This window comes from Photobacterium obscurum (assembly GCF_026191635.1).
GTDB lineage: Bacteria > Pseudomonadota > Gammaproteobacteria > Enterobacterales > Vibrionaceae > Photobacterium > Photobacterium obscurum.
Map to the genome: position 1 here is coordinate 1 of NZ_JAKRRW010000018.1, position 115,343 is coordinate 115,343.

Annotated in this window: 108 protein-coding genes and 2 pseudogenes; 29 read left to right on the forward strand and 81 right to left on the reverse strand. The window is 44.1% G+C overall.

The window, feature by feature from the left end; all coding sequences use genetic code 11:
- The 5 genes and pseudogenes from MD588_RS18845 to MD588_RS18865 all read right to left on the reverse strand — a co-directional run.
- Positions 1 to 376, reverse strand: a pseudogene (locus MD588_RS18845) (hypothetical protein); the annotation flags it as partial.
- A gap of 134 nt (positions 377 to 510) precedes the next feature.
- A complete protein-coding gene (locus tag MD588_RS18850; RefSeq protein WP_265699179.1) occupies positions 511 to 831 on the reverse strand; it encodes a DMT family transporter in 321 nt (106 codons plus the stop codon).
- Positions 832 to 1,326: 495 nt separating this feature from the next.
- Positions 1,327 to 1,770 (reverse strand): hypothetical protein, encoded by a 444-nt coding sequence (locus MD588_RS18855; RefSeq protein WP_265699180.1) that lies wholly within the window; start codon positions 1,768 to 1,770, stop codon positions 1,327 to 1,329.
- A gap of 49 nt (positions 1,771 to 1,819) precedes the next feature.
- Complete coding sequence (locus tag MD588_RS18860; protein WP_265699181.1) at positions 1,820 to 2,653, reverse strand: hypothetical protein; 834 nt, start codon at positions 2,651 to 2,653, stop codon at positions 1,820 to 1,822.
- A 293-nt stretch (positions 2,654 to 2,946) separates the two neighbouring features.
- Positions 2,947 to 4,428, reverse strand: a complete 1,482-nt coding sequence (locus MD588_RS18865; RefSeq protein WP_265699182.1) for a carboxypeptidase M32 — start codon at positions 4,426 to 4,428, stop codon at positions 2,947 to 2,949.
- Positions 4,429 to 4,868: 440 nt separating this feature from the next.
- On the opposite strand from MD588_RS18865, the gene MD588_RS18870 reads away from it, so the two are divergent.
- Positions 4,869 to 6,038, forward strand: a complete 1,170-nt coding sequence (locus MD588_RS18870; protein ID WP_265699184.1) for a D-alanyl-D-alanine carboxypeptidase family protein — start codon at positions 4,869 to 4,871, stop codon at positions 6,036 to 6,038.
- Positions 6,039 to 6,126: 88 nt separating this feature from the next.
- Here the strand turns inward: MD588_RS18870 and MD588_RS18875 are convergent, their stop codons facing one another.
- Positions 6,127 to 6,375 (reverse strand): hypothetical protein, encoded by a 249-nt coding sequence (locus MD588_RS18875; RefSeq protein ID WP_265699185.1) that lies wholly within the window; start codon positions 6,373 to 6,375, stop codon positions 6,127 to 6,129.
- 415 nt (positions 6,376 to 6,790) lie between these two features.
- Here MD588_RS18875 and ttcA point away from each other — a divergent pair, with 415 nt between their 5' ends.
- The 3 genes from ttcA to MD588_RS18890 all read left to right on the forward strand — a co-directional run bounded on the left by ttcA (position 6,791) and on the right by MD588_RS18890 (position 9,665).
- Positions 6,791 to 7,684 carry a tRNA 2-thiocytidine(32) synthetase TtcA gene (ttcA, locus tag MD588_RS18880; RefSeq protein ID WP_265699187.1) on the forward strand — a complete coding sequence of 298 codons (894 nt, stop codon included), beginning with the start codon at positions 6,791 to 6,793 and terminating at the stop codon, positions 7,682 to 7,684.
- Positions 7,685 to 7,967: 283 nt separating this feature from the next.
- On the forward strand, positions 7,968 to 9,143 hold the full coding sequence (locus tag MD588_RS18885; protein ID WP_265699189.1) for a MerR family transcriptional regulator: 1,176 nt from the start codon (positions 7,968 to 7,970) through the stop codon (positions 9,141 to 9,143).
- 174 nt (positions 9,144 to 9,317) lie between these two features.
- Positions 9,318 to 9,665, forward strand: a complete 348-nt coding sequence (locus MD588_RS18890; protein ID WP_265699190.1) for a hypothetical protein — start codon at positions 9,318 to 9,320, stop codon at positions 9,663 to 9,665.
- Between the two features lie 105 nt (positions 9,666 to 9,770).
- On the opposite strand, the gene uspE is transcribed toward MD588_RS18890, so the two are convergent.
- From uspE to ccoN, 10 genes are all read right to left on the reverse strand, one after another.
- Positions 9,771 to 10,712: a universal stress protein UspE gene (gene uspE, locus MD588_RS18895; RefSeq protein ID WP_265699192.1), complete on the reverse strand. Its 942-nt coding sequence runs from the start codon at positions 10,710 to 10,712 to the stop codon at positions 9,771 to 9,773.
- A gap of 323 nt (positions 10,713 to 11,035) precedes the next feature.
- Entirely contained in the window at positions 11,036 to 11,791 is a 756-nt protein-coding gene (locus MD588_RS18900; protein WP_265699193.1) for an FNR family transcription factor, read from the reverse strand.
- Between the two features lie 74 nt (positions 11,792 to 11,865).
- On the reverse strand, positions 11,866 to 12,543 hold the full coding sequence (locus MD588_RS18905) for a sulfite exporter TauE/SafE family protein (protein ID WP_265699194.1): 678 nt from the start codon (positions 12,541 to 12,543) through the stop codon (positions 11,866 to 11,868).
- The gene (gene ccoS / locus MD588_RS18910) at positions 12,540 to 12,737 is read right to left on the reverse strand and encodes a cbb3-type cytochrome oxidase assembly protein CcoS (RefSeq protein ID WP_265699195.1); all 198 of its coding nucleotides are present in this window, start codon (positions 12,735 to 12,737) and stop codon (positions 12,540 to 12,542) included. Before ccoS ends, MD588_RS18905 begins: the two co-directional genes overlap by 4 nt.
- Complete coding sequence (locus tag MD588_RS18915; RefSeq protein WP_265699196.1) at positions 12,730 to 15,123, reverse strand: heavy metal translocating P-type ATPase; 2,394 nt, start codon at positions 15,121 to 15,123, stop codon at positions 12,730 to 12,732. The genes ccoS and MD588_RS18915 overlap by 8 nt, the downstream gene beginning before the upstream one ends.
- Positions 15,120 to 15,611 (reverse strand): FixH family protein, encoded by a 492-nt coding sequence (locus tag MD588_RS18920; protein WP_265699198.1) that lies wholly within the window; start codon positions 15,609 to 15,611, stop codon positions 15,120 to 15,122. The genes MD588_RS18915 and MD588_RS18920 overlap by 4 nt, the downstream gene beginning before the upstream one ends.
- 120 nt (positions 15,612 to 15,731) lie before the next feature.
- Entirely contained in the window at positions 15,732 to 16,712 is a 981-nt protein-coding gene (gene ccoP / locus MD588_RS18925; protein ID WP_265699199.1) for a cytochrome-c oxidase, cbb3-type subunit III, read from the reverse strand.
- A gap of 5 nt (positions 16,713 to 16,717) precedes the next feature.
- Positions 16,718 to 16,891 carry a cbb3-type cytochrome oxidase subunit 3 gene (locus tag MD588_RS18930; protein WP_255390458.1) on the reverse strand — a complete coding sequence of 58 codons (174 nt, stop codon included), beginning with the start codon at positions 16,889 to 16,891 and terminating at the stop codon, positions 16,718 to 16,720.
- Between the two features lie 9 nt (positions 16,892 to 16,900).
- Complete coding sequence (gene ccoO / locus MD588_RS18935) at positions 16,901 to 17,512, reverse strand: cytochrome-c oxidase, cbb3-type subunit II (protein ID WP_265699201.1); 612 nt, start codon at positions 17,510 to 17,512, stop codon at positions 16,901 to 16,903.
- 12 nt (positions 17,513 to 17,524) lie between these two features.
- Positions 17,525 to 18,952 (reverse strand): cytochrome-c oxidase, cbb3-type subunit I, encoded by a 1,428-nt coding sequence (gene ccoN / locus MD588_RS18940; protein ID WP_265699202.1) that lies wholly within the window; start codon positions 18,950 to 18,952, stop codon positions 17,525 to 17,527.
- A 277-nt stretch (positions 18,953 to 19,229) separates the two neighbouring features.
- On the opposite strand from ccoN, the gene MD588_RS18945 reads away from it, so the two are divergent.
- The gene (locus MD588_RS18945; protein WP_265699203.1) at positions 19,230 to 19,673 is read left to right on the forward strand and encodes a hypothetical protein; all 444 of its coding nucleotides are present in this window, start codon (positions 19,230 to 19,232) and stop codon (positions 19,671 to 19,673) included.
- Positions 19,674 to 19,746: 73 nt separating this feature from the next.
- Here the strand turns inward: MD588_RS18945 and MD588_RS18950 are convergent, their stop codons facing one another.
- Positions 19,747 to 20,472, reverse strand: a complete 726-nt coding sequence (locus MD588_RS18950) for an SDR family oxidoreductase (RefSeq protein ID WP_265699204.1) — start codon at positions 20,470 to 20,472, stop codon at positions 19,747 to 19,749.
- 157 nt (positions 20,473 to 20,629) lie between these two features.
- Between MD588_RS18950 and MD588_RS18955 the strand changes: the two genes are divergently transcribed.
- From MD588_RS18955 to MD588_RS18965, 3 genes are all read left to right on the forward strand, one after another.
- Positions 20,630 to 21,808 carry an FIST signal transduction protein gene (locus tag MD588_RS18955; protein ID WP_265699205.1) on the forward strand — a complete coding sequence of 393 codons (1,179 nt, stop codon included), beginning with the start codon at positions 20,630 to 20,632 and terminating at the stop codon, positions 21,806 to 21,808.
- Between the two features lie 3 nt (positions 21,809 to 21,811).
- A complete protein-coding gene (locus tag MD588_RS18960; RefSeq protein WP_265699207.1) occupies positions 21,812 to 23,896 on the forward strand; it encodes an ATP-binding protein in 2,085 nt (694 codons plus the stop codon).
- 559 nt (positions 23,897 to 24,455) lie between these two features.
- On the forward strand, positions 24,456 to 24,938 hold the full coding sequence (locus MD588_RS18965; RefSeq protein ID WP_265699208.1) for a phage protein: 483 nt from the start codon (positions 24,456 to 24,458) through the stop codon (positions 24,936 to 24,938).
- Between the two features lie 58 nt (positions 24,939 to 24,996).
- Here the strand turns inward: MD588_RS18965 and MD588_RS18970 are convergent, their stop codons facing one another.
- The 13 genes from MD588_RS18970 to MD588_RS19030 form a co-directional block, all read right to left on the reverse strand.
- Positions 24,997 to 25,206 (reverse strand): hypothetical protein, encoded by a 210-nt coding sequence (locus tag MD588_RS18970; protein WP_265699210.1) that lies wholly within the window; start codon positions 25,204 to 25,206, stop codon positions 24,997 to 24,999.
- Positions 25,207 to 25,296: 90 nt separating this feature from the next.
- Positions 25,297 to 25,494 carry a hypothetical protein gene (locus tag MD588_RS18975; RefSeq protein ID WP_265699211.1) on the reverse strand — a complete coding sequence of 66 codons (198 nt, stop codon included), beginning with the start codon at positions 25,492 to 25,494 and terminating at the stop codon, positions 25,297 to 25,299.
- Between the two features lie 9 nt (positions 25,495 to 25,503).
- On the reverse strand, positions 25,504 to 25,701 hold the full coding sequence (locus MD588_RS18980; RefSeq protein ID WP_265699212.1) for a hypothetical protein: 198 nt from the start codon (positions 25,699 to 25,701) through the stop codon (positions 25,504 to 25,506).
- A gap of 94 nt (positions 25,702 to 25,795) precedes the next feature.
- Positions 25,796 to 26,308: a virion protein gene (locus tag MD588_RS18985; RefSeq protein ID WP_265699213.1), complete on the reverse strand. Its 513-nt coding sequence runs from the start codon at positions 26,306 to 26,308 to the stop codon at positions 25,796 to 25,798.
- A complete protein-coding gene (locus tag MD588_RS18990) occupies positions 26,309 to 27,406 on the reverse strand; it encodes a hypothetical protein (protein WP_265699214.1) in 1,098 nt (365 codons plus the stop codon).
- Positions 27,403 to 28,179 (reverse strand): hypothetical protein, encoded by a 777-nt coding sequence (locus MD588_RS18995; protein ID WP_265699215.1) that lies wholly within the window; start codon positions 28,177 to 28,179, stop codon positions 27,403 to 27,405. Before MD588_RS18995 ends, MD588_RS18990 begins: the two co-directional genes overlap by 4 nt.
- The gene (locus tag MD588_RS19000; protein ID WP_265699217.1) at positions 28,176 to 28,817 is read right to left on the reverse strand and encodes a chemotaxis protein; all 642 of its coding nucleotides are present in this window, start codon (positions 28,815 to 28,817) and stop codon (positions 28,176 to 28,178) included. The genes MD588_RS18995 and MD588_RS19000 overlap by 4 nt, the downstream gene beginning before the upstream one ends.
- 8 nt (positions 28,818 to 28,825) lie before the next feature.
- The gene (locus tag MD588_RS19005; RefSeq protein ID WP_265699218.1) at positions 28,826 to 29,113 is read right to left on the reverse strand and encodes a hypothetical protein; all 288 of its coding nucleotides are present in this window, start codon (positions 29,111 to 29,113) and stop codon (positions 28,826 to 28,828) included.
- A complete protein-coding gene (locus MD588_RS19010) occupies positions 29,106 to 29,537 on the reverse strand; it encodes a hypothetical protein (RefSeq protein ID WP_265699219.1) in 432 nt (143 codons plus the stop codon). The genes MD588_RS19005 and MD588_RS19010 overlap by 8 nt, the downstream gene beginning before the upstream one ends.
- Positions 29,537 to 29,770, reverse strand: a complete 234-nt coding sequence (locus MD588_RS19015) for a hypothetical protein (protein ID WP_407676595.1) — start codon at positions 29,768 to 29,770, stop codon at positions 29,537 to 29,539. Before MD588_RS19015 ends, MD588_RS19010 begins: the two co-directional genes overlap by 1 nt.
- The gene (locus MD588_RS19020; protein WP_265699220.1) at positions 29,755 to 29,904 is read right to left on the reverse strand and encodes a hypothetical protein; all 150 of its coding nucleotides are present in this window, start codon (positions 29,902 to 29,904) and stop codon (positions 29,755 to 29,757) included. The genes MD588_RS19015 and MD588_RS19020 overlap by 16 nt, the downstream gene beginning before the upstream one ends.
- A complete protein-coding gene (locus MD588_RS19025; protein WP_265699221.1) occupies positions 29,904 to 30,185 on the reverse strand; it encodes a hypothetical protein in 282 nt (93 codons plus the stop codon). The genes MD588_RS19020 and MD588_RS19025 overlap by 1 nt, the downstream gene beginning before the upstream one ends.
- A 9-nt stretch (positions 30,186 to 30,194) precedes the next feature.
- A complete protein-coding gene (locus MD588_RS19030; RefSeq protein ID WP_265699222.1) occupies positions 30,195 to 31,022 on the reverse strand; it encodes a major capsid protein P2 in 828 nt (275 codons plus the stop codon).
- A 419-nt stretch (positions 31,023 to 31,441) separates the two neighbouring features.
- Between MD588_RS19030 and MD588_RS19035 the strand changes: the two genes are divergently transcribed.
- Complete coding sequence (locus MD588_RS19035; protein ID WP_265699223.1) at positions 31,442 to 32,479, forward strand: hypothetical protein; 1,038 nt, start codon at positions 31,442 to 31,444, stop codon at positions 32,477 to 32,479.
- Entirely contained in the window at positions 32,469 to 34,070 is a 1,602-nt protein-coding gene (locus MD588_RS19040; protein ID WP_265699224.1) for a hypothetical protein, read from the forward strand. Before MD588_RS19035 ends, MD588_RS19040 begins: the two co-directional genes overlap by 11 nt.
- A gap of 46 nt (positions 34,071 to 34,116) precedes the next feature.
- Here the strand turns inward: MD588_RS19040 and MD588_RS19045 are convergent, their stop codons facing one another.
- From MD588_RS19045 to MD588_RS19085, 9 genes are read right to left on the reverse strand one after another with little or no spacing between them, the layout of a single operon-like run.
- Positions 34,117 to 34,719 carry an ATP-binding protein gene (locus tag MD588_RS19045; protein WP_265699306.1) on the reverse strand — a complete coding sequence of 201 codons (603 nt, stop codon included), beginning with the start codon at positions 34,717 to 34,719 and terminating at the stop codon, positions 34,117 to 34,119.
- A 59-nt stretch (positions 34,720 to 34,778) separates the two neighbouring features.
- Entirely contained in the window at positions 34,779 to 35,273 is a 495-nt protein-coding gene (locus MD588_RS19050) for a hypothetical protein (RefSeq protein WP_265699225.1), read from the reverse strand.
- Between the two features lie 19 nt (positions 35,274 to 35,292).
- Entirely contained in the window at positions 35,293 to 35,706 is a 414-nt protein-coding gene (locus MD588_RS19055; RefSeq protein WP_265699226.1) for a hypothetical protein, read from the reverse strand.
- Positions 35,699 to 35,863, reverse strand: coding sequence for a hypothetical protein (locus tag MD588_RS19060; RefSeq protein ID WP_265699227.1), 165 nt, complete (start codon positions 35,861 to 35,863; stop codon positions 35,699 to 35,701). Before MD588_RS19060 ends, MD588_RS19055 begins: the two co-directional genes overlap by 8 nt.
- A gap of 18 nt (positions 35,864 to 35,881) precedes the next feature.
- Entirely contained in the window at positions 35,882 to 38,062 is a 2,181-nt protein-coding gene (locus MD588_RS19065) for a hypothetical protein (protein ID WP_265699228.1), read from the reverse strand.
- Positions 38,049 to 38,213: a hypothetical protein gene (locus MD588_RS19070; RefSeq protein WP_265699229.1), complete on the reverse strand. Its 165-nt coding sequence runs from the start codon at positions 38,211 to 38,213 to the stop codon at positions 38,049 to 38,051. The genes MD588_RS19065 and MD588_RS19070 overlap by 14 nt, the downstream gene beginning before the upstream one ends.
- Positions 38,213 to 38,503 carry a hypothetical protein gene (locus MD588_RS19075; protein WP_265699230.1) on the reverse strand — a complete coding sequence of 97 codons (291 nt, stop codon included), beginning with the start codon at positions 38,501 to 38,503 and terminating at the stop codon, positions 38,213 to 38,215. Before MD588_RS19075 ends, MD588_RS19070 begins: the two co-directional genes overlap by 1 nt.
- Positions 38,500 to 38,754, reverse strand: a complete 255-nt coding sequence (locus tag MD588_RS19080) for a hypothetical protein (protein WP_265699232.1) — start codon at positions 38,752 to 38,754, stop codon at positions 38,500 to 38,502. Before MD588_RS19080 ends, MD588_RS19075 begins: the two co-directional genes overlap by 4 nt.
- Positions 38,751 to 38,969, reverse strand: coding sequence for a hypothetical protein (locus tag MD588_RS19085; RefSeq protein WP_265699233.1), 219 nt, complete (start codon positions 38,967 to 38,969; stop codon positions 38,751 to 38,753). The genes MD588_RS19080 and MD588_RS19085 overlap by 4 nt, the downstream gene beginning before the upstream one ends.
- Positions 38,970 to 39,114: 145 nt before the next feature.
- On the opposite strand from MD588_RS19085, the gene MD588_RS19090 reads away from it, so the two are divergent.
- The 3 genes and pseudogenes from MD588_RS19090 (at position 39,115) to MD588_RS19100 (ending at position 40,978) form a co-directional block, all read left to right on the forward strand.
- On the forward strand, positions 39,115 to 39,378 hold the full coding sequence (locus tag MD588_RS19090) for a transcriptional regulator (RefSeq protein ID WP_265699234.1): 264 nt from the start codon (positions 39,115 to 39,117) through the stop codon (positions 39,376 to 39,378).
- Positions 39,379 to 39,540: 162 nt separating this feature from the next.
- Positions 39,541 to 40,400 (forward strand): annotated as a pseudogene (locus MD588_RS19095) (ISNCY family transposase); the annotation flags it as partial.
- Positions 40,401 to 40,672: 272 nt separating this feature from the next.
- Complete coding sequence (locus tag MD588_RS19100; protein WP_265699235.1) at positions 40,673 to 40,978, forward strand: hypothetical protein; 306 nt, start codon at positions 40,673 to 40,675, stop codon at positions 40,976 to 40,978.
- A gap of 200 nt (positions 40,979 to 41,178) precedes the next feature.
- On the opposite strand, the gene MD588_RS19105 is transcribed toward MD588_RS19100, so the two are convergent.
- A complete protein-coding gene (locus MD588_RS19105) occupies positions 41,179 to 42,081 on the reverse strand; it encodes a Flp family type IVb pilin (RefSeq protein ID WP_265699236.1) in 903 nt (300 codons plus the stop codon).
- 962 nt (positions 42,082 to 43,043) lie between these two features.
- On the opposite strand from MD588_RS19105, the gene MD588_RS19110 reads away from it, so the two are divergent.
- Entirely contained in the window at positions 43,044 to 43,736 is a 693-nt protein-coding gene (locus MD588_RS19110; RefSeq protein ID WP_265699237.1) for a peptidoglycan DD-metalloendopeptidase family protein, read from the forward strand.
- Positions 43,737 to 43,763: 27 nt separating this feature from the next.
- Here the strand turns inward: MD588_RS19110 and MD588_RS19115 are convergent, their stop codons facing one another.
- Positions 43,764 to 44,489, reverse strand: a complete 726-nt coding sequence (locus MD588_RS19115; RefSeq protein WP_265699238.1) for a flagellar brake protein — start codon at positions 44,487 to 44,489, stop codon at positions 43,764 to 43,766.
- Positions 44,490 to 44,851: 362 nt separating this feature from the next.
- Here MD588_RS19115 and MD588_RS19120 point away from each other — a divergent pair, with 362 nt between their 5' ends.
- Positions 44,852 to 45,061, forward strand: coding sequence for a hypothetical protein (locus tag MD588_RS19120; protein ID WP_265699239.1), 210 nt, complete (start codon positions 44,852 to 44,854; stop codon positions 45,059 to 45,061).
- Positions 45,062 to 45,138: 77 nt separating this feature from the next.
- Here the strand turns inward: MD588_RS19120 and MD588_RS19125 are convergent, their stop codons facing one another.
- The 4 genes from MD588_RS19125 to matP all read right to left on the reverse strand — a co-directional run bounded on the left by MD588_RS19125 (position 45,139) and on the right by matP (position 47,067).
- Positions 45,139 to 45,621 (reverse strand): PaaI family thioesterase, encoded by a 483-nt coding sequence (locus MD588_RS19125; protein ID WP_265699240.1) that lies wholly within the window; start codon positions 45,619 to 45,621, stop codon positions 45,139 to 45,141.
- A gap of 64 nt (positions 45,622 to 45,685) precedes the next feature.
- Positions 45,686 to 46,096 (reverse strand): PPC domain-containing DNA-binding protein, encoded by a 411-nt coding sequence (locus tag MD588_RS19130; protein ID WP_265699241.1) that lies wholly within the window; start codon positions 46,094 to 46,096, stop codon positions 45,686 to 45,688.
- Between the two features lie 114 nt (positions 46,097 to 46,210).
- Positions 46,211 to 46,516 (reverse strand): DUF3634 family protein, encoded by a 306-nt coding sequence (locus tag MD588_RS19135; RefSeq protein WP_265699242.1) that lies wholly within the window; start codon positions 46,514 to 46,516, stop codon positions 46,211 to 46,213.
- A 98-nt stretch (positions 46,517 to 46,614) separates the two neighbouring features.
- Positions 46,615 to 47,067, reverse strand: coding sequence for a macrodomain Ter protein MatP (matP, locus tag MD588_RS19140; RefSeq protein WP_265699244.1), 453 nt, complete (start codon positions 47,065 to 47,067; stop codon positions 46,615 to 46,617).
- A gap of 317 nt (positions 47,068 to 47,384) precedes the next feature.
- On the opposite strand from matP, the gene MD588_RS19145 reads away from it, so the two are divergent.
- Together MD588_RS19145 and fabA are read left to right on the forward strand one after the other, a co-directional pair.
- A complete protein-coding gene (locus tag MD588_RS19145) occupies positions 47,385 to 49,133 on the forward strand; it encodes a Lon protease family protein (RefSeq protein WP_265699245.1) in 1,749 nt (582 codons plus the stop codon).
- Between the two features lie 69 nt (positions 49,134 to 49,202).
- On the forward strand, positions 49,203 to 49,718 hold the full coding sequence (gene fabA, locus MD588_RS19150; RefSeq protein ID WP_265699246.1) for a bifunctional 3-hydroxydecanoyl-ACP dehydratase/trans-2-decenoyl-ACP isomerase: 516 nt from the start codon (positions 49,203 to 49,205) through the stop codon (positions 49,716 to 49,718).
- 194 nt (positions 49,719 to 49,912) lie between these two features.
- Here fabA and rmf read toward each other — a convergent pair whose 3' ends face one another.
- The 10 genes from rmf to pepN all read right to left on the reverse strand — a co-directional run bounded on the left by rmf (position 49,913) and on the right by pepN (position 68,189).
- Positions 49,913 to 50,086 (reverse strand): ribosome modulation factor, encoded by a 174-nt coding sequence (gene rmf / locus MD588_RS19155; protein ID WP_075767993.1) that lies wholly within the window; start codon positions 50,084 to 50,086, stop codon positions 49,913 to 49,915.
- Between the two features lie 172 nt (positions 50,087 to 50,258).
- Positions 50,259 to 52,340 carry a DUF3466 family protein gene (locus MD588_RS19160; RefSeq protein WP_265699247.1) on the reverse strand — a complete coding sequence of 694 codons (2,082 nt, stop codon included), beginning with the start codon at positions 52,338 to 52,340 and terminating at the stop codon, positions 50,259 to 50,261.
- The gene (gene uup / locus MD588_RS19165) at positions 52,340 to 54,265 is read right to left on the reverse strand and encodes an ATP-binding cassette ATPase Uup (protein ID WP_265699248.1); all 1,926 of its coding nucleotides are present in this window, start codon (positions 54,263 to 54,265) and stop codon (positions 52,340 to 52,342) included. The genes MD588_RS19160 and uup overlap by 1 nt, the downstream gene beginning before the upstream one ends.
- Positions 54,252 to 54,500, reverse strand: coding sequence for a glutaredoxin family protein (locus MD588_RS19170; protein ID WP_265699249.1), 249 nt, complete (start codon positions 54,498 to 54,500; stop codon positions 54,252 to 54,254). Before MD588_RS19170 ends, uup begins: the two co-directional genes overlap by 14 nt.
- Positions 54,501 to 56,639 (reverse strand): bifunctional 23S rRNA (guanine(2069)-N(7))-methyltransferase RlmK/23S rRNA (guanine(2445)-N(2))-methyltransferase RlmL, encoded by a 2,139-nt coding sequence (gene rlmKL, locus MD588_RS19175; protein WP_265699250.1) that lies wholly within the window; start codon positions 56,637 to 56,639, stop codon positions 54,501 to 54,503.
- Positions 56,640 to 57,822: 1,183 nt separating this feature from the next.
- Positions 57,823 to 58,365: a cell division protein ZapC gene (locus MD588_RS19180; RefSeq protein WP_265699252.1), complete on the reverse strand. Its 543-nt coding sequence runs from the start codon at positions 58,363 to 58,365 to the stop codon at positions 57,823 to 57,825.
- Between the two features lie 247 nt (positions 58,366 to 58,612).
- A complete protein-coding gene (pyrD, locus tag MD588_RS19185; protein ID WP_265699254.1) occupies positions 58,613 to 59,623 on the reverse strand; it encodes a quinone-dependent dihydroorotate dehydrogenase in 1,011 nt (336 codons plus the stop codon).
- A gap of 350 nt (positions 59,624 to 59,973) precedes the next feature.
- Positions 59,974 to 64,803 carry an NAD-glutamate dehydrogenase gene (locus tag MD588_RS19190; protein WP_265699255.1) on the reverse strand — a complete coding sequence of 1,610 codons (4,830 nt, stop codon included), beginning with the start codon at positions 64,801 to 64,803 and terminating at the stop codon, positions 59,974 to 59,976.
- Between the two features lie 420 nt (positions 64,804 to 65,223).
- Positions 65,224 to 65,445 carry a DUF2835 domain-containing protein gene (locus MD588_RS19195; protein ID WP_265699257.1) on the reverse strand — a complete coding sequence of 74 codons (222 nt, stop codon included), beginning with the start codon at positions 65,443 to 65,445 and terminating at the stop codon, positions 65,224 to 65,226.
- Between the two features lie 119 nt (positions 65,446 to 65,564).
- Complete coding sequence (pepN, locus tag MD588_RS19200) at positions 65,565 to 68,189, reverse strand: aminopeptidase N (protein ID WP_265699259.1); 2,625 nt, start codon at positions 68,187 to 68,189, stop codon at positions 65,565 to 65,567.
- A gap of 457 nt (positions 68,190 to 68,646) precedes the next feature.
- On the opposite strand from pepN, the gene pncB reads away from it, so the two are divergent.
- The gene (gene pncB / locus MD588_RS19205; RefSeq protein ID WP_265699260.1) at positions 68,647 to 69,849 is read left to right on the forward strand and encodes a nicotinate phosphoribosyltransferase; all 1,203 of its coding nucleotides are present in this window, start codon (positions 68,647 to 68,649) and stop codon (positions 69,847 to 69,849) included.
- 79 nt (positions 69,850 to 69,928) lie between these two features.
- On the opposite strand, the gene MD588_RS19210 is transcribed toward pncB, so the two are convergent.
- From MD588_RS19210 to MD588_RS19225, 4 genes are all read right to left on the reverse strand, one after another.
- Complete coding sequence (locus MD588_RS19210) at positions 69,929 to 70,591, reverse strand: lipocalin family protein (RefSeq protein WP_265699261.1); 663 nt, start codon at positions 70,589 to 70,591, stop codon at positions 69,929 to 69,931.
- A gap of 377 nt (positions 70,592 to 70,968) precedes the next feature.
- The gene (prc, locus tag MD588_RS19215) at positions 70,969 to 72,969 is read right to left on the reverse strand and encodes a carboxy terminal-processing peptidase (protein WP_265699262.1); all 2,001 of its coding nucleotides are present in this window, start codon (positions 72,967 to 72,969) and stop codon (positions 70,969 to 70,971) included.
- Between the two features lie 17 nt (positions 72,970 to 72,986).
- On the reverse strand, positions 72,987 to 73,631 hold the full coding sequence (proQ, locus tag MD588_RS19220) for an RNA chaperone ProQ (protein WP_265699263.1): 645 nt from the start codon (positions 73,629 to 73,631) through the stop codon (positions 72,987 to 72,989).
- 109 nt (positions 73,632 to 73,740) lie between these two features.
- Positions 73,741 to 74,193, reverse strand: coding sequence for a GAF domain-containing protein (locus MD588_RS19225; RefSeq protein WP_407676596.1), 453 nt, complete (start codon positions 74,191 to 74,193; stop codon positions 73,741 to 73,743).
- Positions 74,194 to 74,283: 90 nt separating this feature from the next.
- On the opposite strand from MD588_RS19225, the gene MD588_RS19230 reads away from it, so the two are divergent.
- The 5 genes from MD588_RS19230 to MD588_RS19250 all read left to right on the forward strand — a co-directional run bounded on the left by MD588_RS19230 (position 74,284) and on the right by MD588_RS19250 (position 82,838).
- A complete protein-coding gene (locus MD588_RS19230; RefSeq protein WP_265699265.1) occupies positions 74,284 to 76,116 on the forward strand; it encodes an ABC transporter ATP-binding protein in 1,833 nt (610 codons plus the stop codon).
- A 69-nt stretch (positions 76,117 to 76,185) separates the two neighbouring features.
- Positions 76,186 to 77,379 carry a paraquat-inducible protein A gene (locus MD588_RS19235; protein ID WP_265699266.1) on the forward strand — a complete coding sequence of 398 codons (1,194 nt, stop codon included), beginning with the start codon at positions 76,186 to 76,188 and terminating at the stop codon, positions 77,377 to 77,379.
- Positions 77,363 to 79,990, forward strand: coding sequence for a PqiB family protein (locus MD588_RS19240; protein ID WP_265699268.1), 2,628 nt, complete (start codon positions 77,363 to 77,365; stop codon positions 79,988 to 79,990). Before MD588_RS19235 ends, MD588_RS19240 begins: the two co-directional genes overlap by 17 nt.
- Positions 79,991 to 80,220: 230 nt before the next feature.
- Positions 80,221 to 81,651 carry a 16S rRNA (cytosine(1407)-C(5))-methyltransferase RsmF gene (gene rsmF / locus MD588_RS19245; RefSeq protein WP_265699270.1) on the forward strand — a complete coding sequence of 477 codons (1,431 nt, stop codon included), beginning with the start codon at positions 80,221 to 80,223 and terminating at the stop codon, positions 81,649 to 81,651.
- A 593-nt stretch (positions 81,652 to 82,244) separates the two neighbouring features.
- Positions 82,245 to 82,838, forward strand: coding sequence for an FMN-dependent NADH-azoreductase (locus tag MD588_RS19250; RefSeq protein ID WP_265699272.1), 594 nt, complete (start codon positions 82,245 to 82,247; stop codon positions 82,836 to 82,838).
- Between the two features lie 105 nt (positions 82,839 to 82,943).
- On the opposite strand, the gene MD588_RS19255 is transcribed toward MD588_RS19250, so the two are convergent.
- The 5 genes from MD588_RS19255 to MD588_RS19275 form a co-directional block, all read right to left on the reverse strand.
- On the reverse strand, positions 82,944 to 84,203 hold the full coding sequence (locus MD588_RS19255) for a MipA/OmpV family protein (protein ID WP_265699307.1): 1,260 nt from the start codon (positions 84,201 to 84,203) through the stop codon (positions 82,944 to 82,946).
- Positions 84,204 to 84,556: 353 nt separating this feature from the next.
- Positions 84,557 to 85,168, reverse strand: a complete 612-nt coding sequence (locus MD588_RS19260) for a lytic transglycosylase domain-containing protein (RefSeq protein ID WP_265699273.1) — start codon at positions 85,166 to 85,168, stop codon at positions 84,557 to 84,559.
- 293 nt (positions 85,169 to 85,461) lie between these two features.
- Positions 85,462 to 86,118 carry a hypothetical protein gene (locus tag MD588_RS19265; RefSeq protein ID WP_265699274.1) on the reverse strand — a complete coding sequence of 219 codons (657 nt, stop codon included), beginning with the start codon at positions 86,116 to 86,118 and terminating at the stop codon, positions 85,462 to 85,464.
- 214 nt (positions 86,119 to 86,332) lie between these two features.
- The gene (locus MD588_RS19270; RefSeq protein ID WP_265699275.1) at positions 86,333 to 86,956 is read right to left on the reverse strand and encodes a CHRD domain-containing protein; all 624 of its coding nucleotides are present in this window, start codon (positions 86,954 to 86,956) and stop codon (positions 86,333 to 86,335) included.
- Positions 86,957 to 87,272: 316 nt separating this feature from the next.
- Positions 87,273 to 87,578 (reverse strand): DUF496 family protein, encoded by a 306-nt coding sequence (locus MD588_RS19275; protein WP_128782529.1) that lies wholly within the window; start codon positions 87,576 to 87,578, stop codon positions 87,273 to 87,275.
- Between the two features lie 482 nt (positions 87,579 to 88,060).
- Here MD588_RS19275 and cspE (MD588_RS19280) point away from each other — a divergent pair, with 482 nt between their 5' ends.
- Complete coding sequence (gene cspE / locus MD588_RS19280; protein WP_036824165.1) at positions 88,061 to 88,270, forward strand: transcription antiterminator/RNA stability regulator CspE; 210 nt, start codon at positions 88,061 to 88,063, stop codon at positions 88,268 to 88,270.
- Positions 88,271 to 88,683: 413 nt separating this feature from the next.
- A complete protein-coding gene (cspE, locus tag MD588_RS19285) occupies positions 88,684 to 88,893 on the forward strand; it encodes a transcription antiterminator/RNA stability regulator CspE (protein ID WP_036830632.1) in 210 nt (69 codons plus the stop codon).
- Positions 88,894 to 89,061: 168 nt separating this feature from the next.
- On the opposite strand, the gene MD588_RS19290 is transcribed toward cspE (MD588_RS19285), so the two are convergent.
- From MD588_RS19290 to MD588_RS19305, 4 genes are all read right to left on the reverse strand, one after another.
- The gene (locus MD588_RS19290) at positions 89,062 to 89,571 is read right to left on the reverse strand and encodes a CPBP family intramembrane glutamic endopeptidase (RefSeq protein WP_265699279.1); all 510 of its coding nucleotides are present in this window, start codon (positions 89,569 to 89,571) and stop codon (positions 89,062 to 89,064) included.
- A 318-nt stretch (positions 89,572 to 89,889) separates the two neighbouring features.
- Positions 89,890 to 91,803: a methyl-accepting chemotaxis protein gene (locus MD588_RS19295; protein WP_265699280.1), complete on the reverse strand. Its 1,914-nt coding sequence runs from the start codon at positions 91,801 to 91,803 to the stop codon at positions 89,890 to 89,892.
- Between the two features lie 396 nt (positions 91,804 to 92,199).
- Positions 92,200 to 93,216: an arginine N-succinyltransferase gene (gene astA / locus MD588_RS19300; RefSeq protein ID WP_265699281.1), complete on the reverse strand. Its 1,017-nt coding sequence runs from the start codon at positions 93,214 to 93,216 to the stop codon at positions 92,200 to 92,202.
- A 191-nt stretch (positions 93,217 to 93,407) separates the two neighbouring features.
- Positions 93,408 to 94,595: an alkaline phosphatase gene (locus tag MD588_RS19305; RefSeq protein ID WP_265699282.1), complete on the reverse strand. Its 1,188-nt coding sequence runs from the start codon at positions 94,593 to 94,595 to the stop codon at positions 93,408 to 93,410.
- A 138-nt stretch (positions 94,596 to 94,733) separates the two neighbouring features.
- Here MD588_RS19305 and MD588_RS19310 point away from each other — a divergent pair, with 138 nt between their 5' ends.
- Both MD588_RS19310 and MD588_RS19315 read left to right on the forward strand, forming a co-directional pair.
- The gene (locus MD588_RS19310; protein WP_265699283.1) at positions 94,734 to 95,468 is read left to right on the forward strand and encodes a CheR family methyltransferase; all 735 of its coding nucleotides are present in this window, start codon (positions 94,734 to 94,736) and stop codon (positions 95,466 to 95,468) included.
- A gap of 63 nt (positions 95,469 to 95,531) precedes the next feature.
- Positions 95,532 to 96,035: an asparaginase domain-containing protein gene (locus tag MD588_RS19315; RefSeq protein ID WP_265699284.1), complete on the forward strand. Its 504-nt coding sequence runs from the start codon at positions 95,532 to 95,534 to the stop codon at positions 96,033 to 96,035.
- A 103-nt stretch (positions 96,036 to 96,138) separates the two neighbouring features.
- On the opposite strand, the gene MD588_RS19320 is transcribed toward MD588_RS19315, so the two are convergent.
- From MD588_RS19320 to MD588_RS19335, 4 genes are all read right to left on the reverse strand, one after another.
- Positions 96,139 to 96,894: a TIGR02117 family protein gene (locus MD588_RS19320; RefSeq protein WP_265699285.1), complete on the reverse strand. Its 756-nt coding sequence runs from the start codon at positions 96,892 to 96,894 to the stop codon at positions 96,139 to 96,141.
- 86 nt (positions 96,895 to 96,980) lie between these two features.
- Complete coding sequence (locus tag MD588_RS19325; protein WP_265699286.1) at positions 96,981 to 99,881, reverse strand: ligand-binding sensor domain-containing diguanylate cyclase; 2,901 nt, start codon at positions 99,879 to 99,881, stop codon at positions 96,981 to 96,983.
- A 349-nt stretch (positions 99,882 to 100,230) separates the two neighbouring features.
- Positions 100,231 to 101,799: a pyridoxal-dependent decarboxylase gene (locus MD588_RS19330; protein WP_265699287.1), complete on the reverse strand. Its 1,569-nt coding sequence runs from the start codon at positions 101,797 to 101,799 to the stop codon at positions 100,231 to 100,233.
- A 265-nt stretch (positions 101,800 to 102,064) separates the two neighbouring features.
- Positions 102,065 to 106,111 (reverse strand): hypothetical protein, encoded by a 4,047-nt coding sequence (locus MD588_RS19335; RefSeq protein WP_265699288.1) that lies wholly within the window; start codon positions 106,109 to 106,111, stop codon positions 102,065 to 102,067.
- 328 nt (positions 106,112 to 106,439) lie between these two features.
- On the opposite strand from MD588_RS19335, the gene MD588_RS19340 reads away from it, so the two are divergent.
- A complete protein-coding gene (locus MD588_RS19340) occupies positions 106,440 to 106,997 on the forward strand; it encodes an NnrU family protein (RefSeq protein ID WP_265699289.1) in 558 nt (185 codons plus the stop codon).
- A 298-nt stretch (positions 106,998 to 107,295) separates the two neighbouring features.
- On the opposite strand, the gene MD588_RS19345 is transcribed toward MD588_RS19340, so the two are convergent.
- The 9 genes from MD588_RS19345 to MD588_RS19385 form a co-directional block, all read right to left on the reverse strand.
- Positions 107,296 to 108,096 carry a metallophosphoesterase family protein gene (locus MD588_RS19345; RefSeq protein ID WP_265699290.1) on the reverse strand — a complete coding sequence of 267 codons (801 nt, stop codon included), beginning with the start codon at positions 108,094 to 108,096 and terminating at the stop codon, positions 107,296 to 107,298.
- A 481-nt stretch (positions 108,097 to 108,577) separates the two neighbouring features.
- Positions 108,578 to 109,099 (reverse strand): DUF4823 domain-containing protein, encoded by a 522-nt coding sequence (locus tag MD588_RS19350; RefSeq protein WP_265699291.1) that lies wholly within the window; start codon positions 109,097 to 109,099, stop codon positions 108,578 to 108,580.
- 46 nt (positions 109,100 to 109,145) lie between these two features.
- Entirely contained in the window at positions 109,146 to 109,478 is a 333-nt protein-coding gene (locus MD588_RS19355; protein WP_265699293.1) for a hypothetical protein, read from the reverse strand.
- A gap of 42 nt (positions 109,479 to 109,520) precedes the next feature.
- Positions 109,521 to 109,763, reverse strand: a complete 243-nt coding sequence (locus MD588_RS19360; protein ID WP_265699295.1) for a hypothetical protein — start codon at positions 109,761 to 109,763, stop codon at positions 109,521 to 109,523.
- A 198-nt stretch (positions 109,764 to 109,961) separates the two neighbouring features.
- Positions 109,962 to 110,453: an RDD family protein gene (locus MD588_RS19365; RefSeq protein WP_265699296.1), complete on the reverse strand. Its 492-nt coding sequence runs from the start codon at positions 110,451 to 110,453 to the stop codon at positions 109,962 to 109,964.
- A 421-nt stretch (positions 110,454 to 110,874) separates the two neighbouring features.
- On the reverse strand, positions 110,875 to 111,636 hold the full coding sequence (locus tag MD588_RS19370) for a hypothetical protein (protein WP_265699297.1): 762 nt from the start codon (positions 111,634 to 111,636) through the stop codon (positions 110,875 to 110,877).
- A 36-nt stretch (positions 111,637 to 111,672) separates the two neighbouring features.
- Entirely contained in the window at positions 111,673 to 112,215 is a 543-nt protein-coding gene (locus tag MD588_RS19375) for a M15 family metallopeptidase (RefSeq protein ID WP_265699298.1), read from the reverse strand.
- A gap of 70 nt (positions 112,216 to 112,285) precedes the next feature.
- Positions 112,286 to 112,684 carry a hypothetical protein gene (locus tag MD588_RS19380; protein WP_265699299.1) on the reverse strand — a complete coding sequence of 133 codons (399 nt, stop codon included), beginning with the start codon at positions 112,682 to 112,684 and terminating at the stop codon, positions 112,286 to 112,288.
- A gap of 587 nt (positions 112,685 to 113,271) precedes the next feature.
- Entirely contained in the window at positions 113,272 to 113,895 is a 624-nt protein-coding gene (locus MD588_RS19385) for a hypothetical protein (RefSeq protein WP_265699300.1), read from the reverse strand.
- A gap of 718 nt (positions 113,896 to 114,613) precedes the next feature.
- Between MD588_RS19385 and MD588_RS19390 the strand changes: the two genes are divergently transcribed.
- Positions 114,614 to 115,054, forward strand: coding sequence for a TM2 domain-containing protein (locus MD588_RS19390; protein ID WP_265699301.1), 441 nt, complete (start codon positions 114,614 to 114,616; stop codon positions 115,052 to 115,054).
- The last annotated feature ends 289 nt before the right edge of the window (positions 115,055 to 115,343 follow it).

Consider the following 115,343-nt stretch of genomic DNA (forward strand, 5'->3'; position numbering starts at 1 on the left):
CATTCCCCATAAGGTGTAATAGCTTAGATAAGTTATCAGTTCCAAAATCTTTGATCCCGAGAGATTTGATTGCTTCGATATCTGAACCAACTTGCGAAGCTACTTTGTTTACCAAGAAATCAAGATTCAATGTCATACATAATTCAAATCCTATCCAGTCTATACGTTCTAGAATAGCTTCAATGTACTCATCTTTTGTGATTTCTTTGTTTCTTATAGCTCGTCGATATTCAACTGATTTTTTATTCTTCTCTAAGAGGTGAATTTGAAGTTCAGGATAGTCTTCTAGAGCTGACGGATTTTGAGCCAGTATATCTAGAAGCTTTTCTTGGTCTGTTAGTAACAGTCCAAGCTGGCAACGTGATTTTTCATCCATAATTGTGCTCATTTGAGAATATCTTTAGTCTTACCCGATATGGAATTGAACTTTGAACTGTAGCATAATTTTGATATCAACACTTATGTAATATCAATGAGTTATAGAAAACTAGATTTTATGTTATTGCATAATTAATGCGATACATTACCACCTAAGTTAATGAGAACAACACCACTAACAATCATAATCATGCCTAGTACTGTATTCATGTTTGGTATATTTCCCATCAAGGCTTGAACAAATGCCACCAAAATGATGCCAGCTCCACACCAAATAGCATAAGCCGTTGCACTAGACATACCGGCAGCAGTTGCAAGAGATAAGAAATAGAAAGCACATACATAACCAATAGCGCAGCCTATGGACGGCAGGATTTTTGAAAACCCCAATGTCATTGGGAGCAAAGTTGTCGCTGCCACTTCAGAAACTATTGCAAGTGCTAAGTTAAACATGATGTTACCCTCTTGTTATTGAATAGAGAGATAAGGCTCTCTATTATATGCTGATTTATTTCAACTTCCGCTTGTTCAGAACCAAGTTTGATTGTGTGAGATTTTTAACATTTTATCCTCTGTATCAGAGGTGTCATAACGTGTTCTCAATCGATGGGTAAATTGTATCCCAACAGTTTTTTCAAGTAATTTAGAGTGTTATTAGATGTAATTAGAAATGCCATATCGGCGTAAAGGGTGGGCATCCTTGCCCAGAAGGATTACTTTTATTTAGAAGTAATAAGAGACACCCAGGGTGAATTATTCGTACAATTATCACTGTGATATGAACGTATCTCCATGACTCCACAGTATGCATTGAATGAATTTAATAAAAAGGCAGTTAAGATAATGGAAAATACTTTTTAACGACATAAGTTTCATATGGTGACGAGTAGTTAACTACAAGTAGATGAACATATTAATTCAGGTGTTTATTATCTGGATAAGCGCCAATTAGATTTTATTTTCTTGGCTTGAATTATTGTCTTGTACATGAGCATCAGAGGCTGGACTAATTTGCGTCAAAAGCGCCTTATTTTCATAATGAAACTCATAACAAGTTCGAGATTCCCAGACACCTGAACGGTTTTTCCCTGCCGTTGCGACCATGCCTTCTTTATTTTGTGCCAGCCATTCGTTTGCCGCATCACGGAGAGGTTGCTCATTCGTGTCACCGAAAAGACCACCATTGGTGTAACAGACAAGCATTCGGTCTTTGTTGCTATCATGTGCCGGTGGGATAAGGTATTGACTGCCATCTTGTGAATTGAAGATAGAAGCCCCGCCAGCAAGAAGGTTATAGTCCAACATCAGACCAGCGGCACGCGTCATATTGATAGCTTCACAGCCAGACATCGCGAAAGTAGCAAGTAGAACCAGAGCAATAGTTTTTTTCATATAATCACCAATAAGAGGCAGCCTAAGACTGCCTCTTGAACCTATTTAGTTAGAAGCTAAATTGTGCGCCAACTTTCCAAACGTTATCGTTCTTCAGCTTCAAGCCGTCAAGGCTGCCGTCAAAGTCAGTATCGCCCTTGATGGTATATTGGAAGTAAGGTTTGAAGTTATCAAAGCCGGTATATTGCGCTTTTAGCTCAAGTTCTGCTTGGCTATAGTCAGTATCGAGTGACTTTTTAAGTTTGTATTCTGACACTTTGTTATCGATATCGAGCTTACCCATTTTGATAATGTAATTGGCAGATAAATCCACCATATCGCTAACAACATAACCAGCAGTAAGATCAAAACGATGTAGTTTTTCTTTCTCTTTAGAAGAAAGTGTGGCGTCAATGCCTTCCTTCACTGATAAGAACTTCGCTTTTAATTTGCCGTCACGAACTTCATAACGGTAACGAGCACTTGTATAAAAGCCGTTATCGAAGCTGTAGCCAGTCTCGATACCCAATTTAGCTGTATTGCTAGATTTATAGTTCGCATCTACTTCATCACCACCCGGCATCATTGCACTACCGTTAATATTGCCATAGTAAGAAGCACGACCTGCATGGTGAGATGGAATTGTTAAATCGAACTGAGGCTCAATGTACCAAGCATCAGTTATGTCAAAATTGTAAGCAAGCGAGAAAGTAGTTTCTTTGTGGTATTTAAGGTTATCCATGGCAACAAGCTCAATGCCACCATGTAAGCCACCGATCAATTCCGAATCAAATTTTGCAGTGGTTTCTTTGTCACCATCATGTGATAGTTCATAAGTTGTATTAGCTAGCGCCGCACCAGAAAATAGTGAAATTAGAGTTGCTGCTAAAATAGTCTTTTTCATTTTTAAACCTTATTTGCTTTGTCTATTAAGCAATCCATCGCAAGGTTTTGTATTCCGTTGATTGTGTTGATGGTTAAAATCGACGCGCCAAAATGCAGGACAAATGCTGAAGTGAAATCGTTTATTTCCCCTTTTGATTCAGCATATTAAATGATTTTGTATAGCGATTTATTCAACGGGGTGTATAGTATGTTTGATGGGATTTTGAGTAAAAACAAACGTTATTAGAAATCGTTAGAAATGGTGAGATGAAGGAGAAAAAGGCTGAAACTTGTCAGCCTTTTATTAGGTGTTTATTTCAGATAACGAACGATAAGATGGTTCTTGAAGTACTCTGCATTAAGGCGCTCACCGGTTGCATCGATCAGCAATTGGTCGGTCGATACCGTTGATGCCTTCTTCCATACATGGCGATCAAGCCAATTGAAGATCGGCTGCAGGTTACGCTCGCGGATCAGGTTTTCCACATTCATTTCTTTGCGCATGGCTGCCATAAACTGGGCGGCATACATGGCTCCTAGAGTATAGGACGGGAAGTAGCCAAAACTGCCATCGGTCCAGTGAATATCTTGCATACAGCCATCGGTATAATTTCCTTTGGTCGACAGGCCTAAATATTCGGTCATTTTCTTATCCCAAAGCTGTGGGATATCAGCGACTTCAATGTTGCCTTCAATCAAGTCACGTTCTATCTCGTAACGTAAAATAACATGGGCAGGGTAGGTCACTTCATCGGCATCAACGCGGATAAATCCAGGATTAACCCGGGTGTTGAATAAGGTCAGGTTTTCTGTTGATAGGGTTTTGTCCTGACGGGAAAATGCCTCGCAGGCTAGCGGCGCGAGGATTCCTATGAAAGGCTCACTGCGTGAAAGCTGCATTTCAAAAAACAGACTTTGCGACTCATGGATACCCATAGAGCGGGCTTCACCAACAGGCAGGCCGTGCCATTGTTCGGGTAGGCCCTGCTCATAGCGGGCGTGGCCGGTTTCATGAATAACCCCCATCAGCGCTGATGTGAAATCATCTTCATCATAGCGAGTGGTAATACGTACATCTGTCGGCACGCCGCCGCAGAAGGGGTGGACACTGACATCTAGCCGGCCATGATTAAAGTCGAAGCCAAGTTTATTCATTATCTCGAGGCTAAGATTCTGCTGCTGGTCAACAGGAAATGGTCCAACGGGTTTTACTACACTTTCTGTCGCCTGTTTCTCTCGGATTTGAGCGATTAATCCCGGCAACCAGCCTTTCACTTCACTGAACAACTGATCCAGTTCGTGGGTAGTCATACCCGGCTCGTAGAGATCTAGCAACGCATCATACCGACTCAAGCCTGTCGCTTCGGCGCGTATTTGCGCTTCTTTGCGAGATAACTCAACGACTTTCTCTAAGTTTTTGCTGAACTCATACCAATTATTTTCAGTACGTTGTGTACGCCAGGCATGCTCGCACTTTGAACCGACAAGAGATTGCTCTTCAACCAAATCGGCAGGCAGTAGGTTGTTCGCCTGCCAGGAGCGCTTCATTTCTTTCAGGCTGGCAATTTGGCCGGCATCAAGTGATTCGGTCTCAGCCTGTTCAAACCAATCGGCAAGGTGTGGGGCTGTTGCCAGTTCATGCTGGATTACTGCAAGTTCCGCCATGGCTTCAGAGCGGGCTTCATTGCCTCCCTCTGGCATTTTCGCAGCTTGATCCCAGCCACAGATCGCATCTAGGTGGGCTAATTTTGAAAGCTTCTTATGATGTTGTTCTAGTTTCTTATAGAAAGTCATTACCAATCCTTATGCTGACCACTAGCTGGCAGATAAAACCCTAGCCAGACACTAGCTCTTAGCATAAAAGTATTTGATGAAATAAAAAATGGCAGAATGCGAAAAAATGCTTTTCCACTACAAAGTGGTAGTCACTACTTGGTTTCTAGTGTGATTAGGGATTAAATATCAGGTTTTCAGTGAATTATCGCCACAATGGAATTGCTCTAGCATTAGTTGCAGTAACTAAGTACTCGGCAGAACTTGATATCATTCTAACTAATGCGGTGAAATGATGTACATGTTGTACAAAATCGAGCTATCGTAGGTTGCAGGTAGCGAGTGACGCGCGATATGTGTAACCAATTTTACAATATCGTAAGACTTCGTAAAGGTCGCAAGCATTGGTATCTCTGTTAGTTATACTGCTTGCATCATCATTGAGGGCTAGTTACATCATCATGCAAAAGAATTCTAAATTTTATGCTTTACTTGTTGGCACAGCTTTGTTTTCGTCCGCGACCTTCGCCGCTCCAACAGTAATACCTGATGCACCATCGTTAGGTGCAAAAGGTTATGTACTTATGGATTATCATACCGGACAAGTACTTGTAGAGCAGAATGCACATGAGCAACTAAACCCGGCAAGCTTGACTAAGTTGATGACAAGTTATGTTGCCGGACAAGAGATGAAAAGTGGCAATATCAGTAAAGATGATCTTGTTGTGATCAGTCGTAATGCCTGGGCTAAAAACTTTCCTGACTCTTCAAAAATGTTCATTGAGGTTAACACTGAAGTGAACATGATGGACCTTTACCGAGGTCTGATTGTCCAGTCTGGCAATGATGCCAGTGTTGCTATTGCCGAGCACGTTGCAGGTTCAGAAGGGGCATTCGTTAGCCTGATGAACTCTTGGGCGAAAAAGTTAAATATGAACAATAGTTCGTTTTCAAACCCCCATGGTTTAGATAGTAATGAACTGTATTCAACACCTTATGATATTGCTCTTTTAGGAAAGGCGTTGATCAGTGATCTTCCTGATATCTATTCACTATATAGCGAGCGCTCTTTTACCTATAACAGGATCACTCAAAGAAATCGAAATGGCCTGCTAGCCGACAAAAGTATCAACGTCGATGGAATGAAAACGGGCTATACCAGTGGTGCCGGTTACAGTTTGGCTAGTTCTGCAACACAAGGCGATATGCGTTTAATCTCTGTGGTTATGGGGTCGAAGAGCGCTAAAAGCCGAGAGGCTGAAAGCAAACAGCTGCTGAATTATGGTTTCCGCTTTTTTGAAACGGTGTCACCACATAAGCAAGGTGATGAAGTATTGAATGAGCAAGTGTGGATGGGCACTACTGGTACGATTTCTCTTGGAACCATGGAAAACTCTTATGTGACATTGTCACGTAATGATGTAAAAAAACTGTCTGCCAGTATTGAGTTAAGTGATGACTTAGTTGCGCCGATCAGCAAAGGGGATATTGTCGGTAAAATCTTCTACCAGGTTGATGGGGAGGATATTACGTCGGTACCTTTAGTCGCGCTTGAGTCCATTGAGGAAGGCGGGTTCTTTAGTCGACTAGTTGATTACATCAAGTTGTTCTTTATGGGCCTGTTTAAGTGATAACTTCAATTGGGTGTCATGATCAAAAAAGAGCCGCGAAATGCGGCTCTTTCAAATCAGTACTCTTGGTGGTTAGACAATAAAAGTCTTAGTGTGTACGTCTCGGGCCATTACGGACAAGATCTTTACCTTTTTCGTAAACGTCTTTAGTTACCCAGCGCGCCAGAATAAGTTTCTGGCTATTATCGAATACTGCTACGAAAGGGCGGCCATCAGAATTATTGGTTGCCATGCCGACACCTGCAACACCTTCTAAACCCAGGCCACCATTTTCAATAGATAGTAGAAAGCGCTCTAGTTCTTCCAGGCTATCAATCACATCAAGTTCATTATTCATCTGTTACACACTCTTTCTTACTTAGCAAATCTAGCTGCTTTTACAACGCTGACGCTGTTGCCTCATCTAATGATAGGCAAAAAGCCAATATCTTATTTGTTTGATTCATTAACCTTTCTTTAGGGATGTTAGAGCCCTAAGAGGGAATGTTTTTGCGTACTTTACAGGTGATAAGGAGGGATTGGAACCGTATTGATGACAACCGCTGTAAAACATATCAGTGCATCTAATTGCTCTCCTGTTGCACGAAGTAAAAGAGAACCTGATGAATAATTTGAAAATTGATGGATATGCTTAGTAGTCTTAAGTACACAGAGTGTTCCAACCTAATACAAAAATCCGTATAATCCTCGCCCTACAAAGAATCCATCTAGGAAATCTACAGTCGATGTAGTCGACAGTGTGAGAAGTCGCAATGAATCAGAATGATATTAGAAAAGAGACACTTGAATTCAACAAACTCCAAAAGCGCCTTAGGAGAAATGTTGGAAATGCAATTATCGATTACAACATGATTGAAGAAAATGATGTTGTGATGGCATGCATCAGTGGCGGTAAAGATTCATTTGCGATGCTAGATATCCTTTTGAATCTTCAAAAGGCCGCACCAATCAAGTTTGATGTCGTTGCTGTTAACCTGGATCAGAAGCAACCAGGTTTCCCAGAGCACATTCTGCCGGATTATTTTGAAAGCTTGAATATTCCTTACTACATCGTAGACAAGGATACATATTCAGTTGTTAAAGAAAAAATCCCTGAAGGCAAGACAACATGTGGCCTTTGCTCAAGACTGCGTCGTGGTACGCTTTACTCGTTTGCAGAAAAAATTGGCGCGACGAAGATTGCCCTTGGCCACCACTTGGACGATATCGTTGAAACCATGTTCTTGAACATGTTCCACGGTTCGCGCTTGAAGGCAATGCCACCAAAATTGCGCTCTGATGATGGTCGCAATGTGGTAATTAGACCACTAACATATTGCCGAGAAAAAGATCTTATCAAGTATGCGGAACACAAAGAGTTCCCAATCATTCCTTGTAACCTATGCGGCTCTCAAGAAAACCTTCAGCGTCAGAGTATAAAAGCAATGCTGATTGATTGGGATAAGAAAACACCTGGTCGAGTTGAGAGCATTTTTAAGTCGATTCAAAATGTAAGTCCAAGCCAACTAGCGGATAAAGAGCTTTTCGACTTTGTTAACCTGCCGTTAGATCGTGAGGGTGAAAGGGCTGAGTACGCATTCAGCGAGGCAATGGTATCCTCAACTAACATCGATGAGTCAATGTTTATTGATGTAACCAACGTTTAATAACGCTGGCTGAGTAGGGCGGCAATTTGCCGCCCTTCTACATTTTTTAGTTTTCCCCAATATAACTCTTTTCCCTTTCATTGCTCTTTTTGATTTACTTCCCACTCAAATTCCCCAAGCCAAACCTATAACGTTTTTAGTCACTCTGTCTCACCCGTGCCTTCAGTTGCTGAGATTGATGTTGCATGACAAAATTAGTTATTTTGTATTGACCTGTCTATAACTTCATAGTTTAAAGTCTGCTTACTATGATCGAGTTAGCACCCATATAGAGGAATAGGTGATGTATCGAATATCAGAACTCGCTGAACAAGTCGGGCTATCACGTACCACGTTACTCTATTACGAAAAGTTAGGACTGATCGAAGGGCAACGTCTTGATAACGGCTATCGTATCTATAGTGATAGGGATGAGCAGCGTGTTCGGCTAATACAACAGCTTCAGGCTGGCGGGTTAACACTTAAGGAATGTAAGGCTTGCTTGAATGCCAAGGTCGAACGCCAAATTCTGCTCAATCGCCTGCAACAGCTTGATGAGGAGATTGCCAAAAAACAACAATCTCGACAGCTACTTGCAGCTTTGTTGGGCGAAAGTGGACTCAAGGAGTGGCATGAGTCGATAGACAAGATAGCCCCCAATGCACACTTAGACTGGTTAATTAAACAGGGCTTTAATGAAAAGGAGGCCCTAAGATTGAAATGGCTATCAAAAGACATGAATGAGCACGAGCAATATATGACTGATTTCAATCATATTTTTGATGGACTAGATAGATTGGGGCCTGGTACTGAAGCGGAAACACTGAAGGCGCTGAGGAAAGTACCATTTTCTCCGCAGACGCTCATGGAAGTGGGCTGTGGCAAAGGCATTGCCACAACGGTCTTGGCCAAGAACTCCTTTGCGATGATCACTGCTGTCGATAATGATGAACCAGCACTTGAGCGCTTAACTGAGCGGTTAGCAGATGCTGGCTTGGCCGACCGGGTGACGACTCAGTGCGCAAGTATGACCGATTTACCCTTTGAGGCCGCAAGCTTTGATGTTATCTGGGCAGAAGGGAGTGCTTATATCATGGGGGTCACCAATGCAATGGAACAATGGCGCAGTTTGCTTACAGACGGCGGGGTGTTGGTGATTAGCGATTTAGTTTGGCAAACCAAAAATCCAAGTGCTGATGTGCAGGCGTTCTGGCAAAAAGAATACCCAGACATGACCACCACTGCGAAGAGGATTGAACAGGCGCAAGCAGCTGGTTATCAAGTACTTGATACTTTTACATTAAGTGAAGCTGCGTGGAAAGCCTACTTCATGCCGCTTCAAACACGTGTTGATGCCTTAAAATCTGAGATGCAGGATTCGACAGCACTGCGCGATATTGAAGTAGAGTTAAACATTTATCGGCAAAGCCTCGATGAGTTTGGATACCAGATGTTCATACTGAAGAACTCCCGATGCTAATCTTTTTGCGTCGAAGCAATCAACAAACCTGAATTATGGTAATTACTTCGAGCATAATCTAATTTTCAAACAATACCATACAAGGTCCAAAGCGCCATTCAGTTTAAATAAAGTGGATAATTCAGCTATAATCGGTGAGTTTGGGTATACCTGTCTGATTTAAAAGGAAATGAAATGGCTTCGTCGTGGGTAGTGAAATCGGTGACGTTAGGTTTAGTGACGCTGTCACTGTTAGGATGCTCAGCACAACAGGCTCAGTCTCTTGGAATGCGGAGCAGTACAGTACAACAGGTGCCACAACGAATGACAAATCTTGAACTGTGCGAAACATATGCCTATGGCAGAAGTGCAAAACATTCACGAGTAGCCATTGCCAGTGAGTGGAATCGCCGAGGTCTTAGCCACAAGTATTGCGATAAGATTCGTAAAGAGCTTTACATTACAACGGCAGTTAAAAAGCTCGCCAATGCAGAGGAGCGTCCAGCCAGCAAGCAGGCGAAACCTGTGCAGCCAGTAAATTGACAGTGCCATTACGCCTTTCTTTATGAGCTTGTCTATGTAATCTGAATCTTTAACAATAAAAAAGCCTCCATAGGAGGCTTTTTTATTGTTTGCTGAATACGGCAACTATTCTATTGTTGGGCTTAGCGGACTGACATAGCCATCAGGCTTCAAAGCTAGCAGGTCACAGTTCAAGCTGTCGATGGTATGTTCTGCTGTATTACCGATAAACACTGCCGAGAGGCCTGAACGACCTGTTGTTCCTAAAATAACGAGCTCGGCATCCAGCTCTTCCGCTACTTTCGGTATGACGTCTTCAGGCAGTCCTTCAACTACATGGGTTTGTTCTTCGGGCAAGCCGTGTTTGTGACGAAGTGCTTTCATCGACGTAAGGTGATGACCGCGAACGGCATCCGTGTATGAAGCTGGATCAAATTCTGGAAGCTCGATAGTAATGTTAACCGGTGTAGCCGGGTAGGCGTTGACCAAGTTAACTTCGGCATCTAAGACTTCTGCAACGGACATTGCTTCTGACACGATTGCATCGTTAAGCTGCTCATGCGTTTCATCATCAGCAGCCAAGTTAACACTCGCCAGGATTTTTCCGTTTTCTGGCCAGCTGTGTTCTTTAACCATCAACACAGGGCAGGGGCATTTGCGTAACAGGTGCCAGTCGGTTGGAGTAAAAATGACTGAACCAATTCTATCGTGATCATGGGTGGCTTTGATCAGTAAATCATGATCATTACTGAAGACTTCAGCAATAATGGCCTCATATGGCCGGTTATGCCAGACAACGGTAATCGAAATATCAAAGCCGTCATCAATGTAAGGACGAATGATATCTTTTAGCCATTCTTCTCTCTGCATAACAACACCGCGGCGCATGGCTTGGCGTTCATCAGCTGATAGCATTGATGTCATTTCATAAGAGAAGTCATAGATAGCGAGAAATAGAGTAATTTTTACATCTTGTGACTTTTTGGCGAGATGTACAGCGCGAGACAATGCTGGTTGATGATCCTGAGCCGGATCGGCAACAACGAGAATATTATTATACTTGGTCATAACTGCCCCCTTACACAAACCGTGTTGGCAACAAAACCAGTCTCTGATCCCTAGTTGAGGAAAAATATCTGTCGCTCTTGATCTTGTTATAGAGCTGATAGATAAATCAGATTTAGGTTTACTCCACTTGAAGTTGATAATTACACCCACAGCAAGCGCCTTGAATCTGAGCCGTTTCAATCTCGCGGATGGGCCAGAAGTGATTCGGCTTGATATAACTGTAACGTATAGAAGGAATTAAGGGGAGTTCAGGTTAGGGATAAATATAAAAAAAGTGATACGGCTCATAGCTCGTATCACTTTCTTTGTAATCAAGAAATATCTTAAGCGACAGGATTCTTGCTTACACCAGCAAGACGGGCTAACTCTTCATGATCCAAGATAGTAATGTACTTACCCTTGACGCTAAGCATTTCAGACTTTTGGAAACGACCAAGTAGGCGACTGATCGTTTCAACAGTCAGGCCTAGGTAGTTACCGATATCACCACGGGTCATCGTTAGACGGAACTCGCGAGGGGAGAATCCACGCTGTGAGAAACGTAGCGATAAGTTATATAGGAAGGCAGCAAGACGTTCTTCGGCATTCTTTTTAGAAAGCAGAAGGATCATTTCCTGATCACCCTTAATTTCATTACTCATCAGACGCATAATTTGCTGACGAAGTTTTGGCATTTTCCCTGACAAGTCGTCAAGAATCTCAAATGGAATTTCACAAACCATTGAAGTTTCAAGCGACTGAGCAAAACTCGGATGCATCATTTCGTTGATAGCATCAAAACCAACCAAATCACCAGCCAAATGGAAAGCTGTGATCTGCTCATCACCTTGTTCGGTGATAGTGTAGCTTTTGATAGTACCAGAACGAATGGCATACAGTGATTTAAGCTCATCACCAGCTTTAAAAAGCTCCTGACCCTTTTGGATTGGCTTTTTACGCTCGATAATTTGATCTAGCTGATCTAGCTCAGACTCATTCAATGTAAATGGAATACACAACTGACTAATACTGCAATCCTGGCAGTGGATAGCACATCCGCCTGACTGGATACGTTTGGTTGTAAGTTTGTCTGAAATCATAAGCCTGTCTAACCAATTTGATGTAGGTCAATATTTTAACATATTATGAAGCAATATGACGAGTATTAAAAAGCCTACAACATTTGTTTGATTGCGATATAACCAGTATGAACCCCGTAACCCAATAACAACAAGGCACTGGCACGTTTAAAATATAGGTTTTTTAGTACGTTTTGTAGCTGCTGGGCCATCGAGCCGACAGCAATCATGGCCGGAAGTGTTCCTAAACCAAAGGCCAACATAACTCCAGCGCCAGAAAAAGCACTGCCTGATACTGCAGCCCAGCTCAGGGTTGAGTAGACGAGGCCACACGGTAGCCATCCCCATAACAACCCAAACGGCAGTGCTGCTGCAGGAGACTTCAATGGTAACAACGACTTTGCTGTAGGTGAGAGATAGCGCCACAAGAATTGTCCAAGACGCTCTATTCTAGTGATGCCTTGCCACCATTGGCCGATATACAAAGCCAGCAAAATCATCATGATAGCGGCAAATAAACGAAGTGAAACTAGCGCCGTTGAATAGCCCCCTAATGACGCGACGCCAGCAAAAGCTCCGCCGATAATAGCTCCGGCCATAGCATATGAAAAAAGCCGACCAATGTTATAGCAAAACAGGTAAGGCCAACGGCTTGAGTGTTGTTGACCTGGCATGCCCAGAGTTAATGCGGCAGCAACGCCACCACACATTCCAAGACAATGACCTGCACCCATCAGGCCAATAACAAATGCAGCGTAAAAGTCTATATTCACGGTGTTTTGTTACTTTCTGATGGAGGTGTGTTGGCCTTGCTTGGTTTCTCTGGCTCGCTTTCATCAAACAGAATGTCGTAACCCTGACGCTCAAGATCTTCGAACTGCTCGCTTCTGACCGCCCAAAGAAAGATGGCGACGGCGATACAGACAAAAACGATCGCAATTGGTATTAATAGGTAAAGACTAGCCATTTTCTTTTAATAACCTTAAAGAATTTGAAACAACGATGATTGAACTGGCCGACATACCGACAACTGCGATATAGGGGGCAACAAAACCAGCAACCGCCAAAGGCAGGATAATTAAGTTGTAACCTAGTGCCCAAGCCAGGTTCTCGCGAATAATCCTTCTTGTCTTCATAGCCAATTGTCTAGCACGCAATATTCGCGAAAGCTGATCACCTAGTAATACCATATCTGCCGATGATTTCGCTACATCCGTGCCGCCTCCCATCGCAACAGACAAGTGAGCCCCAGCCAGAACAGGGGCGTCATTTACGCCGTCACCTATCATCAGAGCAATATTGTCTTCGTGTAGGCCACGCAGATAATCAAGTTTGCCCTCCGGTGTTGCGCCTGCAATAAGGTTATCGACTGCCAGTTTATCCGCTACGATCTGTGCGTTTGCTGAATGGTCACCCGTTAACATGGTTACTTTGATGCCTGCAGACTGAAACTGCTCAACAAGCTCTTTACTATCGTTACGAATAGGATCGTCAAGCTTGAAGCCTGCGATAAGCTGACCGTTTCGAGATAACCAGACTTGGAATCGGTTATCGCATTGTGAAAGCAGGGCTTCACTTTGTGGATTGGACTCCAGCACAAACGCGGCTTGCCCAATTCGCCATTCATCGTTATTCAATGTTCCCTTCAGGCCACATCCGATGACATTCTCGACGTCGTCAAAGGCCTTAGCTTTATTACGGTAATCAGTAAAAGCTTTGGCTATCGGGTGATTGGCAAAACGTTCCATCTCTGCAGCGTAAGCTAATGCATCAGACTCTGATATTTCAGCAAACAACTGCGTTTCAACCAGCCGAATATTTCCTTCCGTCAGGGTGCCAGTCTTATCGATGATCAGCTGGTTTACTTTACAAAGTGTCTCAAGAACATGGCCTCGACGCAGAAGAATACCTAAACGTCCCAGGCTTGAGGTTGAGCAGGTGAGAGCTGTAGGTGTTGCTAAAGACAGTGCACAAGGGCAGGTTGCAACCAATACCGCCAAGGTGATCCACAGTGCATCTTCAGGCTTTTGCTGATGCCAAAACAACCACGTGCCTGCAGAAATTATCAAGATACCTGCAACAAAATAACGGGCAACAATATCGGCGACTTCAGCTACTTTCGGCTTAGAGCTTTGTGCTTCATCTTGAAGTCGGACAATATTTGAAATAAGCGAGTTTTGACGGTCTTTAGAGACCTTCAGTGTAATATTGCCGTCACCGTTAATGGTACCGGCATAAACAAGATCGCCTTGCGAGCGAGGAACAAGCATTGGTTCGCCTGTTAACATCGACTCATCAATGGCCGTTTCGCCTTGAAGGATTTCACCATCGGCTGGCAAACTTTCACCCGGTAAGACAGTAATGATATCGCCAACTTTGAGCGTCTTGGCAGCAACTTGTGAGCCATCGTCAAGGGTTGCCATTGTCGGGACAAGCTTAAGCAGGTTGGCACTGGCAGCTGCGGCATGGCGACGAGCACGCATTTCAAGAAACCGTCCTAGCAACAAGAAGAAAGTGAACATTGAAATTGACTCAAAGAACACTTCTCCCTTTTCCATGACCGTCGCATAGAGGCTGGCTACATAGGCAAAGAGTAGGGCGATGGATACTGGAACATCCATTCCCAAGGTGAGAGCACGGAGATTACGCCAGGCATTCAGGTAAAAAGGCAGAGCAGAGTAAAGTAGTACCGGGGTTGCAAAGATTAAGCTAACCCAGCGTAGGTAGTTCTTAAACTCCGCATCGAGATCGCCAAATATTTCGAAATAGAGGGCAACAGCCAGCATCATAACTTGCATTGTAGCGATACCTGCAATACCCAGGCGGTAGAGGTATCCCTTCATGGTTCGGTGATATTGCTGCTCTTGTGCATCAGCCTCAAAAGGCGCGGCCTTATAACCGAGTTGATGGATGACTGAGAGTAGATGACTGAGTTTAGTTTGAGCAGGATCCCAGGCGAGTAGTGCACGGTGGGTAGTGGTATTCACACGGATTGAAATAACCCCGGCTTCTCGCTTGAGCTGCTTTTCAATCAGCCAGGCACAGGCAGCACAGGAAACGCCATCTAGAGATAGAGAGACTTCTTTGCTGTTCTCAATATCACGAACAAACTCCTGCTGAATTTCCTCATGATCATAAAGTAATAGGGATTGTAGTTGCTGAGGGACTAAATCTGCTTTCTCAGCAGGTGCTGTTCGGTATTCATAATAAGAGGTTAGGCCGCTTTCAACGATAGTTTGCGCGACCGCTTCACACCCTGGGCAACACATTTCACGCATTTCGCCCAGAATTTCTACTTGGTGCTGGCAATCCTGAGGAACAGGATCGCCGCAATGGTAACAGTCTTTTGTCATTCCTTGATCTGCCCGTACAACGAAATCGGGTCGGATGTTGGCAGGTTAACGCGTCCTTGCAACATCCAGTCGCCATCAAATGGTTCTATTTCAACAAACCAAGGTCCATCGAGCTGCTCTGGAGAGTTGAAGCGATAAGCGCCAGACAAATCGGCACTGACCATTTGAGTAAAGTCTTTATTGGCTAGAGTACGGTGTGTGAAAGTGACACGCAAGTTTGGATAACTATCAAGATCACCTTTATCAAAATTAACAACGATATCAGTGCTCTTCACATTGACCGCTGCTTTTAAATTGAGCGCATCAGCTACTCGCAGGCGTGAAAGATCCAAGTTAATGGCTTTGCCTTTCTTGTAATAGTCCTCTGCCACAAGGTCGACTTGGTTTTGAGAAAAGATATAAACGGCAGTTAGACTGTATACAATCGAAGTTGCAGGAATGGCAAAAACGAACCAAGGCCAAAACTGCTTATACCATGGTTTACGCATAGTGATTACCTTTGAAGCTTTGATGGAAAGAGCCCCTGAAATTAACAGGGGCTAAGTCTTATGTCTCAGTTTTAGTTGCCAATTTTTCAATTAACATGTAACTGAGTGTTAACCTGATTGTTACTTGTCAGTGTTGTTGCTTAAACCCCAAACATAGGCAGAAATTAGCTGAACTTTCTCTTCACCTAAAATATCTTTCCATGCTGGCATTACGCCCTGACGGCCATGAGTAATTGTGGATTCAACCGCACGGCGAGAACCACCATATAACCAGGTGTTGTCAGTTAAGTCTGGTGCACCAAAGGCAGGGTTACCCTTACCATCAGTACCGTGACAAGCGGCACACACAACGAAGCGTTGCTTACCAGCGGCGGCTTCTTTGGCATTCACTTTACGGCCAGACATACTTAGTACATAGCTGGTCACTTCCTTAACGCCATCTTTACCTAGTGTGTCGATCCAAGCCGGCATTACACCTTGACGACCTTCCATGACAGTCGTTTTGATGGTTTCAGCTTCACCGCCATACAACCAAGCATCATCAGTCAGGCTAGGGTAACCTAGCTGACCACGCGCATCCGAACCATGGCACTGTGCACAGTTTTGGATGAACAGGCGTTGACCAACTTTAATCGCTTCTGAGTCAGCTGCGATTTCAGTGATAGGACGAAGTGCTTGCCCTGACTCATCGTAAGCCAGTGTCTTAAAGGTCTCACCAAATTTAGCTTGCGCGTCATCTAGCTCTTTAGCGTACTGATTCAGACGTTGTTCTTTTTGAGCATTAGCAATAGCTAGCTTTGATTCCTCAACAGAACGTACCGTTTGATCAGAACTTTGCCAACCCAAAATACCTTTGTAATTACCTAAGCCCGGGTACAAGGCTAAGTAAAGAAGGCCAAAGATAATGGTGCCCCAAAACATGTAGGACCACCATTTCGGCAGTGGGTTGTTAATTTCACGAATACCATCGTATTCGTGCCCCATGTCTTCACCTTCTTCGACACCCATTTTGTCTTTGCTACACCAAACAAGAATGGCGGCGATACCAAAAATTGTGCCGAGCGTGATGATTGTTATCCATAGACTCCAAAATGTAGTCATGCTTCCTAGCTCCTGTCTTTCTCACGCGTTGCCAAATCTTGCTCTTCGTCAGCAAATACAAGGTTGGCTGCTTCATCGAAACGAGATTTCTGGCGTTTACTGTAAGCCCAAAGGACGATACCAATAAAGCTTGCGAACAGAATCACTGTCCAAATGCTATGAATGGTTCCAATATCCATGGTGCCTCCTTATTTCATTGCGTGACCAAGCGACTGAAGGTAAGCAATGACAGCATCCATTTCAGTCTTGCCTTTCACTTCATTGCCAGCATTTGCCACTTGTTCTTCAGTGTATGGAACACCGAAGGTATCGCGGAAAATCGCCAGTTTTTTAGAAGTTAACTTGCCGTCTAGCACGTTCTCTTCAAGCCATGGGAAGCCAGGCATGTTCGATTCAGGAACAACAGCGCGCGGATCAATAAGGTGAATACGGTGCCAGTCGTCAGAATAACGACCACCAACACGAGCCAGATCAGGCCCTGTACGTTTTGAACCCCATAGGAAAGGGTGCTCCCACACACTTTCACCCGCGACAGAATAGTGGCCATAACGCTCTGTTTCAGAACGGAAAGGACGAATCATCTGGCTGTGACAAACGTTACAGCCTTCGCGGATATAAACATCACGACCTTCCATTTCTAGCGCCGTATAAGGGCGAAGATTTTCAACCGGTTCAGTGGTCTGGTCTTGATATAACAGCGGCGTAATTTCTACTAGCGCACCAAAACTGATGGCGATGACGATAAGGATCGCCAGAAGGCCGACATTTTTTTCTACAATTTCATGACGATTATTAGCCATTGTCGGAACTCCTTATGCTGGTTGCTCAGTTGCTTTTAGGCTTTCTTTTGGCGCAGCAATTGTCTTATAAGCGTTGTATGCCATTAGGAACATACCAGCCAGGAAGATTGCACCGCCCAGGAAGCGAACAAAGTAGAACGGATAAGAAGCCTGTAAGGACTCTACGAAGCTGTAAGTCAAGGTACCGTCGGTATTAACCGCACGCCACATTAGGCCTTGCATAACACCGGAGATCCACATTGCTACGATGTACAGTACTGTACCGATGGTTGCCAGCCAGAAATGCACGTTGATGAGCTTAATAGAGAACATGCGCTCTTGACCGAATAGATTAGGAATCAAGTGGTAAACCGCACCGATAGAAACCATTGCAACCCAACCTAACGCACCAGAGTGAACGTGACCGATTGTCCAGTCAGTATAGTGAGAAAGGGCGTTAACCGTCTTAATTGACATCATTGGGCCTTCGAAGGTCGACATACCGTAGAAAGACAATGAAACAACCAAGAAACGTAGGATAGGGTCATAGCGTAGTTTGTGCCATGCACCAGACAGTGTCATGATACCGTTGATCATCCCCCCCCAAGATGGAGCGAATAGGATCAGTGACATCACCATACCTAGAGACTGAGTCCAGTCAGGTAGAGCAGTGTAGTGCAGGTGGTGAGGACCAGCCCAAATATAGAGCGATACAAGGGCCCAGAAGTGGACGATAGACAGGCGGTAAGAGAAAACCGGACGGCCTGCTTGCTTTGGTACGAAGTAGTACATCATACCCAGGAAGCCGGCAGTCAGTAGGAAACCTACTGCATTGTGTCCGTACCACCACTGAATCATCGCATCCACCGCTCCTGAATAAATCGAATACGACTTAGTCATTGAAACGGGGATAGCCATGCTGTTCACGATGTGAAGGACTGCTACCGTTAGAATGAAGGCACCAAAGAACCAGTTCGCAACATAGATATGCGAAGTGTTTCTTTTGATCATGGTACCGAAAAAGACAATGGCATAGGATACCCAAACAACTGCAATCGCGATATCAATCGGCCATTCCAGTTCTGCGTATTCTTTACCAGATGTCCATCCCATTGGCAGCGAAATTGCTGCTGCAAGGATGATGGCTTGCCAACCCCAGAAGGTGAACGATGCTAACTTCCCACCGAAAAGCCTTGTTTGACATGTGCGCTGTACTACGTAGTAAGACGTAGCAAATAGTGCACTTGTACCGAATGCGAAAATCACTGCGTTGGTATGCAGTGGACGTAAACGGCTGTAAGTCAACCAAGGTAGGTCGAAGTTTAGCGCCGGCCACACCAGTTGAGCGGCAATCAATACACCAACGCCCATTCCTACAATACCCCAAAGTATGGTTACTAAGGTGAATTGACGAACGACCGTATAGTTGTAGTTTTGTTCAAGCTGCTTTACTTGGCTCATGTTGCATGCTTCCAATTTTAATTGTTCAACTACACTCTCTTTCCTTGTGCGAACAACAAGTTGTCGCAATGCCACCCAAAGCTTATTTAATTGCCTTGTTGTTTTTTTGCACAACTCAGCATTTAAATTGCTATTTTGTTGTAAAAGTGGCATTTTCAGTGCACATAATACGTTACTTAACAAGTGATTGACAGCTTTAAGCCCACACTATGTTTACGGTTAAGCAACATTTATGTGAAAACTTTGAACTCTGTAACACGGGAAGCACGGTGAAATCATGGCTGCAGAAAAGCTAACCAAGGCAAGATTAATTCAAATTTTATTTTTGATGGCAGTATTGATAACTGCATTTGTATGGAGAACAGTCACCTACGAACAATCCACACCGCAAGATGAAGGTGCGGTTCGATGCCAGATTTCAGAAGAATCTTGCTTGGTGGAAGGGCAAGGTGATGTTTTGGCGATGTCTCTAAAACCATTCCCGGTAAAGGCAAATTCGGAGATTACCCTACAAATTAGTAACACAAATGTAAAGCCGGTTGCGACGGTGGCCGGTGTTGAAATGTACATGGGAGAAATCCCAGTTATTTTTGAACAACAGGGTAATAATTGGCTAGGAAAGTTCAGTGTTCCTGATTGTGTTCATGAGAAGATGACCTGGGAAATAACAATCAAGCAGTCTAACGAGACAGTTATTGCAGAATTTACAGTTGAAAAGTGATTTTTAATTAACCAGTTACAGGATACGTCTGTATATTATAGAGGCTTGGGGCTGCAAGCCTCTATAAGGTTACTTATTCGGCATAAATCATCTTTTTTGTCATTCCGCCGTCTACAGTAAAGTTTTGGCCGGTAATGAAGCTAGCATCTTGGTCCAACAGGAACTTCACCATCGCAGCTATATCCCGTACATCACCAACGCGACCTGTTAGATGTTGGTTATGATCGATGGAACGTAATGGCTCGCCAGCTGTATCAATCCACCCTGGAGAGACACAATTCACTCTTACTTCTGGTCCAACACTACTTGCCAAAGCATGGGTAAGGGCAACCAATCCACCTTTTGAAGCGCTGTAAGCTTCTGTATTTGGCTCAGATTGCTCCGCGCGTGTAGAGCTAATATTCACTATCGCTCCTTTACTGCTCTTAAGCATTGGTATGCATATCTTCGTTACCATCAGCGGTGCCGTAAGGTTAGTCGCAATAACCTTATTCCAATCATATAGATCCAGTTCTTCAAGAGGTGCATTATACGGGGTTGCAATTGCAGCATTATTGACCAGGCCGTCAAGCCGTCCGAACTGTTCCTGCAGATCCGTAACTACCGCTGTCATTTCTGATTCACTGGTAACATCAGCCTGACGGAAACGAATCCGAGGGTTTTCTGAGACTAAAGCAAAGCCCGCATCTTCATTGACATCAACGGCTAAGACAGTGACGTTTTCAGCCGCCAAGAGATTGCAAATTCCTTTGCCTATGCCACTTGCTCCACCTGTCACTAAAACTACTTTGTTGGTCATGGTTCCCTTCATCTGCACCAAAAACATACGATTCTATAGGTTAGCGGTAAAACAAGAACGGACTTTAGTCATAAATTAACAAAAAACGAATTAGTTTGCTGAATGCAAAGAAAAAAATGACTATGATTGTTTCACCCATAACAATAAATAAGAAAATATGGATATAGCCACAAGTTTTTCTGCTTTCCATGTTACTGAACATGCTGCTTTGGATGCAATTCGCAAGCTGGAAAGTAAAATCGCGAATCCTAAATTGATTCTTGTGTACTTTTCTGAGAACTACGACGAAGTACTTATTCAACAAGCCTTGACTGCGGCATTTCCAAACACACAGATACTAGGTTGCTCATCATGCCAGGGGGTTATGACAGACGAGGGCTATAACCGTGGAGAAGGTATCGCATTGTGGGGGATCTGTGACTATAACGGAGCCTTTGGCAGTGCTATCGTTTCAACTAATCAAACTCCCTATGATATGGCCCGCCAGGCTTTGCTTCGAGCGATAGAAAATAGTGGTCGCCCTGGTGAGATGCCAGCACTGATCTTGCTACACGCCAGCCCTGGTAATGAAGAAGATGTGATTAAGGGAATTGAAGATGAACTAGGTATTTCAGTTCCGATCATTGGAGGCAGTGCGGCAGATGACCATGTTCAAGGAAACTGGAAATTATTTACCCATGAACAACGATGCCGCGAGGGTGTCGGCCTAAGCGTTTTCTACCCATCTTGTAATGTCAGCTACTCATTCCATTCGGGCTATGCCAGTACAGGTAAAAGTGCTATTGCGACATTGACAGAGGGTAGGGAGCTCGTTGAGCTTAACGGTAAGCCTGCAATTGAGATCTATCAGGAGTGGGTGGGACAGGTGCTTTCTGATGAAAACAGCATTATTTCAAAAAGCAGCCTCAACCCGTTAGGGCGAATTGCCGGTAAGGTTCACGATCTCCCATATTTTAAACTTTCGCATCCGCTTAAAGTCACACCAAGAGGCGGTATTGAACTGTTCGCGACAGTAACTGAAGGTGAAGAATTGTTCTTCATGGAAGGCACAGAAGAACGCTTAATTACGCGTGCGGGTAGGGTAATTGACTCAGCGTTTGACATCGGCAGTGCAAGCCGTGAGTTAGATCCGATCGGTGGCATCACGATCTATTGTGCTGGGTGTATGCGGCGAGTGCAGCATCGAATGGATGAGGTCGCACATTATGTAAATAAGGCGATGCACCATGCTCCATTTGTCTGTCCATTCACTTTCGGTGAACAGGGCCAATTTATCGGTGGTGAAAATGCACACGGTAACCTCATGATTTCAGCAGTTTTATTTCATAGGGACTAAGCAATGCCAAGTTTTGAATCAGAAAAGCTACAAGAGACATTACTTGATCTATTGCGCAGCCAAGAGCGAGAGAAACAGCTCCGAGATGAAAATGCCGCCATTCTTGCCGGTATGTCTGCAATGGCCGGCGCGAATAATAAACGACAGGTTTTCAATAGCTTGTTGTCAGTACTTAGGAAGTACATAGGTTTTGAACATGCCCTTGTACTAACTCGGGAAGATGAAACTGCGCCACTTCAAGAGCTTGTGACAACGTGTCGTTTCTTTGAATCTAGCATCTGGCCGGTAAGTAACACTTTCATTCGATGCATGAACGGTGAAAGTATCGCTCTGTTTGATCCTAAACAAGTTCATGAATTTAAAGGCCTTCCCCAGGAAATGCTTCATTACTGCCAGTCAGTATTGCTGACTGGTGTAAAAGTAAGTTCAGGTGATGCTTTACTGTTATTTTTGCACTCTGAACGCGGTCAGTTCACGCCTCAATGTCGAAGGGTTCTGGAACGTTTCAGGCCATTGCTTGAACGGGCAATTATCGATATTGATTACCGTGAGCGACTTCAATCTCTGGTAACAGCTCGAACCCAAGAACTAACGCATAGCCAGCAGCGATTCAAAGACTTTGCCAAAACTGTCGGTGACTGGTTCTGGGAGGTCGATACTGATTTCCAGTTTACTTATATTTCTTCGCCGAACCTTGCCAATCATATTGTTGATAACGACAGTATTCTTGAAATATTCGAAGAACAAGCCTCGCTGAGGAAAAAACTCCGCGCCAAGTTCGAAATGAAAGTCGCTTTTGAAGATCTTGAGTGGCAGCTGCCTGAAAGTGAAGGGGGGTTATGGATAAGCCTCAGCGGGACGCCATACTTCACCAAGCAAGGTAAACTTCTGGGCTACCGCGGTACGGCGAAAGACATTACTCATCGCAAACAACGCCTGTTTGAGTTGCAGCAAGCACGAAAACAAGCTGAATCAGCAAACAAGGCTAAATCTCAATTTTTGGCCATGATGAGCCATGAAATAAGAACACCGTTAAACGCTGTATTAGGCTTTATGGATACGCTGGCAGACTCAGGGCTTAACCAAGAGCAGTCCCTTTGGGTTAACCAGATGGATCAGTCTGCCCAATTATTATTAACCATAATCAATGATATTCTTGATTTGTCGCGCATAGAATCTGGCAACTTTGAATTATTCAATTCTGAGATGCGGCTAGAAGACTGCATTAACTTGGTTGTAAATCAGTTAAATGAACAGGCTGTTAATAAGAATATCTCCCTGACGTCAAACATTGCTCCTAATGTGCCGAAGACCATAGTTGGTGATAAAAACCGTATTTCCCAGGTTATGTTTAACCTCATCGGTAATGCAATTAAGTTTACCAATGAAGGATTTGTATCCGTAGATATAACCAGTGACGGTAAAACAATATCTATTGCGGTTACAGATACAGGTATCGGCATTGCACCAGAAGCGCAGAAAAACTTATTTCATCCATTTATGCAGGCAGATGGCAGCATCACAAGACGCTATGGTGGTACTGGCTTAGGGCTGGCTATTAGCCAGCACTTAATTCATAAAATGAATGGGAAGATAACGCTCGATAGTACTTTACATGAAGGCAGTTGTTTTACTGTTTATATTCCAATTTTACCGTTGTCTGATGTAACTGTGTTAGATGAGCCTGTTACTGAAGCGACCTTCGAGCGGCCTCTGAATATCTTGCTGGCCGAAGACAGTGATACCAACCAGCTGATTGCCAAAGTTATGCTAGAAAAACGAGGCCATCAAGTCAGCATAGCGAATAACGGAGCGGAAGCTATTGAGTTACTTGAAAAGAATCATCAGCAATTTGACATAGTGTTGATGGATATTTCAATGCCAGTTCTTGATGGTATTGAGGCAACTCGGCAGTTGCGTCAGAGTAACATCGATATACCGATCATTGCGTTGACAGCTAACGCAATGCAGTCTGACCAAGTGGAATATAAGAAAGCCGGTATGGATGGTTTTTTAGCGAAGCCAATCCGTGCTGCAGAATTAAATTCAATGCTTAATCGTTATCAGTCGTTGACCTTAGTCGAGTAAAGATGATTGTAAAAAGCCAGACTTAAACAGTCTGGCTTTTTTTAAGCTTGGTTTATACAAACCAAGCTTGTAATCGACATCTTATTTTGAAGGACAAGGCAAACTGAACATTTGCAGCAGAGCTTAAAAATAGGTGTTGATTACCTATTTTATGGTAAATAGTCAATACTGTTAAATTGTACAGTAGTTCGCAATAGGTGGTGAGATGAGTGAGAGTAGGAGCACCGGGAGGATAATGAAAGCATTATATGAATTGACTCCAATACACCCTATTTAACATAATATACATAATGCGTACTGAGGTGTCTTAATTTAACATGTAATGTGTCAGTTGGGAAACCTCTTAAAATGCCCGGCAAAAAGTCTCTGGAAACAGTTAGTTATCTTCGAACGTTGGTCTTTTCTAGCCACGTACCAACCGGTAGTTTTTGTCTGTAATAAAAAGTTTGTTCAAGGACACCATGACTTCGTTGCCCTCATTGATTGCTACCGCCAATCAGCAAGCCTTTTATTAATCGGAAAAAACTTTTGTTGGTCATAATTTTTTGCGAGGTACTTCATGCTCCATGAATCGTTTGTAAAACTGTTTTGGCAGAACTTCGACTCGATTGCCGACGCGGCGGCGTGGTTTCATGTCCAGCCCGTGACGGTCAAACGCTGGCTGTCCGGCTGGATGGACGTCAACCCGATGGCCGAGAAACTGCTGATTATTCGTGCCCGTGGCTACCTGCCGGATGATACCCGCTGGACGGGATTCAAGATTGACGAGCACTACTGTGTGATTGTCACGCCGGATGGCCGTCGGTTCAGTCCCAAGGAATTAATGTCGTGGGCACTGCGGTTTGACGAATACCACACCCTGAAACGGATGTACGAGCTGGACTATGTGCCGCGGCGCTCTCACGTGGTCACGCCGTTGCCGTTCCGTGGTGGCCGTCGGATCAAGGAGCCAAGAAGTGACACCGTGACAAAGAAAAAAAAGAAAGCCTATCGTAAGGTTCAGGCCAAAGCGGAAGCCAAGAAAGCGCAGCGACTTCCCTAGCCTCCGGGCATAAAAAAGCCCGCGATTGCGGGCTCTTTTCATATGATTTGATTCATTATCACTCGAAAAAAATCCCGCGAATGAAAAAAAACACAACCAACCCAACAATAATGGGACCTAAGCCAATAGCGCCACCTAGTAAAGCTAAACCAACAGAACCGATATAATAAATTGCAATAAGGCTAAGGATAGCTGCAATTATATTTTTTAAATGAGGACCTAGAATACACAAAGCAATAATTATGATAATAGCAGCAACTATAGGCATGCTCGCTCCAACAACTCATCGAAAAATGATGCGAAAATTATTTTATTTTCACTTGCCAATCATACGCTTGAGTTATTATTGTGCAATTAATTATTTGTTGCATTGTTGATTATTTCCGCCAAACTCCCATTCTAACTTCATAATTCGTTTCTCATGCTGCGCCAGCATCTTTTTTAGCTCACCTAAGACAGATTCATGTGCTTTGACCGACCGAAAAAGCAAATAACAAATGATAAGAGTTGGCGGCGTAACTCCCAACTCAGTAAACAATTTAATGAGCTCTCCCATCCAAGCACCCTAGCCTTTTTCCTTACGGATCATGTCCCATAACCCAACCACTGCACCAACTACCATCGGAATAGTACCGCCTAACTGGGCGCCTGATTCACCCATATTGACAGTGACTAGCTCGGCGTTTCCGGTAATAAGTCCGGCAGCAACACTACCAAGCAAAATCAATCCCGTTTTTGTGCTTGGCTCTTTGAAATTAATCATAACCATCCTTTTTTTCGTAGGTATTTGAGTGTGTACGCGCCGAGAACCATCCCGGCGACGCTGATTGCAATTGAAGTTGCGGCTTTCTTGGTTGTCATGCCAGTGCGACTCCTTCCATCACTTCCGCAGTGCTGTAGCTGTGTCCGACTTCCATTCGTGCCATGGCTTTGATGACTACCATTGCCGTGTCATCGTTGTGCACATCAAGCTGTTGGTGTTTGCCGTAGCCTGTCCATTGGGCAACCATATTGGCGTAATGGTCGCTTTCGTTTTCATTGTCCGGCGCAAAGGTATGCACGATGCTGTGAATGGTATTGATACCGCGTCGCTGGTAACTACGCAGTACACGCGCGGCGGCGCGGAAACCGTATTTGTCATCTTCAAAAATAACAAATCGGCCATCAGTACCGACTTGGCCACGCCATTTATTGCGCTTGCTGTATTCGATGTTCAGCGGGTTGTTGTTACGAATCCCGCGGGGTTTCCCTGAGGTCATGTCGTCTGTCATCCCTGTTAAGTTACTCCATGATTGACCGCTATCGCTATGCTGGGCGCGATAAAGCATCCAGACAGCAGCGATAGCGGATAACGCCCAAAGCCAGCGCATTTAATAGAATCCAAGGCCAACAGGCATGGCGCTATATTGCATCCCAATCATGCCCATGAATTCGCCTAGTTGGTTGGTTTGACTGTTAAAGTCGTCTTCACTGAATGTCAGCGTGACGGAATTGCTATCAATGGTAGTCACCTGGGCACTGGGCTTCATCCGGCTTTCAACAATCAGATGCTGTTCAGGATTAAAGACATACGGCAAATGTCGCTTGAAATGGAATTTCACCACATTGGGCGCGACAATTTCCGCATTACTACTGACTTGATTGCGCCAGCCAAAGGCACGGCGGTAGGCATCGCCATGGTGCTGATTAGCAAACTGCTCAGGTGCGTTGCCGTACTTGTCGGAATGCCACAACTTCGCGTTATAGATGCGTCCAAACTGGGCACCTTCAACCCTGATATACAGTGCCAACGTTCCGGCATTGCCATAACGTTGGCAGCTCACCGCCTCGGTTTCGACTGTAACGGGTAGCCAAGGATCATTTTCAGTTAGCGTGTAGGTTTTCTCACCCATAGGCTGACTGATAACCAGCTTGCCGTGGTAGTCATGCCATAGTCGAGCAATGCCGATAGTCACCGTTTGCCCCGCGACACCCGACAAGGAAAAGCGGCCTTTTAAGGCTTGGTGGTGTTTGCCGTTAAACGGCACGGAGACCACTTGGTACAAGGTAAAGGCCGAAGAAAAATACGACAGCACGCCACTGTCTTTATCAATAGTCGGGTATTCTTCGTAATATGAGTCAGAAAGCCCTTCAACCTTAAAACCTGATACCGAGTCCTTGTCGGTTGGGACTTCGACAGCCCAATCAGGCGCGACCATCATTGAGCAACGGCCATTAGAAATGGTGCGCGTCAAATCGGCGGCTGTTCCCGCTTGGCTGATTAGCTGACGATAGTTAGATTCAAGTTCCATGTTTTCATTGAACTGTGAGTTCGCCAGCAAGTTAACCGCTGCGGGCTTCAAGGCTGCCAGAAATTCATGAATTTCTGTGGCTGTCGTATCCATGGCATCCGCCAAGAACTCAATCTTGTTGCGGGCTGAACCTTTAGGCAGACGCTCGCGCAACGAGCTCATTACTTCTTTAGTCATCGAATTACCTCAATGATTTGAATGGTGTCACCGTCCGTCCCGGCAAAGACCAGCTCGGCGGTGGTTTCAAGTTTTAGCTGCTCGCCCGGTGCCAGTTCCCAACCGTTACCTAGGGTAATTGGTTGGGTGTTTGCGCTCGGCACCTTCATCAAAACGTGACAACGTGACGGGTTTTCTGCCAGTGTGGCGGCGCTAGTTTCTATAGTCAGTAACGAGGTACCAATACCCGAACCGCCAACGGGTTTGGTCAGCAACGGATTGGTGGCATAGACACGAACCGCCTGCCCGGTTTCAAACTGGACTTTGGGCAAAGCCGTGATAGCAACCTGTTGGCCTGCTGCCAGTGATAATTCCGGTATTTGTGACACGGTCACTTGCTGGTTGTCGTCTAGCTGAACCTTGGGCAGTTGCGAGACAATCACTTGCTGACCGTCAACCAAGGCCACCGCGGGTAGCTTGGCGACTTCCACCTGTTGCTCTGGTGCCAGTACCATTTCGGGCATCTGTGTAACGGCGACCTGCTGACCATCGGCGGGCGGAATGTAGCGACCGAAACCACAGAGAATGGTCACGGCTCCCGCCTCGCCCATGTTCTCAACGGTGACCCGACCGGACAGTTGCGGGTCAATGATTTGGGCGCCGGGCTTGAGTCGGTATTCGCCACGTTCGGTGGTAATGGATACCGATGCCGGGCAGCTTTCGATATACAGAAACTCCCCGACCGCCTGAAACTGTGCCCGCTGGCGCGGGTGCATCATCTGGTGAAAACTCATCCTTTCCCCTTAAACATCATCACGGTCACAAAGAAGAACACGATCCCAACGATGATGGTCATTTGCTTCGACGTGGCGACCTGACCGCCATCGACTTTCATTGCCGCCAAATCCTTGATGGCCTCTAGGCTTTCGCTGTTCTGCGCGGCCTGATTGCCCGCAAGTCCTGCCATCATTTGCAGGTTCTCACCGTGGGCATTGGTCACCACTTCCATGGCGTTATTCGCCACTTCGGCATTGGCCGTCATGGCATCCCGGCCAAATTCGAGTGATTCACTCAGCACCGCGGTATTGGATGCCAGTGCATCGCGGCCAAAGTCCATGGCAGAATCGACGGCGTTTTCACCCATCACCAACGCGGCTTCAGTGGCAGCGGTATTACTTTCCAGTGCCGCTTCACTGACTGCCACGTTGGCATCCAATGCTTCGGTGGTCACTGCGGTATTATTGGTTATTGCCAGCTCGCTAAGTTCGGCGGCACGTTCCATGGCACCGTGGTCGGTCATGGTGACATCAATCTCTGAGTCGTTAATGCCTGACAGTGCAACACCGAGGTTGTCACCTTGAATCGCATTCTGACCACTGGTATTGACGCTGGTATTTTGGTTGGTACTGCTACTGCTTCCACCTTTACCCATGCTTCCCCCTAGCGTCTAACCGGACGGACACCGAAACGGCGCTTCTTGCTCAAACTGGTTTTGGACAGTTCGCCAAGCTCCGACCGTTGGTGCATCCGGCCTGTGTGTGTCGAAATCGGCTTTTTAATCCGCTTGGCCTTGCGGTTGATTTGGTCACGCTCGAAACCACCAATCCCCATCCTGAGGTTGTTCGACTGTGACTTTTTCGGCTTAATGCTACGACGTGCCCTGCCGCCTTTTCCGATACGTGGCGAACGCGACGGACGTGCAACCGCACGGCTTCCTCCCTTAGCCATGTTTCCCCCTGATTAAATCCAATTGATGAACGGTCTCGGTGGTACCGTCGAATTCACGGGCTTGCTCGGTTTGCTCAAAGCCAAAGCGGCTTAGAATCCGACGCATGCCATTGCGGTAGGTGTGATAGCTAATGGCCTGATAGCCACAGCGACTTACCCGCTCGATAATGTGACTGGCAGCCTGCACTAATCCGCGCCCTGTCATCGCAATGATGTGGTAACGACCATCAATCACCCGGCTGACAAACCACAGTTTGATACTCTTGCCTGTCAGCAGATAGAAGCTGGCTTGCTTTTCCCTCAGCAGTGACCGCACATAGTTAAATTCCCCCTTGGGGTCATCCGAACCCGTGAAGGCTGGCTTCAACAGGTTCAGATTTGCCATGAAGTCGGCGGCGGTTGGGCGGATAATTCGGAAATACATCAGCCCACCTTTTTCAGCAGAAACCACACGACGATTAACGCCAGAAGAACGGGTAACCAGCTTGATAAATTAGCCGCACCGCCGCCCCCCATGTTGATGGCGCCGACACGGAAACCCATGTTGGATTCAGAGGTGGCCGTTGATGGTCCGGCAGAACCGCCCCCGGCATCGACGGGCATTCCGCCGCCACCTGTCAACGAAGTCATTGCTCCCAGCATTACTTCTTCCCCCACACAATGTCATACAACCAAAGCCCCATGACGACCGCGATCAGCATCTTCAAGGTGCGCCCCACGGCATCACTGGTAAACAGGCCGCCGACATAACCGACGGTACCCGCCAAAAGCGGCCAAAATAATAACGGCATTATTTCCCCCGCATCATCAGCATGAAGAACATCATCATTACGACAACACCGCCACCGACCATTAACAGTGTGTTCGTGGACGGCATACCATAGTGAATTGGTTGTCCGGTTGGCTGTTGGGCTGGCTCTTGGTGCGTAGCCGGGCGATTTTCTTCCGGTGCGGCTGAGGCTACTTTGTTGGCCTCGTTGTCGAACCATGAATCAACAAACTTTTCGCCACCACTCAGCACCGAATCCGTCAGACCGCCCAAGGATTCCCCCAGGCTATCAAGTAGACTCATTTCGCCCCCTTAGGCTGCCGTCGGCAACGGGTTCACCTGCTCGACCGCTTCGACAATTACCGGCACACTGCCCACGGCGTTTTTATCCAACTCGAACGCCAACTGGCTACGGGCGGCCGTATTCAACATGCCATCGGCGCCAAAGCCGTAACGGATAAAGTCGAGTGTAAACGCGCCTGCCATCTGCTCTTTCTTCGACTGGGTCAAATCAAAGGCGTTATCGGCCTTGGTGACGTTCATTTCTTCAAAGGAATCACGCAACACACGAACACGCTGGATAGACTCGTCCATGAAGTGAATGCGCTTGAGGTTCAGTGCTGGGCTACGCTCGGCAAAATCAAACGGCGTTCGGCCAGTTGCTGACGCAAACCACGTGATTTCATACAGGCGCGGCATGTAGTAACGGACGCTTTGGGCTGGCAGAACGTGAGCACGAGCGCGGATTGATGGCGTTGGCGCATCTTTGGCACGTAGCGTGATATGGACAAACCAGATTTCACCACCCAAGGTAACAAGGTCTGTCTGACGGACACCAATTTTGGTGCGCAGGGTTGGATCACCAAACGACAGGATATAACGCCCCGGTTCGGCGTAGTTTTTACGATGAGCTTGCAGGCCAACCAGTGTTTCACCGCTGACACTGTATTTTGCCGAACCGTTCAATGACAGTTCGACACGCTCAATGTCTTTGGGATCAAGAATATCGGTAACAAGCTCGATACTGTGATACGTCGGGCCAGAAACCAGACGCAACGAGGCACGGTTGCCCCAGCCGACACCTTCAATCGGGTCTAGCTCTTTGGGGCGCGGTGCGAACGGGGTTTGAAGTAGTTCCATTATCCTACTCCTCAACCAATCGCGTCTTCGACGGCATCAACGTTATTCGATGCCCAGACAACAGCCCCGGCAACCAGTAACGCAATCACCCCGGTGACCACATAGCCTTTCGTTTTTGCACTCATGATTTACTCTCTGTTGGTTAATTCTCGAAATAAGCACCAACAGAAAAGCAAGCGATTTGGTTTTAAGGCAAACGAAAAATAGCCGGTAAGGCTATAGGGAAAACAATTAAAAGATATGCGACTTGAACCTAAAATCTATGTAGATACTAACTTAAGAAAATCGTACTCACGCTGTAATTAAGCTCGAAATGAACACTATTATGTTTGATATCAAAAAAGTAGATGTCTTTACTGTTTCATGATTGAAATAAAATCATTGTTAAGATATCTTCGCGCGTAACTAATTGTTTAGACATGAGTTTGATTTTGTATCAATTTACAAATACAGAGATTAACAACGAAAAAGCATCAGATTATGAAGCAAAATCGATGTTGTATTTAGTTGGTATGAGGCCAGATAGTGACGAAGTTGAGCTAATTATCGTTGATTGCTTTAACGATGTTAATGGTGCCAGTGAGTCATTTTCCAAGATCTGGGATATACAAAGTAAAAATTACGCATACTTTCCACCTGCAAAAATAGGTGAAAGTTTATACACACTGTATGATAATTACATATCATCAATTGATTTTGCTGAATACATCCTTTTTTGCCCTCCTTTAAAGGACGAGTATTTAAATGACCCATCTGTAAATTATTACAGCTACAACAACATTAAAGAAAAAACACAAAAAAGAATTGAAAACAAATTATTAAGTATAATCAAAGATAAGCACAACATTTCAGAGCCACCACTTTTCATTGACTTCTTAGAAAAAGTAAAGTTCTACCAAGATACTCATAGTAAATCTGAATATATTAAAAAAGTATCAGGCTTCGAAAATACGTCGATTATTGAAAATAAGATATATGATAATATCTTTAATGAAATACGAAATATTCAAAGCTCATTAAAGAATTCATATATCGAAGGTAAAGTAATTAAACTCCCAGAAGAAGTGTTGAAATTCAATAGACACATTACTAAAGTCCAAATTCACACAATGATTATAAGTAAGCTTGTAGGAATTGAAGTTTTTAGTTATGAAGGTATTCCGTTTCCATTTTATCCATATACTATGAATATAGGTGATATAGATGATATTGAAGACCTAGTGCAAGACTGCAAGGCAAATTTGAGCAGAGCGTTCTTTGATAAAAATTCAAACATACACTTTTGGAAAGTAGTGGAGTGTATAATTGAACAAGTTCACTTGAAAGACGAAAAAAGAATTGAAGCTGTATTAGATGCCTTGTTAACCAATATTAAAACAATCCCCAAATACCTTGATAAAACAAGTTTGATCTATCTGATATCACTACTTATGACAGGGAAGAAAAATGTTAATTAAAAAAGTTGCTATTGGTGATTTCAATCAAGCATATATTGAAAATGAATTGAAAAATGGCGTTAATGTAATTTTTAGTGATGATAATAACCGAGGAAAAACACTTCTTATACAAGGGCTGATGTTTTCTTTGGGGAACAGTCCTATTTTTCCAAATGGTTTTAACTATAAAGATTATTACTTTTATACTTTGTTGGAATTTAATGGCGAAGATTATGAGCTATTAAGAAAGGGAAACTCATTCTTCATTAGAACAAAAAATGACATGAGACTCTTCTCATCAGAGTCTGAATTTAGATTTTATTTTAGTCGGAATATTATTGAGCTACCAAAAATAATTAAAAAAGGCTCACCTCAAACAGTTAGTTTTGAAATGTTTTATGAGATGTTTTTTATTGGTCAAGATAATAGAAACCCTTCAAACATTATTTACCACGGCCGTTTTAATAAAGATGATTTCAAGCTAATGCTGTGTGATTTAGCCGGCGTTAACTCAGTGGTGGACTGTAAAGATGAAAAGCTATCCATAAAAAAGCAACTTTTGACTCTTAAGAATGATTTAAAGGCTGTCAAAAAAAAGCTTAATCTTGTAAAGAAAAACCCCACTATCGCTTCATTTACATCTAAGTATCAAGATCTGCTCGATGCTCAAGATACAATAAAGCTCATCGAAGATAAGAATAATAAAATAGCAAAGTTAAAGACTAAAAGAAATCGACTCTCAAATCGAATATCAAAGTTGAAAACCCTCATAACTGAATTAAACTCTCTAAATAGAACCTTATCTGAAGGTAAACTGATTTGTGGAGAATGCAGAAGTGATAAAATCATATATGCAAATAAAGATCTTGAATTTGACGTAAGTAACAGTGATGTAAAAAATGCCATTCTAAAATCAATTGGAGAGGATATTGACTTAAAGTCTCTAATTATAGATGATTTGACATTTCAGATAAATGACATTCAGGATTCTTTGAATGATCTTATGGAAGTCACACCTCCAGATATTTTTCAAGTGGCATTATTTAAAGATGAAATACTTACGCAAGAGGAATATAGTGATAGAGCTTTCGAAATACAACTACAAATAGATGCCTTAAATGATGCAAAAGAAAACAACATCGAGACTATTAGTATAAGCAAAGTTGAACAAGCAACTTTAGTCGAGGATATATCCTCTGAAATGATGAAAGTGTATGAAAGTATAGATAAAGAAGGAATATTGAATTTTGATGATATCTTTTCAAAAAAGGATGCTGTATTCTCAGGTAGTGACCAACAAGAATATTACTTCTGTAGGTTAATTGCGCTTAATAACAAGCTAAACCACAGCTTCCCTATTATTGTAGATTCTTTTAGAGATGGTGAATTATCCTCAAGAAAAGAGGAAGCAATGTTAGATGTATATAATCAACTTAATAAACAAGTGATTTTAACATCAACACTGAAATCAGAAGAGTATAATTCTAACAAATACAGCCAGTCATATATAAATAGAATCGACTATAGTATATATCCGAATCACAAGTTAATGGGCGATAAGCATTTAAATGATTTTGTTTCAATTTTAGAAAGTTTTAACATATATCATTAAGCTTTTAATAGGCCACTTTCAAAGTGGCCTATTAAAATATACTTGCCTACCAAATAATCACATTTTTATTCCATTTCTTTCCATCTTGCAGAATATATTCAAGCTTTTGAAGCGGTATTATCTCATTCGCAGGTATTCCTGTCTTTTGCTGTAGGTACCGGGCACTATCATCGGCTTTCTGCATCATCACACAGGCGTACTGGCAGTTGTCGATAATGGTCTTTGAGACTTCCTGCCCACGCTGGAACATGTTGATGGAGTGCAGGCCATACTTGCGCCCTAGCCTCAATATCTTGCCATGGTACCCGGTGGCCTTCGCGGTGGTATTGCTGTGCTCGGCCACTTCTTCACAGATTACCTTCAGCGGTTTTTTGTGCTTACCGTTCCCCATGCCCCAAACCACAGAACAGAATCTATCAAAGTCGGCTTCGGTGGTTTCATGCTTAGGTGTATACGCAATCTTAAAACCCTGATTGGTTTTCCGCCCTGCAATCAGTGCCGCAGCAAAGTCCTTGAGCTTGTCATAGCTGCGAACCTTTCGCCCGGCGAGTATGCCTTGGTAGTCATTGAGCGGGTCAAAAATTGCGACTTGGTCGGTTGCCTTGATAAACAGCTTTTTGGCTGCGGAAGTCTTCCCGCAGCCTGACATACCAACCGCATACGCATGGTGATTATCTAGCGCATTGTTCTGGTTGATAGGTTGGAGTTTCAAGCGGCCTCCTGTTGGTGATCATCATTAGCGGCATTCTTGGCTTTCTCCTTCGCCGCTTCAATATCGGCGGCCTTCAATTGCTTGATCTGCATGAAGCTACTTAGCCCCAACATACCAATCGCAGCAACGGCCATGATTTCATCCATGTAAGCCGCCAACCACGGTGGCGGATTACCACCGTATTTCACAATCAGCGGCGCCACTTTATAAGCCACACTTTCGGCCTGCTCAGGGTTAAATGCAAAATCAGGATGCACCATGGTTTTCATGGTTTGCTCGACGGTCATCAGGCCAATGAAGACCACTCCGGCTGCGGCTTCGATTTCGGCTTTTGTATCCTGCTCTTTTGCCTGCACCGATGCCGGGTCAAAGTCGTGGCTGTCATCATCCAGCGTGTTTAGAAATGCTTTTTCTTCCTGCTCTGAATGGGTTTCGATGGCTGGGCTTTCGCCATATTCGCCATCGTTTACGGCTGGGTTTTCAGTTTCCATTCCAATTCCTTTGGGTTGTTTACGATAAACGGGTGATCACACCGCCAGTTAAGCCACCAAGTACAATCCCGGTTAGGATCACACGCCATGCTTTTGGCTTTGTTTCGGGTTCAGGTTCGGATAGTGTTTCGGTTTCCGTTGGCATAGGTTCGGGTTCAACCTTATCGGCAACGGCTTCCGGTTCGCTTTGTTCTGGCTCTTGGGGCTGGCGCTCTGCCTCCTGCAACGCCTCGACACTTGAGTAATACTGGTTAAACTTGTCCTGCCAGAATTTCCCGGTCTGCTGGTTGGTACCGCAGTCATCACAGATTGAATACAGGAACTTAGCCCGCTTGCCTCTGGCGCGGTGGATAGTACGGACACTGCCGCACTCACATCGGTTAATCCCTTCGACTTTGTTCGTTGAAGTGCGAACAGGCATCACATCAGCCATGCTTTCCCCCTTGCTCCAATTCCATCAGTTTTTGGTTAACGCCATTCATCCAAACCAGTACCAAGCGCAGCGGCGCCACCACTTTGGCAATGAACATGTTTCCTTTGGCTTTATCGAGTTCCTGTTGCAACTCGGCGGTAATTTTTTCCAGTTCCATTCGTATTTCAGTTCCTTTCTAGGCTGCTAATTGCAGGGATTCGTATTGTTCCCGAGCCATCATTGACCGTGATAATGCGAGTTCGGGATCACCTTCCGTGGGTGGCGCAAGCGGATCAGTTAACACGCTGTGCCAATAAGCTCGTTTAAGCTGAAACTGTTGGTACTGTTTGGCGTACTCTTGCCGGGCAACGGCTTTGGCTTCGGTGACTGACTCAATGTATTCGGTATCGTCGGCAACGGGCGTCATCGACCACCCCCGTGCGCCAGCCGCCCAAAGCAAAAAGTCATAGGCTTTGTCTTCGGCGTTCTCGCCATCAAACGACAGGCAGAAAATGTTTTTGGTTTGGGCAAAAACCTCTCGGCTTTTTAACTGGTCTCGGACCGTCTTCATTTGGTTCTCAAGGCGGATAATACGGGCGGTCATCTTGTTGACTGCTTCTTTGGGCTTTTTGGCCTGTTTGGCTATCGCTTTGGCCTTGATGGTTTGGTCTAGCTGCTTTTCCAACCGCTTGAGGCGGCGGTTTATTGGGGTGCGCCATTGCTCCAATTTGTAACCACACTCTTTGATGATGGCGGCCATGTTGTCGGCCTCGAAGCTGGCGACACAATCCCATGCCGGGGCGCGGCTGCATCGGGCTATGTTGTAACGGTTGCCTTTTATCAATCCTTGGTCGGCGTTTTCGCCTTTGGCGGCATACCCTACGGCTTTGATAATGTATGAGCCCGCCGCCTTGGGTTTATTAATCCATTGCAGGTTTGCAAAGCCATTGCCCCACAATTTTTCTAATCGTTTTGACCAGGCGGAAAATAGCGGTTGAGGAACCGACCAGTTCAGCAAGATATGGACGTGGGGATTGGGTTCACCGTGTTCGTTGGCCGGGCACTCTGCTACCCAAATATAATGAAAATCTGCTGGCTCTTGGGTTGGGCCAAACTCGCTGGCTCTGGTGTAACCACTGACAGCTTTTTCTGCCAACGTACAATATTTCGCGCCACTTTCAGCGTCAACCTCGACAGTATGCGAAGCCACCCAACCCCGCTGGTACATCTTTTTTGCACCATCCAAGAATCGCGACACCTCTTTGCCAATGGTGGTTTCCGCGGTTTTGGTTAACGTGAACTCTTTTTCCGGTTTGAGGAACGTCGGCGTATAGGGCCCTGCGATTTCACCGTTTTCATTCATGACTTTGACGGAGCCATCATCAAGAATATCGACCGTGGCCGCGGGATCATCTGCCATGGTGTCGATATAACAATATGGCCCAGCAATATCTTCGATATACGCGGCCATGTTGCGTTTGATTTTGACCGGGGTGTTGGTGCCGTCGGTGCATTTGAGCTGCGGCCGCCCGCGTAGCATCGAACGCGCCCCGCGGGTTTTGCTCGGTGGCAACGGTGGTTTAGGCAAGGTGCAATATGGCGCGGCATCGCCTTCAACCATCCCGCCCATGATTCTGGCCCGCTGCTCTTTGGTGAATGTCAGGGTCAGGAATGTGGTGAAGCCACCGTGACAGGTCGCGACATAGGCGCCCGATTCAAAAATCTTGCTGACTGCCCGCTTGGTCAGTTTCTCGGTATAACGGTCACCCTGCTGTGCGTCCGGCGCGGCGCTGCTCGGGGTCTGGGTGTAATACTGGATTTTGTACTGTCCCGACCAATCACGGTTCATCAGCCGGATCATGTTTGGGGTGACTTTGGGTTCAACAATTTTGCTTTTGCCCTTCGGGGACAAAACACGGGCTTGGTTTCCGTCCTCTGTGATCGCGTACAAGGTGTCGTGATTGTAGACGGCCTCTGTGCTTACCAACTCGGTATTACCGCGCTGTAGCTTACGCTCCTGTCGCAGAATCTTGTCTAATTGGGCCTGTTGTGGGTGTGTCGGACTTTTGCGCCCTTGGACAAGCCTATTGTTTTCGTCACTGCGTGCCGCCGCTTCGCGGATGAGTTTATCGCGATTAACGTCCGGCATAGCTTCTTCATGCGTTTTTTGCATGTCGGCAAGAAATTCATTTTCTCGGCTAACCCGACCAAGCCCCCAAGCGGCAGTCGTATTAAGCGACGAAACCGCACCTTCTGGCTGCGGGCCACAAAAATGGAATCCTAAAAAACCGCTATCATAAGCGGCTTGGTTATTTTTAGTTTCGTCGGCGGGCTGAACGGCACCCGCCACATACAGCAATTCGTTAGTCGATAGCATTGAGCAACCCCGCTAACTCTTGGCGGATATTGGCCGCATCGTTCATAAACTGGATTGCAGCCCGACGTTCTCCTGCCAAGCGGTAGTTCCGCGCCAGCACTAAGCTGGCACGAATTTCCCTTTTCAGTAGGTGGCAAAGATGATGATTCATTACAGGCCACCCATCAGTTCAACGGCTAACGTAAATTCACGGTGGATACGGCGAAACTCCCCGGCATCATTGAGCATGAACGCGGCTTGGCCGCGGTCGCCTTCCAAACGCAGTTGCTTCGCCAACCTCAACGAGCGATGGAATTCATCACGGGCATGGTCGGCCATGTACTGGGCGGTGACCGATTTCTCTAACGGGATTGCCACTTCATGCAATGGCATCGAGGAAACCGCCGCCCCCGCAGGGGCTTTGGTCACTTGCTTTGGGATTTGTTGGCTATAAATATTCAAAATTGGCACCCCACTTTATGAAGATGCAGCCGTGTCAAAAGTGACAATTGGGCTGGCTCCCGGCTAAGTAACGCCATTTCGGCTCTAAACTTTGCCTCATAAAGTCGGCACATCATGACTTCATCATTGGCAGAGCGATACGCCAAGCCGATGGCTTCATTAATGACACCCATCGGATCTTTGCCCTTGGCAACCATCCGGTGCGCACGATAAAACAGTTGGAAGAATTCCTTTTGGGTTCCAGTTTTCATCGCACACCCCCTACCATCAACATGGCTAATTCACTGAGGTATTCGCGCTGGCGTTCGATGCGTTCAGCGGTGGTTTTAAGGCCAAATTTCTTGCGTAATCGCTGGACGGTTTTGAGGGATTGTTTGGTGAGTTCGGGGTTGTGGTTGGTGCATCCTGCCATGTCCGGACAGGGTCGATGTATCGGGCTGGTGACAATATGTCGCTGATTTTCCATAATCTTATCTCCCAATAAGCAAGTATTTGCATGTGCGTTATTAGGATTAGTCAACACGAGAGAAACGTCAACCTCGTGGAAACTATAGATATGGTCATTTTGATCGCCTATTATTTAACAATTAGCGGATTTTTTGGGACTTAGAATGACTTATACAAATGAACTATTGGATTTAGTGAAAGATAAGTATTCTCTGGCTTCTGACTACAAGCTTGCTCAGAAACTGGGGGTTAGTCGTTCTAGGTTGAGTAAATGGCGAAATGAACTAAACTCAATGGACTGGGATATGGCGTTCAAGGTCGCCGATATCCTCGAAATGGACGATCAGAAAGTCGTCTACGGCCTGCTGGAAGATAAATACGAAAATCCAAGACTTATCAATGCGTTAGCAGATGGCCGCCCGGCCTGAATTCCTGCTAAGTATTTGACCCTACTATACATAATGCGCACTGAGATTGTAAGATCTAATTAGAAGTGTCAGGTTTGAGCCAGTTAGAAATGTCATGTTGAACTAACTTCAGAACACTCTTTTTCTAGCGTGTTATCTGGAGCCAATGAGATGTTGCTGACTATGACTGATGATGAATTACTACGGATTAAACTCATCCAAGACATTTGTGACAAACGGCTTACTGGTGTTGAAGCTGCCCGTATTCTCAGCTTGAGCACCCGGCAAGTTTATCGCCTGGTAAAGCGTTTTCTTGAATTTGGTTCTAGCGGTTTACTCTCATTAAAGCGTGGCCAGCCCGGCAATCACCGACATGATGATAAATTAGCCTTAGTCCACGAATACTACGCTGACTTTGGGCCAACTCTGGCGCATGAAAAGCTCACAGAACTTCACGGAATCCATGTCGCCGTTGAAACCTTGCGTCAATGGATGATCGCTGACGGGCTTGTGGGTTCCCCATGCCAAACGTAAGCCTCGTGTTTACCAGCCTCGCCATCGCCGTGACTGTTTAGGTGAACTGATCCAAATCGACGGTTCCCACCATGACTGGTTTGAAGAACGCAGCCCCAAATGCTGCCTGCTGGTTTACATTGATGATGCCACTGGTCGCTTGATGAACCTGCGTTTCAGTGAAACCGAATCAGCCTAATACATTGAGCAACATGGTAAACCAACGGCCTTTTACAGCGATCGCCATGCTGTTTTTCATGTCAGCAAGCGCGATGCTCAGACTGAACGGCTAACTCAGTTTGGCCGAGTACTCAATGATCTCAATATCGAGCTCATCTGCGCCAACAGTTCACAGGCCAAAGGCCGCGTTGAACGTGCGAACAAACCGTTACAGGTTCGCTTAATCAAGGAAATGTGGCTACAAGGTATTGTCTGACTCCCCCGACTTTATTGCTGATTTCAACCGCCGTTTTGCTAAGCCACCACGGTATCCAAAAGACATGCATCGTAAACTGAAGTACGATCTGGATTATGTGCCGCGGCGCTTCCACGTGGTGGCCGTCGTATTAAGGAATTGGCAAGTGACACTGTGACAAAACAAATCCAGCTTCAGGCGCATACTCATAGATATGAACAAGCATATAACTGCGGACTTGTTACATTATTCTAGAGGTTCAGTTTGCAGATGATTTTATCGTAGGCTCACAGAAGCCATATTCACTAAGTTACGTCAGCATTAGCCATGTTTCTTTGCTGTCATATTCTATACTCATTTCATCACGCTATAAGGAAAGGTGATTAAATGACCCCTGCAGAAATAAAACGGTACTTAGCCGACAATAATTTATACATCGTAAAGTATGGTCGAGGAGCCGTGATTATTGGCCTTGATGATAATGAGCTTAAAGATGTTGCTAACGACAGTCATAAAAGAGATGAAATCAAAAGTTTATTTGGTCATAGCAACTTACTTGAAGTTAATGATATTTATGTTTCAAACGACTACTTAATCGTAAAATATCTCATCAAAGACAACGTCAGTGTTACCAGAGAGATACCCAAGTGGCAGGTAACTTTTGAATCTTACAGCTACACGAAATCTAGCTAAATATGTATGGCTCTCATTTTAAGGCCGCAGTAAGCGGCCTGCCTTCAATTAAAAATACAGCCATCACCGCGAATAACCCTAAGCACTGTTCGACAATCAATGCTACAGTTCTGAGCTTATAATGTTGCGTATCGCTTTAAACAAAACACAAATACCGAGGAGACCTATAGCAGGTCTCCCCGACTCTATTGTCAATCTATTTACTGTTCTTGACGTTTTTCCCACCTTTTCTTGATAAATAAACCAATGATGAATAGCAATAAAACAGCGATCCATTGCCAGGGTTGATAACCGCTATTATTAGCACCTACTATACGATTGTCTTCTCCGCTGTTTTGTATCAACGAATGATCAGTGTTATTTTGTGGTCCTTGTTTCTTTGTCTGCTCCTGACTAAACCCAGCAATTTCTGCTGCCTTTGCAATTACGCTTTTTGCAGAGTTATAAATGGAAGAGCTATCAAGTGAGCTAATAAGGCTTGTATCACCTGATACACCAATTTCACTCTCACCATCAAACCCACCTGACTTATCCGAACCTCCAGATTTATCTGAGCTACTTGAACCACCCGAACTAGTAGAACTACTTGAGCTGCTTGAAGCGCTAGAACCACTCCCCGCTCCACCCGAGCTAGCTGAACTTCCCGCCCCTCCAGCGCTACCGGAACCACCAAATCCAGCTGAAACATCAGAACTTTCGAAGCTGTCCGAATTGTCGGAGCTATTAGAACTGGAGCTAGCGGAATTTGAACCACCGGTGCTACCTGAACCACCGGTATTACCTGAACCACCGGTGCTACCTGAACCACCGGTATTACCTGAACTATCGGTACTACCTGAACTATCGGTACTACCTGAACCACCGGTGCTACCTGAACCACCGGTATTACCTGAACTATCGGTACTACCTGAACCACCGGTATTACCTGAACCACCGGTGCTGCCTGAACTGCCGCCAACGGACACAGTAAGACCATCAACGGAACCGCCTACAGCACTCCCTAAGAACGTAAATGAGCCAACGACTGCCAGTGATATCAGAGATGCGATAAGTGCATATTCAACAGTTGTTAAACCACGATGCAATCGTCTAACTTTGAACATAATAATTACCGGCCCATTTAATGTGATATAACGTTACAGGTAAATAAAATCTAGGCAAATTTGTATGGATTATGTTCTCAGTCATGAGATGAAAATTCAGATATAGAGAATTATTTTACTTTTGGAAGCATCCGGTGTTTACCTTAATAGCTATGAAGTGCTGAAGAAAAACAATAGAAAGAGTTGGTTAGTTAAAGGCCAGATAAAGTCTACCGGTACAATTGAGTGTCTCTCACGTAGTCTAAAAATATTCAATAACGATGTGATTTTTTTGTCATAGTGCATCTAAAAGCTATGCACAATGCTATACAAAAAGGTTCTTTCGTCAGATATCCAGAAAGAAAAAGTGACACCGTCACCATATCATTTAATCAGTTACGGCTCTCCTAGTCCCCTAACTTCAGTAACATTTGTAGTATCTCCAGAATTATTATTTCAAATTACAAACGTATACCTGCTTCTTGTTATCACAGTAATCTTTACTGTATCAGTACAATCAAAGACCGTTGAGGATTATGAAAAACTATATCGTTACTTGCCATGTACTGGCCTACAAAACAAAGTGCTCGATATTAATGCAAAGTATAAAGAGAGGCTCTGATAGGAAAAAGAAAGCATATAGAGTGATACAGAAGCTTTGGGATAAGAAGGAGTCCTTTGGACGAATATGAAGTGAAGATAGTGGAACTTCATATTCGTCCAATAAGCTAGTTTTTATTCTACTGCTGAGATTAGGTTGATTTTTAGTATGTTATTTTAAGTGGTATTAATGAGTAATTTTTTTAATATCACAACAAAAGTTATAGTGCATTAGAATTTAAAAAAGCTCAACGGCTTAAAACTTAACCTTTTGTATCGCATATAATTCATCTTTTGCTTACTGAAAAATGACTATGATTACGTATCGGCTTGTTATTTGCCGAGTCGCAGTCAAACAACCGAAGAAATAACAGGGAAAAGATATGTCTTTTGTGACACCGTCACTATTGCCTTTGGTGAAGACACTCAAGAATATGACATTCTCTCCAATACTTGAGCGTAACTTGCAGTCAGAAAACGCTTTGATTGTCGATCTCAGCACAACCAGTAAACTGTGGGATGAACTCAAAGACGGAATGAGTTTTGAAGATGTTATCGCCGTTAATGCCAGGATGATTCAAGCCCAAATAACCATTGGCCGCTACAACGAAGAAAGAACAATTTATCAAGGCCGCGACCATTTTGCAGAATCCCCTTCACGTTCACTGCATATCGGAATTGATCTTGGTGTCCCCTCCGGAGTTAAGGTGCAGGCACCTTTAGACGGATGCATTCATAGTTTTGCCGATAACAGCGATGTCGGTGATTATGGACCAACGATTATCTTGCAACATAATGTTGACGGGATCATCTTCCATACACTTTACGAGCACCTCTCACGCCAATCCTTACAGCACAAAGCGCCAGGTATGAAAATAAAAGCCGGCATGGTATTTGCCACTATCGGTAATACAGATGAAAATGGCGGCTGGGCTCCCCACCTTCACTTTCAGATAATCAATGATATACAAGGACAATATGGTGACTATCCCGGTGTCGTTGATCCTGAGCAGGCCGATTATTATCTTGCCAACTGTCCGGATCCGAACTTGATCCTAAAGCGACCAGACTTATAGAACAACCACCAGCCTTAGCATTAACGGCTACTTTTGCTTGAATGACAGCTTCGAACCATCGAAGATCAATTGCGCCATTAACTGCTTTGCCTGTTTTTGTCCTTGCTCATCAAACATCATCCCGTAGTTGTTCATCGCCCCTGATTTATGAATATTCCTCACCTGCCCCGTTAATCGAAACAAGTGTCCAACCTTAGGGTCACGAACCTCGACACAAACAAAAGTGTCTTGATCAAAACGAGGGCCGTTGACCTCTTTCTGAAAACAGCAACCATTGGCTGACAGATCTTTAAAATCCACCAGCAATTCCCGGTTAGGTAGCGCGATGCTTCCCTGTAATTTTACCTCGTATCGAGGCTCGCTTCGTAATTGCTGCAGGCTCATTTTCAGGGGAACATCTAGTATGAGCAACTTAATCGGCTTATGAACAATCTGGCTAATCTGAGTTCTGAAGTTAACAACTGCGCCTTCGCCTTTTTCCGAAATCGCTTTCACGGTCAACCAAAAACCGTCATAAAAGTAATCATCAAACTCAGATTGACTGATAGAAGGTAACTCTAGAAAAATTTCATCTTTACCATTGGTACCGATGAAGGTTGTTTCAATTCTGTACAAGCGACCAAGGGGAGTTTTAACGCTAATCATTACCTCACTACCATGATTTATCATGGCAATACCTTCCGCGCCAGGAACACTCTTTTCCCGACCTTTAGACAAGAAGCGATTTTTCAGTTGGTTTCCATTCTGGCTCAATATCTATCCTGCGTCTGTAGTCATTGCTATCGCCGTATGTTGGATTTTAATGCTACAGCATTATTTTACAAGCCATCACATTAAGATATGCTCAAACCACAACCTATAAGGTTGATTAGCCACCTAAACTCAGTTTAATGGTCTAACTCACATACTAAAAACAAAATCCCTCTCCTTACTATTAGCTAGCTCTACAACACCAAAATGCAATCTTAATGAAAATTAGTTATTGATAGCGCCTCGGAAGAAAGCTATCTAATCTTTTAATAAACAGCCTTTTAGATGTAAAATGCCATCAATTACAACCAAGCACTGACGTCTATATGGCAATAACAATAAGAGATATCGATAAGCACTACTTCATGATTGAAGATCTAAAAAGCCTTACAAACAGTAATGTCACAACTAAGGCTCTCATCAAGGGCGGTTATATGGCCGTTGAACTAGGCAAGCAATACGAAGAAGAGAAAGAAAAAAGACATCAGGCAGAAGCTGAATTGGCAGCATTAAAAGCAACTATTAACCAGTATCTTAATAGCAAGCAAGCTCTGGTTGAAGCCATCAATAAATAGTAACTAGGCGTCTCGCACCTGTTTTAAGCTTTGCCCTAAGCTACTTAATCCCTAAATAAACGATAAGTAGCTTATTACTATCCGCTTCTCATCCATTCATCAGGAACCGCAAGAGCTTCTACAGTGGCTTTAACACAGATCTTTTGATGTGATTTAAGCTCACAAGTCACAGTCGCTTTCTTATCAGAGAAAGCCGTAACAGACGCTTCTAGGGTAACCGTATCTTCTATGTTCACAGGGCGAAGGTAACGAATAGATAACTCACCTGTCGCATACCATACAGCCTTCCCACTGCCTATTAGACGTCCCTGTAATTGGTAGGCGTAAGCTATAGCAGTACAAATACAATGGCAATCTATGATCGTTGCGATCACACCACCGTTGAGGAAGTGTGTAGGTGCCGCAGTATGGTAAGTTTGAGGCGTGAAATGACAGACAGCTAGATTATCTGCCTGCCAATAACTCTTGATTTGTAATCCATAAGGGTTTTCAGAACCGCAACCAAAGCAATGATTGCCTAGTAATTTATCCTGAAAAAACTCATAACAACCAGGTGCCATATCTCCCCCTGCCAAATACTTGTTTCTATTCAGTATATACAACAGGTTAGAATAAACTCCTTAATTACTGCGAAGAAGCCGCAGCTGATACAACAAGCTCATCAAAGCCAGTCTTTGAGTCATACTCACGGTTAAAAGCCAGATTAGCGTAACTGGCCAAACAAACCTCTGCAGTATAAGAAACCTGTGTGCCATCCATCAGGTGTCCTCCATACACTTTGCCATCTTGATCCGCGACAGAGATATGGAGGTGAACATGTGTCGGCGTTAATGTTCCTGCCAGGGTCAGAATTTCAAGCGGGCCAGAGAGAGATAACGACTTGGTCTCATCTGCAAGGCGAATCTTCGCCGCCGTTAAACAACCGACACAGCTAAGTACAGAACCAGCTTGAATAGATTGAGCCTGAACATAACTCAGAAGAGCCTGTTTTAAATCCTGTCCTTGTGTCAGACGAAAAGCATGAGGTATTAACATATCAATTATCGTATTAAATTAAGTAAAGTATGAATTTCGATTTTGCTACTTTTATTGAGTAAAAAGCAAAAAAAACGGCCTCCATAAGAAGCCGCTTGGTAGCCGTTAGAAATATTAAGCTCGTCTTCCGCGTTTTTTTGTGCCGCCAGTATGAGGAAACACATTATGAATTCGCTGCTTCACCTTACTTGGCACTGTCTTTGAGAACACGAGTTTGGTTGCAAAACGGTTTTTATACACTTTGATTTTTCCCGTAAAAGGTTGCTTATGGGCTATATCTTTACAACCGATGAGGAAACCATTAGGAATATTACCTTTAGAATGCGTCAGCTCGCCTTCTTCAAATTTCAGCACCATCACTGGCCGATCTTTAAAAACAAGGAAAGCCACAATAATGGCCAGTACAATTACATACTCCATTCACTTACTCCTTCAAGCGGTATTCTTATATAAGCGTATAGTAAATATTTTAATCTAGCCGCAAGCCGATGTTCCAAACAAGCGACTATCGCGGGCTGTTACTCAAGATCTAACAATTCATGCAAGTCATTTTTGATATCTCGTACCTTCTGACTTGCCTCTTGAGTTTTGTTACTCTCGCTAAGTAAATATTCGATAGTATCGGACAGCGTGCAATCAAGCTCTTTGGATTTTTCGGCAAGCTTCTCCCATACACGGAAATCGAGATCGATAGACTTTTTGCGAGTATGAGCCTGTTCAGCATTGAAGTGACGTTTCCGTTTAGCTCGAATAGCCTGCTTCAGCTTCTTATCAAGATCCGGAGACATATGCTTACCAATCCATTTAATAACCTTGGTTGGCTCATGCTCTATCGCGAGTAAATCGTTGACAGCCGCCTCGGCCTCGCTGGTATCGACATAGCAGGTGATAGCGTCACCCTCTTTCCATTTCTTTACCAAGTACTTCCATTTCCAACCGGCTTCTAAGTTTTCGAGCTGCTGATATTTCATATTCGTCGGTGATTCTCAAAAAGTCTACACTTAAACAGTGACAGTGTAACCGTAGATGCGTGAAAGCTCAATTCCCTATTTGATATTTAACTGGTTGTTTTCATGCTATTTCAACCATTATTGGGAAGTTGGCAAATAGTGAGAGGCACTGACTGCAGAGAAAAACTGCTGAAATCCGACAAAAGCCGTTCAAAGTGAATCTGAAACCGCACTGAAAAACAACGACAAGCAAATATCATTACTATCTGCCTATTATGAGGCCATTGATTCCTTTATACTGCTGTCCTTTTCACAGTAACGAAAGAAAGCTCAAGCCCATGCATGAAGAATCCTGGCGTACGATGACTCCAGACTACTCAAAGTTTCAAACTATTCTAGAGCAATACGACGATCTCTCTCCCGCTCTAACCGGTACATTACAAGATCGTCTGACGGATGCCGTACGCCGGTTCACCTCTGTTGAACTTCAGCCACGTGTTCTTCGCATTACTGCGCCTGATAACAAAGTCTACCGCGATTATGTGGTAGACCTGCTAACCCAATACGATGCACAACACCGTCAAAGGAAGTCAGTACAGAAGAATCCTGGAGCGGAGATCGCCCAGCCGGACGAAACTACTGATGCAAGTGTCATTATCGTTGGTGAAAACGTCACAGAACAAAGTTTGTTTGGTGCCGTTTACCCACCGCTCGATGATGGCAAAATCAGCAAGCAGCAAGTTAAGCATGGCCTCGTTCATCAGGCAAACAACGGCTATCTTGTTTTGTCTGTTACCAGCATCTTGAGTAACCCTAGCCTATGGCCTCGACTCAAAAGCGTGTTGATGAACGGCGAGCTAGAATGGCAGGCCGCCTATAAAAAAACGTTATACCCACTGCCACCAGCAGAACAACTCAATGTGAAGCTGGTATTGATTGGCGATCGCTACCTGATGGCCGAGCTGGAGAATGCAGAACCAGATATCTCGTCAGGTTTTTCTATGTATGGTGAGTTTGAACAAGATCTTATTATTAATGATAAGAGCTTGCCGCTATACCTGTCGTACCTGAAAGCCATTACACACAGCGCCTCACTGCCTGAGCTGGCAGATAGCAAAGCGCTCGAAGTTGTATTAAAGACTGGCGCCCGCCATGCAGAAGATCAAACGCGTGTGCCGCTTTGTCCAATCTGGCACCAGAACCTGCTTTGTGAAGCGGCAATAGAGTCTCAGGGCCAGAAAATCACAGAACAGCACCTGAAAGATTCTTTGAAAGCCCGTGCATACCGCGAATCTTATCTGCCTGAGCGTGCAATTGAAGATATTCATCACGGCCAGGTAGTAATTAACTGCCAAGGTGAAGAAATTGGTCAGGTCAATGGCCTGACAGTCGTTGAAGTACCCGGTCACCCTTGTGCATACGGAGAGCCCGCTCGTATTTCCTGTGTCGTGCATTTTGGTGATGGTGATATCTCTGATGTCGAGCGCAAAGCTGATCTTGGCGGTAATATCCATGCCAAAGGCATGATGATCATGCAAGCGTTCGTAAGTACCGCGCTTGATTTAGACCAGCCGCTACCGTACTCGGCCTCGATTGTATTTGAACAGTCATACTGCGAAGTAGATGGCGACAGTGCCTCACTGGCAGAACTCTGCTCTTTAGTCTCAGCTTTAGCCATGCAGCCAATTAATCAGCAAATAGCTATCACTGGTGCCGTTGACCAATTTGGTCGTGTACAGGCCGTAGGTGGTATCAATGAGAAGATTGAAGGTTTCTTCAAGGTCTGTGCTTTCCGTGGCCTGACCGGTCAACAAGGGGTTATCCTACCGAAAACAAATCAGGGCAACCTGTGTCTCAACGATGAGGTGTTAGAAGCCATTCGGGCCGGTAAATTCCACCTGTGGGCTGTAGAAAGCGTCGATGATGCGCTACCTTTATTAACAGGTAAAGCTTTCCGTGGCGATGAAGGCGACTCCGAAACGCTGCTAGCAAAAATTGCAGAGCGAATTGACCACTTCCACCATGGCGAACATGAGTGTCATATCAGTTGGTTAACACGCATCCGCAACTGGTTTGTCCAGAACTGATCCGAGTTGTTTGGCGTACAGGTGTAAGCTAAATTGCCCTCATACTTTTCAAGGAGCTTAATAAGTCTGATGAAACGCCAGCAATCTTATAATTACGAAGAACTAGTTGCATGTGGTAAAGGCGAACTACACGGTCCATCTTTCCCATCCTTGCCATCTGACAACATGTTGATGATTGACCGTATCGTTGAAATCAATGACGAAGGTGGTGAACACGGTAAAGGCTTCATCCACGCAGAGTTGGATATCAACCCAGATCTATGGTTCTTTGACTGTCACTTTAAAGGTGACCCTGTAATGCCAGGCTGCCTTGGCCTTGATGCAATGTGGCAGCTAGTTGGTTTCTTCCTTGGTTGGGCCGGCGGCGAAGGCAAAGGTCGTGCTCTTGGTGTAGGTGAAGTGAAGTTCACAGGCCAAATTCTTCCTGAAGCGAGGAAAGTGACTTATGAAATCCAACTGAAGCGCGTGATTAACCGTAAACTGATCATGGGCGTTGCTGACGGTCGTGTGCTTGTTGACGGAAAAGAAATCTACGTAGCAAAAGATTTGAAAGTGGGTCTGTTCAAAGATACTTCTACTTTCTAATCGCTATACCAAATATGATATTAAAAGGTCGCTCCGGCGGCCTTTTTGCTGTCATGAGAATAAAAGCCGCATCTACGTCACAGTGTCACCACCCTGCTCTTTTTCAATAACCTAGCAGTAATTTTCGATGGGTCTAAATGGACAAAAGCCCCTTCTCCTGCAAGGGGCTCAATAAGGGTGATATGAAGGGAGTGTTATTTATAAAGGCCGGTCTGCCGTTCTTCTCTTGCTTCTCGCCAGCCACCAAGCCAATTAGTACGGGCATCCGGAGATTGATACGGACATTCTTCACTGGAACGACCATTGATACCTGCTTTATAGCCTTGAGCCTGTGCGCGTTCCAAACGATCCCGCTTTTGTCTCTTCATAAGTTCGATCCTCATCCTTATCAGATTTTTCTCATTACATGTTTCATAATGATGGAGTTTGTGTGACTCCACTTATAAGAATTAGCCAAACGGCTCTATTGATCAACCCTAGAAACAACTCAGGCTCACAAATTGTGAGCCTGAGTAAAAAACGAACAACTTTGACAAAAATTTACTTACGTCTTCTGAAACCAATAAAACCCAGAAGTGTCAAAGCAAACATGCCAAACGAGGCACCACTACGCTCGATACTTGATTCCTCTGATTGACGCGTCTCAATCGTACCATCAGGGATAGGAATTAGCTTAACAGCAACAACCTTTTCATCCGTTCCACACTGAGACTCTTTGGTATTATCCTCATAGCCACCGGCACACTTGAACGCTGTTGCCGAAATAACACCGGCATCATTGATACCTGTTGCCTTAGCGATACGGAAATGGTTGTTATCAGCACTAAAGTCACCGCCATTGGTCAAATCGTCAAGCATCCACGCTTTGTTTCCTTTCAAAGGTGAGCTTGGAATATCTCCACCTGCCATGTAGGTAAACGCACGTTGACGACGCTGACGACCGCTGACTTGGTTGACGATTTCTGAATCCACCCAGCCAACAAGCTGATCGCTATTGTTGATAGATGCAGCAAATCCGTTTGACCCTTTAAAGAAGATAGTCGAATCAATCGTAGTATCTAGCTTGGTTAGCTTATCAGCGGCATTGTCATACACAAACATTGTTTCTGCATATGAGCGGTTATCAGAGTTAATACTCTTGGTAAATCCGATGACCTTACTATTGGCATTGATATCCGTCGCCATTGAGAAACGGAGCTTACGATCACTGCTCCTCTCTATATCCAGACCCGGGATAATCTTGCGTTCCCACTGCTCTGAATCAACGCTAAAGCCTGATTTAGGCGTATAGATAGCCGCACGAATCGCGTAATAGTCACCATTAGCAATATTAATAGAGCTATTATCGATAGAGTCTGTCGAGAAACCGGCAATAACTGGCTCACCATCAACTAATGCCACAGCACGTGCCGATGCCTGGAAAGAACGTTCTTGGGAGCCATCAGGATCTAGCGCCGCGTACGTCGAACCATTTTTATCCTTTCTCTCAGCCAGGAACTTAGCATTCGATGACACCGCACCGGCGCTATCAACTGTCCAGAAAACAGCATCACTAGCAAAAACGGAGAACTGGCACTCCCATGCCGAATAGAGGTTGGTCAGGTTATCAGCCGTTGTCGGGCAGTCTTCAAACACACTATTGCTAAACGACAGGCGATCTTTTGATTCGCTGTCTGACGGTAACTTATCGCTATCAGAAAACTTACTCGGGCTAAATGACGAACTACCCACTACAAGTAACTGTGTCGTTCCAGAACCATCATCATATTCGACCGCATCCCACGCTAACGTCTGGCCCATGTTGGTAACCAGCGGATCGGTGGTATCAACAGGATCCAACGCAGAATTAACGCTAGCCGCATTCACAAAGCCACGCTTGTTAAACTGACGGGCATAACGGTTGTTACTTTCAAAAAATGCCGAACTGGTGATACCTAACTGGTAATCACTACCAGAAAACTGGCCGATATTATTCACAACACCGTTGGTTGTTTCGTGCGTTGATACTTTGGTGCCCAACGCCGCCACTGCCGCCGCATCATAAGCTGACGCATCTTCGGCAAATGTTGTTACTCGTGACAACGATCCAGCACTTGCCTCTGTCAGAGGAAACGCATTCGAATAGTAGTTTTCATTCCATGCAACCTGCTCACGGTGCAAACCACCAAAACCTGTTCCGTCCACACGATCACGATCGTTATAACCCAAGCCATAATAATTAGTGTAAGCCCAATCATCACAGGTGTTGAAGCCTAGGTTACTGGTACAGTAAGAACGAAGACTAAAATAGTCGTTAACATCCTGGCGATTATCAGCAATGAAAGGTATTTCATCACGATAATTAATCCCGTCCGTGCCTAAACGACTTTCACCAAAAATGGCGTAGCTATCAGCACTACAGCTTTGCGTGAAACAATTTTCTGATCCTGAACTCGCCACACCCTGAGCATAAAACTCGACACGTTCCTGAACATCAGACGTGTTTTTATTGTAATACTGAAGTGAACCTACGCCACTACTCGTACCATCAACTTCAACAACCTGATAAACCGCAGCATTTGCCTGGGTTGCACTGGCGATAAGCACCGCCAGTGTAGATAACTTTAACGTCTTATGTTGCATTAGGATTCCTTTTGCATTGCCTCTAGCTCTTCCCAACGCTCAAATGCCTGTTCAAACTCTTCCTCCGCTTTTGCCAAGCGGTGCAAGGTCGCCTCAGTATCATTTTTCACATCCTGGAAGAATGCAGGATCATTAATTTGCTCCTGCAGTTCAGCAATTTCGTTTTCCAGTTCTTCAATTCGTAGCGGCAGATCTTCAAGCTCTTTCTGAAGCTTGTATGACAGCTTCTTGCCTGAGCGAGAGCGCGTTGCCTGACGCTGTTTATTCTCATCTTTCTTTTTAGCAGCTTCAATTTGAGCCGCCTGCTCCTTCGCTCTTTGAGACAGCGAATTAGCACGTTGTTCCTGGGCGTCGTGGTAGCCGCCAACATACTCGTCAATGACACCGTTGCCTTCGAATAGCCAACTCGTTGTTGCTGTATTATCAACAAATTGACGATCGTGACTGACTAATAACAACGTACCCTGATAGTTGGCAAGTATTTCTTCCAAAAGTTCCAACGTTTCGATATCTAAATCGTTAGTTGGTTCATCGAGTACCAATAAATTATTAGGTTTAAGGAATAATTTCGCCAGCAACAAGCGGTTCTTCTCACCACCAGACAGTGCTTTAACCGGTGTGCGGGCACGGCGCGGATGGAACAAGAAGTCTTGAAGATAACCCAGTGCATGACGGGTTCGGCCATTGACTGTCACTTCCTGCTTACCGTCGGCCAGGTTGTCCATCACTGTCTTTTCAGGATCAAGCACTTCACGGTACTGGTCAAAGTAAGCCACTTCGATCTTAGTACCGCAATGGAAGTGACCCTGTGACGCCTCAAGCTTCCCAAGCATCAACTTCAACAAGGTACTCTTACCACAGCCGTTAGGCCCGATAAGCGCAATACGATCACCACGCATCACATTGAAGCTGAAATCATTGATTATCGGCTTGTCACCGTAGCTATATGAAATGTGCTCGGCTTCGAAAACAATCTTGCCAGAGCGCTTCGCTTCCTGAAGCTGCATGTCGGCTTTACCAACCACTTCGCGACGTTCGCTGCGTTCACGACGTAACTGCTTCAGCGCACGTACACGCCCTTCATTACGGGTACGACGCGCTTTAATGCCCTGACGGATCCAGACTTCTTCCTGCGCCAACTTCTTATCAAACTCGGCATTCTGCTCGGCTTCGACGCGTAGCATTTCTTCTTTCGCATCCAGGTACTTATCATAATCACCCGGGAAAGACGCCAGCTTGCCGCGATCCAAATCGATAATTCGGGTCGACATAGATCGGATAAACGCACGGTCGTGAGAAATAAATACGATAGAACCTCGGAACTCTTTCAGGAAGCCTTCCAGCCATTCAATGGTGGAAACGTCCAGGTGGTTCGTTGGCTCATCAAGTAACAGAATATCGGGATCACATACCAGTGCACGCGCTAGTGCCGCTTTACGTTGCCAACCACCAGAAAGGTCTTTAAGAAGCGTATTTGGCTCAAGCTGAAGGTGCTCAAGCACTGAGGCAATTTTATTGTCAAACTGCCAAGCATTTGCATGGTCAATTTTGCTCTGGGCACGAGCCAGTTTGTTAATATTCGACTCTGACGGATCATTGGTAATAAGATCCAGCAGGTGGTGGTATTCTCGCAACACCTGACCGATTTCCGCCAAGCCTTCTGCGACATAGTCGAAGACCGTCCCTTCCGCATTACGAGGTGGATCCTGTTCAAGGCGCGATACCTTAAGCTCTGACTGACGCTGGATGCTACCGTCATCAAGCAAAACTTCACCGTCGATCACTTTCATCAACGTTGATTTACCTGCACCATTTCGACCAACCAAACAAACACGTTCATTTGGCTGAAGGATAAATTCTGCGCCATCAAGTAATGCGTGATCGCCATACGCTAATTGCGCGTTGCTAATTTTAATTAATGCCATTGCTGTTTAACCATGCTGCAAGCTCGGTGGCGTCAAATGGCCAGCCAAGTTCAGAGATTGAATCGGGATGTTTAATTGAAAGCACGGGTATGGTGACGCCGTAACGTGAAAAGAGCGCGTCATCAAAGGCGATATCCACCACTTGAACGCGCTCTTCTACACCCGCTGCAATGAGCAGGCTATAAGCCTGCTCACAGAGGTGGCATCCTTGCGTGCTATATAGCGTAATTAGCACCTAGTCTTCCTTATGTGTAATGATCCAACAGTTGTGGATTTGCTTGTTGCGGGCAAAGTCCATCGGAAGTGTTTTATCAGAAATGTTCTTGGCCTGAAGGCCCAACGCTTCCAACTTGTCGAAATCCATTTTGAAGTGACGCTTATTGTTAGAGAAAACAATCTGCCCTTCAGGACGAAGCATACGCTTCAGGTTTTCCATCAGCATAATGTGATCACGCTGTACGTCAAAACTCTGGTTCATACGCTTTGAGTTAGAGAATGTTGGCGGATCAATGAAGATCAGATCAAAATTCTCATCAACTTCCTGCAGCCATTGCAGGCAATCAGCCTGAACAAACTGGTGCTGTCGGCCAACCTGACCATTCAGCTCCATATTTTCCTGGGCCCAGCGTAGGTAGGTATTGGACATATCAACCGTTGTCGTTGATTTCGCGCCACCACACGCCGCATGAACAGACGCAGAACCGGTATAGGCAAACAGGTTTAGGAAATCCTTGCCCTTTGCCATCTCACCCAACTTGCGACGAGTGACTCGGTGGTCAAGGAACAAACCTGTATCAAGGTAATCATAAAGATTCACTTTCAGCTGTACGCCATACTCGTTCACCGTCATGTTACGCTCTGCACTTGATAGTTTCTGGTACTGGCTCTTACCCTTCTGGCGCTCACGTACCTTCAGGATCACTTTGCTGTTATCAACACCGGTAACCTGAATCGTTGCACGTAGGATATCCATAATACGGCGGCGTGCTGTTTCTTCCGGAACAGACTTAGGCGCAGCATACTCCTGGATAACCAGGTAGTCATTATACTGGTCAATCGCGGCATTGTAGTTAGGCAGATCGGCATCGTAGATACGGTAGCACTCGACACCTTCTTTCTTCGCCCACTTCTTCAGCTTGGTGATATTCTTCTTCAAGCGGTTGGCAAAGTCTGGAGCAACTTGAGTTTCCTCAAGCTTGCCTTCTTTCTCACCTTCTACCTGCTTAACTGCACCACCAGTGATAAGGTAGTTCTTTAGCACACAATCTAATGCGCCGTTACGCAGCTTGAACTGTTTATCGGCACGCATACGCAGACAGCTAAGCAACTCGCTGGATGCCGAATAGATAGCCGCTGTCGAACCCGCAAATGCCAGTTTCAGACGGTTACCCAGCTCGCTATATAACGAAATAAGCTCAGGGGTCGTGCCCAAACGCTCACCATATGGCGGGTTACAGATGATTACGCCGTTCTCAAACCCTTCCGGACACGTTAACTGCGTTGCATCACCGTATTCAAAATCGATAAGATCTTTAACGCCAGCACGGCCAGCATTGTCACGGGCAATACTTAGCACACGACGATCCATTTCACGGCCAAAGAACTTGGTTTCGACTTTTGACGGGCCACGGCGTGCTTTAACTTTCGCTTCGGCATGAATCTCAAGCCAAGATTCCTTATCGAAATCCTTAATTGACTCAAAGCCCCAACGCTTACGTTTAATACCCGGAGCGATATCGGCCGCCATCAGCGCCGCTTCAATCAGCAACGTACCAGAACCACACATTGGGTCTAGTAGCGGTTTGTCTTTCGTCCAGCCACTCTTGATAACTAAGGCTGCCGCATGCGTTTCACGCAACGGCGCTCGACCAGCATCGGTTCGATAACCACGTTGGTGTAAACCACTACCGGCCATATCAAGGCCCAAAACACCCTTCTCACCAGAAAGACGCATATGGATTCGCAGTTCAGGACGCTCACGGTCAATACTTGGTCGACGTAAATCAGCTTTAGTGAAGCGGTCAACAATCGCATCTTTCACTTTCATAGCGCCGTATTGGCTATTGCGGATCTCACGGTTGGTACCATTGAAATCAACAATAATACGTGTATCGCTACTAAAATAATTTGGCCAGTTAATCGCTGTGGCACCTAGATATAGGTCCATATCATCGCGGACGTTAAACTCACTCAGTACCTGAATGATGCGTGACGATATACGTGTCCACAAACAACAGCGGTAAGCGGTTGCCTGCTCGGCTTTAAAGCGTACGCCAGCGTGGACAACTTGGATCTGTTGTGCTCCAAGTTGTTCTAATTCTTCTGCAAGGAGGTTCTCAAGACCTCGGGAGGTGATAGCTAGATATTGATTCATGGAATTCTTTTCGCACTTATGTTGCCGAGAATTATAACCGAAAACAGTGTAAATACCTCGTTCTAAAGGCTGACTTTACGGTTATTTAGCCAAAAAAACGCCAAAAAAAGCGGAGTAATCTAGCGCAGTGATTTCATCCCATCATCAATAGAGAAAAACTGTCTTCTTTTTATGCAATTTATCCCTCACCGCAAGTTCAACTTCATCCCCCATTTTCACTCATGAGAGTAACTGCAAGCTGGAAATATTCGCTACTAATGCCTAGCAAGCTAAACAAACACCCATTATCCACTCACGTGAACAATGGGTGTGGACAGTCCTTCAAATTCAATTGTTGATTTCCGTACACAATGTCATAGCAAGCACTTACACCCACATCAAACACTGTTTCCACACAAAAACAAACTATTTATACTGCTGATTTAAAAGGAATTTACCTCGTAAGGCATGATGCAACATTAGGAAATAATGCAGATAATGCCAGTGGGTACTTGCTAATCCGCTGGTTATTATCCTTACTGGCCAATACCGAATGACAAGCTCAAATCCTACTCTTTCCTAACTGGAAATTATTGCCTAATGGGAAAGAAAAGGGATGTAATTCAGTTTCTTTAATGGGGAAAAAGAGGAAGATCGTTAAAGGTTTGCATTTGTTTCTGCATTTAAAACTAGTGTTTTTTTGCTTTTAATTCGCAAAAATAGGCAAAAAAAAATTGCTAATTTTTTATTTTTTTCCGATTAAAATCACTTATTTCGCTCAAGAATCACCCTACTTAGCCACAATAAATAAAGGGGCTTCGTCAAACAACGCATAAGGCTGCCCTTTCCATAACAGGTTCATTCCACGCTTAGATCGAGAAAACCTTCTCTCTGGTACAGCGACACCTTTTTACCAACACTTACTTTATGAGCTCGCGACTTGATTTGGAATGAACACAACCTATAACCACAGATAATAACTGATGCTGATCAGCGTGGCCGTTAAGCAGACTTAGAAGAAAATAAGATTTAAGAGAGATGGCAGATAAATGCTCGAAAAGGAGCCTCGGGGCTGTTCTTAATATATAGAGAGGTATTTACGAGGGAAGAGCGTACAGAAAGCGTAATAGACATCTTAATAATTGGGATATAGAGCGCTCAGAGCAACTCTGGAAGGTGTTGAGCATACTTTTGTGGTGGACTTTTACCCTACCAAAGCAAAATTCAATGGCAGCTCTTCCTGCTTGAACTCCTGCATGCGGTCATTCATCACCTTAATGGTGTCACAAAAGGCCATATCTTTGCTTGAAGTCAGCGCCAGAGGCTCAACCTCTGCCATCATACACAAGCTGGCACAACCGCTGTTCTCGATAACAAGGTATTTTGCAGAACCACACTCCGTATGTAATGTGACGATGTCACCCTTTTCCGGTTCACAGTCAGCCTCTTGCGTCTCGAAAAACCAACTCTTAGGCATCATCGGCTTATGGAAACGGCTGGCAGCGACAGCATTTAAGGTCAGTTCGGCTTTACGGGGTTCAGAGAGGTCAAGCTGATCAATCTTCTCTTTGTAGCTTTGGAAAATACTTGCATCATCCACAGTAAAGACAGTTCGATCATAAGCGGAAGTGACAAGATGTTTGGTAGGTATGGATACGCGGAAAACCATTTCCTCCCCTAGATCTAGCATCAGGGAGTCATCCTTTGAGTCGTAATACCACATCCATGAATTATTCGGCTTCAACACGTAATTACTCCAAAATCAGTTCTTTATACTGCTTATCCAACGATTTAGAAAAAACTTTAGGAGAATTTTACTGTGACTACATTAAAAGAAAAGGGGAAATAAATTTCACTTCAAGACAATAGCTTAGTGTAAATTTGACAAGATCAGCGCTGTAACGCTATTGCAATATAAAGCATAAATAAAAAAGTACCTGTCAGGCATAACCCTAACAGGTACTTTCAAGTCATTTTCTGATCTATTTTATCGCTTAGATATTAGTGACAATATCTTTGACCAGTTTAGGGCCATGGTAAATGAAACCAGAGTAGATCTGCACTAGTTGTGCACCAGCGATCATCTTTTCACGCGCTGCTACTGCTGAGTCAATGCCTCCTACCCCTATAATTGGTAGAGCACCATCCAGTTCTTCAGCTAAGCGCCGAATGACTTCCGTACTGCGATTCTGCAACGGACGGCCACTCAAACCACCGGCTTCATCGCAGTGAGGCATGTTTTTGACTAAGCTACGATCCAGTGTGGTGTTGGTGCCGATCACCCCATCAATCTCGTTGCGGATCAATGATTGCGCAATCTGTACAATCTCTTGATCTTCAAGATCTGGCGCGATCTTCAGTGCTAGAGGTACGTATTTACCGTGTTTTTCAGCTAACTCTTTTTGTTTACGCTTAAGCTGTAACAGTAAATCATCTAATGCTTCACCGTATTGAAGCGTGCGAAGCCCTGGTGTATTTGGTGAAGAAATATTTACCGCAATATAACCAGCATACTGATACACTTTTTCCATGCAGATAAGGTAGTCTTCGGCGCCCTTCTCTACAGGTGTGTCTTTGTTTTTACCGATATTAATTCCGATGACACCATCAAACTTGGCTTTCTTAACATTCTCAACCAGGTTATCAACACCCAGGTTATTAAAACCAAAGCGGTTAATAATCCCTTCAGCCGGAATCACACGAAACAGACGTGGTTTATCATTACCCGGTTGTGGACGAGGTGTTACAGTGCCGACCTCAACAAAGCCAAAGCCCATCGCACCAAAAGCATCAATGCATTCACCGTTTTTATCTAGACCGGCAGCCAGTCCAACAGGATTTTTGAATTTAATGCCCATTACTTCAACGGGACGATCAGGAACATATTGACGATAGAAGAGATCGAGAGGAGTGCCAGTAAAGCGAGAAAAGTTCTGAATAGCTAGATCATGTGCTTTTTCAGCGTCAAGCTTGAAAATAGCAGATCGAGCGAGGCGGTAAATCATTGTACCTCCTTAAAAAAGCCCCGTATAAACGGGAGTACATTATTCACAGATTGCCCTTCCAATTCAAATGATATTTTAGAGATTATGACTGAAAAACAGTGACTTCCTTGGTTAACAAGGGATTAGCAGCCAAAAATAATTTTCTGATACCACATCAAATGCAAACGATTTCGTTTTTGTGTTCAAAAAGCAATCAGTACTTTCTATGTAATTTGTCACGAAACTCTTTCAACCAAAACGTAGCCAACCCTACACTCCTTGATTGAAAAAAGGCCACTAGGTTAACAAAACCTAATGGCCTTTCAATTTACAAACGAGTTACGTTGTAATTTATGAGCTGTCAGAAAACATTAAACAGCTGGTCGGCAATTCAAGTTGAGCAACATTAGCTCACGAAGCGCGACCGAGAACTTGGCAAATTCATGGGTTGTACCCACTTTGAACTCAGCCAGAACAGTATCCCAACGGTGAATTGCAGCCTGATGCTCATCCATCCAGTTTTCAATCAGCTCTTCTGCTTCCTCACCCTCTTGGCAGCTGGTGATCACCGCAGACGTTAGCTGACGTTGTTGCCAATCAAGATCTTCACGGAATGAAGCCCGGGCAAGTGCCTGCCAATGGTTTTCAACTGGCTGGTTATGGACTTGTTTAAGGAACCAGTGTAGTGATAGATCAGCACCGACAACAAAGTAGACTCGAGAAATAAAGTCAATATCTTTATCCAGCTCTTTGGCAATCTGAGCTATATCCATTGCGGAGTACAGGCTGCTCAATCTTGAGATATTGTGTGCCAGCTCTTCAGGTACACCCTCTTTCGTCATGGCAGCGGCTTGCTCGTTATGCTCCTGCACCTCTTCTGTTACAAGGTAACGTTCAAGGTTATCTCGCAGTTTCTGAACAATCGGCTGGTAGAATGTAATTTGCTGTTCAATACCCAGTTTGCGATCGCGATTTCGGAGGATCCAACGGGTTACCCGACGTAACATGCGACGACAACGGTATAGCATTTCGTACTGTACCTCTGTCGAAATCACATTGTCCAACTCGCGAATTTGGGCAAAGAACCGATCAAAGTTAAACACTTCACGGCCAACCGCATATGCAGACGAAATCTCAACAACGGTTGAACCTGTCTCCTCTTGTAATCGAGTCACGAAGTTACAGCCCATTTCATTGGACATCTGGTTAGCTAATGACGTCGCAATCAGCTCTTGTTTCAGAGGATGATGATCCATCTGCGAGCGATACTTTTCTTGCAGTTCTTTCGGAAAGTATGCAGGCAGCAAGCGTGCATGGTACGGATCATTGGCAATCTCATCGGTTACCATATCTTCTTTCAGTACCATCTTTCCGTATGCAACCAGTACCGCCAGTTCAGGACGAGTCAGCCCCATGCCCGATTTTTCACGCTCTGCCAACGTATCATCATCAGGCAAGTATTCCAGCGTTCGATCCAGCTTTCCTTCTTTCTCGAGGTAATGAATAAAGCGGATCTGCTCTTTCAGCAGCTGTACTTGTTGCTGCTGGGTCACCGAAATTGACTCACTTTGGCAATAAGCATCGTCCAGGACAATATAGCCAACTTCATCTTCCATACGCTCCAGCAACTCATTGCGCTGTTTGTAGGTTAGATCGCCACCAGCAACCAGGCTATTTAGCAGAATCTTGATGTTAACTTCGTTATCCGAGCAATCCACACCGCCCACGTTATCGATAAAGTCGGTATTAACCAAGCCACCAGCCATACTAAACTCGACTCGGCCCAGTTGAGTCATACCTAAGTTACCGCCTTCACCCACAATTTTTGCGCGTAACTCATTACCATTGATACGCAGTGCATCATTTGCCCTGTCACCAACATCGGTATGAGTTTCACTCTGAGCTTTAACATAGGTGCCGATACCGCCATTCCACAATAGATCAACTTCCATTTTCAGAATCAAGCGAATAAGCTCATTAGGCGGTAAGGTTTGCTTACGGGTACCAAGTAATTTCTGGATCTGTGGTGTTAGCTTGATCGACTTACTGCGACGTGAGAAGATCCCGCCCCCTTCAGAGATCAGGCTTTGATCGTAATCTTCCCAGCTAGATCGAGGCAAGTTGAATAAACGGTTTCGCTCAACCCAACTCGTCGCGGAATCTGGGTTCGGATCCAGGAAAATATGCATATGGTTAAAGGCTGCAACTAGGCGGATATGCTTTGATAGCAACATACCATTACCAAATACATCACCGGCCATGTCACCGACACCGGCACAAGTGAAATCAGTTGTCTGGCAATCAATACCCAGTTCGCGGAAATGGCGCTTAACTGACTCCCAACCACCTTTGGCCGTGATCCCCATTTGCTTATGATCGTAGCCATTCGAACCACCGGAAGCAAAAGCGTCACCTAGCCAGAAGTTGTAATCCTCAGAGACTGAGTTCGCCAGATCGGAGAACGTCGCCGTTCCTTTGTCGGCGGCCACAACCAAATACGGATCATCTTCATCATGACGAACGACATTAGCTGGTGGAAGCAATTCGCCATCAGCAATATTATCCGTCACATCAAGCAATGCCCGGATAAAGCGCTTATAACAACGCTGGCCTTCAGACCAGATTTCTTCACGTGTTGTCATCTGCGGCTGACGTTTACAAACGAAACCACCTTTTGCCCCAACAGGTACAATCACGGTGTTCTTAACTTGCTGTGCTTTAACCAAGCCAAGAATTTCTGTACGGAAATCTTCCTGGCGATCTGACCAACGCAAGCCACCACGGGCAACCTTGCCGCCACGAAGATGCACACCCTCAATATCTGGTGCGTATACGAATATCTCAAAGAACGGAACCGGTGCTGGGATCTCAGGAATTTCAGACGGACGCAATTTCAGCGAAAGCCAAGGTTTCGGGTTGCCCTTTTCATCTTTCTGATAATAGTTCGTACGTTGCGTCGCCATGATCATATCCATATAACGACGAATGATCCTATCATCATCCAAGCTTTCTACATGATCCAGCTTCTCGTTAAGTTTCTTGATATGATCTTGTTCTGCTTTGTCGGAATGCTTCTTCGCAGGGTTAAAGCGCAATGTGAACAACGCAACCAGATCACGGGCTAAATCACTATGACTTGATAGTGTTTCTTCAATATAGTGCTGACTGAACGGGAAGCCAACTTGACGCATATAGCGAGCAAAGCTACGTAAAATCGTGATCTCACGTCCGGTTAGACCTGCACAAAGAACTAGTCGGTTAAAACCGTCACTTTCCAGCTCATTATGCCAAATGGCTGAAAATGCTTCCTGGAAACGATCACGGGCTTCGCTAAGATCAATACCTGTACATGCATTATGTAACATCGCGAAGTCAAGGATCCAATATACGGTGCCGCTTGCTGTTACCACTTGATATGGTGATTCACCAATTACCCGAAGTCCCAAGTTTTCAAGCATTGGCATCACATCGGACAGATGAATCGGCTCATCACGATGAAATAGCTTCAACTTCACAAAGTGAGAATCAACCGCCTCTTCCTGTGGACGGTAGAACAGCATACCTAACTTGTTATCTTCACTTAGGCCCTCTAACTGCTCAATATCAGCTACAGCAGAACCCGGTAACATCTGCTCTTTATAAGAACGCGGGAATGCACGAGCATAATTTTTTGCCAGCAACGTCCCTTTGCTTTCACCAAAGTTTGCAACCAGCGAACCACTTAGCCGATCTTCCCAAGCCGATGCCGCCTCGACCAAATTATGCTCGATAGCTTTTACATCAATGTCAAAGTTATTATTGTCAACTCGCACAATATAATGAGTTCTCGCTAGTGGGCTTTCAGAGAAGAAAGTGGTGAATTCGACGTTTTGCTCAGAACCAAAGCAATCTTTAAGTACTTCCTGCGTTTTACTGCGCAATTCTGTGTTGTAACGCTCTTTAGTGACATAGACCATACAAGAGAAGAAACGACCGAATGGATCACGGCGGACAAACAAACGCAGCAAGTCACGATCCTGCATCTGTACTACACCACAGCCCACATCCAGCATTTCTTTTTCATTAGCCTGGATCAGTTCATCTCGCGGATAGGTTTCAAGCAAATTATTAAGCGCCTTCCAGGAGTGAGAGCCCTCAGAATAACCACTGTCTTTTAAGATCCGTGACATCTTGTTGCTGATAAGCGGAATGTTCATCGCTGTCTGATGATAAGCAGTTGATGCATACAAGCCCGTAAAGCGGTGTTCGCCGACCACATTGCCTTCTTCGTCAAATTGCCTGATACCAATGTAATCCGTATAAGCTGGTCGATGGATTTTCGACTTACCGTTACTCTTAGTCAGAATGAGCAACTCTGGCTTACGCGCCTCAAAGCGTGCCGATTCAGGTAGTTCCGAAAGACGCAGCGATCGTACTTTCTTCGGTTTGCTCAGCAGGCCCAATCCCTTTTCTTTGCACGGGATCAGCTCGTAATCACCTTCAATAGGTACCAAGTCATACTTGTGGTAACCCATAAACGTAAAGTTATGGCGGTTGACCCAATCAAGAAATGCAATTGCTTCTTCACGATGAGCATCATCAACAGGCAATTTGGCTGTTTTCAGATCTTTGACAATATCCTGCATCTTACCCTGCATTTTTTGCCAATCATTAACCACCAGATCAACGTCTTGCAGCACTTGTTCTAGTTCTTCTTTTAGTGCTGTCATCTCGGCTTTATCGTTCAAACGATCCACCTCAATGTGGAACAAGGTCTGAAGATCACCATCATTGCAGCATGCCTTGTTGATCTGGCCTTTTTCGTCACGTTTGAAGAAGTACGGGCCATTGAGCATAAGGTGGCTGGTGATACCAAGGCGGGTCAAGGTCATGCGGACAGAATCCACCAAGAACGGTCGATCTGGCGTTACAATTTCAACTACGGTGTGTGTCGACTGCCAACCGTAGCGGCTAAGTGTCGGGTTATAGACACGAACAGAAATTTGATCAGGTTTGTTTTGCACAAGATGATGCCACAAGCTGAGCACAGCACCATATAAGTCAGATTCATTCCGTTGAAGCAGATCGTCATCTGCCAGTTGACCTAATAATCTTTGAGCAAAAACTTCTACTAGTGGCTGTTGAGGTGTCTCAATCTTATCCTGGATTAAGCCATACACTTTCTCAAGCAGTACCGGCACTATAGGGTCTGGTGCGGTCATAGCAAATGCTCCATCGTTATATCTTTTATCAATCTAGTATAGGTTTTTAAACCAAGCCCACGTGCTATTTGGGGACACTAACACATGGGATCGGAATTCATTCCGTGAAAGCCATTGTAGGGCGTTTTGTTGCGAACTGGTTACGTTAATAACACTAGATAGGAAAGAAAAAATCGAATATGTGACTAAGGTTAAGATTTTGGCTGGTGGGAATATCTAAAGTCGGTGAAAAGAGCAGCGATGAGGGTTCGCTGCTCTGTAAAATGGTCTAACCAATTATTTCTACAATTATTTTTTCTAATTTGAAACGTCAATTTTATTTGGGTAGCTGATCGGTAAATTCGCTACAAACAGCATAGCAACAAATCGTCCAGCCCAAGTCTGGTTGTTAGTAATTTGTAACTAGCAAGCCTGTACCAATCACCCAATCTGTTCAAGCGACTCTAATCGATTTTGAACATTCACAGTGGCACGAAACCGTCCTTTAACACCTAACTGACTTAGGAACGGGCGAAAACGCGAAGCCGGTAACTGCAGTTTCAACCCATTATCAGTCACAACAAGCACCGTGCTCGCGGCTCCCGAGTAATGATTCAGATACGATTGATAAGTGATATTGACGCTAAAAGTATAGGATTTCATTGAAAAGCGGGTCCTAGCTCCTGAGCACAATGACTGATCTTGGCAATGAGGATAATAGTTCAATGGACAAAAAGAAAAGCCTCCGGTAAAGGAGGCTCATATCATAAGATCAAGCTAGCTTACTGCTCTAGTGCTTTCTGCACTTTCTCGAACAGATCTTTTGCTAGATTTTCTAGCTGAGACAGTTTCTCAAGCTCTGCTCTCATCAGCGTCTGGCGCTGTTCATCATACTGGCGATACTTCAGGAACGGTTCAATAAGACGTGAAGCTACCTGAGGGTTGCTGGTATTCAGTGCAGTCAGGATCTCTGTTAGGAACTGATAACCTGAGCCATCTTTTGCATGGAAGCGAACTGGGTTATTAGCACAGAAGCTTGCCACCAAACTACGGGTACGGTTCGGGTTCTTCAGGTCAAATGCAGCATGGGACATGGTATTACGCACATTTTCCAATGCATTTTCTGCCGGGTTCTTACCTTGCAAAATAAACCATTTGTCCATGACCAGGCCATCATGTGTCCACTTGTCACTGAAGTCTGCCATCTGCTCTTCACGACATGTTAGCTGTGCATTATTAGCCGCTGACATTGCTGCCATCGTATCTGTCATATTGCCAGACTGCTGATACTGCTCAGAAGCCAGTTTGTTTCCAGCCTCAGTATTTGCCAAATACGACAGACAGCAATTGCGTAGAGCGCGCTTTGCCATCGCTTCATGTGAAATGCAGTACTCTTTCTGAGCCAGACTACGATAAATAGCCAACAGCTCATCTTCCATTTCAGTCGCCAGTACACGTTCTAACTGACTAACAACGACATGAATCGCGTCAACATCTACCGTTTTGTACCAACCTGCAATTTCGTTCTCGCTAGGCAGCGTTAGCATTTCAGCGATAAATGCAGGATCCAGGGTTTCATTCAGAAGTACTCCACGGAATGCGTCAACCACAGCTTCAGCCAATTCAAATTCGTCGCCCTGCTGAACGCGCTCGACATTCTCTCTGATGTACTTGCCCAGTAAGATCTGGCCAGCATCCCAGCGGGCAAATTCATTGCGTGCATTCACCATGAGGAATACCAACTCCTCATCAGAGTAGTCGTATTCAAGTACTACTGGTGCCGAGAATTCACGCAGCATTGAAATAACAGGCTTCTCTTCGATGTTGTCAAATTCAAACACCTGCTCGGCTTCTGTAACATCAAGAATATGATGCACTTTCTCACCGTTACGCTGTAACTCAACAACCTCGCCACGGCTATTATATAGCTCGATATCAAATGGAATATGTAGAGGCAGTTTCTCTTCCTGGCCAGGAGTCGGCGGCGTATGCTGCTTAACTGTGACGCGGTAACACTTCTGCTCAGCATCATACTCGGTTGCTACGTTCACCACAGGCGTACCCGCTTGGCTATACCAACGGCGGAAGCGAACAAGATCAACACCTGAAGCATCTTCCATTGCCTGAACAAAATCATCACAAGTGGCTGCCGTGCCATCATGACGTTCAAAGTACAGCTTCATACCCGCCTGGAAGTTTTGCTCGCCCAGCAAGGTGTGCATCATGCGGATAACTTCACTACCCTTCTCATACACGGTCAATGTATAGAAGTTATTCATCTCAATCACTTTTTCAGGGCGGATTGGATGAGACATCGGGCCACGGTCTTCGGCAAACTGTGGGCCACGGACGATACGAACATTGTTGATACGGTTAACTGGGCGTGAACCCAGATCAGACGAAAACTCCTGATCACGGAATACCGTCAGGCCTTCTTTTAGGCTCAATTGGAACCAGTCACGACACGTTACTCGGTTACCTGTCCAGTTGTGGAAGTATTCATGGCCGATAACAGCCTCAATCCCTTGATAATCTGTATCTGTCGCCGTCTCGGCATTGGCAAGAACATACTTGGAGTTAAAGACGTTAAGGCCTTTGTTTTCCATCGCCCCCATGTTGAAGAAATCAACTGCAACAATCATGTAGATATCAAGATCGTATTCTAAGCCGAAACGTTCTTCGTCCCATTTCATCGAATTGATTAGCGATGTCATTGCATAGTCGGCACGATCAAGGTTCCCTTTATCGACGAAGATTTCCAGCTCGACGTCGCGACCACTCGCAGTTGTATATTTATCTCGAAGAACATCAAAATCACCGGCAACCAGTGCAAAGAGATAACTTGGTTTCGGGAACGGGTCTTGCCACTGTACCCAGTGACGGCCATTATCCAAGTCACCTGAATCAATACGGTTACCGTTGCTCAGAAGGAATGGAAACTCAGCCTTGTCGGCAATCACCTTTGTATTGAAGCGCGCCAACACATCTGGACGATCAAGGTAGAACGTAATACGACGGAAACCTTCCGCTTCACACTGGGTACAGAAACCTCCCCCCGATTTATACAAACCTTCCAGTAGCGTATTCGCCTCAGGATTGACTTCTGTCTCGATTGTCAGAGTAAATTCTGCAGGCAATCCATTGATAGTCAGGTTGGCATCACCTTCAACATAATCTGTCCACGCATCACCATTTACTTCAACGCGAACCAGTTTTAGGCCATCACCATCTAGAACTAACGGCGTTTGCTGCTCAGCAAGTCGCTTCACCTGGTTTACCGCAACAACACGGGTTGCCGTATTATGAAGGTCAAACTCCAGTGCAATATCGGTAATAGTATAATCAGGAGACTGATAATCAGCTCGGTACTTAGCTGCTGGCTGTGTAGCAGTTGGATGTTCGGCCATATTTGTTTTCCTTAGTTATCCGCGAAGCGGTTGACACCTGTCATTATTCTGTCTTTAAGGCTTACTAACAAGAGTAATACCTTGGATACATGGGCAGTTGAATACAAAGTATAATCAGCTGATGAAGAACTAAGCAATTTATGCTAGTTAACCTCGAACAGAGATCATCCAATAGCCCTATAGACATAAAGTTACTGGGGGTATAAATCTAAATTAGCTTGAGCAAAGTAAATTTTAAATTTACTTATTCAAGTTATTACAGTATCAACAGAAGGTTTATAGCGATGATACACAGAAGATAACCCTGTATTAAAAAATATGGAGGGTGGACTTGTTGTTTTCAAGGTTTAAGCGTAAGGTACGCACCTATTTTTTTCGTCTATTTTGACTGGATTCGGCCAAAATAGGCTCAAAATAATGTAAAATTCTCGGATTGCGATAAACAACTACATAAGCTATGACTCATACAGGACACAATGGGGTTATCGACTCCCTGCTTGATACAGACGCATATAAGTTTCATATGCAGCAAGCGATTTTCCATCAATACCCAAATGTTGAGGCAGTTGCTGAATTTCGCTGCCGCGGCCAAGAAGACCTCCGTCCTTACTGTAACGATATCCAGGCTCAGGTTAACCTGCTCGCGGAGCTATCTTTTACTGAAGAAGAATTGGCTTATTTAGCGACATTACCCTTCTTCAAGGCCGACTACCTAGCGTACCTGAGAAGCTTTAAGCTAAACAGCAAGCAAGTTGAGATTGATGCCTCCGGTGAGCAGCTCACGATTAAAATCACTGGTAAATGGATTGATATTATTTTATGGGAAGTCCCACTTCTTGCGATTATCAGTGAAGTACGTTCTGCACAATGCTATCCAGATGCATCCCCGCAGGATGCCGTCGAACTATTGAAAGATAAAATTGCAGACTTCTACAGAAGAGCTGAAGCTGAAGGTACAGATCTGAGCCAATTTTCTTTGGTTGATTTTGGTTCACGCCGCCGTTTTTCAAAAGACGTACAGCACCATATCGTTGATTACCTCAAAAATCACATGCCTGAATTTAAAGGTACTTCAAATTATCACTTGGCGCGCACCTGCAACCTGACACCATTTGGTACTCAAGCACACGAATGGTTCCAGGCTCACCAACAACTTTCTGGCGAACTTGCCGATTCTCAACAGCTGGCTCTGAACCGCTGGTTACAAGAATACCCAGATTCATTAGGTATAGCGCTAACCGACTGCATCAACACAGATGCTTTCTTGCGTGACTTCGACTTACGTTTATCTGAACGTTATATCGGACTACGCCATGACAGTGGCGATCCTATTTCGTGGGGTGAACGTGCTATTCAGCACTATGAGTCACAAGGTATTGATCCAAAAACAAAACATCTTGTGTTTTCAGATAGCCTGACTTTAAACAAAGCACTGGATATCTATAAGCATTTTGCTCACCGGATCAACACCAGTTTTGGCATAGGTACACAACTAACTTGTGATTTGCCCAATGCCAAAGCACTCAATATCGTGATCAAACTGACAGAGTGTGAAGGGCGACCGGTAGCCAAGATTTCAGACGAACCAGGCAAAAGCATCTGTCACGATGAGGCCTATTTGTCGAAACTACGTAGCGCATTTAAAATCGCCAACAGCTAGTTTCAGATACAAACTAGAAAGGCCTGCAACTTTTGCAGGCCTTTTTTATTTTAATGCTATCGACAAAAGATTATATACCCTACTCTCTCACCATTATTGCTTGCATACCAAATTGCTTGTTCGTTAACGTTAATGTATCGGATCCTAAAAGGAATTGACTATCATGCTGGCCATCTTCGTATATTAAAACGATGCGATCATCTTCAATAAAATAAATACCATTATGCTCTTTCTTCTTACCATTTGAACCAGAAACCTCAGCTGAGAATAAGAAGTCTGGACGTAGAGAAATCGATAAACCAGAGACGCTGTCACCCACATCTTGACCTGAGATCCGTGACGATCGCCAGTTACCGGGTAGGTTTTCTGGTGCTAATTTCGTAAACCTTGCACCATCAAGCATAAATTGATTATAACTAAGCATGTAGCTATGTTGCTGTTCAGGTTGGCCTCTAGAAAGAAAAGTTACTGTGGTTTCATCAATATCATATTTGCCATCCCACTCATCAACTGTGCCATCAACTTGAAGCAGCCGAATAACAAACCGATAAGAGGATTTAAATTTAATATTCATCGCACGATAACTTGTGCCTTCACTGTTAACTCCTTCTTCAGAATTACTAAACCAATACCAGTCACCTAACAACAGGGGGTAATCAAACTCTGTTAAATCATCGGCATACAAATGAGAACTAAACGAACTAAATAATAATGTAGCTGCAATCAACATCGATTTGAACATAGCACTACCCCAACAGCAAAACAAAGCACTTCTTAAAACCCTAGTCGGCAATGTTACTCTGCGCTTTGTAAAGACGGGGAATATCGCAGATTTTCGGTACACAGTCTCATTTTTGAGACATGAATTAAGATTTGAAAAAGCCAATTAATACAAGTGATCGTAAATTGATTTAATACATAACCACTATAAATTCATTAATTTAAGTTGCTCTCAAACGGCTGGTGTCGCTTTGATTAGATCAAAATGTTGTTCCGTTTGATATAAGAGAAGTTAGAAAAATATGACGTTATGATTAATAGAAAGGAGGCTCGGATATTTATTACTATAAAAACAAACGGCACCATGATGGTGCCGTTTGGAATATCAAATCTAATTACTTAGCTTTGTGTTCTCACTAAATCTGCCGTAATTGCGATAGCTTCATTTAAATAAGCATCAGGCGCTTCATAGTCTTTTGGAATATCATCCAAAGAGGCAAAGGTTTTTTCACCTAACGCTTTTTGACGCTTATTCAAGCGAGCTAGACGATCTGCTTCATCTTGCTCTTGCTCAGCAATACGTTTTTTTTCATTCAACGAGATCGTATTAATATCTTTTTCAACTTTATACTGAGTAATATCTTGCTGTATAAAATTGAACTCCATATCGTTACTGATACGCGCTTCATGTTTTGATTTCAGTGATGGTAACACTGCAGAAAAATTATAAATCTTCTGATAGTTTGCCGGCTTGATACTATCCCAAGGTAGAGCATTATCTTCGACACTTTCACCGGTTTCTGCCGGATCAATGGCCGTCGGGAATGCGACATCAGGTACTACCCCCAAGTTCTGGGTACTGCCGCCATTGATACGGTAGAACTTCTGGATCGTATACTGAACGTGGCCAAGGGGTTTATCGAACAAATCATAAATGTGGTTTAGAGAACGGTGTTGCTGAACCGTACCCTTACCGAACGATTGTTCACCGAGAACCACTGCACGACCATAATCTTGCATCGCAGCAGCGAAAATTTCAGAAGCAGAGGCACTGTAGCGGTTAACCAGTACCGTTAACGGGCTGTCAAAATAAACACGATCATCAGAATCGCCATTTACTTTTACCCGCCCATAACTATCACGTACCTGAACCACTGGGCCACTATTAATAAACAGTCCAGTCAATGCAGTCGCTTCCGTTAAAGCACCGCCGCCATTGTTACGTAAATCAATAACAATGCCATCTACCTGCTGATCGTTTAGCTTACCAATTTCTTTTTTGGTATCTTCTGACAAACCGACATAAAAGCTAGGAATCTCAATAATACCGACTTTTCTGCCCTGCGAGGTCTTCACAGATGACTTCACAGCACGGTCTTCCAGTCGAATTTTGTCCCGCGTAATAGTTACATCGTAACTTTTTGCGTTCTTGCCTTCCGGCAAGATCTCCAGTTTAACCTTGCTGCCCTTAGGCCCCTTGATTAACTGAACGACATCATCAAGACGCCAACCGATCACATCCACCATATCTTTGCCATCTTGGGCAACACCGATAATGCGATCACCCGCAGCAAGTTGCTTCGAAGCAGATGCCGGACCACCAGCGACTAAAGATCGAATAACGGTATAGTCATCGATAACTTGTAATACTGCCCCAATACCTTCAAGCGAAAGGTTCATTTCAGCCTGAAACTGTTCAGCATTACGTGGAGATAAATAGCTGGTATGAGGATCGACTTCACGTGCAAATGCATTCATGTAGATCTGAAATACATCTTCGTTGTGAGTCTGTGTTAGTCGCTTGAGAGCATTATTGTAACGCTTAGCCAACGTTTCCTTGATTTCTTTCCACTCTTTACCCGTGAGTTTCAAGTTTAAGGCATCGTATTTTACGCGCTTACGCCATAATTCATTTAGCTCATTACGATCTTTCGCCCAATCGAGCTCAGAACGATCGATAACAAAATCTTCATCGATATCGAATCGGATTTCCCTATCTAACAAAGTTAATGCGTATTGATAGCGGTCATAGCGACGTTCAAGCAACTTATTGAAAATATCAAACGCAGCAATGGACTCACCTCTTTTGAGCTGATCATCTAGCTGTGTTTCCCACTTTTCAAATTGCTTGATATCTGAAGCGGTTAGGAAGCTTTTATTGAAATCCAACATCTCGATATAACGATCAAAGACATTGGATGAAAATTCATCGTCAAGTGAGAATTGCTTGTAATGCGATCGGGTAAATCGAGAAGCAACCCTTTTACTTGCCGTTGCATGCTGCTTTTCAGGTGCAAGCTGCGGCAAGTCACTTAGCGAGTACTTGGCCTCTAGGGCCTGAGCTGAAGCTGCTAGCATCATGCCAGCAGCGATCAGTGAGAAACGGAATCGACATTTCATACGTCGAGCATTCTCCTTTACGAACGCAGGTGTTCCGCCTTAACTACCATGGTTAGACCATTGGTTAAACGAACACGCACATCGTCCTTATTAATTTCAACGATAGTCGCCGGCATGTTTCCGTTGCCCATATTTACACTAACGTCTTTGCCAACTTTCACTTCATCAGCAGTCAGTGCACGGGTCGTTTCAGCAGGCTTTTTATTTAGCTTAGTCGTTTTTGGCTTAGTGTTCTTTGGTTTAGCCGTTTTTGCACGAATTTTTTTCGCTTTAGCTTCACCATCTTTGCTTGCAGCAGCTTTCGCTTCTGCTTGCTCTTTACGACGAGCGCGTACTTTAGCCTTGCTTTCTTCAAGTGCTTTTTTCGCGTGTTCTACGTGTTCTTCTTCCAACACACCACAGTCGTTGCCATCAAGGTCAACACGATTAGCACCAGCTTTTACACCGTGAAGGTAACGCCAGGAAGAAGTGTATTGACGCAGAGCGGTACGCAATTGTGTTTTACTTACTTTTGGATCTTCGTTAAGACGCTCAGCGAGATCTTGGAAGATACCAATTTTTAGAGGCTTTGCTTCACCTTCAACAGTAAAACATTTTGGGAAACGCTCAGCAATGTATGCAATCACTTCTTTACTGTTCGTTAGCTTTTCAGAGTTTTCCATGGACTTTCCTGACAAATGCGAGTCAACCTCGCCGTTAGTACTTTGATCAAAAAGAAATAGTGTGGCTATTATAGTTACCTAACGCTGAAAAACCACCGAAAGCATGCAATTAGAGCCTTTTTTGTAGTTCTTCAACCAAAGAAACCAGTCCGTCCTCATCAGTTTGGTTAAATCTTGATAAATTTGGGCTATCAATATCCAGTACCCCATACAATTTACCTTTCACGGTAAAGGGAATCACGATCTCAGAATTACTGGCAGCATCGCAGGCAATATGCCCTTCAAACTGATGCACATTATCAACACGTTGCACCTTGTTTTCTGATATTGCGGTACCACACACCCCTCTTCCAACCGGAATACGAACACAAGCCGGCTTGCCCTGAAAAGGCCCTAGAACCAACTGGTCGTCTTTCAAGAAATAGAAACCGACCCAGTTAATATCTTCTAACTCCATGTTCAGTAACGCACTAATATTAGAGATATTAGCAATGAGATCCGGCTCACCCTCGATCAGTGCAATGGCCTGTTTTGTGAGTCTTTTATAAGTAGCGGCTCTAATTTCCATGGCTTACTCCTTTTATAGCCGTTAGAATGAAAATTCTTATTAGTAATGGGAATCATTATCACAGTGAAAGGCAATCCGAATCAAATGATTAACTGGTCTTGGTTGATAAAGCAAGCAAAACATCACCGCCCTAGACTCGTCGTAGCAAACATCATCGCTATTATGGCTACGCTAATTAGCGTACCTATTCCTTTACTGATGCCATTAATGGTTGACGAAATATTGTTGGATAAACCAGCGGGTGGAATTCAGTTCCTCAACATCTTCTTGCCAGAGTCATTGCATCAGCCAACTGCCTATATTCTGCTTGTCCTTGTTTTCGTGGTATTAATGCGTATTGGCAGCCAGGCACTGAATATTCTTCAAAGCAGACAATTCACACTTGTCGCGAAAGACATCACTTATAATATGCGTCGGCACCTGATTGATAAGTTGGGTCGTATCAGCATGCGCCAGTATGAGGAACGTGGCAGCGGCGGAATTACCTCCCACCTCATCACTGATGTTGAAACCATCGATAAGTTTGTTGGGGATACCCTTAGTCGCTTTCTCATTGGCTTGCTGACAGTAATGGGAACGGCTGCCATTCTCCTGTGGCTAAACTGGCAACTTGGCTTATTCATCCTGTTGGTAAACCCGATTGTGGTCTATGCCTCACGCATGATGGGAAATCGTGTTAAGACCCTAAAGAAAAAAGAGAACCAGGCATTTGAAAGGTTCCAGCAACGATTAGTCGAAACGCTTGACGGTATCTATCAGCTACGTGCAGCCAACCGCGAAAGAGAATTCCTGGCTCAACTAAAATCCAATGCCAACGACATTCGCCATGATGCTGACAAGTACGCATGGCAATCCGAGGCGGCAGGCCGTCTTTCATTTCTTCTGTTCTTGGTCGGTTTCGAGCTTTTCCGTGCCATGGCCATGATCATGGTGCTGTTTAGTGATTTAACCATTGGTCAAATGTTTGCTGTTTTTGGTTACCTATGGTTCATGCTAGGCCCGGTTCAGGAGCTATTAGGTATCCAGTTTGCGTGGTATAGCGCATCGGCTGCCATGCAACGCCTAAATGGCTTGATTTTACTTGAAGAAGAAGTACGTCCAACACCTAAAGTCGATCCTTTTACCGATGGTGAAACCCTACAGATTGATGTCGGAGATCTTCACTTTGCCTATGATGAAGATAAAGAAGTTCTCCGTGGGCTAAACCTATCGATTCCATCTGGCAAACGTGTTGCTCTTGTTGGCTCGTCAGGGGGTGGTAAATCGACCTTGATCCAATTGCTACTGGGTATCTATCAGAAAGACAGTGGACACATTATCATCAATGGCCACCCTATCGAAGATGTTGGCTACGAAGCGCTGCGAGACAAGATGGCTGTTGTGTTACAGCACCCCGTTCTTTTTAATGATACATTAAGACATAATCTCACACTGGGTGGCGAATTTACCGATACGCAGTTATGGCAAGCGCTCGAAATCGCTCAAATGACCGACGTGACCCAACGCTTAACAAGTGGCCTGGATACTGAAATCGGTCGTCAGGGTATAAAGTTGTCTGGTGGTCAGCGTCAGCGTCTAGCCATTGCGCGAATGATTCTTGCTAACCCCGAATTCGTTATACTTGATGAAGCAACATCGGCATTGGACACAGCGACAGAGGCTGCACTTCATACTGCTCTTAACCAGTTTTTAGCTAATAGAACGACCCTAATTGTGGCGCACCGTTTATCCGCGGTTAAGCAAGCTGATTTAATCTATGTGCTCGAAGACGGCCAAGTCAGTCAAACCGGCACGCATTCGGAGCTAGTAAAAGAAGAAGGCCTCTATCAGACGTTATATGGCTCAGTACAATCAGCTGACCCGACAACTTCTGAATCCAATGACCAACTATCGGTAGCCAGAATGAACCTAAAATAATATAGTGTTCGTTTTTTCAAGCTAACGCTCAGAAACATCAAGTTTTTGTCTATAAAGGATTAAACAATCATGTCTACGGCAAGACTATGTCCCGGCTGCGACCTACCTGTGATGCCTCAGGTAACCCAACGTGGACACAGTGCCTACTGCCCTCGCTGCAATACCCGACTCTATCGCGGAGGTGTCAGCCATTTTAGCAGTGAGCTAGCCATTGCTATGACTTGTTTGATCCTTTTCATTCCTGCTCACTTTTTTCCATTAATTACCATTCGCCTTTTTGGCGTCATGATCCCGGCTACGCTACCATCAGGAACACTCACCCTCGCTTCTGATTTTCCGGCAGTGGCTATTCTTATCCTGTTTTGTAGCACGATTGCCCCCTTGCTGGTGAGCTTATCTGTTGTCAGTGCTCAGGTAGGTTTAAAACTCAAGCATTTCCGCCTGTTCCGTACCTCATTGTGGATGATTGAACACCTTAAATACTGGGCGATGTTTGATGTTTTTCTTGTCAGCCTTGGGATCTCTTGTTTTAAAGTTCAGGACTATGCCGATATCTACGTCGGTCCCGGCCTGTACTCATTAGTGCTCTTGCAAATTCTCATGTCGCTATTGATCACCCGCATCAGTGTCAATCGCTATTGGGAAGCATGGAAGCCAGAAACCGATCACAAAACCAACGAGCTAGAAGTTCATTGTCACACTTGTCACCTGACTCAGGCACATGCCGAGAGTTGTGTGCGTTGCGCGTCATCTTTATATCATCGTATGCCGTATTCGATTCAGAAAACCTGGGCATACCTGATCGCCGCGGCTGTATTTATTTTTCCGGCCAACCTCTTCCCTATTTCAATATTTCTCAACAATGGAAAGCGGGTGGAAGATACCATTTTTTCCGGTGTCGCCTCACTGATCCAAAGTGACATGGCCGGTATTGCGATCATTATCTTCGTCGCCAGTATTGTCGTACCAGCCGCTAAAATTCTTGGGCTGGCATTTATCTTATTGACCATCCAGTTTAAGCGCGAGGTTAACCACCTCCAGCGCATGAAACTTTATCGGGTCATCCAGTGGATTGGAAAGTGGTCGATGATGGATCTTTTCGTTATCTCTCTCATGGTAGCGTTAATTGACCGTGACCAAATTCTTGATTTTACGCCAGGCCCCGGGGCGATTGCCTTCGGCGTTGTGGTGGTGCTTACCATGCTCTCTGCAGAAAGCTTAGATTCTCGTCTGATATGGGACAACTATGAACAACGGACTTAATAACCGGCAACCAGAACCGGTCGACATTAAACGTGACCGAGGCATTTCTCCTTTATGGATACTGCCACTACTTGCGCTGACTCTTGCAGGCTGGCTTGTATATAAAGCCGTCAATGAGACAGGGGAAAGGATAAAAATCCACTTCAGTGATGCCGCGGGCCTCACTGCGGGAAGAACCACCATCCGCTACCAAGGCTTGGAAGTTGGTATAGTACGTGAGGTTAGCTTGTCCGAAGATCTGCAAAGCATCTACGCCGAAGCGGACATTTATCCTGAAGCCGTTCAGACACTCAAGGAAGGGACGCGTTTTTGGCTGGTAAAACCCAAAGCGTCAATTACCGGTATCTCGGGCCTTGATGCATTGGTTTCCGGTAACTATATTGCGCTCCAGCCGGGTGCCGGTAAAGCAGCCTTTGAGTTTGCCGCTCTAGATACCCAGCCTTCTGACATCCCGTTGGGACAAGGACTAAAAATACAGTTACGTTCACCTAATCTGGCCTCGGTCAGCATCGGCTCTCAAGTAATGTATAAAAAGATCCCTGTGGGTGAAGTCTATAACTATACCCTCAGCAATGATAAAAAACGTGTTCTGATTGATATATTGATCAAGCCACAATATGCCGAACTGGTTACCAATAAGAGCCGCTTCTGGAATGTAAGCGGTATGAGTGCCAATGTCGGCTTTAACGGTATCGATGTTCAGTTTGAAAGCCTATCCGCGATGATCGGCGGTGCGATTGCCTTTGATTCACCGGACGAAGGCTTAGCGATTGAAGATAATCATTTATTCCGCCTCTACCCTGATCTCAATACTGCAGGCCGCGGTATTGCGATTACTATCGACCTGCCAGATGACAATAACATCAATACAAGTGGTGCTCCTATCATCTTCCGCGGATTAAAAATCGGTCAAATATCGGATCTTCGCCTAGACAAAGAGCGCCAGAAGATTATTGCTCACGCAGCAATTGAGCCGAGTATGAGTGATTTGCTGACCACCGGCTCTCGGATGCTACTTGAAGAGGCCGAGCTCTCGTTAACCGGTGTTAAGAACATCGGCAACCTGATCCGCGGTAATTTCCTGACCCTGATCCCCGGAGAAGGTGAAACGACACGACAGTTCAAGGCAATCACCGAAGATGAGTTACAGGAACAACTTCCGGGAGTTGCCACCTTCTCTCTGTACGCTGATAGCAGCCACGGCATTAAACGTGGGACTAAGCTAAAGCATCTTGGCTTGGAAGTGGGTCGAGTAAAAAGAGTGGCATTTGAAGACAACAAAGTCCGTTTTGATGTCATCGTAAAACCAGAGCACACCTCACTGGTTCGCTCTGCCAGTCGCTTTTATCTTGATGGCGGCATCCAGGCAAACATTAGCTCAAGAGGTATTGATGTTAACGTGCCACCTGCCGACCAACTGATCAGCCAAAGTATTAGCTTTACCAGTACTGGTAGCTCTAAAATTCAAAAAAGCTATCCGCTATATGAAAACCTGCAACTAGCAAAACTAGCAGCAGACAGCGCCAAAGGACTTGCCCGATTTACCCTATTTGCCGACGAGTTACCTCCGGTTTCCGAAGGCAGCCCGATCCTCTACCGTAACCTGCAAGTTGGTGAAGTCAGAAACTACGCCCTCACACGTGACGGCGTCACTATCTCTATTACGATAAGTAATAAGTATCGCCACCTGATCAAACCCAATACCGTTTTCTGGAATCGTTCAGGGGTTGAAGTTGAAGCTGGTCTTGGTGGAGTTAAAGTCAAAGCCGACCCAATTAGCACCCTAATCAAAGGCGGCATTGCTTTTGACGAGCTAGAAGGTGTTACCAATAAGGTCGGCAACCGTTACAAGCTGTACTCTAGCTTGAATGAAGCCAAAGATTTTGGCTTGCTGATCACGATGACGGCTGATAATGCCAAAGCGATTTCTACCAATTCCGACATCCGCTATCAAGGCGTCAATGTTGGTAAAGTGATTGAAACAATTCCGGATTTTAATGCAGGTAACATCAAGGTAAAAGCACGCCTTTTCCCGAAATATGCGGAGTTGCTCGCTAAGTCAAACAGCTACTTCTGGGTTGTAACACCTCAAATTAGTATCAGCGGTGCAAAGAACCTGGATACATTATTGAGCAGTTATATTGCCGTAACACCGGGTGACGGGCACTATTCCCAGACATTTGAACTGGGTACATCCGAGCTGGTTAAGTCGGGACTGACGGTGATCTTGGAAAGTGAAGACCGCAATTCAATAAGCCAAGGCACTCCACTGCTCTATCGCGATATCCAGGTTGGCCAAGTCGTTAACGTGGCACTGGGCGAACTGGCCGATCGTGTTATTGTCGAGGCGCAGGTTGAACAAGAATATAGTCACCTCGTTCGTACTGACACCGTATTCTGGAATGTATCAGGTATCGACGTCACGATTGGACTAACTGGGGCTTCGGTTCAAAGTGGTACCGTAGATAGCCTAATTCGTGGTGGCATCGCCTTCGCAACTCCGGAAGAGCAACCTTTGTCACCAAAAGCCAAGCCGGAAACCCATTACCTGCTGCATCAACAAGCCAAGCCACAGTGGAGAACTTGGCGAACAGCCATTCCTCGCCACTAAAAGGAACGTAATACCTCCCCATGCATTAACCTATAAGGAGCGCACTGCGCTCCTTTTTCTTTTCCATCGAAAAGAATAAAATTCGATATAAATAACTATACCCAAGCACCCTCAAGATGCTTGGGTATATATCTAGTGGAACAATTGCCTGATTCTAATCCTCAAACATCGATTATTAGCACTGTTTGTTATAGACTCACGCCCCATTGCTAGTTAAACGAGATAGTCCCTTGCATCCGAATATTCACATTCCCGAAGCCTTCATTGAGCAAATCCGCCAGATCATGCCTGAGCACCTGAACATGGATGAGTTCATCGCCTGCTGCAAAACGCCGTTACGCCGTAGTATCCGTGTTAACACGCTAAAAATCAGTGTGGAAGACTTCCTAGCTCGTGTCGCCGATAAAGACTGGACGCTAACTCCCGTTCCTTGGTGCGATACTGGTTTCTGGATTGAGCGTGAAGATGAGGATACCGTTTCTCTCGGCAATACTGCAGAGCACATGGCTGGCCTGTTCTACATTCAGGAAGCCAGTTCAATGATGCCGGTAACTGCCTTGTTGAAAGACAACGATGCATTGGACTGTGTATTGGATATGGCTTCCGCGCCGGGCTCAAAAACAACCCAGATCGCCTCTGCCATGGAAAACCGCGGTGCGCTTGTTGCTAACGAACTTGCAGCAAGCCGAATCAAGGTCCTGCACTCCAACCTACAGCGCTGTGGCGTCCATAACACATCTCTCACCCACTTTGATGGTTGTGTCTTTGGCGGCTGGGCACCTGAGTCTTTCGATTCTATTTTGCTCGATGCACCATGTTCCGGTGAAGGTGCTATTCGAAAAGATGACGATGCGATGGAGAACTGGAGCCTTGCCTCTGTAGAGGAAATTGCCTCGGTACAGCGTGATCTGATTGTCAGCGCCTTCCAGGCGTTGAAACCTGGCGGTGTCATGGTGTATTCAACTTGTACTCTTAACCTCTCGGAAAACCAACAAGTCTGTCATTTCTTAAAAGACACTTTTGGTGATGCGGTCGAATTCGAGCCTCTGACTCACCTATTCGATGGTGCGGAACAAGCATTAACCGATGATGGCTTCCTTCATGTCTACCCGCAGATTTTTGACAGTGAAGGCTTCTTTGTCGCGCGTATCCGCAAACACCATTCTGTTGAGTCTCCTAAGGTCAAAAAACGTTTGGGTAAATTCCCATTCAATTTAGCCAATGCAAAAGATCAGCAGTACATTACTAGCGGTATCAAAGCTGATTTGGATATTTCCCTGCCTGATGACAAAGACATTTGGATCCGGGACAAGGAAGTGTGGCTGTTCCCATCGCAACTGCGTAATTTGATTGGCGAGATCCGCTTCCAGCGTATTGGCATCAAGCTGGCCGAACAACATAAGAAGGGCTATCGCTGGCAGCACGAGGCCATCATGTCGTTAGCAAAAGGCAACGAGAAAGTGGCTCTCGACCTGACATCCGAACAAGCGAAAGAATGGTTCATGGGCCGCGATATCCGCCCAGAGAGTCTATCAGGCAAAGGGGAAATCATTGTAACGTACCGTGACTACCCAATCGGCATTGGTAAGTGGGTCAGCAACCGTATCAAGAATGGGCTTCCTCGCGAGCTAGTTCGCGATACCAATTTATTTGATATTTGAAGCACAATCAAAAAGCCTGCGCACAAAACTCTCCGCCATTTCAGAATATTTGAATGGCGTTAACGTTAAATTAGAGGTGTATCAGAATTGAATGACATTCTCGCGAGCAAAACTGGCAAATTGTACTGCTTGAACTACCATTGAAAGTGTAATTGATCTCCATTTACTAACCAGTTAGCGCAAGGCTCTCACGAGCCATTCCCCTAAGCCCGAGACAGGAGTCGTTTCGGGCTATTTTTTTACCCAAACAGCCATATATTCTCCCCACATCAGTGCCAGCATATTCACACCGTAACCCAATACCTCTATATCTCCATATAGGCCATCGTGCAAACTCGGCGACAATTGGCTCGCCGTATGGATAACGACCTATTTTATCAAACACAAAGAGACAGACACCGCACTTCAAAGCGATAAAACCGCTATGTACACTTTTCCAAACTTCGAATATAACCTTGATAAGTAAAAACTTTTCCCTCCCTCAATGCTGTTCTATTTTTTCGAATGACTCCTACGATTTTTTCCGCTTTCTTCAAGCTCACTGGTTCAATATAGTTACTTCCAAGCCAACACAAAGAGCAAAGGAATTAGTTATGTCAAACGTACTTGTATTGAAATCAAGCATCCTCGGTGATTACTCTCAATCAAATGGGTTAATTGATCACTTAGTGACATCTTGGGAAGGTAAAGTGAGTTCAGTCATTGAGCGCGACCTTGCCGCAGACCCATTACCTGTACTTGATGGTGAGATCGCTGGCGGCCTTCGCGGTGGAGAGAATCTGACAGAACGCCAGCAAGAAGTTCTGGCGCTATCAAACCAGCTGATCGAAGAAATCAAAGTGAGTGATACGCTTGTGATTGCCGCGCCTATGTATAACTTCTCTATACCAACTCAGCTGAAGAACTGGTTTGATTTGATTGCTCGTGCCGGCGTGACCTTTACTTACACCGAAACCGGCCCTGTTGGCCTGTTAACCGACAAAAAAGTCATTGTAGTCACCACTCGTGGTGGTATGCATAAAGACGGTGCTTCTGATGTCATGGTGCCATACCTAAAAACAATTCTTGGCTTTGTCGGCCTAACAAATGTCGAATTTGTGTATAGCGAAGCTCTCAATATGGGTGAAGAGTTTGCAGCTAAAGGGTTAGCCGACGCAAAATCGGAATTAGAAAAAATTACCGCCTAACATGGGCTAATGACTAACACTTGCATTCTTATTTACTAGCGCTTTCGCTAACAGCCTTACCTGCTACTGCTAACGGGTAAGGCTTTTTTCTGGATTCTGACACGATCAAAAATCAAACTGCAGATAAACCGTATTGTAGTTACTGCCCCCTTTAATACGACCAAACTGTGAAGCATTCTCAAAAATAGCTGATCGGTGATGAAGGCTATAACCTAACCATACCCCGTCCATGGATTTTTGATTAAAGAGATCACCTAAATTTACATCAAATGAAAAGTCCAGATAGTTAAGTAAATTACTCGGCTCATAGCCCTTTCTATCCATCTCAGTTTGCTCAATGTAAGATATATGGTTGATGTACGATAAGCCTTCAGCAACCCCGAAGCGCCATTCAACTGGCCAGTTTACGGTGTAATAAGCTTTAATCGCCACTACGTATTCTTGTGTCGAACTCTGAACATCTGAACTCCAGTGCCAAACAAAACCAGGTGTCAGGTAAATATCAAGCGGGAGCCCGAACAACTCGTCCGTCAGCGGATGGCCGTAAAACAGCGACGTCAGTTGGTTGTTAAACTCATCTTTCACCGTGTTGCCTGAAAAAATCTCACCGATATTTGATGGCGTTGCCCAGCCATGAGCAATACGCCAATAAGGCTGATTCTTCAGTGATGACTTCCTTGGTTTTTTGGCATCGTTGAAGAAACCAAAGCCAAGGTATGCCTCACCTTGCCAATCTTCATCCACAATCTTGGCGTCACGTATATTGCTGTCAAAGCGGGTGACATGTGCACCACCTAATAAGTACAAATTTGAGGTGACGTGGTAACTTGCCGATGCGCCGAATTTAAGATCTACCCCCGCATTGATCGACTCAAACGTTAAGCCGTAATAATAACTGTTATAGGCCGACTCTTTCCAAAGCAATGACGCTTCAGGCCTGATCCCCCAATTGCCATGAAGATAAACACCACCTAAAGAGGCTAGAGAGCTTATCCGGCCATCAGGATCGGACAAAAGCTCCAGTGTACTGTATAAACCATCATCAAACTGGTACTTGAACTGAAAACCAAGATCTCCGGTATCTCCACCAATTTGATTCTGAAACGATGATGGAATATCGATAAAGTGCATGCGTAGCAGAGCATTGACTTCCCAATCATCCTGACGATATATATTTAAACCACCTTCAGTACCGTTGAGAAAAAATCTGTCCCCCTGATAAAACATCATAGGAACAAAAGTAGAAACATTGGAATCCTCAACAACATCACTTGTTGCATAAGGTATTGTGGCATTTCGTACGACGGCAGCTATCCCCCAGGCTTGCTCACCATCTCGTTTCACCCTCAAGTCATCAACGCTAATAAACCCCTCATCCCGACTCTTATCGGTTTGGCCATCCGGCTCGGTAACATCAGCGTAGGCTACAAAAGGCAAACAAAAGACTAAACATCCCCAAAGCTTCAAACCCACTTCCTCATTTTTATTTATTCGTTTGAGTATTAATAAATTAGCGCAACTGAACGCGTTAAGCACAACTTTTGTTCTTAACTACATATTATCACGTTCTATTCACAACCAATCACTGATAAATTTGGCCAGGGAGTAGTACTACAGAGCTAATGGTTCTAAATTAAAAATCGCTAACAACACATAGAAGCTAAGTAAACTCGCCCTTTGAGAATGAGTCCTGCGTGTAGAAGTAGCTTGGGTATAAATCAATTATGGAAAAGCGATGGGAATGAACCGAATGATGCCGGTGGAATAATAGCATCATACAGCTTCATATTATGTTTAACTTTAATAATGTACTGTTGTGTTTCTTTATATGGCGGAATACCACGATACTTTTTCACATTCCCCTCCCCTGCATTATAAGCGGCAAGGGCCAAATCAATATTTCCCTTATACTTCTTTAGCAAACGAGAAATCATTGCTGTTCCGACTTTTATATTCTGTTCTGGTTTGAAGGGATCAATTTTCCAATGTTGTGAATTCATATCCATCAACTGCATCAAGCCTTTTGCGCCCTTATAGCTAATAGCATTTGGGTTAAAGTTCGATTCGGCCTTGATGATTCCTAATACCAGTGCGGAAGGAACGTCATACTTTCGGGTATAGTGCAAAACAAGATCATAAAATTTCGGCTTCTTTTTTACATCTTTATCTAAAAAAAGTCCGGCTCTCCACTCTGACGTACCATCGCTGAACAACGAGGTCGCGCCCTGTGGCTGATCGCCCGCAATCAGATTTAGCATCATGCCACCATCAGCCGACGCCTTCACTGTTGTAGGAAGAAGCAATAGAGTTAGAAAAATGCGCTTGGGCATTAGTAGAGTTACCTGTTAGCCGAGAGATTATTCTATGACGCTGTAACACATCAGCAGCCGCAAAGTTTAAAACAATCTCACGTCCCGGTATAGAGCAGGAAATAGCATGCAAAACATTCAACAGATCGCCCTATCAAACAACAGCAAGCTGGGTGTTTATTCCAATCTAATGATAAATGAGCCTTACTAGCAAAATAATACATTAACTCAGCTCGGCAAGTAGCTCATTAAACTCACACCCAAAGACTTTTCCTGTTACCGGCTCTTTTACATTTCAGTACATCACCGGAAGGTTAATTTGCACACCGTTCAAAAATATTTAACTGGCTAATTTTATCCTCAAAAACATCGAGTACTCCTTCAAACCTCGGATCAATCGTATAAGTGTTAGTTTTTAAATCATACCGGCCAATCCGCCGTTGCTCAGGCCGGAAAACAAGAACACAATAATCTCGCTCTTCAGTCACGTAGAACTCATCATCACGGTATTGCTTCTGCTCACTACTGAAGCAGTTATTAAAGAAGTGAAGTAACTCATGAGCTTGAGGAGACTGGAACATCTGATCGCCCATGGTGGCTCCATTAGAGTCTGAGACTATGACACGGTAGCTATGAACACTGTACTTCATAATATCAAACAGCTTACGTCGCTGCTGCCGGGTAGGCTCTACCGCTACATGTACTCGTCCTCTTGCTTCATATCGGATAGCCCCTGTCGCGGCCATCAAGTTGATAATGGTTATTTCGTCACAGATACCAAGCATGTCTTCAGGCATCAGTGCCGCTACCGCACGGTGAAACTGGCGATTATTTATATCTGATCGTTGTAGATTCAGTAAACGGCCATCCGGGAGAATATAGCCACCATCTTTCATATGCCGAGTAACACCAAAATGTGTCACTAGTTTGTCCAATAACGCTTCATTAAAACTTGGAACTTGTTGGATCATCGCACTCATCTATTGAAAACAGCTAAATAAAATATAGTTTTCATATTTCATTAGACAGTTCTGAAAAACAATGAGTTAGTTCTCATTTTGATAGCGTGTGATAAAAAGACATTACAAAAACATCGAAGGTGTCATACCAATTTGGCAAATTTGAAGAAAGGCTGCTTAAACCACAGCCTTAGAGGATACCTTTAGCAGTACTCGAAACACTTACTTAGTCTTTGATATTGCCTCGTATTTCACCCGCTGGAAACTTCTCAGTATGTACATTGATATAGGCTGCGCCATTTTTCATTGCCTTGGTTAACGCTTTAAAATCGCCAGCTTCAACTCCCTGAGAAGGAATAGCCAGAACATCATCAGCCGCAATCGTACCTTCTAATTTTTCTCCTGGTGCCGGGCATGCTGGCGCATTAACCAACGTTGAGTCACAAAGCCAAGCAAGCACTCCGCCGTTTACACCTGGCTGGGCAAAATGAATATGAGCAGCTTTAGCATCTCCACTCAAGTCTTTATACCTTAGCTTAAACGTCAGGGTATACCCATCCGATTTTGCCCTAAAGCGCCCCTTACCTTCGGCCAACATAGCAGGTACTTCCTGAAAACCGTCCAATTTAGCTGAGAACGTTTCTCTGGCAAATATCTTATGAAGATCTTTATCAAAGAGTTCATCATCTAAAATATCATCACCATAACTATGCTGGTTAGCCGACACCAAACCACTATATCCAAAGACCATTACAAGCATTAACATCGACTGAGCTAACATATTCTTCATTGCTTTCTCCTCATGACTGCTGGGATTTATGAGCATGATTAAAAGGATGTAATCGACCACTTTCCTTCTTCTGTTATATCCATCTTTCAGTTAACGCTAACTTTATCTCCACCAAAACAAATAACAGGCATATCAACAAATTGACAGAAGTTATCCCTACAAACCTAAACATATTCAGAAAAAACACAAACAAGAGGGAAGTATAGACAGCCATGAGTAACTTTTTAGACTATTTCTTACTTATAAGGATCAACAATGGCTAACCAACACACCAATAAGCGCGCAATTACAAATTGACTTGCGATAGCAGCAACATCATTTTTTCGGCATAAAAAAAGCCCGACCTGAGTCGAGCTTTTCAAATTCATCGCTGAGATTAGTGCTTAGCAATCTCTGTTTTCTTCAGATCTTTAACGTTCTTGCTTACTTCGCGACGCTCTTTCGATAACTCAGCACTAATGATGATGTGATCATCAACGCGATCCTCGTAATCACCCTTCATATTTTCGACGATCTCAACGATCTGGTCGTGAGTCATGTCTGCCTTGATGTAATCAAGCAGGTTTTCAAGCAGCTCAACACGCTTACGGTTGTCTCGGACCTTACGATCATTGTCTAAGATTTCACGTTTCAGTTTGTTCTTACGACGTGTCTGGCGTACCAGTTCAAGGATAGTGTTCATTATTTGTCCTTTTATGAATCTACAAAACCCAACTAGGCTCGTTATAACAGAAAGTTATGTTGTTACTCAAGTCACATTCTCAACAAGAAAAAAATAACAGCGATTCTTTGATTTGATACAGCAAAATATGGAGTATCAAATTTAAACTTCAGTGGCAGTTTCTCACCAGTGAATCATTTTATCAGATGTAAGAAAACGCTTTTAATTCATCTCTATAGAGCTGACGCAAACGACACTTGTTTCATCAAAATCCTGTGAATCTAACCACAAATTTATCATTAATCTATTTGCAATTGGTATATCAATGCCTACTCTTTCAATAGACCAGTAGTGTTTGGCAATGATGCAACAATATGAACGAACAAATCTTCACGTATAGGCTCTTGTTTCAAGACAGTTGTACTGAAGCTATCTGTTTCAATTGTCACCAAAGTTAAATAGTTATTGGCGCTTTTAGTTGATGTAGAAATTCAGGAGACAACATGTCTAAAGCAACAGGTACCGTTAAGTGGTTCAATGAAGAAAAGGGTTTCGGTTTTATCACTCAAGATAACGGCGGTGCTGACGTATTCGTTCATTTCCGTGCTATCACTGGCGACGGATTCAAAACGCTTGCTGAAGGTCAAAAAGTGGCTTACGAAACAGAGCAAGGTCCAAAAGGCTTACAAGCTGCAAACGTAGAAAAGATTTAATCAATCTTCTACTTATGTGTGAATAAAAGGGCTGTTTGGCCCTTTTTTAATCTCTGCTATTTTGGTTTATAAAATTTTATTTTTCCTCGCAAAACAACCCTTTTGTCACTAACTTATTGTTAAAACCAAAGATTATTCTCCTACCAATGATACTAACTTCACACTTTTTTCGATAAACGCTTAAATTTAAAAGTATTTGCTTGCCCTGCTCTATGCCTTGTGGCTTAATAGTCCCCGGCCTGTAATGCAGACCTATTTATGCAACAAATTGAAATAGAAAACTTCGTTCCACCGCTTTGCAAAAGGCGTAGTTGTCCTGAAGAGCTTCATTATTCTTTTGTCCATAAGTAATACATTATGTTGGCTTAAGTACGCTATAAGCGTGAATTTAATTTTTTTTCAGGAGACATCACATGTCTAAAGCAACTGGTATTGTTAAGTGGTTTAACGACGAGAAAGGTTTCGGTTTCATCACTCAAGACAACGGCGGTGCAGACGTATTCGTTCACTTCCGTGCTATCGCTGGTGAAGGTTTCAAATCTCTAGCTGAAGGCCAGAAAGTATCTTTCGACATCGAACAAGGTCAGAAAGGTCCTCAAGCTGCTAACGTTGAGCGTATCTAATTTGATACCAAGCGTTTAAGCTTTGAAGAAGGGGCGTCCTCAGGATGCCCTTTTTTGTGCCTGCCGTTTAGTTCAAGCGCATCCCCTATTCGACTTTGCACTCCCCTTAGCTTACTTTTGCCGTATATAACGCTTCACCTGATAATTACGATTTGGCTCGCTGCCAGATCACTCCAAACCAAAAGCCAGGAACAGAGCCGGGATACCCAAGATGGCAAACACATTCCATATACTATGAGCAATCCAAACCGTAATAAAAGCATATATATTGCCAACCCTCATCCTCACATACTCATAAGTCAGAGCCAGCGCAAAGCCAAGTGCTACAATCACCATTGCATTTAAAATCGAATTCACCAAGTGAACCAAGGCAAAAATGATTGCCGACCCAACGATTGAAAAAGCTGGGCTTCCTTTCGCATGTCGAAGCATACTTTGAATAAAACATTGAAAAATAAGTGTTTCCATTAACGGCGTCGTAATTAAAAGAGACACCAACGCAGATGCTAATTCACTTTCATTGAGAGCTTGCACAACTTCGGCCTGATAAAAAATGAAATAATTTATCAATATCAAAGCCATCGCCCATACAATGGCCAAGCCGTAGACACGAACTACAAACCCTGTCTTATTTAAGCCTAATGTACTGTACATAAGAGCATTTAGCCTTTCCCCCATCCTGTGACTCCATCCTTGATTAAAATTGATTACTGAGACAGCCATTAAATTTGTTAGACTGAATTTATACTCCTCTGCGTAATATTAAACTTGATCAATAACAACAAGAGAAGAATTTGCCAGGTGAATGTTAGGATTGAGTTATATAGAGATATGAAGATTTCAGAGGCTCAATACTGTTTAGTCATCCAGATGCGCCAACAGCATTCGAGGGGGGGATTGGTGTCAATTAGTAAGGTAGGCTACTAGTTTGGATAGTGCGAATAGTGAGCCTCCGGCACTTCCGGAGGCTTTTTACCAATAGTTATACTTTAGGCATTATTGGAGTTTAAATTGCTTAACGATAGCCACAAGCTGTTCATTACAGCTAGCTAAGTTGTGGGTACTGTCCATCGTTTTTGAGCCGTTATCCGTAAGCTGACCCACCATATTCTGGATCGCCATCATATTACGGTTAATTTCTTCAGTTACCGTGCTCTGCTCTTCTGCCGCAGTCGCGATCTGAAGCCCAAGATCATTGATCTTCACCACTGAGTTGGCCATTGAATCGAGACTCTCGTTAACATTGGCTGTTGTGTCAGCAGTTTGCTGGCAACGGCGCTTAGTATCATCCATCGCCGTCACTACCGATTGTGAGCCGCTACGAAGTTTATTCAGCATTTCATTAATCTCAGAAGTACTCTGTTGCGTTCTTGCTGCTAAAGCGCGCACCTCGTCAGCAACTACCGCAAAGCCACGCCCTTGCTCACCTGCACGAGCCGCTTCAATTGCCGCGTTCAAAGCAAGCAAGTTAGTTTGCTCGGCAATGGCGCCAATCACTTCTAAAACAGAGCCAATTTGCTTGGTATCTTCGTCCATAGTTTGAATACTGAGTGCCATTGCATCAACTTCATCAACCAACGCTGCGACACTTTGTTCAGCCTCACTCACTACACGTTTAGAGCGCTCGGCTTCTTCACTGGTATTCTGGGTAAACGAAGCAGACTGTGACGCACTATCTGCGACACTCTCAGCCGTCGAACTCATTTCATTAACCGCAGTAACAACCTGGTCGGTTTCTGCCGCATGAGACGTTAGAACCGTATTGTTCAGCTCAGTTTGGTTTTTAAGTTGTTTAATACCCGTAGAGATATGACCTGTAGCTTGTGATACTTCAAGCATCATACCTTGCAGGTTGCCGATAAAGGTATTTACGGCCTCAGCAATTTGACCCAAATCATCCTTGGTATTGACCTCAAGGCGACGAGTAAGATCACCATTTCCCTGCGATAATTCGACTATCGTGGTCTTTAAAGACAGAATTGGACGATACAGGCGATTAAGAAGCAAAAGAATAATTACCGCAGAAAGAAAGATCAGGATACCGGCTGTAATTAAAGAATCCGTTAACGTCTCATCCAACTCGGCGTAGGCCACAGACTTATCGATCCCCACCAGCAGATGCCAGCGCGTATTATTATCAAGCTCAATGGAGCGAAAATAGGCAATCTTATCCACGCCACTTAAGTTGTAATTGAAAATACCGCTATCAGAGGAAAGTACCTCACGCTCAAGAGCAACGAGGTCGGAAGAATCAGAAAGCTTACTTTTACCTGGAACATCAATATCACCAGTAGAAGCAATCGTTATACCTTGATTGTCATATAACCCAGTCATTGCTCCGGCAAAAGGAGACTCGTTAACGACTTCGGCCAAAAGATCTAAATTTAGATCGGCAAGCAAAACACCTTGGAACTGACCATCAGAATAGAAAGGTTCAGCAATACTGACCATCAACTTTCCAGACGATGCCCCTTTATAGATACCCGTAATATAAGTACCGCGGTTTTGTTTGGCATTCTTATACCAACCTCGAACCCGTGGATCATACTTTGCTAAATCACGCTTACCGCTTTTCGCACCATAAGAGCGACCATCCTCAAAGCCAACCACAATATCCGAAGCTTTCGTCGCGTTCTCAATTTGGCTGACCATCAATGAGAGCTGGGAATCATTATGCTCTTTCGCAAAACTTGGTGCCGTTTTGACAATACCAACTCGAATAGTATGAAACCATTCAGAGATCTTGTTAGATGAACTATCGATCTTTAGCTGCGAATATTTGTCAATATTATTCAGAATTGAAGTTGAATGTTGACGGTATGAAAGAAAGGTTGAAACGGCCAGGGAAACCGTTAATAACAAGATAGCGACCGTAATAATACGGCCCTTAAAGCTAGTTAATATATTCACGTTTATCCGTTACTCTTCTATATGATTTATTTATGCAATGGCAAATACAGGCTTGGCTTCTTGTTTATTTGTTGTATTTTTATGCGATCATTGCACAGTGACATATTTCATAATGTGATATATGTCGCATATTTTCTGAGATGAATGGGCAATGCATAATTAGCATGAAGATGAAGTGAAAACCGGCACTTAGTGCCGGTAAGTAGTTAATTAATAAGACTTAAAATTAAAGATATTAAGATGATTGGTTACTCAGCGGTTAAACTGTGCTCATCTAATCTTTACCCATCTGTGGCTAAATTTGACATATCCACTCAAACAAATGATATCGCTCATGCTTACAGTGGCTTAAATATTCAAAATTTAAACATCTAGAATCATTCACAGTATTACTAATTAGGGTGTGACCAGCCGGATCTTATCACCGTCTGAAACCTGAAGTGCATCTGCCATTTCAGAGGAAATACGAGCGCATTTACGATCAGCATCCACAGCGACCTTACCCGCGACAGCCCTGAAGTTACGAAACTCGGTATTACAGATCAAATATTCATCCTGGCAGGCATGTTCACCCACCTCAACCGAGCAATGGAACGCGTTGTAGACTGATTTAATATTTACCAAGTCGCATTCTATGGTCGGACCGGCATCGAAAATCGCGACATAGCCGCGATTGCTAAAACCTTCCTTCTCCAGCAGGCGTAATGCGGGCCGAGTTTTCTCATGTACCTGGCCAACCACCTCCTGCGCTTCTTTACTCAGCAAATTGACATAAATCGGAAGCTTTGGCATGAGATCGGCGATAAAACCTTTCTGACCAACACCAACAAGATAATCAGCATGAGTAAATTCAATCGAAAAGAAATGCTCTCTCAGCCACTCCCAGAATGGGGAGTGACCTTCTTCATCAGAAACACCCCGCATTTCAGCAAACACGGTTTTGGAGAAACGCTGTGGGTGCTCCCCCATCATTAAAAAACGACACTTAGATAATAAGCGGCCATTGGCGCCCTTTCGCCACTCCGGACGTAGAAACAAAGTGCACACTTCACTACAACCTGTGTAGTTATTTCCAAAGGTTAACAATTCAACCACATTGTGTACCCCCAACTTACGCGAGGCATGTACAACTTTACTGATATGATAGCTATAAAATGGTGCATCTAGCCCTATCGCGGCTTCAATACCAGTGGTACCGACCACTTCGCCGGTTTCTAGATCTTCAGCAACCATCAAATACCCTTCTGTATTAGGTATAGTCACCGCTTTGCTAAAACTTTCCACCGAGTGCTGAATTTTTTTTCTTAACAGTTCTTCGTTAACTGGAAGTGAAGTAAAACCATGGCCGGACTCTTCTGCGCAACGCATAAGTGCCGGAAAATCATTCTCGTTGATCGGACGAATTACTAGCATCGAACATCCCTCCTGATGCAGTTAGTAGCCTCCTGGCCGCTAGATCTTGGTGATATGACCAATTACATTAACAAATTATGCACTTACGTTCTGGTACATCGCTGACACATTTACCAAATGTAATCACAAAATAGATAGAGGGAAATCACCAAACAAACTGTAATTCTTCAACTCCATAATAATTTATGGAATTACTCGCCACTAAGCGCATTCTTCATAACACTATGAACAAACGTATTATCATGAACACCAGATAGATTTTCAGATCTTGGGCCTTGCGATGTTATTGGAACATTTACTGCGGTATGGCCTGTTGTTAACCAATTTACATAAAACAAACCACCACCCGCTGAACTAAACGGCCCATCTTCACTATCCAAACCACTCGATGACGATGAGACTGACATACCTCCTGTTTCGTGATCTGCCGTTACAATGATTAACGTATTACTATCAGTAAGCGCAAATTGCTTCACTACCTCAACAGCTTCATCAAAGTCTACGGTGTCAGTAATAGCATTAGCCGCATCATTATCATGACTCGCCCAATCAATTTGACCGCCTTCGACCATTAAAAAGAAACCATTGGGATCTTTCGAAAGGATATCTATCGCACTTTGTGTCATTTCAGCTAATGAAGGAGAAAAAGGACGAACCATACCTTCATCACCAAAAAGCCCAAGTAACTTTAGCGAAGACGACGTATCAATCGCTCTAAATGAAGATAAATCACATACATAAGTGTATCCGATTGAAATGGCTTGCTGAATAAGGTTTCTGCCATCAGTTCTTTTCCCTGCTTCCGGATAGCAACCATTTTCTGATGTTGTCAAAAACTCATTCTCTCCACCACCAAGTAATACATCAATATCTGAATCCACAATCTGCAGGGCAATGTTGGTCATCAAATTTCTATTTTCAACATGAGCGACAAATCCGGCAGGTGTTGCATGCGTAACATGTGTTGTAGTGACTAGACCAACAAGCTTATTTTGTTTCTTTGCATCTTCTAATATTGTCGGTACAAAACCCAAATTAGCATCTAGCCCTATGACACCATTATTTGTTTTCACTCCTGTTGCCAATGCAGTTGCTGCAGCCGCTGAATCTGTAACAAAGTTGTCCGCAGAATGGGTCTGTATAAAACCACTTGATGGCATATCATCCATTGATAGCTTGCCAGCTTCCCCAACCTTGACCAAACGCGCTGCTTTCCGGTGTTCCTCCCCCATGCCAGCCCCAATTAATATAATAATATTTTTTGCATATGGCATTGCCGGAGGCGGGATAACATCAGAATCTATCTGGCTGTCACCACATTTAAAGATAAAAGTCGTTACAGAAATAATCAGAAACATTCTCAATAGCGTTATTTCCATTTTCAACCTCGACTCTAATTTTTATTGGAAACGCGCGAACCTAGATGAAGTGGACAAGTATAATTATAGAGCTCGGTCTCCAGAAAAATCATTTTCCCTGCTGGCTGTTAGAATTAACACCGTATCGCAGGAGGCTCGATGAAGGATTACGATTGCGTACAGTTTCTACAGTGGGCGCTCGAAGAGTTGGCCGACTACCGCACCTATCTGGAGGCATCCCCTGGAGAGTGGCGCATGCTAGATACCTTGTGCCCGGTAACCATCTCACGCTTTTACCGGGACAAAGCTGTATTTACCGCTCTTGAGCAACAGTTACTACCGAGCCTGATCCGCAAGGCAATCGATCACGGGCAAAATAAATTGAAGGTCTGGAGTGCCGGTTGCGCCAGCGGTGAAGAAGCCTACACAATTGCATTGATCTGGAAATTGCAATTGCAGCAATACTTTCCAGGTTTTCAACTCGAAATCCTTGCTACAGATCTGGATCCAGCAATGGGCAAGCGGATCAGCGAAGCCTGCTACCCTTACAGTAGTATTCGATACCTTCCCGAGCGTTGGCTGCATCAGGCATTTCTAAGGCAACACAATATCTATTGCCTGAAACCAGAATATAAACACCCAATAATGTTCCATACGCAGGACATACGCTACAACCAACCTGTCGATCTATTCGATTTGGTGCTATGCCGGAATCTGGTATTCACTTATTTTAGTACTAAGCTACAGCACAGCGTGACTGAACAGATAAATAAAGTCATGCACCCTGGTGGCGCTTTGGTGATCGGTTGCCACGAGACTTTACCGGAAAATGTCAGAGGGTTCGACGTATGGTATGGGCCTCACCGGATCTACCGCAAGGCCGCGTACTGGTGAATGCAAACGCACCAATGAGCTGTGGCTAACTATGCCTGTTCTTGATGCCTTTGGGAGAGCAATATGAGCAGTAACGACAATGAACACAAAATTCAAATTATCATTACCGGCGGCACTATCGATTCCTACTATGATATCGATGCCTGTACAGCGTTATGCCATCAACATACCGTCATTCCCGAATTCATTACCAAATTCGGCCAAGTTCCACCAAACGAGTTCGAGCTGTGCGAGCTATGTATGAAAGATAGCCGAGATATCACTCTTCAGGATATCAATGAAATGAGTGCAGCAATTAACCTCAGTAACTGTAACCGCCACATTATCACTCATGGCACCTTCACCCTATTCGACAGCGCCCGTCGGCTACAAACACTTCTACCAAAGGAACATGGCCAATCAATTGTATTTACTGGCGCAATGTGGCCGTTGGTAGGCTTTTCGCCCAATGATGCTGGCTTTAACTTAGGCTCCGCTTTGATGGCCGCACGGCTCGCAGCCCCCGGCATCTATATCGCTTTTAACGGCAAACTGTACCAACCCGATGACCTTGAAGGCTTACACTAAGCGGCACTAACACAACGAAAAAAGGCTCACAGCATTGTGGGCCTTTAGCATACTAGAGTGAATAAGGTTGGAATCTGTTCATCGCACTTTTTCGTAGCCTTTCCTAGTAATTTTCTTGCTGTGGACACTCCATGGCCTTATTGGTGTTTTCATCCGAATCAAGAAACTCAATGATATCTGAAGCTGTTAGATTGAAAGATGCATCAATATCGAAACCTGCACTTTCTAATCCTATTGCTGTCCACTTATTGCAGGTATTAAACACATTAAAACTTCCCACTCCTGAGTAAAACTGACTGTCTCCATATAAGCCTTTTTGGGTGGCCACGGCTCTTCCGCTGGGATCTCTTTCAAAACTATTAGATATGAATCTTCCTAACGATTTTATTTGAGCTTGTCCTAGGCACATTTTTCTAATTTTGCTGTTTGGGAAAGATTCATAGGGTGAACTAGGAACAGAGGCGACATGAAGTACTGAATCGGTCGGCAAAAATATCGCTCTTAAAGTAATACCAACCGTGACTTCACGAGACTGATAGAATTCCATATCGCCCCAACCGATTTCGAGATATTGCCCGTCACCAAAACGCTCAGCCAGCTCAGGCAGAAAATGAAGTAGTTCTTCTCTTGGATAGACAATACCTGTATGCCAACCATGGTTGACGATATAGGCAACCTGGTATGAGGTTGACGGCACTTGTTCTGAGGGAAGAGTGGCCTTGGGCAAGCTGGAACATCCCGAAGTAAGAACCAACGAAATGAATAAACCAATAAGTCTTTTCAAGGCTCCTCCTGCTTTCCAAGCAAATTCTAATGCTAGGTACAGGCCCTCTAACGGCTCAGGAATAAAACTAAACACCTTTGATACTATAGCAAAGTCAAACGGGTCTCCGACCAGAAAACCCTCACAACTGCAACAACCCAACCGATCATTTCCTTAACAAACTACTCGTTAGGTGAATAGACAAAAAGCCCATCTCGCCCTGATTTTTTAACCTTAAACAATGCCTTATCAGCACAACGAAGAAGGTGCGCAAAATCATATGAAGTATCGGCATTGACGATCCCGATACTTATACTGACCGATAAATCTTCAGCAATTCGGCTGTAGTCTTGCTCTTTAACCAATAAATTAATTGTTTCACACAAGGAGTACACGTCATGTGGCTGCCAGCCGACAATGCCCATCACGAATTCTTCCCCTCCCCAACGTGCGATAAAACAATCATCGTCATTATACTGCTTAAGGCTATGAGCAACGGTTCGTAAAACTTGGTCGCCAGCCAGATGGGTGTAGGTATCATTGATTCGCTTAAAGTGATCGATATCTAGCATCACGATCGATAACGCCTTATTTGGCCGAGATGTTGAAATAACCTGATCAATCCATTCATCAAATGCGCGACGATTATTCAAACAGGTTAATTGATCCTCCCTTGCTTGTTTCTCAAAAGCAGATGCTTGAACCTGAAGTGCTTGCGTTTTTTGTTCAACCTCATGTTTTAGTTTTAATTCAGACTGCCTTAGTCGGCGTAGCCTCCACCTGAACGACAGAACAAAAGAAAGGAAGATCAATACAAAAAAACCAAACTGGATAACCTGCCTTTGCCACCAGTGGGGAAGAATTCGAAAAGAAAAGCTGGCTTGGTTTATTTCATTCGCGTGATAAGGGTAATAAGCGTTAACAACAAAGCGATAAGTCCCTGGTGCAAGGTTTGTATATTCAGCAAATCCTTGCGACCCCCTTTCTATCCATTCTGATTCGAGTCCTTCAAGCTTGGTGCGGTAGCGTATGTGCTGAGAAGAAATAAAACCAAGCCCCACGAAATCAAATGTTACGCGCTGGCTTCCTGCCGGTAACACTGAAAGTTGCTCATCCGCTAAATTCAGCCATGTTTGAGCACCTCGAACTCTTTCTATGATGGTCGGGAATTTGGGCGATACCAGTTGTTTGAAACGCTGAGGTTGAGTGGATGCAACACCTTTGGCTGTCGCAAACCATAACTGGCCAGTTGAATCGATGGTAGCAGCCGGATTCGAACCACCATTAAGTTGGGCCGTTGCCATCCCATCTAGCTCATTATAATGATCGAAATTAATTTGAGATATCGTTCCATCGGCGACGGCGTTGGCATCATCTAGCAAAATCCGCCAGATCCCACGATTTGAGGTAAGCCATAAATATCCATTCCGGTCTGGGATAACTTGAAATAATTTATCAATTGGAAGACCATTTTTTTGCCCAATAATACTTAGTTTTTGGTCCGAAAAGCGATAACGGATAAGCCCCCGATCAGTGGTCATCCACATGTACTCTTTTTGGGCATAAAATCCAAACACATATTCAGCTTTCTCAAGTGGCAGCAGATCTAATCTTCGAACCTGGTCTTGATTTATTATTCCGACACCGGCTCCTGTTCCAACCCAGAGCTGCTCCTGCTCATCCAATGCTAGTGCCATAATGAAATTACCAGGGAGACCATCTTTTGTCGTAAACAGCTGCGGTGTTCCATCGCGAGAATATTTGACCAGCCCGGCGGTTGTACCAACCCACAAATGTCCCTGTCTATCTTCTAGAATGGTTCGAATGGCATTGGTCGGTAAACCTTGTAGAGCAACATGCTTTAGTGTTTGGTTGTCGAAGCTAAACAGGCCATGATTATACGAACCCACCCATACTCCCCCTTTATGCCGGGGAGCTAAGCTCATAACCGATAGCATTTCAGATGCCAAAGGATCTGAAGTTGAAGGGGAATAATTACGTGTTTGGCCGTCTTGAATGACACTCAATCCACGGCTGCTTCCCACCATTATTTCACCGGAATCCAAGGCGAGGACAGTTCGAATATAATCACCTGCCAATCCTCTTGTTTTATCCCACGTAGTAAAAGGGGTCTGACGCAGGCGAATAAGCCCGGTGTGTGTACCGATCCAAATCGAACTTTCACGATCCTGATAGATAGATAGGATCTGGTTATGGGGTACCCCATTAAGTTCAGTGAATGAAGAGACTTTGTTAGCGGAATAACGATACATGCCCTGGTTAAACGTACCAAACCAGTAACTGCCCTGATCATCAATTAGGATATTGGAAACGAAAATGCTATTTAATTTGTCATGAATGCGAGAAAGTCGACCATCTTGGTAGCGCCAAGCACCGTTTTCTCCACCAAAGATAATCCGTCCTTGCGCATCTTCCATGGCTGAATAAACAGGCGTGTTCTTTTGCCCAGCCGCCTGACTAATATTTTCAATCTTATTGGATGAAATAAGGTACAACCCATGGCTCGTTGAAGCGAGTAAATCACCATTTAGACGTAATGAAAGGTTGTATACGCTTACTGCTGGTAAAATCACCTGATTTTCAGCTCGGTCGTGAGCCCGAAAAATAAGGCCTTCCCCTCGCAAGCCAACCCAAATACCGCCGTCAGGCTTGCGCAAAACAGCATTAACAAGATTTTTGAGCGGCGGGAGAGCTTGCCAGCTGTACGGTTTTCTGTAAGTAAGGCCACCTCTGGCATCACCTGCGAGTAAGCCGCCATCAGGATCTGCGTAAAGCGTTTGAACACCAGAATCACTCAGTGCGCTTTCAGGTCCTCTGGTAAATAGCTTGAATTCCCGGCCATTGAAGCGGGCAATCCCTTCCCAGGAGGCAAACCACAGATAACCATCCTGTGTTTGACTTATTGCATTAATGCTGTTGTGTGGCAGGCCGTCTCGGCTGGTCCACGTTTCGAAAAGGTATTCATCCAGCAAAGAGGCTTGCGAAGGAAGTATCCCCCCCAAACAAAGTCCGATCACTAGAAAAGGCTTGATGAACCTGGTTAACGAAGATGTTAGCAGCATACCTATTTTCCAACGCAATATATTATATTGATAATTGAGTAAACAGGCGATATTAGCATAATCAATCAATTAAGCGTATTTGCGTTATTCTTTTTTGACCTAAACTCTAGCATTAATGGGAGCATAGTCATGAAGCGTAACGGGTAAAACTCCACCTGTCCCTGTTGAATAAAACAATAGACGACACGAAAAGAAGTAATGACTTTTCTATCGGAACGTTTCTGTACCGCTAATTATATTGTGGGAAACTAACTTCTACGAAAATGGCAAACAGCCAACCGCTATAAATAGATTGGCTGTAAAACTCTCCCAAGGTCCACTTCACGCAACGCCGTCAGGGTATTTACTATTAAATATCATCCCCTTTGAATGCCCCCTTCTCTTTAAGCTCCTCAACCAATTGATCGATAGTCTCTTTTTGGGTCGATGGCATTATATAAATATGTGCATAATGGCGTACCTGACCGTTAACCTTAAGTGATTCACATGAAAGCGAATATTTCTCAACAATTGGTTTAATCGGCATTCGAAACCGGACCGTGAGCGCCAATGGTGTCCGCTCTACGAATAATTGAGTTTCAGGATGACAATATTGCAAAGTGTTAAGTTGGTCTTCGGCATACCTTGAAACGTCTTCACAATACAAAACTCTCTGAACCTGTAATTCATAGCAATGCTTTGCCAGATAGCTCCACATAATAATAGGAGTAAAACCATTACGGGAGCCGGCAAAAGTCGAATCCGGCGAAGCCGTATACTCAGGATCAGCCGGAGGGAATAATTGATACTTAACTTTTGTCATGAACACCCCGCATGGACAGGGTGAGCCGGGCCATTTATGCCCACTCATAACTATCGAGTTTACAATAGGGAGCCTGAAGTCGAAATTTGGCCCCTTTTGAGCTATTAATTTCTGCTTGTAAGCCATTTCAACAAACGGCATGTAAGAAGCCCCAAGTGCACCATCTACATGTATCCAGTAGCCGTTACGGGTATCGACTTTAGCTATTTCGTTGCCATCTTCATCAACATCATTGTAGTGAACATCCCTATTGACCAGTCCATACCGTTCAAATATTGGCATTAATTTATTTTGAATGCCTTCAACATCATCATATGCCCCTTTGAAAGTAGAGCCATAGTTACAACAAATGATAATTGGATAATTTTTTTCAGCGAAAAATTCAACCAGGGTTGCCAACTTGTCTACATCAATAGAACCGGGACCTGCATTTCCTTCAACAGAAGGTACCTCTTTATTTTTTAACCAATTACCATCAGGATCCAATGGGTTCTGGCCCGGGTAGACTGCCTGACCGATTTCACTAAATGTCGATATACTCAATACACGCATCGCTTTAATAATTGAGTAGTGTGTATCTTGCGAAAAAAAAGCAACCGGTGTGTATGCATGTGGCTTATCTTCAATGTGTTTCGGGTGAAGATAGTTTGTTAACCGTAGCTTTTTCTGCAGCTCGTCAGCAACCAACTTCCTTCCTGCAAGGTAGTCTCTTGCATTCCATAAACCGTAAAAATTGCCTTCCGTACTCCCCATAGATAAAACATATCCCCAAAAACTTTCCATATCTTGGGGATCGTGGGGAACTTTCGCACTCCACAGCTTGGCATAATAATTTAGAACCGCTTTTTCCATTCGTTTACTGCTAAGGGTATAGTTACCATTAACAAATGGATCACCTACATTATTCAGGTGACAATCAAGAAAGTGCTCTATATCTCCCTTATAATCCATTTTTTGATTAACTTGATAACCAAGGCAATTATCTTTCTGAACATTTATGTAATTTTTAAAAACTTCCAGACAACTTTTCCTCTGTTCCTCCGTCAATCCTTCTGGGGGCAATTCGAAGCAGGTCTCGTCATATTTTGATTGGTGTTTTGTTAACTCTTTCGTCATATGAATACTCCCTTTCAATCGCTCACACCCTAAAAAAATAGTGCCTGACTCAACACTGGTAGTTCATATATCTCACTCATGTCGCAAGAGATATACTCAATATAACTCTTTAATCTATAGTAAATAATTTCCCTAGGTGCGTATGGAACAGCTGATGGTTCAGCGTGAAATAACGATTTTATGATTTAGAACAACCAAAGTGGCTAAAATAATACGAAAGCAGAACACTAAGAAACGGCTAAATGTATTCTAACTGATGCAGAACTCACTTACCTTCACTTGGCTTATCAGGCAATGCCTTTGGCACAGCCTTCTTATCTGGAACATCCACCTTTTCTTTCTTCGGCAATCGTTTCCAAGCACCTCCAGCCGTAAAACTCTCCCACGACCACTTCGCCCAACGCAGAACAGAGTTTGCCAGCCATAATGCCCAGAGCAACATAACCGCCCGGTACACCCAGATTGGGAGGGAGAAGACAGAAGCCACAGGGAGGATTCCCTCCGTACGGTCTTCGTACCACTGGAGACCCCAGCGACTACTACCATTGCCCTCCACCATCATATCCGGATAGCCCAGAAGACCTGTTTGTACCGCAGTAAAAAGGACACTCGTCGCCGCCAGTGTGGCTAAAACCAAGGCGATTTGCCCCGTATTAAAATACAGCGGACGGACCTTATCAAACTCGACTCTCTCTCGCAGGGCAAGCAGAAAGAACCAGGTCGCCACTACGGCAAGTCCCACAATGGACACAGGCGCTAACCCAATAACCAGCATTGCCCATTGCCATGTTTTAAGCGGACGAATCTTAAGCCATCCAAGGGCTGCACTAAATATCAGCAAAAGCAGAAATACACCCCAGAACAATATCACCGGACCAAGACGCGGTCCCATGAGATATAGCACCCACCGATCATTGGGTACGGTGGCACTAACATTGATATTTGCCACTGGCATGCCGATATCGATTGCCGGGGTACTCAGCCAAGTCCCGTCCTCTTTAGCCTGACGCCATTCCAAAATAATCTCCTGCTCCCCCGGTGTAAGCGGGAACGCCATATTAGATATTGATTCATCCAATGGGATCGCCCGACCATCAACCAGAACCTTCAAGGGAGCACTGTTCTCTGGCAGGGCTATCATATGGCGCGCCCCCTGGGAGCTAGTTATGGAGAGAGTCAGCGTATGCGTTTGCTGCTTGTTCCCTGCCTTCACACGATAGTTGACCTGACGCGCTGTATGCGTCGCCCCGGATACCCCTTCCGGCCGCTTGATATCCAGCGCAACACTTTCGCCAGCCCAGGGACGCCAAGTCGGCCCCCAGGTGCGATTTTCGACCAGTATAGGAGCAATACCGTTCATCTGTTCCATGTGCCAAATTGGCCCCGGGAAAACACTCCAGGACTCAGCGTAATCGCCGACACTGGCCTTGAGCACTAAGACTGGATTTATCGCCACGCGAGATGCAAAGTGAACAGAGGTAATACCGGCGGGGAATCTTATCCACGCGATGCCATCCTTTACCTGCACATTTTGCGATAGCACCTCCTCCCCTGGTAATAGCGGATATTCGATCAACATGGACTCTTGATTGTGCGAGTAACGCACCACTGATGTTTGCATGTCCCAGGTAAGGCCAAGGGAGAGACGACGATTAACAATCGCAAAAGCCGGAATTTCTGTCGGGTCCAGCTCCTGCTTGGTTGTAAGCTGCTGACGCGCAAACTGTAAATTACCTCCCAGCACTTGGCCATTCTCATAGCCGCTTACTTGCCAGCCTTTGGCTTCTACAGAGATGTTGTGAACATAGCTTGAAAGGGGGAGCGTGATGCTCTTCTGCGTACTGACATCGGCTATTACCTGAACATGTGTCTCCCCTTTTTTGATCGGCAGCCAGAGCAGATCTGACTGTTGCCGCCACAGCTGTTTCGCCGGTAGTCCATTAACAATAACGGCAGTCGGTTGCCATTCGGTAAAAGTGATCGGTATCGGAACCGCTACCGGATCTTCGGCATGATAAACAAGATCCAGGCGAAGCTGATGCTCGGTTAACCTTACCGCTACCCGGTTAATCGCTGCGCATTGCGGTGAACAGGCCGCTGGTTTTTCTAAATATTTTTGGTACTCCCCGAGCAAATCATTGGAAGGAAAAGGAGCGGCCTCAACAGAAGGCGTGACGCCAGCATTCAAAAGAACACCTACAACCATCACAGTCACAGTTGTCTTCCAGCCCCCAAAACGAGACTTCAAACCGTATGTGCCCAGTAACCTTACAAACAGCAGAGAAACTAAGATAACGTTGGCGATCGCCCAGAACAAATTGACAATCGGACCAGCCACAATAAGTGAGAAGGTTTCATCCTGACGAACCGGCCCACTCCATTTCAGTTGAACATATTGGCCGGCCCAAGTAGGCAAGCCAGCTCCTGTTTGGATCTTGGCATCTGGATCGTACTGAAGTCGTTGCTTGCGCGGCTCATCGCTGGAGGAGTCATAAAACTCTTGATTGAACATCTTGCTTTGTTCTAATTCGGCACGCCTGCCTTCCTTATCCTTGCGCCGTTCATCTACTGCATGCTCGCTGATAACCTTAGGTGCCTTTGTCAGAGAGGCATACGGTTTTACGCTAGCCGTTTCCCTGAGCTGCGGGTAAAGCCCCGCACGAACCTGATCCACAGCAAAAAATATGACCATCAGGCCCAGCCCCATCAGGCTGATGCGCTGAAAAAATTCAAGGATTCGTTTTGCCCGACCTTCCTTAAAGTACCGAAGAAGTCCGATTGCCAGTAACGGCAACACCCACGCCCACACCGGCGCCAGAGGCGCATGAAAGGTTGCCAGTAATGTGACCACAGCCACTCCTCCCCACAACCAGCCAAAGATACGTCCAAAAGCGAGCGCTATCAGACCTGCAAGAAAAACATTGAGGAGGTTCCACTTCGAGAACCAAGTCGCCGACACAAAATCTGGGCCACTGATGTGGATGGCTCGCCAGCCAGGTGGCAAATACAGCTGCGCGGACACACTCTCAAAATCGGTATCCCATCCCGACACAGGCAGCTTTCCTTCGCCCGTAGGAATACGGCTTTCACCAATAAAGTTAAGCGATGACTGACGCACCTCGACACCACGCGTACCATTGGCAAGACGGGTGATAAATTGCGGCTCATCGGCGATCAGAGCCCGCCCAAGCTCAAACGGACTTGCCAATGAGAGCCGCCAGTCTCGGCGCATTTCACCTTCAATGGTATCTTTAACTGAGTATCCTCCATTTTCAAAGTCGCGCCATAGTACGCGACTGAGGCTTAGTCGGTTGCTCACTGGAGTGGGGTCGCCACGCTGTAGCTCCTTGATCGTTAACGTCTGACCCACTTTGGCCACAAATGCAGGAAATTTCCGCCATGCTTCAGGAAGCTCGGTCTGTTGTGGATCAATCTGAGGGAGACCTGACCACTCAATCTTTCTTAAATCAGAATGCTGCTCGATGACCCAAAGCTCCTCTAGCGGCATTTTGTTACCAGCCTTCAAAGTCAGCTCGTTTACAGGTTTCAAAGCCCGGGTACGAATATTGACCGCCCACGCTCCACGCGCAACCTGCAGTCGCAGTGTGCCATCGGGTTCTAACCGTGCCGGTCGATTGGAATTTAGAAATAGCGGATGATGATCTTGAAAAACAATAGGGCCAAGCACCACCTCCCTTGCATCGCCACCGACATGGAGTTTAATCCGTGTCTCGACTTCAAAAGGAATGCTATCGCTTAGTTTTCTAAACACTGTGGCTGTAATCGTATCAGCTTCGCTCGTCTCTCTTTGAGCCAATTGACGAAAGCGGAGCCGCCCCTGGCGGTCGATCTCTATCCGATCTATCTTTCGGCCATCAACAGTGACCCGAAGCAGTCCATAAAGCTCAGGCAACTGAAGATCACTTGATGCCGACGGTAGCTCTAATGTCCCTCGCAGAACATAACTGCCTGGTTCTAAATAAACCACAGGTTTATTGCGTACCTGTATCACAGGCACAAGCTTCCCGCCGGCAGTGACATCTGAAGGCCAGGCTCGACCGCCAGGAAGTGAGACCGCCACTTCCTTATAGACGGTGACAGGGAGCTCAAATGTCCCCCGCAGCCCCTTAATCGTAATAGCTAAATCACCGGTAAAATAACACTCGCGCCTGCCTTCCTGAGCCACTGGCGCTACACAATCAACGCTGGAGTCGCGAAGCACCCAATCACGCCACTCTTTAAGTTGCTGAGGTGCAGGGTCGGCTTGTGCATAGGCAGACAGCGTAATAAAAGCCAACAATACTGTGGTCATGAATCTACTGATGTTTATCATTATTTTTCATACCCGATTATTAGTATTTTTCGGCAATGCAGGGGTCATGATTATTTGTCATTTCCAAGCTGATCTTTAAATCAACCCTTCGATATAAGCTTGGATTTTTAGGGTTTATCAAGTTCCTTTTGCCTGCTAAAAGCATAGTAAAAACAGTGGCTTTTACTATTTTAATTTATCCTTTTCACAGTGTTTACAACCCATTTATAGTTACCAATCACCATCAATCAATGTCATTAATGTAAACTATGGTCTACCAATAAATAGCAGTGCGAATAAGTGGCAAATTAATTATAAGGAAATAATAATGGAATATTTATTACCGGGAATGATCCTATTTATCGCCATCCATCTATTGCCCACTAAGACAGAACTCAGACAGCAACTGATTGACAAACTAGGTCGAATCCCCTACCTGGCGTTATTTTCTGCGATCTCGTTATTCGCCTTTTTGTTGATCATCTACGGTTTCGGTCAGGCCCCCAAAGAACAACTGTGGGTACCGCTAGGCTTTTCACGTCCCCTTGCCCACGCCTTAATGCCAGTCGTTTTTATCTTACTAAGCGCGGCCTATTTAGACACCCATATCCGTACCAAGCTAAAGCACCCTATGCTAATAGCCACTTGCCTCTGGGCCATTGTCCATCTATTGGCAAATGGTGATTTAGCCTCGACCCTGCTCTTTGGCGGTTTCTTGGTTTATGCCCTGATCGATATGTTTCTGGCTAAGCCCAGAAACAGCATGGTGCCAAAAGGGGAACCGAAGCTACTGTTTGATATCGTCGCCGTGGTGATCGGATTAATCCTCTTTGGCCTGGTACTACGTGGTCATCAGACACTGTTCGGTGTTGCTATTATTGGCTAAGCACAAAGCCCGTTAGCTACGAGCCATTACTAGTCTTCAGGCCAAAAACTTACATCGTTAAGCGTTTACTCTTGTCAAGTTCCAACGCAAAAACCGAAAGATTATTAAGCTGGGATACATAAATATATTGTGAGGGGGAATAAATTAGATAAGCATGTTTAAGAGGATCTGGCTTATGTTCTTTTTTAGTCATACTTCAAACTATGCTTTTTCTGGTTGTCGTGTTGATTAAGTTCAGGGGCAGGCATGGAGCCTGCCCTTATTCTGCAATGCCAAAGTTCTGCAAGTCTTCTGGTTGTCACGAGAAAGAAATCATCGAAACTTCATGACTATCGCTATTCACAATAATTTCACGATATTGGAATTTATTTCGATTATTAGCTTTTGTCGATTTTCCTGAAGCTAACATCCAGTCAATATTATGACGATCATTATAGACTTCTGATTCATGAGCGTGCCCAAAACAAAGAAAATTAATTTTATCAGCCAATAGACGCATAACTTTTTTTGCATCATCCATTTCCATGACCATTCGGCGATCAAATGGATGATGATGAAAATACACAACTACATTTTTACCTTTATTTCGATACTCATGTAAAATATCTTTCAATCTTTTTCTCTGAGAAGAACCAACTTCACCACTAGCAAAATGCAAAAATTCATCTTCAGCACCGACAACTGAATCAACCCCAATAAAAACCGTATCATCTATTAAAGTAGTCATTGGAAACATATCTTCCATAGACACACCGCTTTGAATCGCTTGAGTATTATTAATCAAATTGCCTAAGATATATTGTTGAAACAACATTTGTGACTTTTCTGTATAAAAATTTCCTACAGGTCCATAATCATGATTGCCCGGTACTGGTAACACAATAAATCCACTATCAACAAGTGGCTTTAAAATACTAACAGCATTTTTATACTGCTTTTCACAGCCATCATCGACTATATCTCCAGTAATCAATACTACTGGCTTTTCTCTCGTATACCTCTTAAGTACATAATTAACAAGAACATTACAATTTTTATTGTCCTCATGGTTATTGTCGCTATGGATGTGAAGGTCACTTATATGAATAAATTTAGTCATTACCCATTTCTCCTTTAAACTCACTACCAAAACAATTACGACAACTCTTCTATTAAGCGATTAACACATTGCTCGAAAATGCGCCCCAAATAGCTATTTTAACCGCGCAAGAAAGAGTATCTTAGTCACGTCTCTTATGTCATAGCACAAGTGCAACCACATGCACTAAATCATTCTGGCTAAACCCTTATAATCTGAAATATAATGACTTAGAACAAAAAACATACTCATTTAGTTACACCATAGTCGCCATACAGACGCAGTTCTTGCAATGCTTACTCTCCAGTAAAATGGTCACGCACCTCGCCGGCAAATGGGACATGAATGATGTTTGTTTTGGGCGTTAAAAAAAGAAAAGCGGTCATGCTGTGACCGCTTTTAGTAACTCTGGAATCAGACCAACCAAATTCTACACGATACTTCACTGAGAAACGTATCACCTTTATTGCTTTATATGCATTGTCCTTTCAAATTCATGCGATTAGTCGAATAATTGCGTGGTAAATTTCTCAACTGGATTCGGAAGAAGATCCTGAGGGTGATCACCACCAAACGTTGCTAACCCACTCTTACCCTCAACAACAGCTGATGTGATTTCAGTTTGAGAATCGACATCTATAACAGCAATTTTAACCGTAACCTTATCAGGTTTAGCCGACCACTCTGTTGCTCGGTCTTCCCAATGCATTATTGTTGGGTAAAACAAATAATCATATCCACTTTGTTTTGCTGAATTTAAAGCTTCAACAAATAACTCTGGCTTCCCTGCAACTTCAACATTATGTAACCGTTTTATCAAACTGCCTTGAATAGTTTGACTCAACATCCTTCCAGAACCAGCATAGTAATGCTCACCATAAGAGCCATCCTTTGATAACGCAATATATGCTGATTGGGTTGCGTTTATTTTGGTTGTTACGTTTAATTCAGTAACATTCAAACTATGTGAATCCGCACACCCCCAAAGAGATGCCAAACATAAAGCTATGATTATTCTTTTCATATTTCCTCATTATTATCGAATTAATGGGTCACCCACGCAGCAAGAATTATGCTGATGCAAAATCATCCTGCATTCTCAGCCAAAAGGTTTCTTGGCAGGTATTATGAAATGTTTTTCGACGTGGCTTGATATCCTGTTGAGCAGAATCCACCACCTCATAACTTATCCAACACTCTTCGCATAAGAGCTCGGAAGGCGCATTATCACGCTCAATCTTGTACCGAATCACAACCCCATTTTCATAGTAATAGGTTGTTTCCTTTTCGCTTACTTCAATATCACCATCAGGGTAACGGTTTGTTTTAGTCTGCTGTTCGATAATCGGAACATCAGTTTCTTGTTTGTGGATTGCTTTAATGTAAGTAAATAGTGTATTCATGATTTTCTTAAAGGATTAAGGAACGGAACAATAACCAATGCCTTAAAAGGGAGAATTATCCTCGTAGCCTCCAAATTCATTGCCACACTTTGAACACTTGTAATCACTACCAGGCGCTGAACTACCTAACATTTCCGTAAAAAGGCCGATCACCTTGTTCATTGCTTTTAGATAGATATTCGATGAGCCAAAGTCGTTGGGATCAAAACGCTCTGATTCGATTTCATCATGTGGAGTAACCTTTTCACATTCTGAGCAATACAAGCGATATTGGTACTTCTGCATTATGATTTCCTTTTTGACTCGAGATAGTTAGACCAAGAAATGACGAAAATTGAAAAGGATTGCTACTACCTTCGATGAAAATGTAGGCTCATTAAAACTATAAACAACATACTGGATTGGTAGCGACAAGTACCAACAAAAAGGTGTGCCCCAATGAAGTACACCTTATTGCCAGCCAAAACAGCTGGTTGCAACTAGTTAAGCTTTTACAACTTTAGTTCCTGCGAGCCTGTCATGCAGACAGCGACGTTGCTTACCAAAGATAAAAAGCACATTGAACAAGCTAACGAGTGCACCAACGAACGGAATATATGCTGAGAACACATAAGGACAATACCGCTTAAGTAATATATCCTTTCTACTTGCCTGCGCTCCATCAAGATAAACCACTCGTATCTTCAAAAGCTTTTTACCGATGGATTGACCTTTTGTTTCAAGTAATTTCCAATTGATCGCAGCATAAAGTAAAACACCGATAAAAGCACCAAAGAGCAGCATTGATAAGGGTGCTTGCACAGTTGGATTTTGATGCACCCCATCAAATCCGCCCATAAAATAAATCAGAGGCATTGTAAAAACCGAGATAATGAACCCATCTATCAAGGAAGCACCCAGTCTTGACCATTTAGTCGCTAATTCTAACGCCTCTAGATTATTTTCGTGTTGTGTTTCCGCTTGTTGATTTTCCATTTTTACTCCATAGAGGCTAACATTTGTCCATGAACTCAAATCGCTAGTCTTGCTCATACTAGCAAAGACATGAATAAGATTAACGAATCAAACTTGCTTACCTTGATGCATTAGCCTTTTGTCATACATATCCTTGACGAATAGTTACATATGAAAGCATGTAAAATACTGACTGTAAACAAGTTATCCGTCATTAATGTCTAGAAAAATCGAGGGCTCAGTAATATTCTGACAAATATCGCGGATTTTATTGATATAGCGGCCAGCCGCTATAATGGTGACTTGGTTAAAGTATCGCGTCCCCTGTTTCGCCGCAATGACTTGCAACGAAACAGGCATTAGCAATGGCAGTGTAAGCTCGGGGCTCTATCATTATCAATATGTGTTAAACACACTTAGACCCGAGCTATTACTGCTAATTTTATTTAAACCAGTTTCTAATCTTCTCTACTAATGAAATACCATTTGTAAGACTTTTACTCACAACAGAGATTGGGGATACAGGCCCTGCTAAAGGAGCTTCTGCATCTTTATGCGCCCTGGCCTTTCCGACTTCTCTAAGGCCCATGTAACCAATGATAATTGAAACAACCCAGGGGATTGATTCCATATATAACTGTCCGGCAAATGTTGCAGGGACAGCCCCGTTTTGAGAAAACAACTCAGCAAGCTTTTCTATTACAGAGTCATCTAATTTTTCAGGAAACCTCATCACCCCGAATACATATTCAAATGAATTAAATGGCTTAATGCTTAAGAAAGGCAACCAAGTTACCAAGATGTTTTGAATTAGATCGATGATTACAAGGTAAAATGGGAAAAGTACATAATGCACCATTAGCCGAACAGTCCATGGCCGTGTAGTCATACGCAACACTGCTATTTCATTTGCGGCATCAGTAGTAAGTTTTCCAGTGATATTGGCATCAACTAGACCAATTTCGACCGCCAACCTCTCATTTTGCTTAGCGTACATATCAACCTGCTTAGCCATAACCTCTGCCCAACGGTTTTGCTGATCCGTTGTAAGGCTTTCTACCTCAGTACGCAGTTCATCTGGCGTAGAAGCCTGAGAAACATTCCCTGTGATGTTCTCGACTGTTTCCTTTCCTTGATCAAATAGCTCACTGACCTTACTAATAGCAGTTATTATGGTGGGTATTGCAGCTATCAACTGTAACATTGTTTTATCTCCAATCCTTGGGGTTTACAACGTACCCTATCTTGATAACAAACCGTTCTCTTGCAAAGCGGTGTAAACCTCATCTGCATTCATTGATTTCAGTGGATTCCCGCCAGGATTAAGTTGAGCGTGAGGATACTCTCTAAATCTCTGCCAGTCCCCCGCCCAATAGAGTCCAGTTTGTCGAACCGCTTCGCCGTATGCATCCCAATAACTTCTGGCTTTCATATAGTTCCAAGCTGGCTTACCACCAATGAGTGGAACAGCATCAAATGCTTGTCCATAGTTATGCCAAGATTCACCAGGGGCAGCATTGGTTACATGATCGCCATAACAAGGGCCAACGCTTTCAAGTATGTCAGCGAGAAATACCAATCCTCTGCTTCGAAATTTCTGGCTCTTAAGATCGATCTGTTGACGTGATCGAGACTGTCTAAATAAACGGGCCTGTTCTTCAAGTGGGCGGAGTGTGCAGTAAATTAAGAGCTCAAACTCTCCAGCTTCTTTACATGCTCTTTGGACCGTTTCCGCTTTATCTCTCATCGCTTCCGTTAAATCACCTAATTTTCTTGATGCCATAATCAATGCTCCATGCGTATTATTAGGTTATGAGCCTTTTATCTAAAAAGTCATCACTATAGATCTCCCTCTAGCTGCTATGCCCTATTGTTAATAAGGCAAATAACAGCACTAAATCTACAGCAAGGTGAAGCGCGATCGTTAATTGGACTCGAAATTTGATGTCGCTTTTCATTAGAACCGTCGTGAACGTTTCTGAGAGAAAGTTAGCATCACTCGCTTTAAGCGCGATCTCTTCTTTTACTGACATCGCTAACTCCGTAGCTGTTTTTAACACACTTAAATTAGCAGTGAAAAAGGCCATTAATCCAATAGCAATCAAAATAGAAGTGGGGCCATCTGGCTTTGCGGTTGCATCCGTAAACATCCATCCACAAACCGCAAAGATAGAAACTGACCAGTAAGTCCAGTATTGATTCACTCTACTTTCAATTTTTTCACGAAGATCGAATAGCTCAGATAAAGTCATTTGAAACTCCTTATATTGAAAATAGCGCGTATTAACTCATTCAACTAATACAGTCCACTCACCATTAATCTATCTATAGCAGTCAAAAACCATGCTGCACATAGACTAAAAATATACCAATCTCACCCTTGATTTAGATCAAGATGATATATTTACTATTTGGAAGAAGATCTCAGTTTCGATTATCTATATAGAAAGAGCACCACCGATAAAAAGCCGAAATCACATAACACATACACAGCCTGCTAACACTTATACCAATACGCGCTTTACACGCCGCCGTTCATACAAGGAAAGAAAGTGTCGTGAAATCCGGAGGATACCGGAGTGAGAAACCACGTAAGCCATTGATTATACATCAACAAAACACCACTTCGCATGATGATTTAATTATACTACTTAAAGTAACGTCCGCTTGATGAGAAAAATATGAAGAATATTGGTGATTAAAAATATAGAAAAAAGCGGCCTCTAGCTAGGCCGCTTCATGAGCATTTAGATGTTATTAGTATTTTGTTATAAACTAAAAATACTCCAAACAGTATTAGCATAACGAATGCATCTAACAAGCTGTAATAAAAATCAACTTATTGACTCAATGCATCTATAATTTCTGAATCAGTAAAAGTATTTTCAAAACGTTGCTTATAAATCATTTGCATTTCATTGGAAATAGCACCACCGTCAGGTATATCATTTTCACCTTTAAAGTTTTTCACTATCTTCTTGTTACCTAAGTCATCGATAATAATGACATCCATGTCATACCATGAATTATCGGAAAATGCGTGAAAATCATACTTCCACTCATTTAATACAATTAAAATGGATTTAAGGCCATCTTTTGACAGATCATCAACAACACTATTTACTGACATTTTTGGTTCAGTTTCGACAACGTTTAATTTAATACCATGGTTATCAAAACCAGCAGACAAACGGTTACTTAAATATACCGACATTGCTTCTTGAGTCGGTGTTGTATAAGTATAGGGAATCCCTAGGCTACTGCGAATAATCCCTTCAAATGCTGGTGTTTTATCGTCATTGACAACATACTCTCTTTTGTCCAACACCGCTAAAGACATTGCATTTTGATTTGAAACCATATTGATCTCTGGCGCAGTCTCTTCTGCTGTTAATATTTTCGCACACCCTGAAAGTAGTAACACAGAGATACCAACACTTATACAAATAATTCTTTTTAGCATATTACATTCCATCTTAATCACTTTTACATTTTATTTTCGATGTTTATAACATTTGATTCTGCTTAGCCAACCCAAATATTTTTCGACACTTAATAGACGAAAAATATAATCGAACCAAATTCAATTTCTTGCTATCCGCTTACCTTTCGCTTCCTATCTTCCTACACCAATGAAACAATACTCCACATATTACATATGCACACAATTGATTTAAGTGACAATAGTCAAACAATCACGTACAAACTGATACAAATCAGTACAAGCGACTAAAAAAGAAGCGCTCCTAGACAGTACGTAAAGCACTAAGACCCACCTGACAGGCTTGCGATATTAGCAAAAGCATGAGAATCGAATTTAAACCAGATAGTTAGGATAAAGAATTACAGTTCGCAATTACACTAACTCTTGCACTTGATGATCAAGCGCTTGATTTGTTCAATGTGGCGTACCTTATCCTAGACGTTGCATTTCAAGTAAACTTGGAGTTATTGAGAACAATACAGTCCAAAACATGATCGTTTACAGCCAATGCATCAGCACAAGATTACCAACTTTTAGAAAACTAATGCTGATATTTAAACAGCCACCTCGATTTCTTGTGCAATCATTGTCATATATCAAAGTATGCCCATCTCTTTCTAGACATCACAAATTCTTATGGTAAAAAGTTCTTTACTTATAAGAAGTTCCTTAACAAAGTTATAGATGGAGTTATTAGATGAAAGGCACTGTTCTCGAATTTGACGAATCAAATCGTACTGGAGTTATATCCGGTGATGATGGTAATAGATATGAATTAAACATGGCAGAATGGAAAGGCAGTGCTCTTCCTAAGTCTGGTGCTAAAGTTGATTTCTCTATCAATGACAACAAAGCGGAAGCTATTTACTCAGTCTCATCTGGTACGGGTAGTTCGAAAAAAATAGCTGCTGCGTTATTTGCATTTTTCCTTGGGGCATTTGGAGCACACAAGTTTTATCTTGGTTACACAAAACAAGGCTTTATTATGCTACTTGTTTTCTTATTTGGATTCATACTTCTGGGTTTCCCTTCGTTAATTATTGGTATCATTGCTTTTATTGAGTTTATTATATACTTGACCAAATCTGATGAAGAATTCGAACAAATCTATATCGCAGGTAAGAAAGCCTGGTTTTAGTATTAAATATCTAGATATTGTCGTAAACATTTAGCAAGCAGCTCAAGCTGATTCAAATCTCGTGTTAATCGTGATTTGAATCAGCTTTTATGTGTGCTTTAGTCATAATACTTAATATGGTAAATCACCGTCGTTTATAAATTTGCAGTAACCGAGGTATTCATAGTCAGAAGCATATTTATCAACTGGACTTTGCCTGATTTAAAATACTTATTGAGTGGCTCAAGCCATAAGGAACACTTTCCGGTCTCTTCCTTAAAAGCCTCAGCGGCTGGTTCTAGTGCCATTT

Excerpts from the sequence above, each read along its gene's own strand:
- MD588_RS18850 (WP_265699179.1), bottom strand. The coding sequence starts at position 831 with ATGTTTAACTTAGCACTTGCAATAGTTTCTGAAGTGGCAGCGACAACT.
- MD588_RS18855 (WP_265699180.1), bottom strand. The coding sequence starts at position 1,770 with ATGAAAAAAACTATTGCTCTGGTTCTACTTGCTACTTTCGCGATGTCT.
- MD588_RS18860 (WP_265699181.1), bottom strand. The coding sequence starts at position 2,653 with ATGAAAAAGACTATTTTAGCAGCAACTCTAATTTCACTATTTTCTGGT.
- MD588_RS18865 (WP_265699182.1), bottom strand. The coding sequence starts at position 4,428 with ATGACTTTCTATAAGAAACTAGAACAACATCATAAGAAGCTTTCAAAA.
- MD588_RS18870 (WP_265699184.1), top strand. The coding sequence starts at position 4,869 with ATGCAAAAGAATTCTAAATTTTATGCTTTACTTGTTGGCACAGCTTTG.
- MD588_RS18875 (WP_265699185.1), bottom strand. The coding sequence starts at position 6,375 with ATGAATAATGAACTTGATGTGATTGATAGCCTGGAAGAACTAGAGCGC.
- ttcA (WP_265699187.1), top strand. The coding sequence starts at position 6,791 with ATGAATCAGAATGATATTAGAAAAGAGACACTTGAATTCAACAAACTC.
- MD588_RS18885 (WP_265699189.1), top strand. The coding sequence starts at position 7,968 with ATGTATCGAATATCAGAACTCGCTGAACAAGTCGGGCTATCACGTACC.
- MD588_RS18890 (WP_265699190.1), top strand. The coding sequence starts at position 9,318 with ATGGCTTCGTCGTGGGTAGTGAAATCGGTGACGTTAGGTTTAGTGACG.
- uspE (WP_265699192.1), bottom strand. The coding sequence starts at position 10,712 with ATGACCAAGTATAATAATATTCTCGTTGTTGCCGATCCGGCTCAGGAT.
- MD588_RS18900 (WP_265699193.1), bottom strand. The coding sequence starts at position 11,791 with ATGATTTCAGACAAACTTACAACCAAACGTATCCAGTCAGGCGGATGT.
- ccoS (WP_265699195.1), bottom strand. The coding sequence starts at position 12,737 with ATGGCTAGTCTTTACCTATTAATACCAATTGCGATCGTTTTTGTCTGT.
- MD588_RS18915 (WP_265699196.1), bottom strand. The coding sequence starts at position 15,123 with ATGACAAAAGACTGTTACCATTGCGGCGATCCTGTTCCTCAGGATTGC.
- MD588_RS18920 (WP_265699198.1), bottom strand. The coding sequence starts at position 15,611 with ATGCGTAAACCATGGTATAAGCAGTTTTGGCCTTGGTTCGTTTTTGCC.
- ccoP (WP_265699199.1), bottom strand. The coding sequence starts at position 16,712 with ATGACTACATTTTGGAGTCTATGGATAACAATCATCACGCTCGGCACA.
- MD588_RS18930 (WP_255390458.1), bottom strand. The coding sequence starts at position 16,891 with ATGGATATTGGAACCATTCATAGCATTTGGACAGTGATTCTGTTCGCA.
- ccoO (WP_265699201.1), bottom strand. The coding sequence starts at position 17,512 with ATGGCTAATAATCGTCATGAAATTGTAGAAAAAAATGTCGGCCTTCTG.
- ccoN (WP_265699202.1), bottom strand. The coding sequence starts at position 18,952 with ATGAGCCAAGTAAAGCAGCTTGAACAAAACTACAACTATACGGTCGTT.
- MD588_RS18945 (WP_265699203.1), top strand. The coding sequence starts at position 19,230 with ATGGCTGCAGAAAAGCTAACCAAGGCAAGATTAATTCAAATTTTATTT.
- MD588_RS18950 (WP_265699204.1), bottom strand. The coding sequence starts at position 20,472 with ATGACCAACAAAGTAGTTTTAGTGACAGGTGGAGCAAGTGGCATAGGC.
- MD588_RS18955 (WP_265699205.1), top strand. The coding sequence starts at position 20,630 with ATGGATATAGCCACAAGTTTTTCTGCTTTCCATGTTACTGAACATGCT.
- MD588_RS18960 (WP_265699207.1), top strand. The coding sequence starts at position 21,812 with ATGCCAAGTTTTGAATCAGAAAAGCTACAAGAGACATTACTTGATCTA.
- MD588_RS18965 (WP_265699208.1), top strand. The coding sequence starts at position 24,456 with ATGCTCCATGAATCGTTTGTAAAACTGTTTTGGCAGAACTTCGACTCG.
- MD588_RS18970 (WP_265699210.1), bottom strand. The coding sequence starts at position 25,206 with ATGCCTATAGTTGCTGCTATTATCATAATTATTGCTTTGTGTATTCTA.
- MD588_RS18975 (WP_265699211.1), bottom strand. The coding sequence starts at position 25,494 with ATGGGAGAGCTCATTAAATTGTTTACTGAGTTGGGAGTTACGCCGCCA.
- MD588_RS18980 (WP_265699212.1), bottom strand. The coding sequence starts at position 25,701 with ATGATTAATTTCAAAGAGCCAAGCACAAAAACGGGATTGATTTTGCTT.
- MD588_RS18985 (WP_265699213.1), bottom strand. The coding sequence starts at position 26,308 with ATGCGCTGGCTTTGGGCGTTATCCGCTATCGCTGCTGTCTGGATGCTT.
- MD588_RS18990 (WP_265699214.1), bottom strand. The coding sequence starts at position 27,406 with ATGACTAAAGAAGTAATGAGCTCGTTGCGCGAGCGTCTGCCTAAAGGT.
- MD588_RS18995 (WP_265699215.1), bottom strand. The coding sequence starts at position 28,179 with ATGAGTTTTCACCAGATGATGCACCCGCGCCAGCGGGCACAGTTTCAG.
- MD588_RS19000 (WP_265699217.1), bottom strand. The coding sequence starts at position 28,817 with ATGGGTAAAGGTGGAAGCAGTAGCAGTACCAACCAAAATACCAGCGTC.
- MD588_RS19005 (WP_265699218.1), bottom strand. The coding sequence starts at position 29,113 with ATGGCTAAGGGAGGAAGCCGTGCGGTTGCACGTCCGTCGCGTTCGCCA.
- MD588_RS19010 (WP_265699219.1), bottom strand. The coding sequence starts at position 29,537 with ATGTATTTCCGAATTATCCGCCCAACCGCCGCCGACTTCATGGCAAAT.
- MD588_RS19020 (WP_265699220.1), bottom strand. The coding sequence starts at position 29,904 with ATGCCGTTATTATTTTGGCCGCTTTTGGCGGGTACCGTCGGTTATGTC.
- MD588_RS19025 (WP_265699221.1), bottom strand. The coding sequence starts at position 30,185 with ATGAGTCTACTTGATAGCCTGGGGGAATCCTTGGGCGGTCTGACGGAT.
- MD588_RS19030 (WP_265699222.1), bottom strand. The coding sequence starts at position 31,022 with ATGGAACTACTTCAAACCCCGTTCGCACCGCGCCCCAAAGAGCTAGAC.
- MD588_RS19035 (WP_265699223.1), top strand. The coding sequence starts at position 31,442 with ATGAGTTTGATTTTGTATCAATTTACAAATACAGAGATTAACAACGAA.
- MD588_RS19040 (WP_265699224.1), top strand. The coding sequence starts at position 32,469 with ATGTTAATTAAAAAAGTTGCTATTGGTGATTTCAATCAAGCATATATT.
- MD588_RS19045 (WP_265699306.1), bottom strand. The coding sequence starts at position 34,719 with ATGTCAGGCTGCGGGAAGACTTCCGCAGCCAAAAAGCTGTTTATCAAG.
- MD588_RS19050 (WP_265699225.1), bottom strand. The coding sequence starts at position 35,273 with ATGGAAACTGAAAACCCAGCCGTAAACGATGGCGAATATGGCGAAAGC.
- MD588_RS19055 (WP_265699226.1), bottom strand. The coding sequence starts at position 35,706 with ATGGCTGATGTGATGCCTGTTCGCACTTCAACGAACAAAGTCGAAGGG.
- MD588_RS19060 (WP_265699227.1), bottom strand. The coding sequence starts at position 35,863 with ATGGAACTGGAAAAAATTACCGCCGAGTTGCAACAGGAACTCGATAAA.
- MD588_RS19065 (WP_265699228.1), bottom strand. The coding sequence starts at position 38,062 with ATGCTATCGACTAACGAATTGCTGTATGTGGCGGGTGCCGTTCAGCCC.
- MD588_RS19070 (WP_265699229.1), bottom strand. The coding sequence starts at position 38,213 with ATGAATCATCATCTTTGCCACCTACTGAAAAGGGAAATTCGTGCCAGC.
- MD588_RS19080 (WP_265699232.1), bottom strand. The coding sequence starts at position 38,754 with ATGAAAACTGGAACCCAAAAGGAATTCTTCCAACTGTTTTATCGTGCG.
- MD588_RS19085 (WP_265699233.1), bottom strand. The coding sequence starts at position 38,969 with ATGGAAAATCAGCGACATATTGTCACCAGCCCGATACATCGACCCTGT.
- MD588_RS19090 (WP_265699234.1), top strand. The coding sequence starts at position 39,115 with ATGACTTATACAAATGAACTATTGGATTTAGTGAAAGATAAGTATTCT.
- MD588_RS19100 (WP_265699235.1), top strand. The coding sequence starts at position 40,673 with ATGACCCCTGCAGAAATAAAACGGTACTTAGCCGACAATAATTTATAC.
- MD588_RS19105 (WP_265699236.1), bottom strand. The coding sequence starts at position 42,081 with ATGTTCAAAGTTAGACGATTGCATCGTGGTTTAACAACTGTTGAATAT.
- MD588_RS19110 (WP_265699237.1), top strand. The coding sequence starts at position 43,044 with ATGTCTTTTGTGACACCGTCACTATTGCCTTTGGTGAAGACACTCAAG.
- MD588_RS19120 (WP_265699239.1), top strand. The coding sequence starts at position 44,852 with ATGATTGAAGATCTAAAAAGCCTTACAAACAGTAATGTCACAACTAAG.
- MD588_RS19125 (WP_265699240.1), bottom strand. The coding sequence starts at position 45,621 with ATGGCACCTGGTTGTTATGAGTTTTTTCAGGATAAATTACTAGGCAAT.
- MD588_RS19130 (WP_265699241.1), bottom strand. The coding sequence starts at position 46,096 with ATGTTAATACCTCATGCTTTTCGTCTGACACAAGGACAGGATTTAAAA.
- MD588_RS19135 (WP_265699242.1), bottom strand. The coding sequence starts at position 46,516 with ATGGAGTATGTAATTGTACTGGCCATTATTGTGGCTTTCCTTGTTTTT.
- matP (WP_265699244.1), bottom strand. The coding sequence starts at position 47,067 with ATGAAATATCAGCAGCTCGAAAACTTAGAAGCCGGTTGGAAATGGAAG.
- MD588_RS19145 (WP_265699245.1), top strand. The coding sequence starts at position 47,385 with ATGCATGAAGAATCCTGGCGTACGATGACTCCAGACTACTCAAAGTTT.
- fabA (WP_265699246.1), top strand. The coding sequence starts at position 49,203 with ATGAAACGCCAGCAATCTTATAATTACGAAGAACTAGTTGCATGTGGT.
- rmf (WP_075767993.1), bottom strand. The coding sequence starts at position 50,086 with ATGAAGAGACAAAAGCGGGATCGTTTGGAACGCGCACAGGCTCAAGGC.
- MD588_RS19160 (WP_265699247.1), bottom strand. The coding sequence starts at position 52,340 with ATGCAACATAAGACGTTAAAGTTATCTACACTGGCGGTGCTTATCGCC.
- uup (WP_265699248.1), bottom strand. The coding sequence starts at position 54,265 with ATGGCATTAATTAAAATTAGCAACGCGCAATTAGCGTATGGCGATCAC.
- rlmKL (WP_265699250.1), bottom strand. The coding sequence starts at position 56,639 with ATGAATCAATATCTAGCTATCACCTCCCGAGGTCTTGAGAACCTCCTT.
- pyrD (WP_265699254.1), bottom strand. The coding sequence starts at position 59,623 with ATGATTTACCGCCTCGCTCGATCTGCTATTTTCAAGCTTGACGCTGAA.
- MD588_RS19190 (WP_265699255.1), bottom strand. The coding sequence starts at position 64,803 with ATGACCGCACCAGACCCTATAGTGCCGGTACTGCTTGAGAAAGTGTAT.
- MD588_RS19195 (WP_265699257.1), bottom strand. The coding sequence starts at position 65,445 with ATGAAATCCTATACTTTTAGCGTCAATATCACTTATCAATCGTATCTG.
- pepN (WP_265699259.1), bottom strand. The coding sequence starts at position 68,189 with ATGGCCGAACATCCAACTGCTACACAGCCAGCAGCTAAGTACCGAGCT.
- pncB (WP_265699260.1), top strand. The coding sequence starts at position 68,647 with ATGACTCATACAGGACACAATGGGGTTATCGACTCCCTGCTTGATACA.
- MD588_RS19210 (WP_265699261.1), bottom strand. The coding sequence starts at position 70,591 with ATGTTCAAATCGATGTTGATTGCAGCTACATTATTATTTAGTTCGTTT.
- prc (WP_265699262.1), bottom strand. The coding sequence starts at position 72,969 with ATGAAATGTCGATTCCGTTTCTCACTGATCGCTGCTGGCATGATGCTA.
- proQ (WP_265699263.1), bottom strand. The coding sequence starts at position 73,631 with ATGGAAAACTCTGAAAAGCTAACGAACAGTAAAGAAGTGATTGCATAC.
- MD588_RS19230 (WP_265699265.1), top strand. The coding sequence starts at position 74,284 with ATGATTAACTGGTCTTGGTTGATAAAGCAAGCAAAACATCACCGCCCT.
- MD588_RS19235 (WP_265699266.1), top strand. The coding sequence starts at position 76,186 with ATGTCTACGGCAAGACTATGTCCCGGCTGCGACCTACCTGTGATGCCT.
- MD588_RS19240 (WP_265699268.1), top strand. The coding sequence starts at position 77,363 with ATGAACAACGGACTTAATAACCGGCAACCAGAACCGGTCGACATTAAA.
- MD588_RS19250 (WP_265699272.1), top strand. The coding sequence starts at position 82,245 with ATGTCAAACGTACTTGTATTGAAATCAAGCATCCTCGGTGATTACTCT.
- MD588_RS19260 (WP_265699273.1), bottom strand. The coding sequence starts at position 85,168 with ATGCCCAAGCGCATTTTTCTAACTCTATTGCTTCTTCCTACAACAGTG.
- MD588_RS19265 (WP_265699274.1), bottom strand. The coding sequence starts at position 86,118 with ATGATCCAACAAGTTCCAAGTTTTAATGAAGCGTTATTGGACAAACTA.
- MD588_RS19275 (WP_128782529.1), bottom strand. The coding sequence starts at position 87,578 with ATGAACACTATCCTTGAACTGGTACGCCAGACACGTCGTAAGAACAAA.
- cspE (WP_036824165.1), top strand. The coding sequence starts at position 88,061 with ATGTCTAAAGCAACAGGTACCGTTAAGTGGTTCAATGAAGAAAAGGGT.
- cspE (WP_036830632.1), top strand. The coding sequence starts at position 88,684 with ATGTCTAAAGCAACTGGTATTGTTAAGTGGTTTAACGACGAGAAAGGT.
- MD588_RS19290 (WP_265699279.1), bottom strand. The coding sequence starts at position 89,571 with ATGGGGGAAAGGCTAAATGCTCTTATGTACAGTACATTAGGCTTAAAT.
- astA (WP_265699281.1), bottom strand. The coding sequence starts at position 93,216 with ATGCTAGTAATTCGTCCGATCAACGAGAATGATTTTCCGGCACTTATG.
- MD588_RS19305 (WP_265699282.1), bottom strand. The coding sequence starts at position 94,595 with ATGGAAATAACGCTATTGAGAATGTTTCTGATTATTTCTGTAACGACT.
- MD588_RS19310 (WP_265699283.1), top strand. The coding sequence starts at position 94,734 with ATGAAGGATTACGATTGCGTACAGTTTCTACAGTGGGCGCTCGAAGAG.
- MD588_RS19315 (WP_265699284.1), top strand. The coding sequence starts at position 95,532 with ATGAGCAGTAACGACAATGAACACAAAATTCAAATTATCATTACCGGC.
- MD588_RS19325 (WP_265699286.1), bottom strand. The coding sequence starts at position 99,881 with ATGCTGCTAACATCTTCGTTAACCAGGTTCATCAAGCCTTTTCTAGTG.
- MD588_RS19330 (WP_265699287.1), bottom strand. The coding sequence starts at position 101,799 with ATGACGAAAGAGTTAACAAAACACCAATCAAAATATGACGAGACCTGC.
- MD588_RS19335 (WP_265699288.1), bottom strand. The coding sequence starts at position 106,111 with ATGACCACAGTATTGTTGGCTTTTATTACGCTGTCTGCCTATGCACAA.
- MD588_RS19340 (WP_265699289.1), top strand. The coding sequence starts at position 106,440 with ATGGAATATTTATTACCGGGAATGATCCTATTTATCGCCATCCATCTA.
- MD588_RS19345 (WP_265699290.1), bottom strand. The coding sequence starts at position 108,096 with ATGACTAAATTTATTCATATAAGTGACCTTCACATCCATAGCGACAAT.
- MD588_RS19350 (WP_265699291.1), bottom strand. The coding sequence starts at position 109,099 with ATGAAAAGAATAATCATAGCTTTATGTTTGGCATCTCTTTGGGGGTGT.
- MD588_RS19355 (WP_265699293.1), bottom strand. The coding sequence starts at position 109,478 with ATGAATACACTATTTACTTACATTAAAGCAATCCACAAACAAGAAACT.
- MD588_RS19360 (WP_265699295.1), bottom strand. The coding sequence starts at position 109,763 with ATGCAGAAGTACCAATATCGCTTGTATTGCTCAGAATGTGAAAAGGTT.
- MD588_RS19365 (WP_265699296.1), bottom strand. The coding sequence starts at position 110,453 with ATGGAAAATCAACAAGCGGAAACACAACACGAAAATAATCTAGAGGCG.
- MD588_RS19370 (WP_265699297.1), bottom strand. The coding sequence starts at position 111,636 with ATGTTACAGTTGATAGCTGCAATACCCACCATAATAACTGCTATTAGT.
- MD588_RS19375 (WP_265699298.1), bottom strand. The coding sequence starts at position 112,215 with ATGGCATCAAGAAAATTAGGTGATTTAACGGAAGCGATGAGAGATAAA.
- MD588_RS19380 (WP_265699299.1), bottom strand. The coding sequence starts at position 112,684 with ATGACTTTATCTGAGCTATTCGATCTTCGTGAAAAAATTGAAAGTAGA.
- MD588_RS19385 (WP_265699300.1), bottom strand. The coding sequence starts at position 113,895 with ATGCTAAAAAGAATTATTTGTATAAGTGTTGGTATCTCTGTGTTACTA.
- MD588_RS19390 (WP_265699301.1), top strand. The coding sequence starts at position 114,614 with ATGAAAGGCACTGTTCTCGAATTTGACGAATCAAATCGTACTGGAGTT.